The organism is Taibaiella soli, assembly GCF_003236175.1.
Taxonomy (GTDB): Bacteria; Bacteroidota; Bacteroidia; order Chitinophagales; family Chitinophagaceae; genus QKTW01.
The window spans coordinates 85606-200948 of record NZ_QKTW01000025.1; the positions used below are offsets into that span (position 1 = coordinate 85606).

Below are 115343 nucleotides of genomic sequence, written 5' to 3' on the forward strand. Positions count from 1 at the left end.
CATTTCCCCACATTAGCACATTCCACTCATCAGTCACATTCCGACAAATTAATTAACCTACCAAAGAGGGCCATTCACCGACAACTCCCCATTTTTTACCTATTCGCTATTTAGCGGGCTGGAAACTCATTCTATTTTTACATCATCAATCAGAAACAACAAACTTTTTAAAATAATTAATTATGCGACGCAATCATTTTCGCGATCACAACCGCCACAGAGGAGACAAAGTAATTTTCGGTATAGGGGTGGCCGTTATCGGTACGCTTTTATTGCTGAAACAACTCGGACTTATTTTTATCAGCTTCCACCTTACCTGGCCGCTCATCCTGATCCTGATCGGCGGACTCATTGGTATCAAAAGCCGTTTTCATAATCACGCCTGGTGGATTCTTATCCTGATCGGCGTTGCCAACCTGACACCACAATTCACTATTCTCGGTCATCCTTCCAGCCAATTAATCTGGCCGATGGCTATTATCATAGCAGGTTTAATGATCGCTCTCCGCCCAAAGCGCCAACGCTGTCTGCCCGGAGAAAAATTCGGTCCGACGTTCAATACGACGGCAGACAGCAAACTCAATATTGATGTGACTTTTGGTGGAAGAAAAGAAATTGTAACCTCTAAAGAATTCACCGGCGGTGTTATCAGCACAACATTCGGGGGCGTAGAAGTAAACCTGATGCAGGCCGACAGCACGGTGCAACCAATGGTACTCGACTTTAAAGTGGCCTTCGGCGGCGTAGAACTAATCGTTCCTTCGCACTGGGAAATCGTCATTGAAGCACAGCCATCATTCGGCAGCATCGAAGACCAGCGCATGATGCGCACAGCCAGTCCCGGCGACGAAAAGAAAACACTGATCATTCGCGGTTCCGTTTCTTTCGGCAGCGTAGAAATCAAATCATACTAGTTAGCAGTACCGTTTCCACCCAATCACAAACAAAACATTTCCCTGTCACTATGAAATTTCTAAACGGACCAATTTTTGTTACCTGAATACTAACCATTCCAATTACCATTTCTCTTACTCATTTTAAAAGCTACAACAGATGAAAACTTTTGCTGCACAGATTATTTATAAAATAGAATGCCAGGGAATTGTTACGGAACAATATGAACAACAATGGCGATTGATATTCGCCCAAAGCGAAAAAGAAGCACTGCAGGAAGCGCGCCGCATTGCACAGGAAGAAGAAACAACTTTTGTAGACCGCCATGGTCGCACTATTTTCTGGAAACTGATAGCGGTAAAAGACCTGCGTGAAATTGACCTGGACAACGGTAGTCTGTTGTTCTCTGAAGTGAAAGAAGTAGAGCCGCTGGCGGCGCCTGTATGGGCTGAATAAAATCAAAAACATTCATCACTTTATCAACCAAAAATCTTGTCTGTATTCGATAAAAATATACGCTGGGTAATATTAATCATCCTCATCTTCGCCGCAGGCGTCATTAAAGTAGTACTGCGACACGCCGTAGGTGTGGATCTCGAAGAAGCAATCGGCGACGCTGGTATCAGCGTTTTGCTGATGTCGCTCGGAAGCTGGGGACTTTTAATGGCCATCAACGCCTACCCCACGCGCGTAGGCACTCAAGGCTATGCGTTCTTTATGGCGGTAGCCCTCGCGGGAATCACATGCCTGTTTGATATTGGTATCCTCAAATGGTGGCTCGGCGACAACCCGCTCTACCGCGACTGGCTGGCGCATACCACGCTGATGCGCTTTTTCATTTGTCTGGTTTGTTTCGGATGGATTGCTTCACTCTCAGCCATGCAGAAAAAAATGGCAAAAATTGAGGCCGATTACCAACAACACTCCGACGCAGAAACGCTTCATCGCGAAGCTGAATTATTTAAGCTTCGTCAACAATTGCAACCACACTTTCTATATAACAGTCTTAACTCCATAAATGCTCTGATCATGATACAACCAGATAAAGCCCAGGAAATGATCGGCAAGTTGTCGGATTTTCTGCGCAGTTCTGTACGCCGCGAGGCAAACGAAAAAATACCTATTACCGAAGAACTCGAATATATTGAAGCTTATCTTTCTATTGAAACCATCCGCTTTGGCGACAGGCTGCAGGTAGAAATCAAAAAGGACTATACAGATGACGCAAGTATCCCACCGTTCCTCTTGCAACCCGTTCTGGAAAATGCTATTAAATTTGGTTTGTACGGAAAAACAGGAACCGTAAAAATCTTATTGTACATCGGTTATGAAGATTCGATGCTGGAAATACATATCGTCAACCCATTTGATGAACATATGCGGCCGCCATCCGGTACTGGTTTTGGACTAGAAGGCATTCGTCGCCGACTTTATCTTTTATATGCCCGCGCTGACCTGCTTGAGACATTGCAGGAAGACGGACTTTTTACGACTATTTTAAAAATACCGCAATAGCATGTACAACGTAATTCTCATAGATGATGAGCCACTGGCACGCCAATTGGTAAAATCATTATTACAGCCATACAATCAATTTAATGTTGTTGCGGAATGTGCAGACGGTTTCGACGGCTTCAAAATGATTCAGCAACATAATCCGGATCTTATTTTTCTCGACGTGCAAATGCCCCGTGTAAACGGCTTTGAGATGCTCGAACTGCTCGACAACCCACCGTCTGTAATCTTTACAACTGCTTTTGACGAATATGCACTGAAAGCTTTTGAAGCGCATGCAATCGATTATTTGCTGAAGCCAATTACCCGCGAACGCTTTGATAAAGCGATCCAGAAATGGTTGGCGCAGGCAGCAAGCAAGCAACAACCACAGCTGCAGGAGCTGATGCAGGAAAAAGTGTATGAAGGTTATCAGCACCGCATTGTAGTAAAAGACAATGGCCTGATCCGCATCATTCCTGCGAATGATATTTATTATGTGGAAGCCAACGACGACTATGTGAAGATCGTAACGAAAGACGGTAGCTTTCTGAAGAAAAGTACGCTCGGCCATATTGAGCAATCACTCGATCCGCAACACTTTGTACGTGTTCACCGCTCTTATTTGATTCCCGTGAGCCAGCTGGTTCGCATCGAACCTTATGAAAAGGACAGTCATATCGCATTGCTGCAGTGCGGTGCAAAAGTCACGGTGAGCAAAACAGGCATGACGAAACTGAAATCGATTCTGGGCTGGTAATTCTTTTGAATGATGAATGACCAATTCCCCCTTGACCATTTCTGGGCGGCATCGAAGGAGGGGAAGCTAAAAGAGGCTGATATAACTCGTTTTTTTATTGATATACACATGAAAAAGGCTGGTTGTTTAACCAGCCTTTCTTTTTCTATTTTTCAACCATAAGTAACGGAGCTACCGAGTCTGTTCCACTCTGATTAATCCAATCATCCATAGCGTCTGGGTGTTTTTTCAAATTCTCTTCCTAAAAAATCAATACACAATAATCGGAAGCAACTCCAAAGAATCAGGACCAAACAGATTATCCTCCAGAAGGTCTGGATACTTTTTAAGATTTTGACGAAGCAAAACATTGCCCAGAATTGGCAATAAATAAGCGATCAAAAGACCTGCAACAGTCAATTCACCAAATAAAAACAGGGACATACAGATCCCTGCTAATTCTAGCCCAATCCAGGTAAATAAAGTATAAGCTTTCCAACGGCTTACACTCAATCCCTTTTTTTTCGCATCAGCGCCAACAATGTGCAAGAGGTAATCAACAATAAAAATTTCTAACATTTTCCTATGTATAAAGATGACTTAATTTATTGTCATCTCTAAAATCAAATTTCGGGCCAAACATTACTGTAGACAGCATTACCCGCAAAGACGACTAACGTTGGTCCACTGTATTCCAACCCTTTAGAAAATTTTTATTTTTTTTAAATTATTCCTGCTGACCGTTGTTTACTCTTTTCCCACTCATTCTATCCAGGATAAAACGGATCAGCAGATAACCGCCAAGACCACAGAATAAAACAAACAGACTAGATGCCATTGGCGGATTAGAGACGAAAGCAGAAAGTGCGTCCTTGGTTGGCGGCACATGATAAAAACCTAAGACAGAGATTGTAAAGCCAATCATTTCAAAGGCCTCGAAAATCAGGAAGGTAATAAATCCCCAAACAAAGCCATTCTGGCCTTTCATACGTGCACGTATACTATTGCGCCAGGCAAAAAACAAGGGAAGAAGTATGAGGTCAAACATCAGTTCAATCAATTAAAAAAGGCCCACCTACAAAGGATGGACCCGTTGTATTTTCGGCAAAGCTACACTTTATACGTATTGCTTCATAAACAAGTGCACACTTTCCATTACATGCGCCAGTTGTGCTTCGTTTAATCCGTGGTGACAAGCCAGTAACATGCCGCCGCGCATGACTTTATCAGATTCCGGATAACCGCCTTTCGCTGCTTTATGGACAATATTTTTAAAACCCGGCTGACGCAGAATGTTTCCGGTAAATACCGTGCGCGTCTGGATGTTTCTTTTTTCGAGGAATAGCTGCATATCCCGACGAATAAAAGGCGCAGATTCGCGGATCGTGACCGCGAATGCAAGCCAGCCCGTACGTGAGTCTGGCAGCTGTTTGGGCAAAATGAAAATATCTTCCCATTCACCGAAAAATTCTCGCATACGATTAGAGTTGGCAGTCCGTGCATCAATATTTGCAGCAAGATCATCCAACTGCACCAAACCAAAAGCAGCACCAAGTTCGGCAGGCTCTATATTAAATCCGGGCTCTTCAAAAACAAATTTGGCATCGTATGGAATACCGTCCACTTCCACATTGAAGCGATTTTCTATTTTTTCACTTTCTACAAATAAAGAAGAACTGCGCCCCCAGCTGCGCAATAAGCGCCCGCGATCGTACAAAGCTTCAGTATTCACACAAAGCATGCCACCATTACCAGCGCAATTAATAATGTGCGATCCATAGAATGAAGTCGTGCTCATATCGGTAAAGCGACCTGAAGATGCGCCTCCGATCTCGGCGCCGAGGGTATCAGCACTATCTTCCAGCAACAGCAGGTTATGTTTATTGGCTATCTCACGCAATATTTTCCAGTCGGGCAAATTACCTAACAGGTTGGGAATGATCATCGCTTTGGTCTTTGGCGTAATCATTTCCTCCACTTTATTTGCATCAATATTGTAGGTACCTTCTTCACAATCTACAAATGCCGGCACCCATCCTTTTCGCACCTGTGGCGCAACTGTCGTTGAAAAAGTAAGAGCGGGCGTAATCACTTCATCTCCCTCGTTGAGATTCATGAGCTCAGCAGCCAGGTAGAGCGCAGATGAGCCGGAATTTACCATCACCCCGTATTTTTTATCGTAAAGCTTTGCTACTCTTTCTTCCATGGCGCGAACGTGTTTGCCCATCTGCGTGGAAGTGCGCAATACGTGCATTACCGCTTCAATTTCGGCTTCTCCGTAAACGGCCTTTCCATAAGGCACATGAATAAAGTCTCCCTGTGACATATAATGATGATTATTATTACGAATGTAGGCGATCGTATCCATTTTTATCACTAAAAGGCAGTAGAAAATCAAGATATTATAAATAGAACTACTACCTATCGATATGATTATCTTTTAAAATAGAACTATGGTAAAATATTTTAAAATTATTCCGTTTAAAATACTGTTTTACAGTATACAAGGAATCGCTTTTTATTTTATTTTCAGGTATTAACCCTTTTGGCACGCAAATTGATTTACAGTAGATGATAAACTGATTTAGTGACCTGGAAAAAAGTGATATTTTATGAAAGAATTACTTGAAGAACAACAACAACAGAGCAAAACACTTGCGATCGTAAGTATGGTTTTGATGGGCTGCCTGCTCACCGCCACTACGCTGTATCTGTGTTTCCTTTAGTCTACCCGACAAATAAGTCCTTTAAAGGCTGGTAATAAAAATCCAGCCTTTTCTTTTTTCATCGCACCGCAACTCTCCCCAAAACCTGTACGCTGCACGCCTTATTCGATCTATCGAACGGCCATAACTAGTCCGCAAAACACCGTGGATTAAAATCCTGTTTTCTTTCCGCTGTCGAAGCGCAAAATCAACATGCGTGGGACCGGCGGACCTCTGTCATAATGCAATTTTTACCCCCGAAAGAATATAGCAATGAAAAAATCTGATAACACGCAAGAAGACCAAATCAAAAACAAAGCCGTTTTACCATTGATACTGATATCGACGCTGCTGGTAGTAACTATTATTCTGCTGTTGGTCCTGAACAATTAAGGTTAATCCTGTTGAAATTTAGGTTGTTCGACATACGCGCTGCTAAACATCTATGCTGTTTGACATGTTAGCGTAGCGCATGTCGAAAAACTGATAACATGGGATCTCCGATCCCCGAAACCAACGACAACTCATGGGATACTCCTATACAATCAAAAATCAATACGGGATGCATTTTATTACATGCACCGTTCACCAATGGGTAGACATATTTACGAGAACGGATTATATCGCAATCTTACTCGATAGTATACGATTTTGTCAAAAAAGAAAAGGCTTAAAAGTTTATGCATGGGTGATCATGTCCAACCATATTCATCTCATCGTGAGTAGCACCCAAGATGAACTTAGCGACATAATTCGAGACCTAAAAAAATTTACCTCCAGACAAATTGTTCAATCGACAGAAGCAAATCCAAAAGAAAGCCGGAAACGCTGGTTATTATGGCTATTCAAAAAAGATAATGGCGTTTGTTTTTGGGAAGAAGGATATCATGGCGAAGAGATTCTCACACAATCGTTTTTCAACACTAAACTCAACTATATCCATATGAATCCGGTGCGAGCCGGAATTGTCGACAAAGAAGAAGATTATGTAAATAGCAGTTGCGCAGAACATTATGGCACAAGGATGGGTGCGCTCGAGCTGAATATAGATTTACTACCCGACATACTGGACCGATATAAGCCAATTAGATAATTGAGAAGCGGATTAGAAATCCGCTTTATCTGTTGTTCGACATGCGCGCTGCTAACATGTCGAACAGCTTATATTTGTTGTGCAATTTTTCTAAAATTCTCAACATTGGAATCATATACCTACCCGGCCGCACCTTCGGGAGTGTCGGACGACATGATCGCACCAAGTCTTAGTTTCAAAAAAAACGTAGCCACGGTAGTCGGCAGTATCGTTGCTTTTGTTTTTCTCTATCTCATTTTACTGACGCTCGGCATTCTGATCGGCTTTTGTTTTGCATTTGCCGGAGGGTCGCTTATATATTATGTTCATAACATCTGGGTTATTCTGTTAGGCATAGGCCTGATGGGTATTGGCGTAATGATCTGCTTTTTTCTGATAAAATTTCTCTTCGCCTCAAAAAAAGAAGATCACAGCAACAAAATAGAAGCAACCGAAGATGAATATCCGGAATTGTTTGCTTTTGTGCGTAAGGTAAGTGAAGATGTAGGCACAACCTTTCCAAAACATATCTATTTCACGCAAGAGGTAAATGCATTTGTCTCCTATGATTCTAACTTCAGAAGTCTGTTTTTCCCGGTGCGGAAAAATCTTACTATCGGTATGGGGCTGGCAAACATGCTTAATTTAAGCGAGTTCAAAGCCGTGCTGGCACACGAATTCGGGCATTTCTCCCAAAAGAGCATGAAAGCGGGCAGCTATGTGTATCAAGTAAACAAGGTAATTTACAACATGCTGTACGAAAACAGCAGCTATAGCTCTGCTTTACAGAAATGGGCGAATATGCATCAGATATTTGCATTATGCGCCAGAATCACCGTGAAAGTTGTACAGGCTATCCAATGGATTTTGCAACGTGCTTATCATGTAATCAATAAGAACTACCTCGGTCTTTCGCGTGAAATGGAATTTCATGCGGATGCTATCTCGGCCAAAGTGAGCGGTAGTAATAATGCCATCCATGCATTGCGCCGGATTGATTTTGCAGGTGCCTGTTACAGTATCGTAATCGACAAATACAATGTGTGGCTTAAAGAAAACCGACGTGGCCAGAACGCCTATACGCAACAACGATTAGTTGCTGCAACGCTGGCAAACGAATCATTGTTACCACTCAAAAACGGTCTTCCGGTTTTTAACGATACAGAGACAAATGTGTATCAGAAATTCAATCGCGTAGTGATCAATAACCAATGGGCATCACACCCTACACGCCACCAACGCGAGGAAGCACTCAGCAGATTAGATATTATCGGTACCGTCGTAGACACACCGGCAACGGTTTTGTTTAGAAGTGTTACTAGATTGGAAGAAACGATGACCAATCAGATTTACCAGGATGTTCATTTCCACCAACCAGATGAAGTGCAAATAGGCGGCGACTTTGCCTTTGAAAACGATCTGAGACAAACACGTGAGAAGTATAACTACAACGCTGCGTACAACGGCTACTACAATAACCGTAACCTCTGCGAGTTTGATCCTGCGCGGGTAAACGCTGCAAGCATTACCGATATTGAAACCTATATCCGCGACACAAAAGATCTGCTCAATAAAATTATTGCCACGCAGGAAGATATTGCCGCACTGGAAATTGTAAGCGATAAAAAATCGGACATCCGAAATTTCGATTTTGATGGAGAAAAATATAATCGCGAAAATGCTGCGTTGATCAAAACGAAATTGGAACAGTTGCTCAAGCAATTGAAAAAGGAACAATTGACTGCCGACGAAACGGTGTATCATTACTATTATCAAAAAGCTTCTGCAATTAGCGCCGATCGCGGCATCTGGCTGCGGAACTGCTACATACAATACTTTACGGTGCTTCGCCTATCGCTCGATAATCTGAATTTTATCAATGAAATGGTGGCATTGCTCGAAACATTTTATAAAGACAATACCAAGGAACAGGCAGCAATACTGGCCAGCAATATGGAAAGTAAAATGATCGCTTTTAAGGTGAAAGTGTTGCACGCTGCTAGTGTTTTAAAAACGGTGGACAGCTTGAAGATATTACCGATTCCCACCACACTGGAAGCGTTGCAGGATACGCACTATAAATATCTTGCGGCCAGTTCTTTTAATTCGGAGGCTATTCAGAAAACAATAGAATTTCATAACCTGTTTGCCGACTGGAATTACGATGTACGGATGGAAGCGCAAAAAGATTTGCTGGATAAACAGCTTCAGCTGAGTAACGCAGCCATTCCGATAACTGCTAATACAACGGTTCAGAATTATTACTAACTTGTAATATCTCTTTTTCTTATGCTGAAAGAAATTTTCACTTCGCTGATGCAACGTTATACCAACGATCTGCAAATGATTGACAGACGCTGGAAGGAAATTGAACTCGCTTATTCTGCGCCAAAACGCTATTATCATACGTTGACGCATCTATCTGGTCTCATTACAGAGCTGGATGATTACAAAGAAGAAATTGATAAATGGGATACCGTTTTGTTCAGTGTGTTTTATCACGATATCGTGTACAATACGTTGCAGCAGGATAATGAAGAGCAAAGTGCGCTGATTGCAGTAGAACGTATGTCTGAATTACATTTCCCATCCTCCGTTGTTACAGACTGCAAGGAGCAGATTCTGGCTACGAAATCGCATGAGCTCAGTGACAACAACGATACCAATTTATTTACCGATGCCGATTTAGCTATTCTTGGAAAAGATCCGGAGACGTATAGAAGTTACGCTTCGCAAATACGGAAGGAGTATCGCATCTATCCCGACATCGTTTATAAACCGGGCCGGCAAAAGGTTTTGCAGCATTTTCTTTCGATGCCACGCATTTATAAAACAGAACTTTTCAGAAATAAGTACGAACACCAAGCAAGGACAAATATTGCGCGGGAATTAACAGAGGGTTAGCGCCAATATGGGGATGCGGTAACTGGATGTGATTAAATGTGTGGAATGTGATAAATGCGCTAAATAGCGGGCGTGTCAACATTTCAACGTATCAACGAAAAATAAAAAATCCGGCTTTCGCCGGATTCTTCATTTTATGGCCGCGCCCTTTTAGGCGCTGTGGATTAATTCTGTACTGGTTTTCCTTCGCGGTCCAGCTCTACGATCTGGTAGCCGAGTTTTTGTAAACCATCCCATACTTTAGCTTTATCACCTACAAGTACGATGTTCATCTTATCGAGGTCTGGCAGGTTTTTAAGCGCCAGCGTATTTACATCGTTTGCGGAGATGTTACCCAGCAAAGTATTTTGTTGTTTCGAATAATCAGTTGGCAAGTTGTATTCCTGAACGCGCGCAAGAAACGCAGCTTTCTGGAAGCCTGTTTCGTATTTGCGTGCATCGCTCTGGCCGATTGATTTTTGTGTAAACGCCAGTTCTTCGCCAGTAATACCTTTTGCCTTATATTCTTTCATAATGTGCAATACGTCTGCCAGCGCACTGTCTGTCGCGCTTGCACGAATACCAGCGCTAAACGCGAATGAACCAGTGTATTTATCACCATCAAAGTAAGAACGTGCACCGTAAGTCCAACCTTTGTCTTCACGCAGATCCAGATTAAGACGGCTATTGAATGCACCACCCAACGGATAGTTCATGATGGTGGATTTATAATAATCGCCCAGTGCATCGTATTTCATATTCGTCACATAGCCCACGCGGAATTCAGTTTGCGCGGCATTCGGTACGTTTACGAAATAGATTTTTGTTTGTGCAACAGCTGGTGCAGCAGGCAATACAGGGATTGCAATATCTGCATCTTTCATCTGGTTCAGGAAGCCCAGTTTACCGGTAATTTCAGACTCCGAGACATCGCCCACTACAACAATCGTTGCATTTTTGCGGGAGAAATCTTTGTCATAATAATTCTGAACATCTGCAAGAGTGATATTGCCGATTGTTTGTTCGGAACCGTGAGAAGGCTGACCCAGCACACTTGAAGAACCGTAGTTGACCAGATTAAATATATTGTTGGCCACATTAACCGGCTGGTTCAATGAATTTTTCGCACTTTCGCTAAGGCGCTTTTTGTTTGTCGCGAATGCTTCTTCTGTAAATTTCGAATTCAGTAAACGTTCTTCGAGCAGCGCCATCGTTTTGTCGAGATTCTTCTTCAGCGAACGAACATTTACACTGATATTATCGCGGTCGGCGGATACATCGATACTGCTGCCCAGTTTTTCCAGTTCAGTTGCGAATGCTTCGGCGGAATATTTTTTGGTATCCTCACTCATCATTTCAGCAAACATATTAGCCAGACCTGCTTTTGACAGATCGCCGGCTTCAAGCATACGGCCACCTTTGAATTCCATAGAGATATTCACCACCGGAATTTCATTAGTCTGCGTACCGATCACATTTACGTTGCCTGGCAATTGTTTCTTCCATAATGAAGGTACATTCACCACAGGATTAGCGCCTGCCGGCGGCACTACATTACGATCGAACTTGTCGGTTGGCTTGGTGTATTTCAGATGTGCATAACCATAGTCTGGCGCCTTGTAACCTGTAGTGTCTACTGTATAGTTATCTGCGGCTGCCTTATTGTTCGCATCCTGCTTGGTCATCACGCTTACATAAACAGCATGTTTGCCCTTGATGTATTTATTGTAAACGCGCATCACATCTTCTTTAGTAACGGATGTATAACGCTTCAATTCATTACCGATATAGTTCGGATTGCCGGTAAATGTGTAGAACGCTGCAAGTTGAGATACTTTACCAGATACGCTTTCCAGTCCGTAAACTCCTTCAGCTTCCTGCTGACTGCGGAATTTATTGATATCATCGTCAGTCACACCACGTTTTTCAAATTCATCCAGCGAAGCTTTAATCATTTGCTCCATATCGCTGAGTTTCTGACCCGGATAAGGAACAACAGACATGGTAAACTCACCGGAAAGCTCTGTTGCGCTGTTATACGAATTTGCATTCACTGCTTTCTGACCTTTTACAAAGTTTTTGTAAAAGATAGAGTTGTTGCCTTGTCCGAGGATTTCTGCCAGACAATCCAACGCAGCTTCATCCTTATCAAAACGCGGCGGTGTTGGATATACGACGCGGAGCATCGGCAGCTTCGCATAATTATCTGTCATGGAAATATAACGGTCGCTGTTGAGCACTGGCAACGCCATTTTGACTGGCTGTACATCCGGACCTTTCGGAATCGGGCCAAAGTATTTCTCTGCCAGCTTTACAACGTCTTTCGGATTTACATCGCCGCCCACCGTGAGCACAGCGTTGTTTGGTCCGTACCAACGCAGGAAGAAGTTTTTAAGATCGTCTACATTCACACGGTTCAGATCTTCTACATAACCGATGGTGAGCCATGAATATGGATGTCCGTAAGGATACAGATTTTTTGCGGCTACTTCACTTACCAGACCGTAAGGACGGTTGTCGTAGTTCTGACCACGTTCGTTTTTAACCGTAGCACGTTGTACTTCGAATTTTTGCTGCGTTACCGCATCCAGCAAAAAGCCCATACGATCGGCTTCAAGCCACAACATTTTTTCCAGCTGATTACTTGGTACTGTTTCGAAATAGTTGGTACGATCGCGGTTAGTAGAACCATTGAGTGTGCCACCTGCCTCGGTGATTATTTTAAAATGCTGTTCATCGGCAACGTGATCGGAGCCCTGAAACATCATATGTTCAAAGAAGTGGGCGAAACCGGATTTGCCGATTTCTTCGCGTGCAGAACCTACGTGATAGGTTACATCCACATGTACGATAGGATCTGAGTGATCTTCATGAATGAGCAGGGTGAGTCCATTCGGAAGTTTATACTCTTCATACGGAATGGTTACTTCTTTTCCTTTCTGCGTTACTTTTTCTACAAGCTTAGCCTGAGCCAGCGCAGTAGCAGGGCCATACAAAATGGCCGCCGCAGAGAAAGCGAGAAAAATACGTTTCATTTATTCTGATAATTTTTAAGCCTGCTAAAAGTAAGTTTTCCTGTGGGGAAATGATAATTTAATCTATGCTTTCACCCAAAAAATACCTCGTAATATTGCAACCGTTTTCTCTCAGACGAGACGTACTATTTCTACCTTCTTGAAAATGAAAAAAATATTATTGGCTGTTGCAGCCCTTGCCATTGCATTCCTGGTCGCCTTTCAAAAACAAAAAAGTGCTACACCTCATGTAGGCACCTCGTCCACAGCACATTCTGAAACTAGCGTAAAAACAGTAAGTAATGGATCGGAAGACTTTGAAACGGGACACAAAACCAGCTATGCAGACGGCGAAATCAGCTTAGAATCAGGCAACTGGCAGTTTACAAATGCACTGCTGGGCAGTTCAGACCGAGATCATAAAAACGGACACCAAGGGGTACGATTACAAAAAGACGGCAGCGTCACCACGCTGTTTGATCAATCGGGCGTAACAACCGTTTCGATAACTCATGCATTATATGGAGAAGACGCTCCGGCAACCTGGGAACTACGCTGCTCCACTGATGGCGGTAATGCCTGGAAAAACGCAGGCAATGTTCAAACAACAAGTACTGCGCCTTCCATTGCAACATTCAGCATTAAAGAAAAAGGAAACTTACGTTTTCAGATACACTCACTGAGCGGCACTCGTATCAACATCGATGATTTTTCGGTGAATGGAAAAACGGTAGCAAATAGTTCATCAAATACAGCAGAGGCAAAAGTTACGAAGGCCACCGGACAAGCGACACACAGTATTGCCGGCCGTGATGATAATATGACCCTCGGCAATCCAAGCAAGGCAACGACAAATGAAGCGAATGCGGATAATTACCTGATGGTAAAAAAACAATACACGCTTTCTTACAATAGCTCGAAAGGGATGGCCAATTGGGTAAGCTGGCATTTGAGTGCTGCCTGGCGCGGTGATGCCGAACGTTGCAACTGTTTTACACCTGATGAATCATTGCCTGCGTCTTTTACCAAAATCGCCACATCTAATTATATCCGCACAGGTTTTGATCGCGGGCATCTTTGCCCTTCTGATGACCGCACCGCTACTGCAGAAGATAATGCGGCCACTTTCTTAATGACGAATATGAGTCCGCAGGCACCGATTCTCAATCAGCAAACCTGGGAAAGTCTGGAATCCTATTGCCGTTCATTATTAAGTGACGGAAAAGAAATGTACATTATTGCAGGCGGTTATGGAACAGGTGGTAGTGGCAGCAATGGCGGCAACAACAACAGTATTGCGAATGGCAAAATCAATGTTCCGTCTCATTTCTGGAAGATTGTAGTGATACTGCCTGTTGGAGAAAATGATCTCAGCCGCATTAATGCCGACACAAAAATTATCGCGGTTGACATGCCGAATCAGCAAGATGTGAATCAACATAACTGGCAGTATTACCAGACCACGATTGATAAGCTGGAAGCCGCTACTGGATATGATTTCCTGTCGAATGTACCGGTGGAGGTGCAGAAGGTTTTGGAAGCGAAATAGTTGATGGTTGTGTTATCCGGTACAAAACGAGCAGCGAATATTTCGCTGCTCGTTTCGCTTTTACGTTACTCGCGCGAGCATTAGCGTAGCCGCTCTCGTATCTAAGATTTTCGGCAGTTTCACGACTGCATTTCGATACTCTTAAGACTAACGTCGAGTACCAGTCGTGAGACTGGGCGGTTTTGTAGACACTAGTGACCCTTCGGAACACTAGCGCCAGTTTAAAACACTCGCCAGTATCGTGGGGCCATGTTACGCGGGATGTCTCTCTTACGGTCGACACGACCATATTATTAAACAGCTTTAAATTTCACTTTCAATTGCCAACTATCTAAGTTTCCACCGATAAAGTGTGCAATACCAAATAATCACCATCGTTGTTGGTTGCAGTAATGAAAATATGTACCTGTATTTTGCTGGCGCGATAAAGCTGAATATCCTGAAAATTGTCTTTCAGAAACTTTTGCAATACTTCAAACTTGCTCGCCTGCTCCATCATAAAATCATCATTAGGATCGGCCAGCTGAATGAGTTTTATAAAGAAGCCGTTTACATCACCGCTTTCTATCTCCACGTTTTCTTCTAAATCTTTCTGATGCAAGAGTGTTGCTTTCAGCGCGTCTTCAGATACAATGCCAGACAGATCAAAAACATCAAATTCACTTTCGGACTCACTGAGATAAAGCAAACCGTCAATCAGTGATGTCGCAGTAGCTATCATAGTTTCGTTGAGCATAGTGCAAGTTTACCTGTTCAAATTATACTTTTCCTTTCAAACATCGTTCCAAAGGTCATTTTTTTAAGGTTAAGGCTGATTTTCATCATAAAATGAGGCCGATCATTTGTGGTAACTTTGCCCGAAATTGTAAGAAAATGAAATATTGGAAAAAGTTATCACAGGAAGAACAAGATGAACGTATCACCGCGGCACTCAGCCAGAATATCGACTATACGAATAAATTATCGCTGGGTATTCCTGCCTCCAAACTAGATCCAGTAGTGTTTTACGACAAAGCACCGTTTCTGAAAGATGCGCCTTTGCTCCGAACTTATGTACAAAACCCCAATCATATTGGCTGTCATACCCTGGGTGATTCCGAATTTTTCTTTAGCGGTACACAGGAATTGGAGCGCGAAGTGATAGAACTGCTGAGCGTAGACATGCTGAAAGCTGCACCGGAAAGTTGTGACGGATATATTGCCGCCGGCGGTACAGAGGCTAACATTCAGGCTGCATGGATTTATCGCAATTATTTCAGAAAAGAATGGAAGGCCCAACAAGAAGAAATCGCCCTGATCGGTTCTGCAGATACACACTACTCTATCGCCAAAGCTGCCAATCTATTGCATCTCGATTGGTATGAAGTTGCGGTAGACAAGATGACCCGCACGATTGTACCACAAGCATTAGACGAAACCATCAGCGCCGCAAAAGCAAAAGGCGTAAAATATTTTATCGTGATCTCTAATATGGCCACCACCATGTTTGGCAGTGTGGACGATCCGGATCTTTATGCAGCGGCGATGAAAAAGTATGACGTAGCTTGCAAGATACATGTGGATGGTGCTTTCGGTGGATTTATCTATCCGGTAAGCCATCCCGAAAGCACGGTTAATTTCAGTAATCCAAATATTAACTCCGTAACGCTTGATGCGCATAAAATGCTACAGGCGCCCTATGGAACGGGGATTTTTATTATCCGCAAAGATTGGATGAAATATGCCTACACCGAAGAGGCGCAATATGTAAATGGCATGGATATTACGCTGAGTGGCAGCCGCTCTGGCGCCAATGCTATTGCGGTGTGGATGATTCTATCTACTTACGGTTATTTCGGTTGGCTGGAAAAAATCAATAAACTGCTATATCGTACCGACTGGTGCTGCGCTGCGCTGAATGAAATAGGCATCCGTTATTACCGTCATCCGAAAATGAACATTATCACAATGCTGGCTGACGATGTACCGCAGGAAATTGCAATGCATTACGGCCTTGTTCCTGATACGCATCATGGCCACACGGAATGGTATAAAATTGTGGTAATGGATCACGTGGAGCTGGATCAGCTGCAGCAATTTATTACGTCGATGAAAGCCGCTTGCCCGAGTGTAAAAGTTCGCTAAAACACATAATTATTGTTATTGTACTGTACGACGTCTGGCGCCTGCACATAATTGGATGGATAACGGAACCGGATATTAGAATTGAGCGTCACCCGAAACTCTTTCTGACCATAGGCCGTTCGCGGAAAATACATTGCTTTGAGCTCTACTGTACCGAAAATCAGGTTTTGGTTGTTGGTTCTGATGCCACCACCAAAACCTGTATAAATATCGGATTTACCGATCGGCTGTTGCTCAGGTGTCATCATCACTGCATTTCCGTAGACAAATGGCGCCATACGGAACCCAAGCACTCTATAATTAGTAAATAAAACCAGCTCTGTATAAACATTAATCCGGCGGTCACCCATTACGGAATCCGGCCCCCAGTCGTTCAAACCGTATTGATTATTGATGCGCAGCGGCGCATTGGTCACACGATTATACATACGGGTATAGCTAAAACGGAAGTACTGACGCATTTTCAGACGGTCGAATTCGAACAGTCTGCTGAAAATACTGCCACCCAATAAAAGAATAGCATCCTGAGAGGCGCCCTGGTTGTAATAGCCGCCGCCCTGTGCAAAAAACTGATAAAATTCCCCTGCTCCCGACGCGATATACCGGTTGGCATTGACGCCCAGATAGGGCCGCTCCAGATTGAGCTGTTTCGTCCAGCCTGCAGTTCCGGTAACACTATAACCGTACGGTAAATCTTCCGTTGTTCCGAAACCATAGATGTACTGTGTTTTATAGAAGTCTTGCCGGAAGAAGGTTACACTGCCCAAAACGGCCTTTTTGCTGTTATAAATAGGATCATAACTATCACCGATCTGAAAAGGAGGTTTTTCATAGTGAATATTATAATAGCGCGTCGCAATGAAAATGCGATTACGTGCCGAAATTGGCGTCTGACCATGCGGCAGCAATTTGGAACCGATGTTATAACCTAACCAGCCGTCGTAAATATTGTAAGCATAATCGTAGAAAATACTGTCGGGTTTATGATACACATTCACCGACTGATTATGACTTACCAAAAGTCCACCTGCGAAATGAGAGTATGGAGAAACCAACGGCCTGTCTAACTGGAAATAATAGGCATCTTCTTGTTCGCGCCCATCGATCCGCCCATTATTGATCTGTGAATATGCAATCGTCGCATTGATAAAAGTCCGGGCGATGCTCTGTTTCCGGTACAAAGCTTCAAAGCCCACAGCCGGATTTCTGTTCTGAGCCCATAAAGTAGAAAACTGAAGACGTTGCCCCATTCCTAAAAAATTCGCATCAGCGCCGGTTGCTTTTACGTTCTGAACACCACTCGCATCGATACTACCGGTTATGGTAAAAAGATCTTTCGAAACAACAATCAGATCTACTGAATCGCGGTGTCCTTTTACAGGCTTCAGCAAAATACGTACGTCCTGAATAAAGTCGAGCGTACGCAGATAGCGCTCATTATCGGCAATTTCATAGGGATTTACTTCTTCACCTTCTTTGATGAACATATTGTCCCGGATTACCCAATCGCGGGTATTCACGTGAAGATGGTTGTATATTTTTGTACCTGCTGTGACGAGAAAACTAGTAGTATCCGAAAGTTTTTTCTCAAAACCCAATTGCGCAATAATGATATGTCGGACATAGCGCCCTGCATACCGGTAATAAGCTTCTTCACTTTTGGCCAGAAGCAGTTTGGATTCATCGATTGTATCGCCGGGATTGCGCGAAATGGAGTTCATCGCCTGGTGAAAAATATCATTGATATTGATCAGGCTTCGTTTCGATTGATGGTCTAATGTATCATTTTGACGGCGCGCCGATGTATCATTCTGAGCATTTGACCTCACTGCAGCACACAGCAGTAGCAGCAGCCAAATTCCCAATCGTAATATTTTCCGAGGCAATCGCAAGTTTGTGAATGGTTATCAGAATTTTCCAGAAAAGTACTATAAAAAAGATGCCAGACATTTACCGTGGATGTCTGATGTTCTGATGTCTGATTTTGATTATGGTCAAAAAATCAGCGACGAAAAATCAGCGATCAGATTTATACTTATCATTCAGCCGCTCTTCAGATTTACATTTCTGCACGGTTTTTGCAATCCGGTCGGCACGTGTGGTGGCCTGTTTGGCGGATGCAATCCATTCTACATATTCTTTGCGATAACCGGCTGTCAACTGATCAAAAAACGCGACGGCTTTTTTTTCCTTGCTGAATGCAATTTTCAGATCTTCCGGCACTTCAACAATCTTCTCTTTCACCGTCCGCTTAAATCCTTTAGCATTGATCGCGGCTGATTCTCTGATATAAGTTGTCAACAGCTTTTCATTGATTTCTGAAACATCCGTGAATTTTATGGAACGACTAAACTCGTTATCTACACAATGATTGAATAATCCGTTGGGATCCTTCATCTCCGAACCATTAAAAAACGTAAGCTTCGCATGTTTTTTGAAACCACTGTAACCAACCGTCAGCCCATCAGAATAGTAATTCGGTCCCCATTTCCAGTCTTCTATGATGCCTGGCACTGCTGCCAAAATGATGGACCGTAATTTCTCACAGATCAATCTTGCAAATTCAGGTAGTCCGTTTATATAAGCCGTAATTTCTGCTGAAGCGTTTGGTGCCGTTTTCGCCATAATGTAGTAGTTCCGTCCTTTCACACTAATATACAACAAATGAGCGGCTTCTGATTGAAAAGGCTTTTCGCCTGCGTGGAAAAAATTATTTAAAAATTAACCCAACTAATGAATCGTTGTTTAAAGTCTTAAAAGGAAATGCGCTCTTATGCGTACCTAAAAAAACAAAACAAAACCATTTTCATCATTCACCCGATTCAATCATCTTTTCTGTATGAAGAAACTTTTCCTCTATCTGCTGTGCCTCGGCGGCTCAGTGGTAGCGCATGCCAGCCATATTACCGGCGCAACCCTCAGTTATGAGTATACCGGTACGGGCAACATCTATCGACTTCACCTGAGATTAGCACATGAGTGTTCGCCAAACAGCTCGACTCCCTACCCAACGGAGTATATCAATCTCCGTTCGACAAGCCTGGGAATCACAAATCAAGTTAAAGCGCTCAATGTTACATCTGTTGACACACTGGATAAAAAATACATTTTCTGTCCGTCTGTGAGCAGTTCTTGCTTAAGTACATCGTACACTTACGGAGGTATCTCGGTCTACAACTATGTAGACACAGTCGTATTGCCATCTGCTCCGGATTGGTATATGGGCTGGACCGAAGGCACCAGAAACGCAGGCATTGTAAATCTGGCTAATGCCGGTTCGCAAAATATTTACCTGGAGGCTTTCCTAAATAATAGTACAGCTATTAACAGCAACCCTTATACGCCAAGCCCGCTTCCCGTATACCTCGCTACAAATGTGCTGAATACTATGCCATATCCCGCTGCGGATGCGGATGGAGACAGCCTTCATTATGACTTTATTACACCAATGGATGCTCAGGGTTCTCTGCTAAGCTATGCGTCCAGCTATTCGCTTGCACAACCTTTTGGCAGCGGCAGTATGACTCAGGTAGATCAAATTGCACAAACTTTAAAGCTGAAATCAAATCTTGTAGGCCGTTTTGACGTGGCCATGCGGATTAATGAATACCGCAACGGACAATTGGTTGGCTATAGCAGCAGCGACTGGTGCACATTAATCACACCTAATACTGTTGCTACGACTGTGCCGATGCCACTTCCTGGCACCAATTTTTCTGTAAATACCTGCCCTGGGCAGCCCAATTCGGTAAGCATCACCTTCCATGACTCTACCGCAACCGATTCTGTTTTTGTGGATGTAACACCGCCAACAATGCCAGGATGGACATTCACTTCTTCAACAGCTTCTGCGATGGGAACCGCAACCACAACTATTACCTGGACAACGCCATCATCAGCTAGTCCGGCAGCGCTGCCATCATTTTTCATCGACCTGAGAGCACACGATCTTGCATGTTCCTACATGGGCGCGGCAAGTTATCCGTTAATGGTGCATCTTACACAATGTACCGCAGACTCAGTATGGGCCGGTGATGCCAATGCAGATTACACCGTAAACATGTATGATCCTTTGGCAATTGCCGTTGCTTACGGACAGACAGGCTCTATACGTCCTTGGGCCTCTAACAGCTGGATTGCACAATATGCACCGAACTGGACTAACTTCTTTGCTTTTGGTCCGAATATGAAACATGCAGACTGTAATGGTGACGGTACAGTAAACAGCGCCGACCTTACTGTTGTAACTACGAACTACGGACAAGTACATCTTCGTCCAGGCGCCAGCCAGCAAAGAACCACCGGTGTTCCTGATCTCTATTTTGATCTGACTGGTATTTCATTAATGCCGGGTCAAACAGTGAGTGTTCCAGTGAAACTGGGTTCTTCAGCTATTAACGCAACGAATGTTTATGGTCTGGCAGCATCTGTAAAAATCAGCGGCATTACACTTAGTGCGGCACCCGTGATCACTTACAATACAAGCTGGCTGGGCACTTCAAGCAATACGCTTTCATTTACCAAGGCAATCAATAATAATCAAACAGATTGGGCTTACGCTCGCACCGATCATCAGAATATCACTGGTGAGGGTACCATTGCCTATCTGAACTTCACGGTACCTGCAAATGCAACAGTTGGCCAAGCTGTCGTTTTTGAATTTGACAACAGCAAACTGATCGATAATGCGGGTAATGCTATTCTTGCTTATAATGCACTCAGCGATACAGCACATGTTTCACCATTAAGCGTAAATACCGTTCATGGAGCTGTTCAAGCGGCAACAGTGGTGCCGAATCCGGTGAAAAACGAAGCAACATTACAGTTGTCTGTTGCCCGCCAACAAGACCTGAATATCAAAATCATCAATACACTTGGTCAAACTATGTGGCAACAAAATGCTACGGTTTCCGGTACACAAAATATAGCAATGCCTACCGGCAATTTGGCTGCAGGTCTTTACATGATTGTGATCAAAGATGAAATGTCTGCTTCACCTTCTGTGATTCGATTTGTGAAAGAATAAAAAGACTGTTGGTTATATAAAAAGTAAAAGCCTTCCCGCGGGAAGGCTTTTACTTTTTATATAGCGTGAGTATTATTTTATTGCAATAAATTGCGATAGTCGTATTTTTTATACTCCTTTAGTTTCTTCTTTTCCTTCTTTAACTCAAATAATTCATTTTTGATCTCAACCCGCAACCAGTATTCAGGATCAATATGAGAAAATTCACTGAGCTTTAAAACCATGTCTGCACTTAATCTACGTTCCCCAGTCAAATATTTATGAAGATTGCTATCCTGCATTTCAAATAACATTGCAAGACTTTTTTGAGTTACGTTCAGCGCATTCAAATACATTTTTACAAAATCCGAGATCATTATCTTTTGATTGGAATCATCATTTTCAATGTAATCCTCAATACGATATTTTATCGCCAATAATTCATTCTTCAATTTTCGACGGGCGGTTTGTTTCTGAGAATGCTGGCCAATAAATTCTTTCAAATCTGCTGCCTTCTCCTCGTTCCATATTGACGTTGCCAGAACTTCTTTATTCTTTTTCATACCGTTTGCTATTTTAAAAAAGCTTCGATTAATTTTTCACCGGTTTCCGGAGGAATAACCATTGTTGTCTTACCAAATTTCAATGCCCCGTATTTAATACTATACGTCGCCATTAATTTAATTTCATCTTCCTTTTTTATCTCTAGAACATCAAAAGCCAGCCAACCCTTATAATCTCCTTCCCCATGAATAAAACTAAGACGACATGCATAGGCGATGAGACAACCTGCGACTCTATCAAATTTTTTATTTTCCCCTTGATTATGATGTGCCACTTCAACATACGCCATATACGGCTCTGTCTTTCCTCGCATTTTAAAACTTAAACAACCTTCCACTATTCCTGACGTCTCTTCACATACTAGAATATAGGTCTTAAGCCGTTCCACTTTGGTATTCTTTTTAAAATCAAACCGCCAACCGTCCGAAAATGAGGGAAGCTCGCTTTCTCTCCCAACCTCAATTTTGGCTATTACAATCTCATCGTCGATAACCCTAACAATCCTTACCTGCATGAAAAAATTATCCCAACGCAATTTACGAAAATTATATAAATTGTATAAACCCTGCAACATCACGGCAAGCTTAAATACAAACCCCTACGTCTTAAATACCAGTAAAAGCAAGGCCGGCATTAAAAAATTGCCGGCCTTTTTTCTGGATTGGTGAGGGGTATATGATCTTTAATGTACCGCTGTGTATTGAATCTCTACACCGGAAACTGTCATGTCTCCCGTGTAGGTTTCACCATTGGAAACTGAGCTCCCTCTGGTGAATGTAAAGTGCCACACTGGATTACTTTTGAAGGCATCCGCAGTTGTCACACCAGAACCGAAATACCATTCATTATAAGTAGTGCTGTAATGCGATGTCCAGGTTTGTGATTTACCGAGTGTAGTATAACTGCCAGCAGCCGGATAAGTCGTTACACCGGCATCTTCGGTAGCCCAATAATCGTAAGAATCCCAGCCAGTCGCCGCATTGTTACTATTGGTATTGGTAATATTACCGCCGGCATTAAGACGCCAGTTGACCGCAGCACCGCTGGTAGCAGACGGTATGGCAAAATAAATCGTAATCGTAAATGCCGTGGTAGAATCCCAGTCACGCGGACGAGGAATTACGAAACCCGCTTTTTCGGTGCTGTTTTTCCAGTTGAGTCCCCAGGCATTTGGATAAATATTGCCTGACCCATTGATACGGCCAAATGCACCCGCGGGTATATAAATAGAGCGTTTCAACACTTTGTCCTGCACGCCTGCTAAACCTGAAGCATTACCCGCCTGCAGCGCATAAGGAACACTCAGCAATTGTGCGGTTCCCATATCGGTGTAAGTTGTACCACCGCCAGGATCCATTTCCACCTTGATGTATTTATTGCCGCTGCCCCATGTCACCGCACCCATAGTGCCGGTAACTGCAGTGCCTCCGCCAATCTGCACATTAAACAAACCAAATTGATTGGTAGTGGTAGCCTGCGTTTCCACATATTGGGCCGTACCACTCGTCGATCCGTCAATAATACTCAACCGCAGACTGACACTTTGATTGGCCATCGCCTGGCCATTTGTATTGCGCGCCACACCCTGGTAATTGAACAACATTGGCTGCGCCTGAACTAGTACCGCGCAAAGCAGGGCCGCTAACAGAGAGGATATATATTTCATGATTTTTATTTTTTCGTGAACGGTTCTCTAAAAATGATCACAGACAGTTTTCAACGGACGATGCCATATCTACTGCGCTTTCTTTGGGATAAAGCGAGCTATTTAATCTTTTGGATTTTATATGATGCCGCGCCTTTTTGTTCTCTGCCTTCGTATGATAATTGCAACATGTAATTACCCATTGCAAGATTCGCTACTGGCACTTCCGCTTTCTGTATGCCACCGCCGACTTTGGCCTCCTGTACCAACAATACTTTGCCAGCTACATCAGTCAATACCATTTTCAATTTACCGGCGTCAGGAAAATTTGACTGCACAATTACAAAAGCATCAGCCGGATTAGGATACAACTGTACATGGCTGGTGATCATTTGCTGAGATGCAACGTTGGTGGGCGTTTCTGCCGGTTGCAAAAATCCTTGTGTAATAACAATACCTGAATTAGACACCGTAGCCACAGCGGTCATTTCTCCAACCGACCATTCTACATCGTTGCCCGAGACAGTAGCACTGCCGCTTGCCGCATTTAAAACCGTGGGTTGAATACTCTGGGCGCGCGCAACAGGAATGGCCGCAAATCCCAGAAGAAATAGTAAGGCTTCTTTTCTCAATGGTTCGCTTTTTAAAAATGAAACAATAGATGAGGGCTGTTGTGGATAGTTTTGGAGTAGGTTCTGTAGCTTCTTACGTATGGGCTTCTTCTCTGCTGTAAAACTACCTTCTTATCAACTCATAGTAAATTATTTTACTATTTACATTTAATAAGTCGAAATTCAGGGCTATTACACTTTACATCACAATTGAAATTGACAGTCAAAACATTACAACCTTAGCCAGAAAAGCTATTTAAGATCTCGTATCAACTAACTCTATGATTATCTTTCGATAAACTATCAGTCATTCTTTTCCGTACGCCTATCTTAGCTTCCATTTTCACCGTAAATATTGCGACATGCTGGATGTATTTATTATTGGCGCGGGACCCATCGGATTAGCTTGCGGGATTGCTGCCATCAAGGCAGAATTGAGCTACAAGATCGTTGACAAGGGTTGCCTGGTAAATAGTCTGTATCACTATCCCACTAACATGACTTTTTTCTCTACCGCAGAGAAACTGGAAATCGGCGAGGTGCCGTTTGTTTGCAATAAACCTAAACCAGGTCGCGATGAAGCGCTGGAGTATTATCGCCGGGTTGCCTTACATTATAAACTGGATCTGCATTTATTTGAACAAGTACAGCAAATCGATACTGAAAATGACGTTTATACTATTCGTACCGACAAAAACATTTATCAGGCCAAGAACATCATCATTGCTACCGGCTTTTACGACCGTCCGGTACTGCTAAACATCAAAGGTGAAGAATTACCAAAGCTGGCGCATTATTATGATGATCCCCATTACTATTCTTTTAGTAAAGTCATCGTAATTGGTTCGCAAAACTCCGCGATCGATGCAGCGCTGGAATGCTGGCGTAAGGGCGCCGAAGTAACCATGGTCATCCGCCAGCCGGAAATTGGGCAACGTGTGAAATACTGGGTAAAACCCGATATTGAAAATCGCATCAAGGAAGGAAGTATCAAAGCTTATTTCAGCAGCTCACTGGTAGAAATCAGGGAGAAAGAAGCAGATATTCAAACGCCGGAAGGACTCATCACGATTCCCAATGATTTTGTACTGGCAATGACCGGCTACAAACCTGATTTGCGTTTCCTCGAGCAAACAGGCATTCAACTTTCTGCTGATGAAAAACTATTGCCATTTTATAATCCTGAAACCATGGAAACAAATCGCAAGGGTATTTATCTAGCAGGTGTGATTTGTGGTGGCATGGATACGCACAGCTGGTTTATAGAAAACTCAAGAATACACGCTCAATTAATAGCAGAAAGCATAAAGCTTAACGCCTAAGGCTCAAACCACGGGAATAAATAACACGGGAAGCTTTGAGCTTTGTGCGTTAAGCTTTAGGCGATAAGAAGCGAACGCATTGATATGGATCCCACGTCCATTTGTTCATTGAAATAAGAAATCTCGTCTTTTTTATCCTGCAACGCCATCGAATAAAGCATCGGCAGATAATGATCATTGGTGGGAACAGCCATCTTCGCAACAGTGCCGAGTTGATCATAATTAATAATGCCCTGATGATTTCCGGAATCAATAAAAGACTTGATCTTGGAATCAAATTCAGCAGCCCAGTCGTAATTGGTACGATTTTGAAAATCGACCATACGCAGATTGTGGACGATGTTGCCACTCCCCATGATCAGCACGCCTTTCCGGCGCAACTCGCTTAGTTGCTTCGCAAGATCATAATGCCACTGCGGACTTTTATAATAATCGATGCTCAGCTGAAAGACCGGAATATCTGCTTCAGGAAACATCGGCTTTAACACCGACCAGGTGCCATGATCAAGTCCCCATTCAAAATCTTCCTGCACTTCTGTCGCCGTCACGAGTTTTTGTACTTCTTTCGCCAGCTCCGGACTACCGGGCGCGGGATATTGCTGATCAAATAATGCTTTAGGAAAACCACCAAAATCATGAATCGTTTTTGGCATCTTCATCGCAGTAACATGTGTACCGCGTGTAAGCCAGTGCGCCGATATCGTTAGAATCGCTTTAGGCCGTGGAAGTTCTTTGCCAAGCTCTGTCCATTTACGGCTGAAGGGGTTGTCGAGAATCGCATTCATCGGGTTGCCATGCCCTACAAACAGCACCGGCATTTTATCGGTTGCATCCTGTTTATCCGCCCAGTTTTTCAGTTCATTTAATTTCATAGACATTGGTGCCAGCAAAAATGAGGAACTTATTTTAATGAATGTGCTTCTGTTCATGACCGCGCCTTCTCTACCGGCACTACAAAGCTATTTCAGAAGAAATGGTATTTGATTAAAGTAGATTAAGAGTTGGCGAATGGTGAAATAGTCAAAAGCGAGTATGAGTTGTCTATTGTGAACTCTTCTCGTTATAACTCCTTTCAATGGTTGAAAGTCATTCCACAATCCTAAACGAATTCACGATCGATTTGATCTGTGCCTGCGCAGCCGTGTCATCCACAGTTGTTGTAGCTACCACCTGCATAATGTTTCCATCCTTATATCCGTAGCGCTGAATCTGGTAAACAGAAACTCCGTTAAAAGTGAAGTTTATTATAATTGTAGCGCCTTTCGTGGCTGCATCGATTTCATCGGTTACCACCTGAGCATTCATATAGGTTTCAAGCGAGCGTTCGGTCTGCTTCACCTGATCTTCAAAAGAATAACGGTTATCATAAGGCATAGTAGTAACAAAAACATTGGCTGTGAAACCCATATTGTTCGGCACTTTCTGCCTGCAATACATCAGCACTTTTGCATTTACGCCCATCTCGGTATATCCGTTCTGCAGCGTACTGATATATCCATCGTCGCGCATCCAGGTTTCGGGAGGCCAGCCCAATACATAATCGCTGGTGACATTGTTTTTAAAATCGGGATGATCAGCCTTGACGGCAGAACCTGCATTTACTTCACTTACTTTTTCACTGGAAACTTTCAGTTCACCGACCGGCGTCTGCGTGGTTTTAATTGCTATCACTCCTTCTTTCGGATTAAATTCCACATCGTTCGCGCGATCTAATAACCGCGCTATTGGATTCTTAAATATCAGTAAAGCTAAAAGAATTACAACGCCAATAACCAGCCACTTTATAACAGGCACCCAATCCGACCGTTTCGTATCAGTAGGCATATGTGTGGATTTTCAACACCACTAAGATACAAATTTTAACAATATATTACTTCAACCTCTAAAGGGAAGTATCTATACACAGGGATGTAATTCGCGCGGAAATTCTTCTTTAGACGTTAGTGGTTAATGCACCGCCATAGTAACCGGCAGCAGCCCGCTTGCTATCATTACGCCACGAATACACTGTTTATTGAAACGCGTACCTGTGGCTGCACTAAACCCAAAATACCCCACATAGCTCAGCGGCGTTTTTGAGACGATTGCCGGATTTAAATTACCATCAAGATAGACTTTAATGGTTCCCATATCATATTGCACCACCACCTTGTGCCAGTTGCCATCGGCAAGCTGCGCCTGATTATTGAGGATATTTGATGCAGGTGCTTTTACGGCACCTTCTTTGTAATCTTCCGTTCCTTTTGCGTTCCACAATACAACCTGCGGATTCTTCTTATCGCCGTTGTCGTCATGCGTATCAAACGCCAGCACCAAACCGGTTGGTTTTACCGGAATACCAAGGCCTGCATTTTTCTTAAATTTTTCCGGCTTGGTCAAAAACCAGAATGCGAGTCCATCAGCAAGCGTATCTGCGTTGGGCGATATTTGTATTTCAAACAAAGCGGTAAACTGAGAGGTTGGCAGCACTACCAGCGGCTTTTCGTAAAAAAGATATCCTTCCTGATTCTTATCCGGATCCGTTAATACAATATAATTATCATGATAAAAGGCGTAAGTTTCGGGACCAATCTTCCATCCCTTTGTATTAGCGGGCGTTCCTACCAGCGAAAGCATAAAAGACTGTTGCTGCGCGTTAGCAATAACACAACCCAAAAGAAGAGAAACGGTAAACAAGAAAGATTTCATAATCAAATATCTGCTCTAAATTAAAAAAGAGACAGTTTAAAGCAATGCTTCCGTTTGGTAACGAAACAATTATTAACAGCACTTTGTATTTGCCTTTCGAAGCAACTTTACATCCTCTTATTTCCTAATATTGCGTCCGGGTACCGTCTGGAGAAAACATTTTTTAGAATTTTTAATTTTGACTTTTGATTTTTCCTTACCTTTGCACTCCAATTCTCATATTGCTCTTATTATAAGGTTGCATTTGGGAGAATTGTCAAACACAATTCGTTAAAACCAAAAGAAGAACGTATGGCTAAAGAAATCACTGGCTTCGTGAAGCTGCAAGTTAAAGGCGGCGCAGCCAATCCGGCGCCCCCAATCGGTCCAGCATTGGGTTCTAAAGGTGTCAACATCATGGAGTTCTGTAAGCAATTCAATGCTAGAACACAGGACAAAATGGGTAAAGTATTACCTGTTGTAATCACAGTTTATGCTGACAAGTCTTTCGACTTTGTAATTAAAACCCCTCCTGCAGCGGTTCAATTGATGGATGCTTCAAACATCAAGAAAGGTTCGAAAGAATCAAACCGTAACAAAGTTGGTAAGGTAACCTGGGCTCAGGTTGAAGAAATCGCTAAAGACAAAATGCCAGATCTGAACTGCTTCACAGTAGAAAGCGCCATGCGTATGGTTGCCGGTACTGCACGCAGCATGGGTCTGACTGTTGAAGGCACTGCTCCTTGGGCTGAATAATCATTATTGGTTGACCTTAAAATTTTGCAACAATGGCAACAATTACTAAAAAAAGAAAAGCTGTAGAAGCTAAACTCGATAAAAATAAAGTTTATACACTGGCTGACGCTGCTGCGATGGTAAAAGACATCAACTGCACGAAATTTGACAGCTCAGTAGATATGCACATCCGTCTGGGTGTAGATCCTAAAAAAGCAGATCAGGCTATCCGCGGTACAGTTTCCCTGCCACACGGTACAGGTAAAACAAAACGCGTTCTCGTTCTGTGTACTCCTGATAAAGAAGCAGAAGCGAAAGCAGCAGGTGCTGACTTCGTTGGTCTGGACGAATTCGTTCAGAAAATCGAAGCTGGCTGGACTGATGTAGACGTAATCGTTGCGACTCCTTCAGTAATGCCTAAAATCGGTAAACTCGGTAAAATCCTCGGTCCACGTAACCTGATGCCAAACCCTAAGACTGGTACAGTTACTAACGATGTTGCTGCTGCAGTTACAGATGTAAAAGGTGGTAAAATCGCGTTCAAAATCGATAAAGCTGGTATCATCCACGCATCAATCGGTCGCGTATCTTTCGAGCCGAACAAAATTGCTGAAAACGCTCAGGAATTGATTAACACACTCGTTCGTATGAAACCTGCTACTGCTAAAGGTGTTTACCTGAAGGCTATCAGCATGGCTTCTACAATGAGCCCTGGTCTGGCAATCGATACTAAAACCGTAGCGTAACAATATTATCTAACAATTTGAAAATTTGAGTTCTTGTAAATGACTGTAGTCTGATTCTGTTGATTTTTCCGGTTTCATTCACAAAACTCAAATTGATAAATTTTCAAATTAAAAAAGTATGACACCTGCTCAAAAAAATGAAGCAATAGAAATACTGAAAGAGAAATTCGCTCAGTATGACAACTTTTATATCACAAATACCGAATCTTTAACGGTAGAACAAGTGGGCAAACTTCGTCGCGCATGTTTCCAGAAAAACGTGGAAATGACTGTTGCTAAGAACACGCTCATCAAAAAAGCAATGGAAAGCCTGAATGCTGAAAAATATGCCGGCGTTTACGAAGCACTCCATGGCGTTACTGCCCTGATGTTCTCTGATTCTCCAAAAGAACCAGCAGTTATCCTCAGCTCTTTCCGCACTGAGTCTAAGAAAGAGAAACCAGTTTTGAAAGCTGCACTCATCGGTGATGATATTTTCATCGGCGACAACCAGCTGGAGAACCTGAAAAACATCAAAACAAAGAACGAACTCATCGGAGAAATCATCGGTTTGCTCCAGTCTCCTGCAAAACGTGTTATCGCTGCATTGCTGCATAACGCTGAAACTAAAGGAGAAGGTGGCGCACCTGCTGCAGCTGAAACTGCTGCTCCAGAAGCTCCTGAAGCACCTGCTGCTGAGTAGTTCCAATTTGAAAACAAGAGCATTTGAACATTTGAAGATGCTCCGGTTTTCCGGCAATCGCTCTTTTGAACGCGTTATCGCATTTTCAAATTAGCACTGCCCCGTTAAAAATGGCTTCCAAGTCACACTATACATTTGTAACAAATTTTAACACAAACAAAAAATTATAAAAATGGCAGACATTAAAGCTCTCGCAGAACAACTGGTTAGCCTGACTGTAAAAGATGTACAGGAACTGGCTGATGTATTGAAAAACGAATACGGTATTGAACCAGCTGCTGCTGCTGCTGTAGTTATGGCTGGTCCAGCTGCTGCTGCAGAAGAAGAAAAAACTGCTTTCGACGTTATCCTGAAAAGCGGTGGTGCTTCTAAACTGAACGTTGTAAAAATCGTTAAAGAACTGACTGGTCTCGGTCTGAAAGAAGCAAAAGAACTGGTTGATGGTGCTCCAAAAGCAGTTAAAGAAGGCGTAAGCAAAGCTGAAGCTGAAGATCTGAAAGCTAAACTGACTGAAGCTGGTGCTGAAGTTGAAATCGCTTAATTCGATTCTTCGAAACATATTGAAAATGTCCCGTTTATACGGGACATTTTCTTTTTATATCTAATCTACTTTTTTCAACTCAAACATAAGCGCGATATTTGTTACATTGCTTACAGAAATCGTGCCATTTGAATACTCACAAAAGCAAATTCGCAGGTGCTATTGATTGCACACATTGCGATTCCCGCAGCAAAAGCATTTTCTGCCATCTCCGCCATACAGAACTGGAAGAGCTGAATGAAATGAAATCTGGAATGACTTTTCGCAAAGGCCAGATCATTTTCGGCGAAGGCGCGCATCCGCTTGGTCTTTATTGTGTCAACAACGGCAAAATCAAGCTGTCACACCGTGGTGAAGACGGAAAAGAACAGATTGTACGCCTGTCGAAAGAAGGCGATGTACTTGGCTACCGCGCACTGCTCACGAATGAGCGCTATAATGCCACGGCAGTTGCCCTCGATGATACCGATATCTGTTTCATTCCTCGCGATACCTTCTTTAATGTCCTGAAAAATAATCCAGACCTTTCTTTCGAGATTATCAAAATGCTTTCCACTGAGCTTCGTAAAGCAGAAGACCGCATTACGGATCTGGCGCAAAAACCAGTACGTGAGCGTATGGCAGAAGGATTATTGTTCCTCAAGGAAACTTACGGATTCGAAGCCGACGGGTCTACAATCAATATCGTACTGTCCCGGGAGGATATTGCGAATCTTGTAGGCACCGCCACAGAAACGGCTATTCGCCTGTTATCAGAATTTAAAAACGATAAAATCGTGGAGTTTGTAGGCAAAAAAATCAGGATTCTGGATAATGAGCGCCTGATACGCACCGCTCATATTTACGATTAGTTTTTCAACATATTCAGCGCCTTCTCACCAGAAGGCGTTTTTCTTTTCCGCAAAAACTGACAAAAATCAGTTTTTAAAACATCATCCGTCATAAAAGGATTTTTTACGCCGGCCTACTTTCGGATAAAAAAGATGGCAAAAGTCCCTTTCTCGGAATATCATAAGGAAAACCTTGTAATGCTTATGCACCAATTTCAAATCAACCACTACCTACCCATCCGGGAGACCTGCATCGACATCTGCGACGAAGCGCTTGCCATTTCGAAGAAACCGGCCCCTACATCCGTTCACTTGTATGCAAGTCTCTGCATTAAACTGACAGAAGAAATACAGGAAGAACTGGATCGGAACAATGCTACACTTGTACCTTATGTAAAGCAGCTACATGAGAAAGAACAAACAGGGCATAACTGCCTATCCTGCTCTGGTGGCTGCAAAGTGAAACATATGCAACAAGTCTTTACCATCCGCGAAGCACAGCAGAAGATTAAAGAAATCATTTATCGTCTCGGACAACTATCGCACCCTGTGAATGAAAAAGGCGTCGAGCAAATGGCGCAACAAGAAAAGCTTCAGAAAAACATTCAGCTACTCGATAACCAGATCACTGAAATCTTCTATCTCGAAGAAGCAATCCTGATACCGAAAATACTGGATGCGCAAAACAATATTAATGCCGTCAACTGATGTCATATTAAACACTACAACTGCCGGGGAAACAGTGATCTGCTATCACTGCGGCACTGCATGTTTAAACCGGAACATCGCTACCGACGAAAAATTCTTTTGTTGCGAAGGCTGTTTGCTTGTGTATGAAATACTCAATAAAAATGGCCTTTGCGATTATTATAAATTGCAAAATCATCCGGGACTTAGTCAAATCAAGGCTGGCAGACAGGACAAATATGCATTTCTGGATGAAGCATCTGTTGCCGCACAGCTATATAGTTTTACCGATGGAAACCACACCGTCGTAAATCTGTACATTCCGGGCGTGCATTGCAGTTCTTGCATGTGGCTTCTGGAGCATCTTCAAAAGATAAATCCAGGCATTACGGACAGCCGTCTGAACTTCACAAGTAAAGAATTAACGGTTCGTTTTAATCTTGAAAAAATAAGTCTGCGCTCCGTTGTGGAATTATTAGCGACTATCGGCTACCCACCCTACATCAGTCTCGACAATACACAGGACAAAAAGCCAAAGGGAAACAGCGCGCGCATTTATAAACTTGGCATTGCGGGATTTTGTTTCGGAAATATCATGATGATGAGTTTTCCGGAATATTTTTCACTGACGTCAGGTATGGAAAAGCAATACACAGAACTGTTCCGCTACCTGAATCTTGGACTGGCGCTGCCGGTTTTCTTTTATTGCGCCTCCGAATTCTGGATTAATGCATGGAAAGGGTTGCAGCAAAAAATGCTCAATATCGACGCGCCCATCGCACTGGCCATTCTCATTACATTCACCAGAAGTATTTATGAAATTGCCACACACACAGGTTCTGGATTTCTGGACAGCATGTCGGGGATTATTTTCTTTATGCTGGTGGGGCGCGTCATTCAAGAGCGCGTATACAGCTCTATTTCCTTTCATCGCGATTATAAAGCGTATTTCCCAATTGCCGTTAGTGTACTTACGGAAACCGGCACAGCAATAAGAAATATTCAGGAACTGAAAGAAAATGACGTGGTGCAACTGCATCATGATGAAATTATTCCGGCCGATGGTATGATCGTAAAAGGTGAAGCGCGAATCGACTACAGCTTTGTGACCGGTGAATCCGATCCGGTAATCAAAGAAAAAGGAGACACCGTATACGCTGGCGGTCGGCAAACCGGCACTGAGCTGACAATCTGCATCACAAAACCAGTGGCATCCAGTTATCTTACCTCACTGTGGAACCATCACAGCTTTCAAAAAAACAAACACACAAAAAATAATAAGGAAAGTGCCGTACATGTGCTCAGCAAATACTTTACTTATGTTTTGTTTGCACTCGCATTGATTACCGGTATCTTCTGGGCATTTCGGGATCCATCTAAAATTTTGCCGAGTGTTTCAGCAATGCTGATTGTTGCCTGTCCCTGTGCATTGCTATTATCTGCTACCTATACGAACGGTAATCTCCTCCGTCTCTTTAGCAACAACGGCCTTTTTCTCCGTGATGCTGATGTTATAGAACCATTGGGAAAGATCGACAATATTGTATTCGACAAAACGGGAACGCTTACGGAATGCAACGATAAAACAGCACTAACCGGCGCCGTTTTTTCAGCTGAAGAGCTCGCTTCTATTTTTACCGTTGCCAATTCCAGCCAGCATCCTTACAGCAGAGCACTGGTGCGTTTTTTGGGAAAATATCCCCTTCAACGGGTAACATCCTGGCAAGAATATACCGGAAAAGGCATCGAAGCAACTGTAAACGGCAGTCGGATAAAAATTGGATCTGCTTCATTTCTGGGTATTGCCCCTACTCCGGATCACGCTAATGTTTATATTTCTGTCGATGAGAAAAAAATAGCAGCATTCCGCTTTTATGCCGGGCTGCGGACGGGTGTGCCGGATATGCTGCGACAGTTGCGCAATAAGTTCAGACTCTCGCTGCTTTCAGGAGATAACGAACGGGAAAAAGAGCTTGTTCAAAGCCTTTTCGATAGCGGCGGTCAACTGTTATTTAACCGGAAGCCAATTGACAAGCTACATTATATTGCAAGCTTACAGGAAAAAGATGCCAATGTACTGATGATCGGCGACGGACTCAATGACGCCGGCGCATTGCAACAAAGTAATGTGGGCATTACACTGGCGGATGATATCAATAATTTTACGCCATCTTGCGATGCGATCCTTAGTGCCGGAAGTTTTACCTCGTTGCCCGCTATTTTAAACCTAGCCAGAAACGGCCGCGCGATCATCCGATTCAGCTTTTTTATTTCCGTTATATACAACGTCATCGGACTAAGTTTTGCTGTGCAGGGAAAATTAAACCCTCTCCTGGCCGCTATTTTGATGCCGGTGAGTACGCTTAGTATCGTATTGATAACCACCGGCCTTACTTATTTCGCCGCAAGACTCAATGGCCTAGGAAAACAATCAAAACCAGAGGTGAATTAAAAACGGCACAATTTTTGGTGTATAGAGTAATTGTGAATACATACAACAGACGGGGGACGTCTTTATTGTAAATCCAAAAAACACAATTACAAGATGAGAAAAGCAGACATTATCCAAAGCATTTCCAACAAGACAAAACTGCACAAAGTAGATGTGCTGGTTGCAATCGAAGAGTTTTGCAAAGAAGTAAAACTATCACTGGAGCAAGGCCACGCGGTTCATATACGCGGTTTCGGCAGCTTTGTGATTAACAAAAAAGTCAGTAAAAAGCAAAGTGTCCCGGGGGATACGGTTTACAAACAAATCCGACCGGGCTTTATTCCTGCTGCAGAGTTTATTGATTGCGTGAAGCGTTGTGACTCTTCCTTACTTGCAAAATCGAATACTGATAACGACTAACAGCATCCTTTATTACCACATTCACCCTTCCAACTAATTTTTCATTTTTCGAAGCATTTTTCTCTTTTTATCAATGCCATTCATGGCATCAGATTATTATCCTGCACGTTTCACCGGCGACAGCCAAAGTTTATTTAAGTCCCTCCTGAACACAAATCCCCGTCATTTCCTTTCTCATACTGGTTGCACCTGACAAAAAGCTGACAAATATCATGTTTCTGCATGCCTTGTGTCATAGACCATTCCTCGGGTTCAAAATAGATTTGATGTATATAAATGCATGTTTCATGAGCGTGTTGTTTCTACTGGTTTTTGCGAGTATAGCTGTTGCTGGTGGATTTTTGGTCGCCTTTCTCTGGAGCGTCCGCACCAACCAGTTCGAAGATCAGGAAGGATCTGCTATGCGCATTTTACATGATGATCCCGTACCGAATTCTAATGTTTCTGACAATAAATAGTACCCGAGTATGAGTCTTTCCTTACAACAAGAAACGACAGGCCAGAGCGATCTCGCTGCGTCTGCCGTACAACCCGAACGGTTTTATTATGACAATAAGATCGTAAAAATGTTTGCCTACGCTACGATCTTTTGGGGCATCGTAGGCATGTTAGCCGGTCTGCTGGCCGCTTTTCAGCTTGTATTCCCAGCGCTCAATTTTAATACTGCTGCCACTACTTTCGGCCGTGTAAGACCCGTTCATACGAATGCGGTCATATTCGCATTTGTGGGCAACGGTATTTTTATGGGCGTTTATTATTCACTACAGCGCCTGTGCAAGGCCCGAATGTTTAGCGACCGGCTGAGCAAGCTGCATTTCTGGGGCTGGCAAACCATTATCGTATTAGCCGCAATCACATTGCTGGCAGGTTATACTACCGGTAAAGAATATGCTGAACTGGAATGGCCTATTGATATTCTGATCACACTCGTATGGGTGGCATTCGGCTGGAATATGTTCGGCACCATCATCAAACGCCGCGAACGCCATTTATATGTAGCTATCTGGTTTTATATCGCAACGTTTATTACGGTGGCCATGCTTCACATCGTGAATTCGGTAGAAATTCCTTTTAGCTGGATGAAATCTTATTCCTGGTATGCAGGTGTACAGGATGCGTTGGTACAATGGTGGTACGGGCATAATGCAGTTGCATTTTTCCTTACAACACCTTACCTCGGCATCATGTATTATTTCCTGCCGAAAGCAGCGAATCGTCCTGTTTATTCTTACCGCCTTTCTATCATCCACTTCTGGTCACTTATCTTCCTTTATATCTGGGCCGGCCCGCACCATTTATTATACACTGCATTACCTGATTGGGCACAATCATTGGGAACTGTGTTTAGTGTTATGTTGATTGCGCCATCATGGGGCGGTATGCTGAATGGCCTGCTGACGCTACGCGGCGTGTGGGACAAAGTACGAGAAGATCCTGTTTTGAAATTTATGGTCGTTGCCGTAACAGCATACGGTATGGCCACATTTGAAGGACCATTACTAAGTCTTAAAAATGTAAATGCCATTAGCCACTTTACCGATTGGACCATCGCACACGTACACGTAGGTGCACTTGGCTGGAACGGCTTTATGACTTTCGCAATGCTCTATTGGCTGTTTCCGAGATTATTTAAAACAAAACTGTATTCTGAAAAACTGGCCAACTGGCATTTCTGGATTGGTACACTCGGTATTGTGTTCTATACAATCCCATTGTATTGGGCAGGTATCATGCAAAGTCTCAACTGGAAAGAATTTACGCCAGAAGGAACGTTAAAATATCAATTCCTGGAAACGGTAACGCAAATGAAACCCTACTACGCCATGCGTGGTATCGGCGGCACACTCTACCTGATCGGCGCACTGATGATGGTGTATAACCTTTACAAAACGGTTAAAGCCGGCAAACCTGTAGAAGACGATGCAGCAGAAGCCGTGCCATTGACCAAAGCATACACTGCACATAGCAATGAACACTGGCATCGCTGGATTGAACGCCGTCCGGTACAAATGCTGGTAGGTAGCCTGATTGTAGTTGCCATCGGTGGTTTAATTGAAATCATTCCGACATTCCTCGTAAAATCAAACATCCCAACCATTGCAAGTGTAAAACCATATACGCCGCTTGAACTGCAAGGTCGGGATATTTATGTGCGGGAAGGCTGTTATACTTGTCATAGCCAGATGATACGCCCGTTCCGCGATGAAGTGGCCCGTTATGGCGAATATTCAAAAGCGGGAGAATTTGTGTACGACCATCCGTTCCAATGGGGCAGTAAACGTACAGGGCCCGATCTGGCGCGCATTGGCGGAAAATACCCGGACAGCTGGCATTTCAATCATATGTACAATCCGACCAGCACCTCTCCGAATTCCATTATGCCACGCTATCCGTGGTTGTTTAAAAATGAAATTGACACGGCTATTACCGGTGCAAAAATCAGAGCGATGCAAACACTGGGTGTACCTTATACACAAGGATTTGACGTTGCAGCAAATGCCAATCTGATGGCCCAGGCGCGGAAGATTAAAGAAAGTCTGTACAGCTCTCCTGAAAAAATCAACATTCCGGAAAACAGGGAGATCATTGCGCTCATCGCCTACTTACAACGTATGGGCACAGACATTAAACTGGAACAAAAAACGGCACAAAACCCATAAAATATTCGGTTATGAAATTTATCAATTATCTGGAAAGTATTACGGGCGTAGGCATTTATCCGCTCACTTCATTGCTGATCTTCTTTTTGTTTTTCACGGTGCTGCTATTATGGGTATTTCGTGCCGATAAAAAATATATCCGCAATCTGAAACAAATTCCTTTTCCAGACCACGATGATCAATAACCCCATTAAAAGAACGTTCATGCGACCATACTTTTTAAAAACAAGTTTTATTATAGCCGCGCTGGCATTTCCGGCAGTTCTGTTTGCCGCGGATCCCGCACCTACACCCGATCGTGATGCATTTAGTTTTAATGCGGTGCTAGTGGGCCTGGTATCCCTGATCATTGTTTTATTGTTTGTAATCGGCGTTGCAGCAAATGTTTTGCGACAATTGTCTTTCGTTTACCGCGAAAAAATGCGTGCTGCTAAAACCGAAAAAACGAGTGGTTCCTCCACTTCAATTATTACAGGTCTGCTCTTGCTGATGGCAATTTGTCTTCCCGCATTCAGCGCCCTGGCCGCAGATGGCGATGCAGCCGCACCAGTTGTCGCCCCCGTCTCCAAATTTATCAACGGTATTCCAAAAGACGATTACTATGCGATTCTTGCAATCATTATTCTGGAATTGCTCGTCTTAACCGTACTACTGGTGAATATCCGGATACTGGTCCGCGTATTATCTGCACGGCCCGAAACAGAACGGATTGCTAAAGCTATTGTGCGCCGCTCTTTCTGGGAACGTTTCAACAAATCAGTTGCGCTGGATAAAGAAAAAGACATTACACTCGATCACGACTACGATGGCATTCAGGAACTCGACAACAGTCTGCCACCATGGTGGAAATACGGTTTCTATGCAACAATTATTGTATCAATTGTCTACCTCTGGTACTACCATGCCAGCGGTCAGGGTCCAAGCTCTTACGATGAATATGTAGCATCTGTGGAAAAAGGCAAAGAGGAAGTAGCAGCGTATCTCGCCACATCAGCCAATAATGTAGACGAAAATACAGTGACAGTAATCACGGATAAAGGTCAGCTGGATGCCGCAAAAAATATCTTTGAGACTACGTGTAGCGCCTGTCATGCCAAAGATGGCGGTGGCGGTATTGGCCCAAACCTTACAGATGATCACTGGCTGCACGGTGGCGGCATCAAAGATATTTTTAAATCCATCAAATACGGATGGCAGGATAAAGGCATGAAAAGCTGGAAAGATGATTATTCTCCAAAACAAATTGCAGAACTGGCCAGCTATATAAAATCGCTGCAAGGATCGAAACCTGCTAATCCAAAAGATCCGCAAGGTGATCTCTATGTGGAAGGAAAAACAGCTGCACCTGCCGCTACAACGGACAGCACAAAAGCCAACTAAGATGAACGACAATAACGCGCAACTCAATGAATCTTTCAGAGACAAAGTTGCCACCGTAGATGAAAAAGGAAAAAGAATATGGGTGTATCCGCAAAAGCCCCAGGGAAAGTTTTATAATGCCCGCACCTGGCTCAGCATTGTTTATTTCATTCTGTTTTTCACGCTGCCGTTCATCAAAGTAAATGGTCATCCATTATTTCTGATTAATGTAATAGAAAGACGATTTATCCTGTTTGGCCAGATTTTCTGGCCGCAGGATTTTTTCATTTTCGGATTGGGCATGGTACTGTTTGTCGTATTCGTTGCCCTATTCACTGTTGTCTTTGGACGGCTATTCTGCGGCTGGATTTGCCCGCAAACAATCTTTATGGAAATGGTCTTCCGCAAGATTGAATACTTTATTGAAGGAAATGCAGCAGAACAAAAAATACTTGCAAAAGCACAGTGGAATACGGACAAGATTTTCAAGAAATCAGCGAAATGGATTTCATTCTGGGCGCTGAGCTTTCTGATCTCGAATACCTTCCTGGCTTATGTTATCGGCATCGATGAATTAAGAAAGGTGGTAGTTGATCCACTTAATAAACACGTTGGCGGGTTTGCTGCCATCCTGATTTTTACGACAGTTTTCTTTTTTGTGTTTGCATGGATGCGTGAACAGGTTTGTACTACAATCTGCCCCTATGGCCGGTTACAAGGTGTACTACTGGATAGAAATTCTATCGTTGTTGCTTATGATCATGAACGCGGCGAACAACGCGGAAAATTCAACAAGAAAGAAACCAGAACCATCGGCGACTGTATCGACTGCCACCAATGCGTAAAAGTTTGTCCGACGGGAATTGATATCCGTAACGGCACACAGCTGGAATGCATCAACTGCACCGCTTGTATTGACGCCTGCAACAAAATGATGGAAGCAGTGAATTTGCCAACTGGCTTAATTCGCTATGCTTCTGAAGCCAATATCAGCGACAAAAAGAAAACAACATTTACCGGACGCATGAAAGCCTACTCTGCGGTTATGGCCGTACTGCTGATTGCAGAAAGCTTTTTGCTGGTAAGCCGCACAGATGTTGGCATTACCATTCTCCGCACTCCGGGACAATTATATCAGAAACAGCCGAACCACCAGTTGAGTAATCTTTACAATTATAAATTGCTCAACAAAACTTACCAGGAAATGAATCTTCATTTTGAACCGGAAAATTTTAAAGGGCGCATTGAACTGGTAGGTGAAAAAAACCTCAAAGTGCCGAAAGGCGGCGACCTCACAGGCAGCTTGTTTGTCTACATGGACAGCACCGATATAAGACACACCGAAACCGATATAAAAATCGGCGTCTGGCAGGACGGCAAGAAAATTAAAATAGTGAATACTTCTTTCCTCGGGCCGTTTACAGAATACTAAGGTTCGAACTTAGTGGTTGGTTTTAAGTTATACATTTTAAGTTTTGAACGAAAAAAATAATGATTATGCGAATCAGCTGGGGATATAAAATAGCATTGCTTTACTGCAGTTTTGTGGCGTTGATGATCGTTCTGGTGGTAAAAAGTATGCATCAGAAAATAGACCTTGTGTCTAAAGATTATTATGCCGAAGAACTGGCATTCCAAAAGCAAATTGATGCAGGTAAAAACCAGTCGGCGCTTTCTGCAGCGATAGGAATACACGCCGATGCACAAAATGTCGTGATTGAATTTCCTTCCGAATTTAAGAATGAAAGCATTCAGGGAAAAGTACATTTCTATGCGCCTGCCAATGCCGATTTCGATAAAGACATTCCGCTCGCTACAGCAAACAATATCTGTATGATACCACGCAGTCTGCTGCAGCATACTCGTTATTCGCTGAAGATAAACTGGGAGGCTGCCGGCAAAAAATACTATCAGGAAACCGATTTAAATCTCGCACAATGATGACCGCTTTATTGATGTCGTTTTTGATGGGACTGACGGGAAGCCTGCACTGCGCAGGAATGTGCGGCCCCATTATGTGGGTAATGCCATTTCAGTCATTGCAGGGCGGCAAAAAACTGGCGGGTGTATTATTGTACCATCTGAGCAGAATTACTGTATATGTGCTACTGGCGTTGGTGCTGTATTCATTCCGTTCGTTCTTTCATCCACAGTGGCAGCAATATGTTTCCGTAGCGTTGGGTGGATTGCTCTTACTAATGGGTGTTTTTTATTTTCTTCCCAATAGCGCACTGCGTGTAAAATTACCGTGGACCAAATGGGTGCAACATAAACTAGGCGCGATAATCGGCAATCCAAAATTGAGCACGTTGGCAGCGGCAGGATTTCTAAACGGATTACTGCCCTGCGGACTGGTCTACATGGCACTTTCAGCAGCCCTTACGGCGCAAACAGCCGCAAATGCAGCGGCACTCATATTCGTTTTCGGTTTAGGTACGATGCCTATGTTGCTGACACTTATTTTTCTCCGAAATCGCTTTACTGCATTAAGAAATCTTTCGCTCCGTAAAATGGTGCCAGTGCTGATGTTTGTGTTTGGCAGTCTGTTTGTACTGCGGGGGATGAACCTCGGCATTCCCTATCTAAGTCCGAAGGTGGTTGTGGAGCATCAGCAGATCAAATCATGTTGTTGCCATCATTAGGCCATTTATTTCCCTATTTGTTCGCGACCTGGCTTGAAGAACCTTGCATAAAAAAGGTGAACACATAGTGTTCACCTTTTTCTATTAAAAAAATTTGATTCGCTTATTTCGTAATGTTGAAATAACCGCTGTTAACAGTGACAGATTTGGAACCATCTACAGTTTTAGCGGTGAAATAAAAACCGCCTTTCATGTGTGTAGCGTCATCTTCGCTCACGACGATTGTAGCAGCATTCAAACCGGTTGTATACATATCCGTTCCTACCATATAGCCAGCTGTTGTTGATCCAGCACTTGAATAGGTACCTGTTCCTTTATAATTCTGGATCCCCAGGATGATACTTGAACCATCGGCAGCATCACCGGTTATAGCTAATACTCCACCAGCATTGGTTATGGTGCCATTTTTTGCCACCCACGCAGTGCCACTTACCGTACAACTCATCGGATCAGTACCGGTTGTGGCAATGCTACCACCACCGCCGCCGCCACCATTACCGGTAGAACCGCTGGCGCCAGGAGTTGCAGTATAATCGCCATTGTTACATGAAGGCAATGTTGCACAAACACCAGCTAACAAAAGGGCTGAAAGGATGACTCTTTTCATGAAGTACTTCTTTTATGGAGTATAAAGATAATATCCAGATTGGTGTTACAAAATATATTTTGAGGCTTATTTCGTCCCAAACGGCTTAAAGCATTGCGTATTTTTCTATTTCTCTTAAATTGACAGATGTGATTAGCTGAATATCAAAATAAAAATTGCATTGGCCGTTGTAACGCTTAAGTATTTATTTTGCCGGATGAATTTGCCCCGCAAACCAGTTTTTGGATTTGTAGTCTTCGCTTTAATCCTTTTCAGCCAGACCCTTTTTGCACAAAGCGTGTACAAAGGCGTGGTCAACGACGCCAATACGCATCAACCATTGCCATTTGCCACGGTTCATATACTGCACAGTGCACAAGGGCAGATTACAGATCTCAATGGCAGCTTTAAACTCATCGTTCCGGAAAACGAACAAATTCTGGAAGTTTCCTATCTCGGTTATGAACCGCTGAAATATGAAATCAAACGGGGAGATTCTTTTCTCCGCATAGAGTTAAAGCCAGCAACAGGCACATTGAAAGAGGTTGTAATCAAACCGCCTTATGATAAAATAAAACGTATCCTCAATTTAGCAATTGCCAACCGTGACCGCCACAATCCTGATAAATATGATGCCTATCAATGCCGCATTTATTATAAAATGACTGCAGACCTGATTTTACCGGATAGTATTCCTGCAGCCCAAAAAACAAAAAGCTACCAGGACACAAAGGATGTCATGGATGATATGCATTTGCTAATGACCGAAACCTACAGCATCCGAAGCTGGAAAAAACCGGCGCAACTGCAGGAAGACATCATCGGTTCGCGTCTTTCGGGATTCAAAAAAAACTATTTCACCAATATCATTACCGATGTATTGCCTTTTCATGCTGCCAATGACTATCTGCAACTAAATGGTAAGGATTATCACAACCCAGTTAGCAAAGGTTATGCTTCACGTTATGAATTTAATCTGGACAACGAAATATTGAGTGGCACTGATACAATCTGGCAATTTAGTTTCCATCCCAAAAAAGGCGTGGAGGAGCTGGAAGGTCAAGTGTACATCAGCTCTGACGAATACGCAATCGCCTATTTAATTGCGACAGCGTATGATAAAACACTGCGACGTACGGTACGCGTGGAGCAACAGTATCAGAAAGTGCGAGGACGCTGGTTTCCGCATATGCTCAATTATATTATCGACTGGCAACAGAAAAAGGACAGCCTTACTTATGATATCTACATGAAGGGGACATCCGGAATTGATTCAGTAAACTATGCCATACCAGAGACTTTCCACTTTGATAAAATGCATACCGTTCGTCTTGAAAAAGGAGCCAACGAACTACACGACACGGCATGGACACAATTACGGCCTGTTTCGCTCGACAAGAAAGAACAAAATACCTACCACAATCTCGATAGCCTGGTTGCTTCTGTACATGGTGAAAAAGTACTTCCTTATCTTGATAAATTAATAGACCTGAAGGTGCCCGTCAGCATTTTTGATATTGACCTTAAACGCATCTACACCTACAACCCATACGAGCATTCCCGCTGGGGATTGGGTTTGCAGACAAACGAAAAACTGCTGAAGTGGATGTCTGTAGGTGGCTGGGCCGGCTATGGAGTAAAGGATGTGCATTGGAAATACGGAGGCTTCGCGGAATTCTATCTTGATAAATACAAAGAATTTTCTTTCAAATTCGGATATAACAACGATCTGCGTGATCCTGGACGTGTACAGTTAAATCCAGAACTTGACCGGAATTATCTGCACAGTCTTTTAATGTCCCGTGTTGATCAGATCAATAGTTATTATGGTTTGGTAAAAAAACGTTTTGGTTATTTGACCGCTGAGTTGATCGGGCGATATGAGCAAATCACGCCGAAATACGATTATGCGTTTACACCGGAAAACCAGCCTTCACCGATGAATGAATTTACCAGTCAGGAAGCAATTGTCAATTTACGATATGCTTATGCAGAGCATACCAGTCCTTTCTTTAGCCGATATATCAGCACAGGCACCAAATATCCTGTCCTTTACGGACGGCTTGTACTGGGGCAAATCCAAAGCGGCGACTGGAATACATCCTACACACAAGCATTTGCTGGCATCAGCTGGCAAAAACATATCAACCTGATCGGACAAGAGCGCTTTCTGCTGATTGGAGGAAAATCATGGAGTAATCAACCGTTGCCTTTAAGTAAATTGTTTGCGGGTAATGGCTACCTCGCTGATAAGAGCTCCCTGTATGCCTTTGGCGGCATGATGACCATGCATCCCTACGATTATTATACCGATCAGTTTGTGAATTTTTACTGGGCGCACAATTTCGATTGGAAACTTTATAAGCTCGATATGCCCGACTTTGCATTTAGCTCCGCGCCTTCAATCGGTATTGCGTACAATTTTCTTTATGGCACAATGGAGCATCGGGAGGCACAGCAGAACATCAGCTTCGCAGTTCCTGATAATGCTTACCATGAAACTGGTATTCTACTCAACAATCTTTTACGCTACAATCAAAAAGTATACTACCTCACTTTAAATGTCGGTTATTTTTATCATTGGATTGGCGATCAACTCAATGATAAAAACGGAAGATTTGTTTTTGGTCTGGGGATCGAATTTTAGAAAATCTGTGGGTATATATATTTTTATTCAAAACGCTCTTTCAAAATGAGCCATTGAAGGGAAATAACACATTGCAGATATTTATCTCTCTGATATTCAATTGTTATATAGAAATTTTGGCATGCCATTTGGGGTATAAAATTTGAAAAACAATTGATTACATGAGAAAGTTTACTTTATCTCTTGGGCTTTTAGTTGCACAATTTGCAGCTAATGCCCAAACGCCATTTCCCAAATCTGTGGAATACATTTATGTGGGAACTCCCGGATTTAATGCGTCGACCCTGCAAATGTCTCTTTATACACTGCCTCCGGCTAATCTGGGAACAGGTCAGTTTGTTGACAGTACTGCAGTTAATATTCTCACTCCAGCCAATAAAAATGGAGTAGAACAAATAAATGGGGTGGGAATTAGTAGTGTTGACGATTACGCTTATGGCATCAGTTTTCCAAAAGTACCTGCGGTAACCAATGCTAACGTTTATAGAATAGGCTATGACGGCAACGCACAGATTGTGGGCTTTATTAACGCCCCATACGATCCCGCTTATTCAAGTTCCGTCGCTTATATTAATACCACAGCCGGCGTTATTAGAGATGACAACTATTGGTTCTCTGCATACATCTATGGCGCAGATCCAACCGTACAACCATTTCAAATGCAAAACTTCGATGTGTACATTGGCATAATTAGAAATATTTCTAAGTTGCCAAATGGTTCCCTGGCACGAATCGATCCAGAGTATCACAAAGTCAATTACTCTGACCCGGCATTACAAGATGCACTTCAAGCGTTCCTCAACAACTTCGTTTATCCTAACCCAACCTATTCTGGTGGCGGATTTGAAGACCTCGCTTTTAATCCGCAGAATGGCGAGTTATATAGTTATATAACTTATCCCGGTCCCGGTGGCGGATTAGTTGGACGTCCTGCAACATTAGATATCGCTACCTGGAAAGCGACACCGGTTGGTACAACAATTAATATCAATCCTGGAACCGAAATCGCAGGCGCAATGTTTGATTCTGTAGGTAACTATTATCTCGTCTATACAAATGGGCAATACACACCGGTTGATCTAAACACCGGCGCAATCACAGGTCTTGTTAATTCCAATCTCCCACTTGCAAATGGCAATCTGCGTGGAGATCTTGCATCAAGACCATATATCCCTATTGCACTGGCAATTGATCTTTACGGCTTTTCAGGAAGTGCAGCAACAAATGCTAATATGCTCCAATGGACATCAGGAACTGAAAGGGATTTCCAGGGATTTGTCGTGCAAAAAAGTAGCAACGGAAAAGACTTTACGGGTATAACGAACGTAGCTGGTAAAGGATCTAACAGTGATTATAGCTATGCCGATGCCAATGTAAGTTCCGGCATTAGCTATTACCGCTTGCAAATGATAGATCTTGATGGCACAACCAAATATTCCAAGGTCATCAGTATTGCACGCAAAGGCTCCAGCACCTCAGCTACCATCTATCCGACTGTTGTAAACAACCAATTCTCTGTACGAACTAACGCAGCTGATGTGAACATCTCTGTTTCAGATATGTCAGGCCGTGTTGTCAGCACACAGCAATTTAATGGCGTAGATGTTCATACCATTTCAATAACGTCATTAGCCAATAGTCTTTACATAGTGACGGTAACAGACCTTGCAACTAACACTGTCATCGCAAGAGAAAAACTGGTGAAACAATAAGTTGCTTAAAATATTTTTGCTTTAGTAGAATACGTCGCCGTAATGGCGACGTTTCTTTTTAGTATTGATCATGACATCGAGGCAAATTAATCACAGGAACACCAACACAAACAGCGCCGTTTTAATTTATACCAATTCAAAATAACTTTTGACATTACTCCACAATCCGTAAAACAGAAAACCGTAAATAACGCCTGAAATGACTTCTGCCTGGCATTACCGGAATACGTCCACGACTCATCCTAACTGAAATGCAATTCCCAGCCAGCAATGACAATATATAAAAGAGCGGCTGTCCGGTTCCGGACAGCCGCTCTTTATTTCATGGCGGGAACGCCGCCAACTTAAGACTTTTAGAACACCACTCTGGCAGTTATTGTTTGATCAGCTTTTGACGATATATTGTATTACCGTTAGACACTACAACAAAATAAACACCCGGCGGGTATTGCGCAGTAGATATTACCGTTTGGCGCGATGTCAGTTGCTGTTTGCTGATCAGCTTCCCAACCGAATTATACACACTCAGATTAACGCCATCTTTTACGTCTTCTGACAAAGTTACCGTAACAACCGCACCTGCAGGATTAGGATAAAGTTGCATACCAGATAAACCATTATTTTTTACCGTCCGCACTTCGCTATAGACATACTGCCCGTTATTATCAACTATTTTAAGACGATAAAAATTTGATCCATTCGAAGGAGCCTTATCTGTGTAGTCGTAATTATGCGTAGTATTCCCATTCGGGGAAGCAATACTCATAGCGGTAAGCAGATTCCAATTATTCCCGTCAATACTGCGTTCTACCTCAAAATGGCTTACACCTACTTCATCTGCAGTAACCCAGTTCAATTTATTGTAGTTACCCGCGTTCACTGCATCAAAACTAACTATCCTCAACGGCAAGGGCTGGCCGCACCAGTCGCTGTTTAAGTTCACAACAAGCGTTCTCGCCACACAGCCGTTTGCCAAAGTCATGTATCCCGTGTACTGCCCATTGTAAGCGTTATTATAAATACCAAAATCATACGTTCGTGAAGTTGTGATAGCTACACCATTCTGGTTCTTCCAGATATAAGTGGCATCCGGATATTCAGGCAATGACAATGAAAAAGGCTGATTATTACAAGGCTGCGCCCGCTGCTCTACCCAAACCTTACCTAACGGGAAAATCCCAAGCTGCGTTGGTCTTACATTACCGCAAGCATCTCTGAACCAAAAAAAATAGGTCTGGTTAGGCATCAGATTGTTTAGATCGATAATACTGCCTTGTCCAGTCAACTGCGGTGTTGCAGGCTGTTGGCCTAAAGTATTGTAAAAAACATCGAAGGGAGCAAAACCTACGACATTGAACACGGCCATTCCAGCGCCGAGCTGATTGCCAGAAGCATCTTCACAGATAATACCGAACTTTTTTGTAACGACAGGTGGGCTGCCCTGTGCTGTCACCATTACAGAAGCAGAAGAATAATAAACCGTACCCGAAGTACATTTATTGAAGGTTGTTTTTGCGATCAAAGTATAATCTCCCGGAACAACATTATTAAAAACGCCGTTCGTCGTTGTTTGCACAACAGCACCAGTGCTGGCATCTACCAGATCTATAACATCGGTACGGCCACCGAGTCCATTCAATTGATCAGATGGTTTTACAATAGCTGTTATAGAAGCTTTCCCGCCGCAGGACTGGGCTGCCGTTGCCAAAAGGGTAACAGTAGTATCAACCGGTGGAATATTCAGCGTCACATCACTAAGGTCTGTACATTCGTGTCCCGGGTATGTAACCTTCATGGTGTATGTGCCAGGCACCAGATTATTGCCATAACCGTATCCTCCAGAAAGATTATTTACCAATGTTGTTCCAATACAACAAGGACCAGAGGTAACTATCAGGCCAGCCTTTTCCGGCAGAGGAATATTGGCAAATTCGAAATAAGCTGTTACAATACCCGGTGTACAAGTAGCATACGAGGCGCTTACAACTGTGGTGGGCGCACCGGCCGGTGTTTGGACAACATCAGAAGTATCAACCCTACCACATTGGTCGGTTGCCACTATATAGAATTTATCTCCAGAACTAGATGGAATGTTGTTAAATCGGACATCTTGTGGGTCGGTTGTGCAAAACAACTGAATATTATTTCGGTAAGCGCAATAAGTCATTGCACCAAAAAAACGTTCATCCGATCCGTGTTTCAGCCCGATAGCGGTTGCCGGAATATTGCATGATGCGTTTGTTATGTACCATTGCGTATGGGGATCCACACTGGAGCTTTTTACACAGTTACTGACAACACCACATGCGTTTATCGTTTCTATAATAAAGCTGGGATCCGTCGGAGCAGTAAAGGTAAGTCCGGAAATGGGCGTATTTCCTGCGAAGGTTACGGTAGAAAATAAGGGACCCTTAGTACACGGTGCAGATAGTTTATAGACATTCACGGTTATTCCATCCGGCGGAATATTCACCGGCCTATTATTATTTACAGAATCGGTAAGATCCAGCTTTGACAAAAATGTGTCGCAACTGGTAATGACGGGACCATTGAGGCCTGCCTGGTAAAGCGAAGGCCCTGCAACATTAATCATCTTCGTAGAAACGCTTCCGCACGCATCTCTTACCCGTACCATAAAGCTTCCGTAAGAGCTAAAAGTCTGACTGGTACTGGAACCGTAAGTGAGCAGATTATCTGGCGTGCTCGGATCAGTCGTCGGATAAAAAGCATACTGTAAAGGCGCAGAACTACCTTGAATATTGCTTAGTGATAAGATAATTTGCGCACTCCCTCCAGTACAATTTGATTGACTAGATACATCGACAGATGGCGGTGTATATTGATTGGCAATTGTAAAATTCACAGTGTCTTTAGCAATACTCCCCGCCGTACAACTCATTTCAATTGAGTAGGCCCCGGGTTCCAGATTAATAAAAGTAGGACTGTTGCCCTGCTGCGTAATACCAACGTAAGAATTGTTAGGCGCCTTGATCACTCTGTAAAGAACATTGGAGTCCCCGACTCCGTTTCCCCCAAGTGTTACAGAACCATTTGAGGGACATGTCGCCGCCGCGATAATTGGTGCAGTGACTTTGGGCGGTGTGGGGCATTGGGCAAATACTTTGCCGATTAGCAACAGGGATGTTGCTATTAGAACTAGTGTTTTTTTCATCTTAATTCGCTTTTCGTTTTTTAATGCTTTGTTACCGGGGGGATGCTCTCTTTATCGCAAAAAAGATGCCGATCTAACCAAAAACACATAAACGAACAAACTATATATCAAATAATCTTAGCGGCGATTATTGTCTTGAATTCTTGCGCCACATGTCTTCTGGCCAATTTTGAGTAACACCCCAAAACACATCAAGTTTAAAAACAGGCGATTGTCATTAACGAGCGATTAAGAAAAGAAATAAAATGCATTGCGACGCTCCCCAAAACAAAAGCCGCCGGATAAAATATCCGGCGGCTTTTCATCTATTTTGTCACAATTTATTTTTTCAATATCAGCTTGAGCTCATCCAATTGCTTGTCATCAACAGCAGACGGCGCATCCAACATTACATCGCGACCTGCGTTGTTTTTAGGGAATGCTATAAAGTCGCGGATCGTTTCTTGCCCACCGAGCAACGCACATAGACGGTCGAAGCCGAATGCAATACCACCGTGCGGCGGTGCACCATATTCAAATGCACCGAGCAGGAAGCCGAATTTTTCTTTCGCTTCTTCCTCACTCATACCAAGCGCAGCAAACATTTTCTCCTGCAGATCGCGCTGGAAGATGCGTATAGAGCCGCCTCCAATTTCGGTTCCATTTAGTACAATATCATACGCGTTTGCCTTAATATCATTATATGGATGGTCATAGAATGCAACACCTGCCGCAATCTTTGGATCATTGTTGATCATCGTCGCAATCTGTTCTGGCTTAGGCGCTGTAAACGGATGGTGACGCGCTACCCAGCGATTTTCATCTTCGTCGTGCTCAAATAATGGGAAGTCAATTACCCATAGTGGCTTGTACACATCCGGATTGCGCAAACCAAGACGGTTGCCCATTTCCAGACGCAACTCACTCGTGGCTTTACGCGTGCGCGCTTCCGCACCTGCGAGGATAAAGATCATATCACCTACCTGAGCACCGCTGAATGCAGCGATTTCACGCAGTTTATCTTCAGAGAAAAATTTATCGACACTACTTTTGAAAGTCCCGTCAGCATTGCATCTGATAAACAACAAACCCGTCATACCAATCTGCGGACGTTTCACCCATTCTGTCAGCTCGTCTGTTTGCTTGCGTGTATATTCACTGGCACCCGGAACGGCAATCGCAAGGATTGATTCTGCTTCGTTGGTCACCTTAAAATCAACGCCATTCAATGCTTCGCAATGCACCTGATTTTTTGCTTTCAGATTCTGGATTTTCATCTCAAAACGGATATCCGGCTTATCATTTCCATAATGCCACATAGCATCGTCAAACGTCATGCGTGGAAACGCTTCCGTCATTTGAATGCCTTTTACATCATTAAAAATATGTTTAAACAAACCTTCAAATGTTTGCAGAATATCTTCCTGCTCTACAAAACACATTTCACAGTCAATCTGTGAAAACTCAGGCTGACGATCTGCACGAAGATCTTCGTCACGGAAACATTTCACGATCTGATAGTAACGATCGTAACCGCTCACCATCAACAATTGTTTAAACGTTTGCGGACTTTGCGGCAATGCATAAAACTGATTTTCGTTCATGCGGGAAGGCACGATAAAATCGCGCGCGCCTTCTGGTGTAGAACGGATCAGAAACGGTGTTTCAATATCAAGGAAACCTAAAGTATCGAGATAGTTTCGAGCTGAACGGTTTACTTTATAACGCAGCTCCAGATTGCGCTTCAGCGTTGGACGACGCAAATCGAGATAGCGATATTTCATACGCAGTTCATCACCACCATCCGTTTCTTCTTCAATCGTAAACGGAGGAACAGCAGATTTATTCAGCACTACGACTTTATCTGCCAGCACTTCAATCTCACCCGTAGGCAGTTCCATATTTTTAGAAAAGCGCTCAATCACTTTACCGGTAGTCTGCAGCACCCACTCACGGCCCACACCTTTAATGGTATCCAGTACATCCTGCGGCGTTTTTCCTTCTTCAAACATCAATTGCGTAAAGCCATAACGGTCACGCAGCACGATCCAGGTCATAGCACCTTTTTCGCGTATATACTGCACCCAGCCGGCCAGCGTTACTGTCTCCCCAATATTTGCAGTCCGTAATTCCCCACAATTATGTGTACGATACATATCCTAAATTTAAACGGCTGCAAGATACGCTCTTTGGGCTAAAAGCTAAAGGCTTAACGCGCAAGGCTTGTCTCATTGGGACTTAGCGGCACAAAACGATTATATTAAATATTTATTTGCAGCAAAGCTTTTAAGCATCATTTAGCTCCGTCCCGCTGTCCGCTATTACTCCTCGCTCGTTACCTCTCTGCGGGGTAACCGCTCCCATCGGGGCTATCATCCAGGCACCAGAATCCGGGGCCAGCATTTTAATGCAGAAAACCACATAATATGAGAAGGCGGCCAGTAGCCGCCTTCTTAGTTCATTTCAGACAATCGTTCGTTGTCAGCTGTCCATTGTCAATTGTGCATTGAATCAGAGACTCGGCTCCACTGTCACTTGTTGTGCCAGCTCCATTGCACGTTCTTTCACCGCGTCAACATCGCTGCCCGGCACATCATAAGTGAGCACAACCCCCATACGGCGATACGGACGGGTAACCGGTTTACCAAATAAACGGATATCTGCTTTTGGCTGACTTAATACTTTTTCCACGCCTGTAAATACTGGCTTAGTACCTTCTTTGTGTGCCAAAATCACCGCACTCGCGCCATTGCGCTCGTGTGTAATTTCTGCAATCGGCAAACCCAATACAGCACGGGCGTGCAATTCAAATTCGGAAAGATTTTGTGTACCAACGAGTGTTACCATGCCCGTATCGTGCGGACGAGGTGATAATTCGGAGAAATAAACACCTTCATCTGCCAGGAAAAATTCAACACCCCAGATACCTGCACCAGTCAAGGCTTTGGTCACTTTTGCGGCCATATCCTGTGCTTCTGCAAGATGATCCACCGCAATTACGGCCGGTTGCCAGCTTTCCTGGTAATCACCACGTTCTTGTCTGTGACCAATCGGCAGACAGAAAAGTGTTGGACCGTTTTGTTGGGTAACGGTCAGTAAAGTGATTTCTGAATTGAATTTTACAAATGCTTCTACAATCACTTCAGTCTGATCGCCACGCTTTCCGCTCTGAGCATAATTCCAGGCGTTTTCCACATCGGCTTCCGTTTTAATAACAGATTGACCTTTGCCAGAAGAAGACATCAACGGTTTTACCACGCATGGCATCCCGATTTCTTGTACCGCGGCCTGCAATTCTTCGAGTGTATTGGCATAGCGGTAATTGGCTGTGCGTAATCCTAATTCTTTCGCGGCCAGATCACGGATCGCTTTACGGTTCATCGTAAAATTGGCAGCCTTGGCGCTTGGCACCACCTGAATACCCTGTTTTTCATAATCGTAAAAACGTTCGGTACGGATGGCTTCTATTTCGGGAACGATAATATCTGGCTGGTGTTTGGCTACAATACGATCAAGCTCGGCAGCATCAAGCATATTAATCACTTCTCGTTCATCGGCTACCTGTTGTGCAGGAGCATCATCATAAGAATCAACGGCAACAACGTATTGACCGAGGCGTTTGGCGGCTATAACAAATTCCTTGCCCAGTTCACCGGAACCAAGGAGCATAATTTTCTTCTGCATGTGCAAAAGTAAAACGTCAAAAGTCAAAAGTCAAAAACTAAAAGCTCAAAGCCGAAAGCTTAACGCTTAGAGCTTTCCATCCATTGTCACTACAAGCATAGAGCGAATCCCAGACGTGGGTCCTTATAACCTGAGCAGTCTCCTTCGTCGGTATAACATGAAAATAAATTCAGTCGTTAATCGTCAGAAAACAATACATGGGTCTACTTGCGTTTATCATGCTGAGCAGGATGGGGCCTTTCCTTTTCTGTTTTTACCCTGTCTTTTATTTAGTACATCAAAAGCACCATTGTTATGAAAAATCCTGTTCCCTTTATTGCCGGAAGTCTGTTGGCGAGTATTTTGCTGGTTGGCGTTATGTTTTATACCGATCAGGATCCTGCAGCACCATTCTGGAATCAGGCAAAAGATTTTGTAGGCCTGGCTTTTATTCTCACTGGATTCTGGTTTTGTGTCAGCTACGGCGCGGCTCATCTTTTCGCTTTTTTAAGAAAGCAAGCATCATAAATCGCCGTACAGACATTGCACACAACGCACCAGACCAATACAGGCAAGCCTCATAGGAATTATGCAGATGAACGTACTGCGACGCAACTACGTTTAACCGGAGTTTTAAAAGCTGGGAACCCAAAAAATAATTATCAGTGCCGATACAATCGGGCGGAATTTTATTCGTAGAGACGTTGCACGCAACGTCTCTAGTAAACCAAGAGCACAAAAAAACGCCCCGCAATTTGCGAGGCGTTCATGTATTTCCAACCAAAACTAGTTCAATGAAGCGAGTGCTTCTGAAAGTTTTGCAGTCATTTCTTGTTCAGAAATTGGTTCTTTTACAAATTTGTTACCTGTTACGTGCTCGTACAGCTCAATGTAACGATCAGAGATACCGTTTACCACTTCGTCAGTCATTTCAGGAACAGCTTGTCCTTCTTTGCCCTGGAAGCCGTTCTCCATCAACCATTCGCGAACGAATTCTTTAGACAGCTGTTTCTGAGCTTCGCCTTTTGCCTGACGATCTTCGAAACCTTCTGAATAGAAATAGCGAGAAGAATCCGGAGTGTGAATTTCGTCGATCAGGTAAATTTTACCGTCGATGTTACCGAATTCATATTTAGTATCAACCAGGATCAAACCGCGCTCAGCAGCCATTTCTGTACCGCGTTGAAAAATTGCGCGCGTGTATTTTTCCAGTTGTTCGTATTCTTCTTTGCTCACCAGACCTTGTGCGATGATTTCTTCACGGCTGATATCTTCGTCATGACCTTCGTGCGCTTTTGTAGTTGGCGTCAGAATTGGCTCAGGGAATTTATCGTTTTCTTTCATTCCTTCTGGCAATGGAACACCACACAGTTCGCGTTTTCCGCTTTTGTAAGTGCGCCATGCGTGACCTGTCAGGTAACCGCGGATTACCATTTCAACCGGATATGTTTCACATTTTACACCGATCGTAGCATTTGGCAGTGGCGTGCTGATCATCCAGTTAGGAATGATATCTTCAGTAGCCTTCAGGTATTGTGCAGCGATTTGGTTCAGCACCTGACCTTTGAAAGGAATCGGGCGCGGCAGAACCACATCGAATGCAGAAATACGGTCGCTCACAACCATCGCAAGATATTTATCTGCAATAGTGTACACATCACGAACTTTCCCTTTGTAGAAAGCTGTTTGATTAGGCAATTGTAACATATAGATATGAAAAATTAATTAACGGATGCGCAAAGATACGGCGTCAGGGATAATTTACGAAGTACGAGTTATAAGTTGCAAGTAGTTCATTATAAGTTGTCGTTGTGTTTCAGCCCGATTTTGCAGCAATGAACCATATTCAATTTTCAATCGCTCCACACTAAGGGTAAGTTAGCTCGTCATTCGTCGGATATAACGCTGTTTCAGAAAGATTGATCTGATCTTCAAAAACATATTTAGAACTATCAGCCACAACACCAACTGATGCACCATTACCGTTAATCCGCAAAGCATACAGGTAAGAACAAGTGTCTACCGTTTTACCATTCGCTGTAAAGTGAAGATTAGAAGAATAGTAGTAATCATTCGCCCGCTGGCCATTAATATAGCCGTCCCAGCTGTCATGCGGGTTGGAACTTTCAAAAATCACAGTTCCCGAACCATTCGTAATGGAAAAATGATAATTGCTGATAGCATTATGGACATCTGAAATTATTACCCCAGCCCTGTCATTTTTGCCATCACCGTTTGGTGTAAAAGCAGTAGGCATGGCTACAAAAACAGAATCCTCCATATAATGGAAGAACCCTTGTTTGCAAAGTTTTTCTGAATTGCCATTATTATTATCGTCGTTCTTTTTATTACAAGCTACGGCAGTAATGCAGAGCGCTGCTGCAGCGAGTTTAAGGTTGCGGTTTTTCATTCGTAAAAAATATTCCGCAATGATAGAACATTTTTAATTGTGTGCTGCATGGCCACTCCTGAGTTTAACCGTTAAGCCCGCATACCCATCGAGGTTTTTAAGGTCGCGCCGCAATGCATTTGATATCAGTGTGGCGGAGCCGATAAACATAGGTCCCACTCTGAGCACTGTGCCAATATTCATAGTGTTGAGGCTGAGATAAGTGATTGGCATGCCAATCATCAGATGTTTCATTTCAAAACGCGGCGTGATTGTAAACTGACTTAAATACGCCGGCTTGTAAACATCATTTTTGCTGCCGCGAAGATTGAGTGTAAGATCAGACTGAATATAAAAATAACCGCCGGTGTTTATGTCAAAATTAAGACGGAAGGTAGTAGGCAACCCTACTCTGAAACTACTGGCGTTGCTGCTTTTCTCCAGTACACTATCTTTTACCATTCGTTTCAGATACTCCGGAATTGGTTCAAATTCCTCTCGTTGCATATGGTAAGTCTGCAGTTTATTCAGATCTACATGATAAGTGCCGCTGCCAGAATCTGCGCGATATAAAATACTTCCGATATCGTTGAATGAAACGGCACAGCTGTATAAATAAGGCAAAGCTTTGTTAGGATTGTAATCGGAATAGCAAGTGTACCGCATGCCAATATCCAGCGCGAGACTACCATGACCATTACGGCTAAACCAGGAGGAAAGGTCATTACCAATATCATTATCCATGTAATTATTAATATCGCTCGTATACAAAACAGTCATATCTCCAGATAATTTTTTGAATGAGTCCGCAGTGTTTTTTACAATATCAGTCGACTTTGTATACAATGATCCGCTGTTGAATCCGGCAATATATTTGACAGTAACGCCGGCCTGCAATTTGTGATAGTCATCGTTATAGAGCATAGCACCGAATGCAAAACCTGCTTCGCCCCAGGTATGTAACAAAAACCCCGCATTTCCGGCAGTGAAAGGAACATTATATTTCACATTCACCGGATCACCTAAAAACTGAAAAACATTGTTATCAAGATTGCCCGCGCTGGAAAGTTCGCGCATACGTGTGTAAACGCCGCCATAAATATTCGGTGCTATTTTAAAAGAAACAGCCGGGCCAAGCACATCTATATTTCCCCAGGCATTTTTTTTGCCGTTGTCATTTTCTTTGAAATAATCGGCACCTTCTATTGCTTTACCCGAGCGGGTTCCGTCGAAATGTCCATAGATCCATTTTTTTTCAAACCGGTATGCGTCTGAACCTACGAGTGCGCTTACAGAAAAAACATTTACTTCGGTCCCGGTTTCTGCTGCTGTCACGTAAGCCGGGTTGTAAGGCATCTGCTGAATCCCGGTATAATCGTTCGCGGAAACGCCGATAAATTGCTGGGCATCTGTATGACGTGAAAGAAAAAGCAGGCAGAGCAATACAGGAGTAAAGATGGGTCTCATATGCTTCGGATTAGGTTGGTAATCTAAAGTTAGTGCGCCCTATTGGAGACTAATACACATGAAGGAATTATTGACAATAATATTACAGAAGGAAAAAGCAGACACGCTTGCTTAAATCGTTAAAGCGCACAACAGATAATTCATTTCCGAACATGTAGGAACGTGCAGTTTCAAAATATACATTTGCACACCCATTTTTTGGGTGAAGCCTTTATAACCCGCCAGCATGAAAACAATAACCGTTGAAAAGCGGGATTGTAATCATTACTCAAACAAACCTATGAAATGTCTTGCTATCGGAGGATGCCATATGGAAGGCTATCCTATTGGTTTTAATAATTCATTTATTCATAAATTCTCAAAACGTTTCACATCAGATGTACATGTGGAAGCGAATTTTCCGTTGTCTCACACTTACCGAATCAGTGCGCTTATCAAAGAACACGATCCAGGTATAGTTATTTTGCAACTAGGCAATTTCGAATTCGATGCTTCTCTGAAAAAAACATTCGATTTGTGGGCAAGGAAAAAGCGTATTCCTTCGGCTGAACAGCCTAAAACCAACGACAGAATTGTTTCACAGACTGGGAACTTTGTGCATATTGTTTCAACAACCCCGCCCGTTACAAATAATCGCTTCCTTTCTTTGCTACAGTGGGCTTGTCTTCCGCCAACTATTCTGGTACGCAAATACCTTGTTGCCGGACAAATGCGATCGCTCAAAGAAATTACACAGCAATTTCCGCACATAAAATTTATCGTGCTCACACCGTTGCCAGTAGTAAAAGCCACTGATAACTGGATACGCAAACGTGCCGCGCGTTATTTCAAGCATTATTTCAAAGACTTGAATAATGTCAGCGTAATCGATACACATGAAACCTTAAAACACCCACCAGTATTTGCTGATGAATCTCATTTAAACAAGATTGGGCACGACTTGCTACAATATGCGATGGAACAGGAACTCACTTAGCTAATAAACAAAAAAGAAACGCCCCGACAGTACTGTCGGGGCGTTTCTTTTATTGTGCTGATTGAATTACAATCTTGCTTTTACATTAGCGATATCGCGGAGACGTTTTTCTGCGATTCTCATTGCAGCCGCCTGTGTGTGGAGTTTTTCCTTGTCAGACAGTGCGAGGATTTCGCTGGTACGACCGTAGATTTTCTCTACGTTGCCCATTACGCGTTCGCGGTTATAACCATCCAGTTCAGCAGCTACGTTGATCAGGCCACCGGCGTTGATCAGGAAATCAGGAACGTAGATGATACCTTTTTCGATCAACATCGGTCCGTGAATGTTTTCGTCAGCGAGCTGGTTATTTGCAGCACCTGCGATTACCGGACATTTCATGCTGTTGATCGCCTGCGTATTTACAGTAGCACCCAACGCACATGGCGCATAGATGTCCATTTCACGATCGAAAAGGTCTTTACCATCGATCACTTCTACACCATGGAATTTCTCAGCAGTTTCCTTTACGCGTGCAGCGTTGATATCAGTGATGGTAACTTTTGCACCTTCTTCAATCAGGTGACCAACAAGATATTGACCAACGTGACCAACACCTTGTACCGTTACTTTTTTACCACTTAGATCATCCGTACCGAAAGCTTTTTTCGCTGCGGCTTTCATACCCATAAATACACCGTAAGCTGTAAACGGAGAAGGATCGCCGCTACCACCCATGTATTCAGGAACACCCGTTACGAAGTCGGTTTCGAGAGAAATATATTCCATATCACGGGCAGAAGTATTTACGTCTTCCGCAGTGATATATTTACCATTAAGGCTATTTACAAATTTACCATAACGACGCCAGAGGGCTTCGGATTTGATAGTAGCTGCATCGCCGATGATTACTGCTTTACCACCACCGAGGTTGAGATCGGAGATAGCTGCTTTGTACGTCATACCGCGGCTCAGACGGAGGGCATCGATGATTGCATCTTCATGACTGGCATAGTTCCACAGACGTGTACCGCCAAGCGCAGGGCCGAGGGTTGTATCATGGATAGCGATAATGGCGTTAAGGCCGGAATGCGGATCATGACAAAAAACAAGTTGTTCATGACCCATCTGCTGCATATGATCAAATACTGATTGCTGCATGTTTTTGTATTTAAGCTGCGAATCTAATAGTTTGACCTCAAAACAGGAAACCTCAGGGATGATTTCTGATTGGCTGATGGCTGATTTCTGATTTGGTGTTATTCTACTACAAATATTTAACTGCTAGCACTTTAGCACTCAGGCTTTTTTGAATTTTTAATTTTGACTTTTGATTTAAATAAATCAGACCAATTAAACGATAGGGGTCTACGAAAAATACAAATGGCCGGACGGCACTAAGCCATGCGACCATTTCAGAAAATCAAACATCAGCGATTTTAGTCCAACGTAAACGTTATTGGCAATGTCATCAGCACATTAACCGGATGACCGTTTTGCTTACCAGGACGCCAGCGCGGCATGTTTTTGATCACGCGAACGGCCTCATCATCACAGCCGCCCCCAATACCTCTTCTTACTTTTATGGCGCCGATTTCGCCCACTTCGTTGACAACAAATTCAACGACCACTCTTCCCTGAACTCCAGCTTCGCGTGCCATTTCAGGATAACGCAGATTATTGTGCAGGTAATCTTCCATACTGCCGGCAAACTGCGGCATTTGCTCAACGAAGCGAACCGGTTCAGAACTTGCAGGCAGATCACCCACGTTACCCGCAGGCATTTCGCCAGTTCCAGTACCAGCCCCCGTTTTACCGCCCAGGTCTGGACTATCGCCGCCGTTACCCGGATTATCATGAGCACCAATTTGCTTACCTTTCAAATCATCAGATGTTTTAGGTGGATTGTCTATAACTGTTTTATCAGGTGCAATTGTGATGGGCGGATTTGCAACGGTAGCTGCTACTTTAGGCGCTGCTACAGCTTTCGGCGGAGGAGGTGGCGGTGGCACATAGAGATTATCTACCGGTATGTTCTGCAGATGTATCACAGTTTCCTTTGGAAAAACAGCAGACGTCTGATGTTTGTGTAATGTAGTGTACAATTGATAACCGCCAAGACCACTCACAAAAAATACAACTGTAAAAAGGGCTTTCCTTATGCGGTCCGGATAATGTTTGCGAAGCTCGTAACCGCCGTAGGCTTTGTTACGATTTTGGAACAGAATGTCAAGATAGTCGGTGTGCAATAAAGCGGTGCGTTCCATAAAGAAGAGTGTTTAATCATAAAACGGATGGAAATAAACTTTACACAAATTCTATTGTAATTTTTTTGTCAGCAGTTGTGTTTCTTCTGCCGTAACATCTGCCATTGCATAGTAAGGAACCTGCAGGATCTCCATTTCATCCAGCACACTTACTACATCTGCATAGCTGCAATCATCTGCAGGCTTGATGATCACATGTAGCTTGTGTGCTTCAGGAGAAAGTGTTGCCGGCAGTGCTGCAGCTTCTTTTTCTGCCTGAATCAAAATGGTGCGGATTCCTTTTTCTGTAAAATCACTTACACCATTTTTGTCTTGTGCTAATTCGCCTCTGTAATACAATACACGATGGTCTTTGGCAGGAATAAGCGTCACAACGCTCTCACTTGGATAAGCGACGTTTGGTCCTTCAGGCACCGGTTTGTTTACTTCAAGACTTTTCGGTTTTGCCATCGTAGTGGTGTACATAAAGAATGCGATGAGCAGGAATCCAAGATCTACCATGGGCGTGAGATCTACACGAAGGCTATGCGCTTTTCTACGTCCGCTTTTTTGAGGAATGAGTACGTCTGCCATAACAGTGGGTTTGATAGTAAGACGATGGGAGGAAATGAATTCCATAAAGTGAAGCATTTTTTTTGCAAATGGTCAATGCTGAATGGTCAATACCGGTACTGCATTATAATGTCACATCGACGGAAGGAGATGTCCCGCGCAATATGGGTACTCATTTCGTGAGATTCCTCCTGCGTCAAAAAAATCGTAGAATAAATCAACTACTGTGCATTCACTATAAGATCAATTTTACAACGATTGCCCAAACGCAATCCTGCTAAGTATTTCCGAACGAATCCGTAAGACAATCTCCTATCGGCTACGATAAAAACAGCTACACGTTTCGGGATTAGTACAACAGCGTGATCAAACGTGCAAAGACTTTGATCACACTGAATTATTCTTTGTTTAGCACTACTACGGTAGAGATGAAAGTTTCCGCTTTTATCAATCTGCAACACGTAAGAATCGGAATCTATTAAGTCGCGATAATCCAGGCTGTGACTAATAGGTAATTGGATCATGCGATCTCTTCCGAGAAATGTAAGCATAATAAAAGTAAGCAAGAAAATAAGGTGAATGGCTGATCGCATTAGCTTAAGACGAAAAGATGAACGTATTCCACACAGAACCATATTCTGTGCAAAACATTTTGTGCAGCTTCCTTCGTCGCAATGACGCGATAAATAATCCATGTGGTCTGCCGCTGTGTTGCTGTTCGCGCCCCAGAATTGTGTGACAAGCGCGAGTTATAAAAAACACCGTTGCGTCTCTGTGCCTTTGCGAGAAAAAACCTTTGCACCTTTGCGAAAAACAAACACACAACAAAAAAGGCCCCGCAAACACGGAGCCTCTATTATAAAAGCTTTTTGAATTTTTACTTTTGACTTTAAGAATCCCGTTGCTCTTTCCATTCATCTCTGTGTTTGCGCAACGGATGGTCTTTTGATTTGTTGAATATTTTCATTCCATTTTCACGACCAGCACGCATTTCACGTTGTTCATCTTCTGGTAAATTATGTTCGTGTTGGCATTCCGCGCTGCAACAACCATCATATTTCACGGCACAATCATCACACTGAATGAACAACAGATGACAACCGTCGTTTTTACAGTTGGTATGCACATCGCAAGGTTTGCCACAAATATGACATTGCGCCAGAATATCGTCAGTGATACGTTCGCCGAGACGCTCGTCAAACACAAAGTTCTTTCCTTTGAATTTTACCGGAAGACCTTGTTCTTTGGCATTGCGCGCATATTCAATAATACCGCCTTCTACGTGAAACACGTTATTAAAGCCATTGTGCAGCATATATGCACTCGCTTTTTCACAGCGAATACCACCAGTGCAGTACATAATAATATTTTTATCCTTCTGATCTTTCAGCATATCCACCGCCATTGGCAATTGATCACGGAACGTGTCAGAAGGCACTTCAATTGCATTCTCAAAATGGCCTACCTCATATTCGTAGTGATTACGCATATCTACAATGATCGTGTCAGGCTGACTCGCGAGTTCATTGTATGCTGCAGCTTTCAGGTATTTACCTGTTTTAGAAAGATCGAATGTAGGATCATCAATACCATCAGCTACAATCTTCGGACGCACTTTCAGGCGCAGCACCCAGAAAGATTTACCATCGTCATCAACTGCGATATTCATACGGATACCGCTCAGTTCAGGTGCGCTTGTATACAAGGCATCGCGAAATGCTTCGTAATTGCTTTCCGGTACGCTGATTTGCCCGTTAATCCCTTCATTTGCTACATAGATGCGGCCAAAGACTTTAAGGTCATAAAAACGTTTGTACAACTCATCGCGGAAAACCTGCGGATCGGTAATGTGGAAATACTTGTAAAAAGAAACTGTTTTGCGCGGCTCTGTTTCAGCCAACATACGCTGTTTCAGTTCCTCATTGTTGATTCGATTGTGTAACACTGGCATGGTGTACCTTTCTGATTTTTGAGGATCAATAATTAATTGCGCCGCAAAGATACGATTTCAGGCAGATTTAGTCTTTAGTGGAAATATGATTTTCGTCAGGAAACTGGTTTTCAGCCGGTTGATTCAGATACGTACGAATTTCTTTGTGAAATTTGTCTATCTCAGCCAGCGGACTAAATCTTGCCACAAATATGATTGCCAGAAGAACAAGGTAAGCACCTATTATCAGAAACGGAGAAGAGCTCCCATTTGCTACTTCATAAGCTGATACGCCCAGAGCCACACACATCAATATAACAGCGGCGCAAAAACCAATTGCCGCCCTAATATCAATCACGGTGTAGTCTATTTCAACTTTTAGTTTTCCCTCACCCACTTTTTCTAAAGTCCCCTTCCCTACTATCTTATATGTTTCGCGTCTGTATCGGCGCGGAATTATCTTTGTCACGACAAATCCATCGTCGTTTCTTTCAAAAACAAGTCCGGACTTTATATTGCCCCAACTAAAAAGTCCCAGATCCTTTGCCTGCTCCATAGTATAGCAGGGTTTCGATATCCTTCCGAAAAAATCTTCCTTGGTAAGATTACCTTCGAATATATGTCTGCGCCGGGGATATATAGAGAATTGCATCTAGTAACGTATTTTGTTGGGGAAACCTCAAAACAAAATTACAAAACAGCCATTTCGTCGCTTATGAGTTTCCTTCGCCCAATATACTGTTTACTTTTTACGTTGATCACCGCTACCGCAATGGCGCAGCCGGTTCCGGTGAAACTACGTTTTCTTTCCGGTTACAATCTTTCGCCAAAAATACCACTGCAAAGCGGAGCAAATTTCTTTGTCATCACGAAACAGAAGGTCTTCGACAAAACATTTGGCATTGACAAAGGAACACCACCGTTACCGAATCCTCCGGATTTCAAAAAAGAAATGGTCATTGTGATGGCAGCTATGCCTACCGAACGAATTACTAAAATGATGTTCACCAACGCTACGCGGGCAGGTAATTATGTGGAAGTATACTGCAATTATAAAAAAACAATCACACCGCTTACCTACACCGAATTTCCTATAGTGGTAGCAACTTTGCCGATTATACCGGAAGTAAATGAAATTCGTTTTTATCAGGGCAAGGATGAGCTGGCGATTTTAAAGACGAAATAATTCATTATATTTAGTTGCGTATGACAAAGAGTTCTGCAATAATATTGGGATTGATGTTTGTTTTTGCGGCCTGCCGGAATAATCCGGATAATACAGCAGCGCATGCAGATTCGGCAAAAGCAGAAGTAGGAAATGGTGCATCAGCTGCGCCGGCATTACAGACGGAATCTTATTCAGGTATGATGCCATGCGCTGATTGCAGCGGCATTCTTACAGATCTTGCATTGCAACATGAACCCAATACTGCCGAAGGCACTTTTTTACTAAGGGAAACTTACCAGGGCAAACCGGACACGGCCAATTCGTTTAATACAAATGGGACCTGGACAACTTCGAGAGGCTCTGCGAGCGACCCAAACGTAAATGTCATTGAGTTGAATGCAGAAGGCGGTACAAATGGCTCGCGGTATTATGAAGTTTTGCCTAATGGTGATCTGCAACAACTGGACAACGAAGAAAAACGCATTAATTCGCAGCAGAATTATACGCTGAAAAAACAATAACCCACTGCCACTATGAAACATCTGATCTTTAGTTTGCTGATTGCTTTATTGCCTGCGATAGCCGGAGCTCAGAAAGTAGAACTGGTTTCACTGAAGAATTATTTTGTGAAGAATACGGTGAAACTTTCGAAAGGCTACAATTGCAATGTGATCAGTAAAAAATCAACGTTCGACAAGAATTTCGGGGCGGCCAAAACCGCTACCAACACGATTGTCACGCCAGATTTCAAAGATCATTGGGTAGTATCTGTCGCACTGCCGGCCACAAACATTACGACTGACCTGCACATTGAAAAAGCGGAAATTTCAGGTTCCAACTTAAATGTACGGCTGGTCAAACAAACAGGCACGCAACAGACCTATTCCACCACTCCACTGGCATTGGCGATGCTGAGTAGAAACGCAAACATCAAGTATGTCTGTTTTTACGATGGCTCGAAAATGATAAAGAAGATTAAAGTCTAAATGCAAACCAGGAAATGCTCTTCGAAAGAAGGGCATTTTTCTTTTGGCTACAATCGCCAGTTATACCAATTGGACTTCAAAAACAGGATTAAAAATTTTCCGCTGAATCAATTTTAAAGAAGTGCCTTCTGTCACTTTTGCCTTGAAGCAAAAGTAACCAAAAGTTCAAGGCTTAAGGAAACTACGGCTAATCCCTACACTTCGTTCAGGACGACGAAGGCATTTCGCTGTTGCGAGGAAGAATGACGTGGCAATCTAAAGCTTACTATGCTGCTTTATACCACTTCCTGGCCAATCTATATTGATCTGTGTTGCTCCGTTCACCATCATAATTGCGGACGCTGTATGCATTTCATTTTTTAACGCCTGCGTTTCCTTAGACCGGTGGTGTTCCGTAAATCCATCTTTACACAATTAATCGTGCCATTTTCTGGTAGTCAATTGGTATTAGAAACTAACAGATTTTTATAGACACGAGAGCGCTGTGCTAACTCCCGCACCAGATTTAATAATTAATGGCTGCACTGAAGACGAAATGTGCGACGCAAGGGAGTTTAACCGGAGTAAAAACAGCTGGTGGCAAAATAATTTGCAACACCAATGTGCGCAATTCATAACTCATCAACCATAACTTATAACTAAATTAAAGCCAGCGAAGCGGATTACGGCGGTGCATGAGCACATAGTTCTTAATGTTCATCCAGAATGCGAGAATCATATAAAGCACAACGGGCGAACCGAGTGTAAGAAAAGAAATGTAAATGAACCACAGACGGATCTTGGAGCTCGCGATACCGAGCTTTTCGCCTATCGCAGTGCATACGCCAAAAGCTTTCCATTCAATAAAGTTCTTGATGTCGTACAGTGGTTTCATACAGTTTATTAGTAATAATTGTTTTGTAAAAATACATAATACCGAAAAAAAGAAGTTCCGTTTCGGGAATTTCTCGTTTATTTAACAACGTATCAAATATTTATTTTCTTGTCTCGATATATAAATATTCATTCGCACCATACGTTTCCCGGCGATAACCTGTCGATTTTTTGCCTGTATGATCAATTTGAACGGGCAGAAAGCGGCCTTACTTGCAGCGTTGGACTTCATCCCTGGTATTTGGATCATGCGGAAGCCGATTGCGAAGCTATCCGAAAATACATGTCGCTGCCAAACGTATTGGCAATTGGCGAATGCGGTCTGGACAAACTGGCTAAAACGGATTGGGATTGGCAAATGAAATGGTTGATTTGGCAAATTGATCTGGCAAATTCCATTAATAAACCACTGATAATCCATTGCGTAAAAGCATTTGAAGATCTGCTGGCCGTTTTTAAAATGCATCCGCCGAAAGTGCCGGTCATCATTCATGGATTTAATAAAAAACCAGAACTTGCACAGCAACTGGTACAGCACAGACTTTATATATCCTTCGGAAAAGCTTTATTTCAATCGCATCCCGGACCACTGGAAGCCTTGGAACATATTCCGGCCGATCATTTCTTCCTCGAAACAGACGATGCCGCCATGCCTATTGCTGATGTATATGCAAAAGCAGCAAAAATTCGGAAAACTGGCGAAGATGAAATTATTTTGCAGCTTCAAAAAAATTTTCAAAACGTTTTTGCAAGATGATGACGGATACTGCATGGTTGTCCCGCACAGAGCTGCTGATTGGCAGAGAGAAACTGGAACGATTGATGAATGCGCATGTGCTGGTCGTAGGCATGGGAGGCGTTGGTTCTTTTGCGGCTGAATTTATCTGCCGTTCGGGAATTGGCGAAATGACCATTATTGACGGCGATGTGGTGGACCCGAGCAATCGTAACCGTCAACTGCCTGCATTAGCGACCACACACGGACAATCGAAAGCCGAACTGATGGCAGAACGCCTCCTGGCAATCAATCCGGAATTGAAACTGCACGTGATTAAGGAATTTATTCGCCCTGAACGCGTGGAGGAAATTCTCGATGAAAGTAAATTTGATTACGTCGTTGATGCAATCGACAGCGTTACACCGAAACTCAATTTTCTAAAAGCGTGTTATAGTCGCGGTGTGCGACTGGTAAGCTCTATGGGCGCGGGAGCCAAACTGGACCCAACGCAATTGCAGGTGACTGATATTTCTAAAACCTACAATTGCCCATTTGCACAACATATCCGCAAAAAGCTGAAAGAAGCTGGTATTCGCAAAGGCATTAAAGTTGCTTTCTCTCCGGAAGAACCGATTAAGGAATCGTTGATGATGACAGACGGTTCTAATTTCAAGAAATCAGCTTACGGCACCATTTCTTATTTGCCGGCAACATTTGGCGCTACAGTGGCTTCGGTGGTGATTCGTGATTTGATGGAACCAATTCCAACCCCCATCCCCTAAAGGGAGTCTCAAAGCGAAGCATAAAAAGCACGGAAAATAATTTTACAGGTCGCTTCGGCGGCCTTTTTTCATGCCTAATCTTTAAAATTGTCAATGCGATCAGACACCCGATCAGTGGATGCGGCACCTATTTTTTTAATTTTTTTGCAAATACATCAGATTCTTATGTATCTTTATCTTAGGTAACGATCCAATATCATGATCTATTCTTCAGAATTAATAAAAGGCACGCTGAAAACGATTGTACTGAAGCTGCTTGCTGACAACAATAAAATGTATGGCTACGAGATTACACAACGGGTAAAAGAGTTGACCTCGGAGAAAATACAGATAACCGAAGGTGCGTTATATCCAACACTCCATGCGCTGGAAAACGAAGGATTGCTCACTACCGAAATTGAATACATCGGAAAGCGCGTGCGGAAATATTATCGACTGAGTCCTTCAGGAAAAACAAAATCGCAGGAGAAACTGAGTGAATTTTCAGACTTTATACAAACGATGATTTTTTTGTTAGATATAAAAACAAAAACGGCCTAAATGTATTTTCTCAGTGACCAACAGATAGATTATATTCTTGACGACATCAGTGCACGTGGCGTTAAGATGGAGGGTCTGCAACAAGACCTCCTCGATCATGTTTGTTGCATCATAGAGCAAAACCTCGAAGCAAACGGAGACTTCGAACAATTCTATCAGACGGCGATTCAGAAGTTTTACAAAACAGAGCTGTCAGAAATAGAAAGGGAAACCATTCTCCTGCTCACATTCAAAAACTATTATGCAATGAGAAAAACCATGTTTATTACGGGAGCCATATCTGCGGTAGCATTTATCCTGGGCTCGGTTTTAAAAATAATGCATTCACCCGGTGCTGGCTTACTGCTATTACTTGGCTTCATTACAATCAGCTTTCTTTTTTTACCTCTGTTGTTTATTATCAAATCCAGAGAGACCACCAACAGCCGCGACAAGCTGATACTGGCCACGGGTACAGTTTCCGCAATAATGTACTGTCTTTCGATGTTGTTTTTGGTGAATCATTGGCCGGGCGCACATAATATATGGATGGCTACGCTCAGCATTACAGCATTTGTGTTTTTACCAAGCTATTTTTTTACAGGCATCCGCAAAGAGGAAACCAGGGTGAACACAATGGTATCATCTGTACTGATAGTGGCAGTTATTGGCATACAATTCACCTTAACAACTATTGGAAAACCGTCTTCCGATAAGTTAGATGCTTATCTCCAAAACGAACTACTGCTTCAAAAACTGCAGCAACCAAACCCGGCGAAAGAGACCACAGAGAACAGTATGCTTGCCAAACGCATCCAGTCAACCTGCCAGCAGTTGAAGGATTTGATCATACAAACAGAAACTGGTCAGACCTATATTTTTGATGTAGTGAATGATAAGCAGAAACGCAACCTTGATAATGGTCTCGGCGACAGTTTTTATAAAGACGATGGTAAAGGGTTTCAATTACTGACGACGCTGAAAAATGAAATTACATCATACAATAATGCGGTTGCAAGTCCGCAAAACAAAATTCCGGTAACGCATTCGGTTGTGGGCGCCGATCTCAACAAGTTGCAGCAGTACAATAATCTGGCTGTATTAAACAATCTCACTCAGATTCAGTTGTATCTCGTCGGCGAGCAACATGACGGTATGCTTAGCATGAATTAAGTCTAGAAAGCTTTATTAACCAAATGAGCGGGTCATTCTTGATCTGCTTTTTTTGTGAGCGACTGCCATCAATCTGCGATTCATAAAACAGACTAATTTTCGTTGGCAATCCATCGCGCCAGAAAATCATCGTCAGCACTAATCTTACCAACCACTTTGTATTTGGAATTGCTGAGCACTTTTGATTCCGTAACTTTTTCTTTCAACACCATTTGTGGAAAACGTCCGCTGGAATGAATAAACCAATTGCCATCGGATGAAACGTTTATAAATCCGGTGTGCGTATCCAGCCCGACAATGTAGACACCATTACCCAATTGCGTGAGCTGCGCGTTGAACGAATCCAGATCGTAATGTTCGGGAAAATGGAAAATATATTTAGGATTAATGAGTGCTTTGATCATCGCTTCAGACGCACATTGCGCCAATTTCACACGATCTATCGGAACACCTATATCGCGCAGAACAGTAGTCACAAAATAACCACAGGCAACGCTTCCTTCATTGGGCATTTGTGTCATGCCGTTAAAACTCCACGGTGTACCATACCAGTAGGGAATAATCCGGTTGTTGATCGCCGCGATAAAAGCATTACGTTGACTATCACCCGGTGCATTTTCATTACATAGTTTTGTACGAATGACGCGAACGGTATCTAGTTGCAAATGATAATTCCGGTTGTCCAGTAATGTCTGACCTGTATAATATTTCACGTACCATTTCCGGAAAAGATTTGTCTCATGGGCATAAAAAGCGAAAGCTGCTGCCAGCATGATTATAGTGGCTAAAATGATGACGATTTTCCGTTTCATCGGTCAGCTAAAAATTGGACTGAATGTACTAATCTTTCCAACAAAAAGGAAAGCAGGCCTTCCGACCCGCTTTCCTCTCTTTTAAAATTGCATTTATTCTCCGGAGTTCTTCGTTTGATCCTTTTGATCCTCGTTGCTTTTATCATCTTCTTCTTTCAGACCCGGATAGTCTTCTTGTGCATTCGATTCTTTTTCGTTTTTATGTGCCCCTTGTCCATGCGGTACATCATCTTTTTCTTCGCTTAATTTCCCAGCTTCGTTTTTATAATCAGAACCTTCATTTTTTTGACTGCCTTGCCTGTATGATTCCGGTCCTAAATCAGAGCTTCCTTGTCCATAATCAGAGCCACCCTGCGTGGTAGAACCTTCTTTGAATGAAGCCTTACCCTGTTTGCCTGTCTCTGCGGCCTTATTCGTTTCCTGGTAATCTTTGTTCTCTTCTTTGAATTGCTCTGTACCAGACTCGTGTTTCTTTTTGTCTTCTGCTTTCATAGTGATTGCGTTTTATGGATTTCCTAAAGTGTCTTCATCTTTCTCTTTCTCATTTTCTTCATCTGTATCGTCTTCGTCCTTGTGTTTATGATCGCGCACAAAATCGTTTTCGCCTTCTGTGTTGATCGTAGTACCTGTGGCATCCTGACCAGAACTATATCCTGTTCCTACTGAGCCGGAACCGCCTGGAGCGGTGGCCCCTTCGTAAGAAATGTTGGTGCCTGTATTCCCCAGATTACTACTGGCATGACGCGAGTGCACTGCGTCGGTTGCACCGGTGATGATGGAATCTATACTGGCCGCTGAAGAGTGTTTTTTAGGATGCTCTTTATCAGCTTGTTCCTTATTTTCAGGAGTCTTATTTTCCGGATTAGCAGACTCCTGATCTTTTTTATTTTCTTCCTCTTGAGGATTTTTTTGTTTGTTTTCCATGGTAGCTACTTTGACTTATTAGTAAAAAAGTGATGCCAAGAGAATCTCCGATGGCTGATATCCGATGTCTTATTTTGTCAGTTGTGAGTGGTCAGTTGTGAGTATCTCACATTAACGCTGATTGCTTGCAAAATGACTTAGACGCAAACATTTCTACTTTAATCAATGAAGTATTGGAAATAAAAAACGCTGCTTTAAAAGCAGCGTTTGTAAAACATATTCGTCAGTTGATTTTCAAATTAAGCTAAAGGACTGCCACCACCACTGGTACCATGACCGCCATCACCGGTCAAACCACCAGCACTTCCTGCGTGGCCGCCTTCATCACCCATTCGGTCAGCTAATTTTCCATTTCCTACATGACCACCTTTAGCGTGTCCGCGGAATTTGCCCATCCATGCGAATCCACCAATACTGCCGCCGTTTGTCTTTGATTTATGCGTGCTCTTGTAAACTGCAGCGCCCGCAACGCCTACTGCCAGGACTAACAGTCCGATGCTTGCTTTCTTAGATAATTTCATAACACGTGATTTTTGGAATAAAAGGATGCCTGCAATTTAAGCAGGAAAAAAACGCATTATTTTATTTTAACACACATTTTGCGTTCGTATAAATAAACGCTATCGTCCTTCTTTACACAAAATCTGCATCTTTATTATGAGAAACAATTATGTAGCAACTATTGTTTGAAAAAGCCTTTATCAGTGGTTTCTATTTTTTCTTTTTCTTCGAACCCGCGGGCAATGTCGGCCCGGCTTCTTTGAACATTTCGTCCATTTTCGCCATGGACCGATATACGTTAAAATATAGTTCCTTGATACCGTATTTATTCTCTTTGATCGCAATCAAATCGTAATGATCATTTACCAAAGACTGCCCATCACTTTTAAGTTTCAACATACCCATCAAGTCATATTCATCCCGGACATTGATTACATGAAATGCTGTTTGAAGCGATTTACCGTCGCCGGAATTTAGAATTGCATCTGAGACAATTTTTATTTTAGCCTGGTTAAGATCTGCGCGATCCACTGAATCCATTTGTTCATAAGCGTATGCCTGATATTTGAGCATCCGCATATTGAGCGGATCAGCTTGCAGACTTGAATCCGCATAAAGGACCAGCTTTTGCCAATCGCTTCTCTTCTGCGTATCCTTGTTGAAGATCGCCCGCACCGAATCATAATAAATATCAATCGGCGATGTGCTGTATTGGTCTGTGTAGGAATAACCGTAGTAAAAATACATCCTGTCTTCTTTGCTCATAGAGGCATCAGATTTGAGATAGCGCTGCATCAATTTAGGGAAATAATATGCCGACTTAGGATCTTTGGTTTCTTTTTCAATTTTGGCATAATCTACTTCGGTTATCTCCTGTGCAGCAACCATTTTACTACAAACGGTCAAGAGCAGCAATAAAAGCGACATTATGGGCTTTTGGTATTTCATAAAAAGTCTTTGGATGGTTACAATTTATGAGAAATTCTTCCTTTTCAAAACGCAGTATCGTAAGATTTTATTTTGCTGCCGTGGTTAGTCAAAAGTTTCCCGCAAAGATGCATAAGAAGCAAAGACGAAAAACAAGACAGTTTATTATCCTTTTTTCAAGGGATGGGGGCAAAGAAAAACGCCACTCATTCGAGTGGCGTTTCCTTATTTATTTCGCGATCAGATTTTCTTACGCTTGTGCTGCGAATTCTGCACGGATTACGTTCAGTGCGCCACCCGCTTTAAACCATTCGATCTGTTGATCGTTGTAAGTGTGGTTCAGAACGATGTTCTCAGTGGTTTCGTCTTTGTGACGGAGTACCATTGTAACCTGACTGCCCGGAGCCAATGTTGTGAGACCTTGCAGATCGATCACATCATCTTCCTGGATTTTGTCGTAATCAGCTTTATCGTTGAAAGTCAGCGCCAGCATACCTTGTTTTTTCAGGTTGGTTTCGTGGATACGAGCGAAGCTTTTTACAACGATCGCACGAACACCGAGGTGGCGTGGTTCCATTGCTGCGTGCTCACGGGAGCTACCTTCACCGTAGTTTTCGTCGCCTACTACTACGCTGCCGATACCATGTGCTTTGTAGTCACGTTGTACTGCAGGCACTTCACCGTATTCACCAGTCAGCTGGTTTTTCACTTTATTAGACTCCATGTTGAAGGCGTTAATTGCGCCGATCAGCATGTTGTTAGAGATATTGTCGAGGTGACCACGGAATTTCAACCATGGACCTGCCATAGAGATGTGGTCAGTTGTACATTTACCGAACGCTTTGATCAGCAGACGCAAATGGCTCAGGTCAGTACCTTCCCATGCAGTGAATGGAGACAACAGTTGCAGACGGTTGCTATCCGGGTTCACCATAACTTCTACTTTGCTACCGTCTTCAGCAGGCGCCTGGAATCCAGGATCGTCTACATCAAAACCTTTCGGAGGCAGTTCGAAACCTTGTGGCTCAGCCAGTTTCACTGATTCACCTTTTTCGTTTACCAGTGTATCTTTCAGTGGGTTGAAAGACAGACGGCCAGCGATTGCGTAAGCAGTAGTGATTTCAGGAGAAGCTACGAAAGCGTGTGTACCGCTATAGCTATCGTTACGTTTTGCAAAGTTGCGGTTGAACGAAGTAACGATCGTGTTTTTACGGTTTGGATCATCAATATGACGAGCCCATTGACCGATACAAGGACCGCAGGCATTTGCCAGTACTACGCCGCCCATTTTGTCGAAAGTATCGAGCATACCGTCGCGTTCGATGGTGAAACGCACCATTTCAGAACCCGGAGTGATGGTATATTCGCTTTTTGCTTTCAGACCTTTTTCCATTGCGTCGTTTGCGATAAACGCAGCACGGGAAATATCTTCATAAGAAGAGTTGGTACAAGAGCCGATCAGGGCAACTTCTACCGCGTCAGGCCAGCCATGCTGTTTTACAGCTTCAGCCATTTGGCTGATTGGAGTAGCCAGATCCGGAGTGAATGGACCATTTACATATGGTTCCAGTTCGTCCAGGTTGATTTCGATCAGTTGATCGTAATATTTTTCCGGGCTTGAGTAAACTTCTTCATCCGGACGGAGGTATTCGCGAATACCATCAGCCATGTCAGCGATTTCTTTACGGTTGGTTGCACGGAGGTAACCGCCCATTTTATCATCGTAAGCAAACAGAGAACAAGTTGCGCCGATTTCAGCACCCATGTTACAGATAGTACCTTTACCAGTACAGCTCAGACTGTCAGCACCTTCGCCGAAGTATTCAACGATTGCACCGGTACCGCCTTTTACAGTCAGGATACCAGCAACTTTCAGGATAATATCTTTTGCAGAAGTCCAGCCGCTCATTTTACCAGTCAGCTTCACACCGATCAGTTTCGGCATTTTCAGCTCCCATGGCAGACCAGCCATTACGTCTACTGCATCAGCACCACCTACACCGATTGCGATCATACCCAGACCACCGGCGTTTGGTGTGTGGCTATCCGTACCAATCATCATACCGCCAGGGAACGCGTAGTTTTCGAGTACTACCTGGTGAATGATACCAGCGCCTGGTTTCCAGAAACCGATGCCGTATTTGTTAGAGATAGAAGCGAGGAAGTCGTACACTTCTTTGTTCACTTCGTTGGCAGTTGCCAGATCTTGATTCGCGCCAGTTTTCGCCTGAATCAGGTGGTCACAGTGTACTGTGCTCGGCACAGCTACTTGCGCACGTCCACAAGTCATGAACTGCAGCAACGCCATCTGGGCAGTCGCATCCTGCATCGCTACGCGGTCAGGTGAGAAGTTCACATAATCCTTACCACGCTCGTAAGCATGTTGCGGAGTTTCGAATGAGTGTGCATATAAGATTTTTTCCGCCTGAGTGAGGGGGCGACCCAGCAATTTACGCGCAGCAGCTACCTTTTCTGGTAATGCGGCGTAAACCTTCTGAATTAGATCGAGATCAAACGCCATTGCAAGAAGATTTTATGAAATGTTATAAATTGTCCTAAAAACTTTGCGAAATTATTCAAAATCGTACAGAAAGTGAAATAAACGCTTCCTAACCTTCTATTATTAACATCCATTTCCCGCTTTTCTGGCCTTATTCGGGATGTTTTGCTATTTTTCCGGAAATTATCCGAAGATGAAGCGTCTGTTTCTCCTGTTATTTTGTTTTTCTTTCATTAGTCTGCATACGTTCGCCCAGGGCTTTACTGACCCCTGCTTTCCGGTCGTGCCAACAAAAGACAATAAATCTTTTGACTATATGATTGATTGCAAGGATGCACAGATGATCCGGAAATATGATGCTACGTTCAAAAAGAACAATTATAAACTCAAACCAGAAGTGGTTGAAGGTATCCTAGAACAGTCGCTCGAAAAATTTGATGCGGCACTGGCCAAGGATGTAACATTCAGCACAAGCGATAACCAGGTTTTGATTGAGGTGACGAAAGGTAGCCGTGAAAAGTTTTTCCAGTTTAGTTGCAATATGTTTTCCAGCACCAAAAAGCTCGACGATTATCTGCAAAAAGTAGATCGTTCGCAGATTGATGCCGGCGATGAATAATTTATCAAAATATTTTCGGCCATGAGAAACATTTACGCAGTTTTCCTGATTGGCGCGCTTATTTCAGGAAGCATCACAGCCACCGCACAAAATGGCGACACACCACTGAAACACAGCCTCACTGGCCTACCCGATGACCAGGTAACGCGACAACGTGCCAACAATCCGTTTCCTTTTATAACGGACAAAATCGATGCGAAATATGATCTTTATCTGGACCTGACGGACACTTTGGTGATCCATAAATACGGCCCGATATTTAAGCGGAACAAGCTGGCATTTACCGGCGACACCTGGGATGAAATTATTGTGCAGATGATGAACAATCAGGATCCGAACCTGGCGAAGTCTATGGTGACAATGCCTGCGGACGATGGTTTATTTATTGGCGGCGGAAAAAGAAACAGCGAGAATATTCTCAAACAATTGTTGCCAATCCTCAATAACCCTTCAAAACTCGAAGACTTTTTAGCGCATATTGACCGGTCGAAATTGCCGGAGTAATCTTTCTATTTTATTTGTCGTGAAGCTATTTTTACCAACATTATTCTTCGTCTTTTTTTGCTTTTATGGAAATGCCCAAATTGCGGTGCAGCCTGCTTCAACGGGCAGTGCTACGACAACGCATATTGAGAAGATATTTCCTTTTTCTATTGATACTTCTGATAAAGAATATGCAGTCTCCATACATATTGAAGATGTAACGGTGAGCAGTAAATACGGATCGTTGTTTAAGAAGTACAAACTGAATTACGATATCGAAACCTGGCAGGAGGTAATGACGCAGATGATCCGTAAGTGGCTGCCATATATGGAATCGACCGTGAGCTTTTTTGATGATAATAAGATTCTCTACATTCAGCCAGGTAATAAGATTTACGAAGGCAGCATGACGGAAACGCTCCATCCTATATTTTATGATATGGCAACACTGGATGAGTTCTTTAAAAATCTGGACCGGACTAATCTGGACACCCCTTAGCCCCTGAAAAGGAATCCCTGCGCGAGTATGTCCTTAACCTCGAATTTAAATTTTCTCGCGGCAGCACTACGGCGTTTCAAATAAATCATATTACTGGCAACTCAAACAAACAGGGGTAGCTGTCCACTGTTAATTGTCAATTTTTGAGATTATCTCCGTCATTACCGGAGGTTCTGCTGCGGTATGCGCACAGGCGACCAGCGTGCAATGGATGGTTGCTCTGTTGCCCTCAAATTTTGCCATTTTGAATTTATTGGATACATCCTGCACCTGCACTGCATAAATCGTTTGCCAATATTGATCACTGCCGACAGTCGTATCCAGGAATTCTACTGGCTTGTTCAATTGTAAACGGTAAAGGTGTTTCTCTTTATCAACTACAGAAAGCGTACCAGTAAGTTCACAATCCTGTTTTGCGAAAACATGCGTTTGCAAATCAGCAAGCATTTGGCGAAGCTCGCCACTATTGGCTTTACTCGCTAAATCCCCCTGAACAAAAGAAACATTTGAAAACTGATTAGTTTGTTGCATCTGAGACACCATCCGAAACAATGCAATGATGCCCATAAATACAAGATATAGCGGAAAACGAACGCTTCGGTGTTTCCTTGGAGGCACTGGCGCCGGCCGGCTCGGACGGTAACCGGTTTCCTCTTCCACATTAAATGGGTTCTGACGAAATGCATTGAAACGATCGTCATAAACGGCTTTCCTGTATGGATCACTCAACACTTCGTAAGCCGATTGAATCTCTTTAAATTTCTCTTCAAAATATTTTTCACCGCCGTTCATATCAGGGTGATATTTTTTCGAAAGTCGTCTGTATGCGGATTTAATCTCTTCCGGTGAAGCAGTTCGTGAAATCTCTAATATTTGATAATGGTTCCGGAATGACATCGAGGGCCTTTGTGCTCCAAAAATACATTTGTTAGTTGAATGTGGAATAATCATTGCGTGCAGTCACCCTTCTGCTATTTATCAGCAATCTGGATTCTGTTGCTGCAATGTGCGACGCAACTCAGGCCTGACCGGAGCGGTGCCGCCGGTGGCAAAGGATTTAATAAAATGGCCCTCAGTGATAGACACCAGGGCCACTTTACAAATAAGGATTGGCTAGCGGTGCGCTAGTTTTTCGTCACTGGAATTGTTTTCACGGTTATTCCTTCTTTGTTGGCAAGCCGCAACCAATAAAGGCCTGCGGGCAACATGCTCAAATCTATCTGAAGTCCATTTTCTCCTTTCAGCAATATTTTCCCTTCGCTGTTGAAAACGCTTATTATTAGTGGGGCTTTCGCCTGCAACTGAATGATTCCGCTGGTTGGATTTGGATAAACTGCTATTGCGTCTGCGCCGGATATTTCTTCAACGCCTGTAGTATTTATTGTTGTCTTCGCAGAAGTGCCTGTGCAACCGTTTGCATTGGTGACGGTCACTGAATAAGTTCCTTTCTGCGGCGGCGTATAAGTACTGTCTGTTGCACCGGAAATAGCATTGCCACTTAGTTTCCATTGATAACTGCTGTAATGCTGATCTACGCTGAAAGTGCCATTGTTATAACTAATCACAGGAACAGGCAACGGCATTACTACTACATTTACGGAAGCGGAAGTATCAATACAATTCGGCCCTGCGGCGACAATCAGCTCATACACACCAGCAAGATGTGTCATATAGTTTGCATTGGTGGCTCCTGAAATTTTGCTGCCATTTTTCCGCCATTGATACGTGTAACCTGGATTGACATTTCCCTTTAATAAAATGCTATCACCCTGACAAAACGTAAAAGAATCACGGGAGCCGGTAATAATTAGCTGTGGCAAATTGCAAGGCACAAAGTAAGCACTCGTAACCCAGGCAGAGTTCAAACCAGCGCTGCAATTCGCGCGCACGTGCAGATAATAAACAGCTCCGCGTGTCAGGTTATTCACCAGCGTAAAAGTATCGGTAGTATTAGTTCCTGATGCCGGCGCATATAAATTCTGATCGATGGAGTATTCATATCCGGAAGCGGCTGTCGCGTTCCAGAATGCAATGGAATCGGTCAGGGTAACATTTGCAGGCGCATTGCAAAAAGGAATCGTCCCAAACTCATATGCTCCGGCGTCAGGCGCAGCAGAACTTCTTGCGTTACCGGCAATATCTGTAGTGAGACCTAAAGGCTGACCGATATTATCAATCGAAAGGCTCGTCGGCAAAAGGTATCCGACGGCTGCATTTGAATATTGCGGATCAAAAGATACGGAATGTACATCTTTAGAAAGGGCCGTTTGCCAGTCGTTCAAAGTCACATAAACAGACGAACCCGCATAACCTACGCCATTCGTGGCAGACTGCGCAGCGCCATAATACAGATCATTGTTATCAGACACAAATGAGTTCATTTGCACGGCTGACATTGTTCCAAAATCGATACACGTCTTTGCAGATGCACCACCTCGTGAAACGGTGATAATATTATCGATGAAACGCACACTCTGTGCGCCATCGAAATGCGCACCTTTTGTGAATGTACTGGCAGCGGCGGTGCTGGCAGCATGATCAAGCGAGATAGTGTTGTGATAATAGAATGTAAACTCTGAGGCTGTGTGATAAATTCCCGCGACTGAACCATTGCCACGCAAATCATAGACCAGATTATTGCTGATTTCATTTTCATTACCCAGTGTTGCTTTGCAACTGCTCAGACTGATGCCGTAAATCTTACCAACACCCGCAGCTATACTGATCAGCAAATTGTGTATAATATTTTTAGAAACCTTGCTGCTGCGATTATAAGCGCCAAGCTGAATAGCAGCGAAATTATTTGTCACGTTTGCGGTGCGATCCGGCCTGGTAATATTATTTGCCTCTACAAGCAAATTTTCTGAACCAACGCTATATACGCCGTAAGCGGAATTATTCAGCAAATAATTGCCAATAATCTGATTGTTTTTATTGGTTGCCGTTGCAGTACCGACAGTTGTAATTGAATAGCCGCCACCATTTACCGTATCATCCATGATAAGGTTTCCATTACATGTAGAGCCTGTCATCGCTGTAGTTGCAGATGCACCCGTTGTATTAATTGTGATACCTGCGAATGCTGTCGTGGTAGATAAGCCCAGGTTGATGCTACATTGACTGATTACGTTTGAATCAGCACGATTGGAGAGTTGAATCCCAATGCCGGCTTTTACGGCAGTGGAACCAATTGCATTAATAACTAAATGTTCCAGTACAATATGGTCTGCACCATTCAGTTTGATTGTTGCATGTTCAGCCGTATCAGTGGTGCCATAGCTAATGGTTTCGCCATTGCCGCTAAAAGTAACTGTGTTTGTCGCAGACGCGTTGTTTACCGGATTAATTACAACTCGTTCGTTATAGGGACCAGATCCTTGTGTTACGGTAAATAAAACCGGACCGGAAACGCCGCAAAGATTAAGTGCCGCAACTGCATCTGAAAACGAATTAAAATTGCCGCCGGACGTGGGTTGCAGTTTGTTGATTGTGTAATTGCCGTTAAGTGGGCCATTGCAAATCTGGGCTTTTGAAAAAACAAAAAATAGTACACAAAGAATAGTCAAAGTAGGTCTTAGCTTTCGATACATTAGAATGATTTTTTGCTAAGCAGTCTCAATTTTCATACCAATTTTCTATTCTATTCAACTAATTAGAACCCAAACACTGACAGCGTTTTCTTAATGCAAATCAACATTTACCAGATTATGCCATTCTTCGTTTTTAAACTCACTAAACGTGAAAATATTTTTTTTGAACAAGTCCGATATAAAAAACAAAAGCCTCCCGAAAAATTCCGAGAGGCTTTTGTTATCATTTAAATGACCTTAGTTCAGTTCACCCACCATGTCTTTCGGAACAACCCATTCATCAAATTGTTCTGGTGTAACATAACCAAGGTCAACTGCTGTTTGTTTCAGCGTCTTGCCTTGTTTATGCGCAGTCTGTGCAATTTCTGCGGCTTTGTAGTAACCGATTTTTGTATTCAGCGCAGTTACCAGCATCAGTGAATTGTTTACGTGCTCACGGATATTTTCTTCGATTGGTTCGATACCTACCGCACATTTATCGTTGAAGCTTACACAACCTTCGCCGATCAAACGTGCACTGTGCAGGAAGTTGAAGATCATCACCGGTTTGAATACGTTCAGTTCGAAATGACCTGTTGCACCGCCAATATTGATCGCAACATCGTTACCCATTACCTGAGCAGCAATCATTGTCAACGCTTCACATTGTGTCGGATTTACTTTACCTGGCATGATAGAAGAACCTGGTTCGTTGTCCGGAATGTGGATTTCGCCAATACCAGCGCGCGGTCCAGAGCTCAACATACGAACATCGTTCGCGATTTTCATCAGGCTTACCGCAACTGTTTTCAGCGCACCGTGTGCTTCTACGATTGCATCGTGCGCAGCCAGTGATTCAAATTTATTTTCAGCAGTTACAAATGGCAGACCAGTCAGCTCTGCGATTTTTTCTGCAACTTTTACATCATAACCTTTTGGCGTGTTGATGCCAGTACCAACGGCTGTACCACCCAGCGCCAGTTCGCTCAGGTGCGCCAGCGTGTTGTTGATCGCACGCAGACCGTGATCGAGCTGAGATACATAACCGCTGATTTCCTGACCCAGTGTAAGCGGCGTAGCATCCATAAAGTGCGTACGGCCGATTTTCACCACGTGCATGTATTCTTTAGATTTCGCAGCCAGTGTGTCACGCAGTTTTTTGATACCAGGAATGGTAACATCAATCAACATTTTGTAAGCTGCAATGTGCATTGCTGTTGGGAAAGTATCATTCGAAGACTGTGATTTATTCACATCATCGTTCGGGTGAACGAATTTGTCTTTATCAGTCAGCTGGCCACCGTGAATCACGTGTGCACGGTAAGCAACCACTTCGTTTACGTTCATGTTAGACTGCGTACCCGAACCTGTCTGCCAAACTACCAACGGAAATTCATTGTCCAGCTTGCCTTCCAGAATTTCATCACAAACCTGACCGATCAGTGCTGATTTTTCAGCTGCGAGAACACCGAGTTCAGTGTTTGTCAATGCTGCAGCTTTTTTCAGGTAGGCAAATGCACGGATGATTTCTTTTGGCATCTTGTTGATGTCCTGTGCAATCTTGAAGTTTTCAATAGATCGCTGAGTTTGCGCACCATAATACGCTGTGGCAGGCACTTTCACCTCGCCCATCGTGTCTTTTTCAATACGGAAATCCATGACTTTTATTTTAATTGAAGTTAATTTGGTGAATGGTCAATCGTGAATGGTGAATATGGGACGGGAAATGAGTGAATTGACCATTCACCATTGACCATTCACCAGACCCGTTTCGCGGGGACAAAGGTAATTCTTACTGTTTATTCTCCTTTAATAATCTCCGTTCAATTTATGGGAATGCCCAAACATCCGGTTTTCTATCATATTTTTGCGCCCGTGAGGCAGTTTTCCGTCATTTTATCATTAATAGTTTTGGTTTGTATCGGCATGGCGTTTAATAAAGCGCCTAAAATACATGCGGCTGATTTAGGTAAAATGCTGTTTTTTGATCCGATCCTTTCCAGAGACAGTTCCATAAGTTGCGGATCCTGCCATAGGCCTGAATTTGCCTTTGCCGATACTGTTCCGTTTAGTAAAGGCGTGCATGGCCATTTAGGTAAAAGAAACGCTCCGTCTGTAATGAATATGAGCGATCGCTCCTCGTTTTTCTGGGACGGTAGAGCCGCCACACTAGCCGAACAGGCACTTTTCCCCATTGCGGATACCAATGAGATGAATCTTCCTGTTATTACTGCAGTAAAAAGACTCAATCAAAGTAAAAAATACCGCAACCTGTTTTATTCCATTTTCAAACAATTGCCTAATAAACATAATTTAGGCTTAGCGCTCGCTGCTTTTGAGAAAACACTCGAAACTTCCAATACGCCCAACGACCGCTGGATTGCAGACTTGCCGAATGGCATGACGGAGCAGCAAGTTCGTGGCCGGGATATTTTCAGGGTAAAAGGAAAATGCTTCGAATGCCATTTTTCTCCGGATTTTACTGGCGATGAATTTCGCAGCATTGGTTTATTTAACGGTAAACAGTGGAATGATTCGGGCAGATATATGATTACGCACAATGTTGCTGACATCAGTAAATTTAAAGTTCTGGGCCTCCGAAACGTAGCTATGACAGCGCCTTATATGCATGATGGCAGTTTTAAAACGCTGCGCGAAGTCATCGACTATTATAATGATCCGCAAGCATTTATAGGCGATGGTCTCAACCGCGATTCTGTCTTATCCAAACCGCTGGGTCTTACCGAACAAGAGAAACAAGATCTGGAAGCGTTTCTGCACGCGCTGACAGATGACCGCTTCGCAGGATCAATACGTTAAAACGTTAATAGGTTAATACGTCAATACGCGCCCAAATTAACCATTTGCCAATTTAACCAAATCCCTTTATTGGGGATTTGGGTTATCAAGTTGCCGAATTAATTTAGCGCCACATTCTAAAAAATAAAAATGAGAAAACTCTCTATCCTGCTATTGGCATTGTGCAGCCTGGCAGTATCTACCACACATGCACAGGTTTCAAAAGTAGAAGTAAGCACTCCTTTTGACGAGCCGGAAGATGGCTGGAATAAAGTACTTCAACTTAAAAATGGCAATACGTTCTTTTTCCATTTCACCAATAAAGATGGCATCGAAGTAACGGTCTACAATAAACAGAGAAATCTGGTAGCCACTCGTGAACTCACCAGCGAACTCTGGGAGCCGAAAAAAATGAAACATTCGGTGATTGAAGGCTTGTATGAAATAGGCGGACAACCGGTTATTTTCCTGCAGCAGCAAATCGACCGCACACCTTCTTTGTTCCGAATAAAATTGGATGCGAATACGGGCGAAATAGCTGGCGAAAAACTCATCAGCACGCTGGATCGCTACCCTACCGGAGCTTCCTGGGCTATGAAATATGGCAGGGTTGAAGAAGAGGATTTCTTCGTGGAAAAAGACCCGCGTTCTGATTGCTATGCAGTAGTCAACTTCAATTCTTTTGCCGAAAGCAACAAACGTCTGGAGATTATGCACTACGACGGCAGCGAAGGCAAACACAAGATCATCAACCGCGCATTTTATAACTCACCGGAAGGTCAATTTAAGTATCTGCGCTATATCGGCATGACTGTTGACGGGCCTTACAATGTATTTATGTGTACCTATGGATTTAACCACAAAAATGATATGGGCAACGATTCCCGCGTCATCATGTCTCGCCTGAAAACAGAAAATGGCAGTCCGGTATTTACACACAATCTGCTTGCATTTAGCGAAGACTTTCGCGAGACAAGAGGCATCATGCAGTACAATAAGGGTACAAACATGCTGCAACTGATGACGCTGACTTATCTGAAATCCAAAGGAGGAGGATTCAGCCCTTTCAACACCAGCGAAAGAAAAAGCTACTACCTCACATTAATGAGCTTCATTGATCCGGAAAGTCTGACGATTGCCTATACAAAACCAATTGTAGGTGAAAAAATAGACGCAGATCTGCACCAGCAATTTGAGCACACAAGTGCATTTCACGGCTTACCACAACAAATGATCATTAACCGCGACAATACAACAACGGTTTTGATGGAAGAGATGGAAACCACAACGGTTACTAACAATGTGGGCAGTGTGGTTTCCCAGACAACGACCCTGGGAAATATCGGTGTAGCTGAACTGAACGAAAAAGGCAGTGAAGATGATGGGCACGTAATTCTGAAAGTCCAATCCTGCAAAGGCATTTACGATCCGCTTTACCTCAGCGAAAAAAGCAAAGGCAAATGGTCTTATCGCGGTAACGGTGCTACGTTTAATAATAACGCGTTTCTCTCGTTTGACTATCTGAATACCGACAACAATAAATACGTTCTGTTTAACGACTATCCATCTAACTACGCGCGCGAGCAGGACGGAAAAAGAAGACGCAAAACTGTAACAACAATCAGCGGTGCAAATACAATGTGTTATAAAATGCAGAACGGCAAAATTTCTCGCTTCTTCGTTTTCGGCACACCGCAAGATGACGACCAAACCAAATTCTGTTACGTGGAGTCTTCTCATTTTTCAAAAGAGACAAATACCTATGCAACACTGATGATGGAAAAAAATGGCCGCGACAAACAAGCGCGGATTGCATGGGTAACGTTCCAATAAAATAATACAGACCCCATCCCTAAAGGGAGTCTCAACGCGAGTAACTGGTCAAAAATAAACAGACCATTTACTCGCGTTTGTCATGCTGAGCGGAGTCGAAGCACCCACTGGCGTCAGTGTTCCGAAGGGGCACTGGGGTCTATAAATTCTGCCAGTTTAAAACTGGCACATAACTAGCAGTTGAAGCAATAACAGAAGCGAAGGACGCATCGGAAGCTCTCCTCCTCGGAGGAGCTAGAGCAGGCATAAATCCAGAAAATAAAATCCCCAGCTGTTTTCTTCTGTTTTGTATTCTTTATATACGACTTCGCCTTCAACGATTGGAATAGGCGAAGAAAAAAACGGCGCGTTATAAACAAATGTGTGAAACTCTCCGTTTTCTCCACATGGGTCCACATTGGCAGGAAGATCGTTCAATAAAGACGCATCAATCTTACGACCAATAAATTCACGTCCCAATTTTTGAGCATCCACGCAAACAATCTTTGCCTCAATACCCGTTGCCGCTACCAGTTGCACCAATTCCCGCGTATCTTTTTTCCAGAGTGGAAATACCGGCGCAATATCTAATTGTTGTAATTGCGCTTCGCGATAAGCTTTCAGGTCTTCCAGAAAAATATCACCGAAAGCTGCAGCCTGAACGCCTTCTTCTTTTAATTGCTGCAAAGTTTCGAGCATTGCATTTTTGTACAGACTATCATCCGGATGTGCCGGCAATTTTACTTTCTTCAACGGCAAACCCATCCGTTGCGCCTGTGCTTCCAGCAATGATTCTCTAATTCCATGCATAAAAATGCGTTCTTGCTCCGCATTAATTGTCGTAAGCAAATGCGACACATAATAAGATTCATTACCAGACAAAAGATGATAGGCCATTGCTGCATCTTTCCCTGAGCTCCAGTTCAATACCGTATTCATGGTGCTAAAATAATAAAAGCCGCCTCTAACTCCTCTTTGGAGGAGAGCTCCCAATGCAGATAATTGTATCATCAATTAATCTTTCGACTGATTTAACCCTTTAGCTGCTTAATCAATCGATTTTTTGACGTTTCACCTACCCACAATTGACAGCTCACCACTCAGTTTTGACTTTTGATTTTTGACTTTTGACTTTTCCATTTAATTTGCCTGTACGAAATGAAGAAGAATATGCAATATGCCGTTGTTACAGGAGCCACGCAAGGTATTGGGAAAGCAATCGCGGAAAGATTGCTGAAAGAAGGGTTTTCTGTTGCCATTTGTGCACGCAGCGAGCAGGATTTAACAGTTTTGCAAAACGAATGGAGCGCGCAATATCCAGCGGCAAAGGTCCTTTGCATAGCGGCAGACTTTACGAAACAAGAAGACGTGACGATGTTTTCAGCAAAGGTCACTGAAGCCTTTCCGCAGGTAGATATCCTGATCAATAACGCGGGAATTTTTATTCCGGGATTGCTGGCCGAAGAACCGGAAGGCTTGCTGGAAACACTGATGCAGGTTAATCTGTACAGCGCCTATCATCTCACGCGGGCTTTGTTACCAGACATGAAAGCGAAACGCACCGGACATATCTTCAACATGTGTTCTGTAGCGAGTTTGAAATCGTACCCAAATGGCGGATCGTACAGTATTACTAAATATGCGTTGCTCGGATTTTCTGAAAACTTACGGGAAGAATTGAAAAACGACAATATTAAAGTGACTTCTATCTGCCCGGGTGCTACCAATAGCAGATCTTGGGAAGGCAGTGGCATTCCGGCAGACAGAATTATGTCGTCTGAGGATGTAGCCAATATGCTCTGGGCAACATACACGCTTTCGGCACAAGCTGACGTAGAACTGCTGGTAATGCGACCGGTGAAAGGAGATCTTTAAAACAATGCAATAATGTGAAGAATGTGGTAAATACAATCCTTCGACTACACGCTAAAAGAGTTTTTGAATTTTGAATTTTGATTTATGAATGTAAAGCAAGCAGCAATCGACGAACTCATGAAATTGGAGGATGAGGCAGCACTCCGGGAAATTTTGGATCATCTGAAACGATTGAATCATTCAGCTGATTCGGGAAAAGATATACAGTCTATTTTTGAACGGGCTGCCAGTCAATATGGAAATACACTCAAAAAACTGGCCGAATAATGATCACAAAAGAAGATGTATTACAACTGCACACGTTGTCGATCGAGCATTACGGCGGCAGTCATGGCGTCCGTGATACCGGCATGATGGAATCGGCAGTGAACCGTCCATATCAGGAATTTGAGACGCAACCGCTCTATCCAACGGCTATTGACCAGGCAGCAGCCATATTTGAAAGCATGATTGCCAATCATCCATTCATAGACGGCAATAAACGCACCGGCCTGCTGGCAATGTTTGCGTTATTAGATATGAACGGCATCCGGCTCAGTGCTTCTGAGGAAAATATGTATCAGTTTACAATAGATGTGGCTACCGGAAAAATGGATGTAGACGAGATTGCGAGCTGGCTTTCAGAAAATACTTACTGATTCCCGTCTGTTTTAACTTATCTTTTATGTCAAAGCTCCTATTTCAAGAGCTTTGATTTTTATTTTTGTGATGTTCCAAACAAAACATGAAACATTTTAAACATTTAGCGGGTATTTTCTTTGCAGGAGTATTGCTGCTGCTCGCGCACCTATCGTCTTACGCGCAGGAGTTCGTCTTTTCTGCTAATGTCAGCGCTCAGAAAATGGGCGTTCAGGATCAGATTCAGGTTACCTATACCGTAACCAACATGCAGAAGCAGGCACAATTTATAGCACCAGCTTTCAACGATTTTATCGTTCTGGGTGGTCCTTCGCAGATGCAAAGTAACAACACCACTGTTGTCGGCAATAAAATGGTGCAGACAACCAGTGTTAGCCTGACCTATCTGGTACAACCGAAACATACAGGTTCGCTTACAGTGCCTGCGGCAATGCTCAAAGACAATGAGGGGCATACTTACCAGTCGAACGCCGTGAAAGTAGACGTGGTAAAGGGAAGCCTGGCAGCACAACAACGTCAGCAAGATCCGTTTGATGATCCTTTTTTCCAGGATCCGTTTGCTCAACTGCGCCAAATGCAAGCCCAGCAGCAGCAGGCACGCCAGCAGCGTCAGCAACAGCCGCAGCAAGCTCCACAGCCTGCAAATCCTGCAGATCTCAGCAAGGATTTATTCATCAAAGTACAGGTAGATAAGGAAAAAGTACGTGTTGGCGAACAGGTAACGACGAGCTACAAACTGTATTCCCGCATTCCAATGCAGATGCAAATTTCCAAACTACCTTCACTCAATGGTTTCTGGACACAGGATTTTCAACTTCCAAGAGATGCAAAACCGGTTGAAGAAACTGTAAATGGCAAAAAATACCAGGTTTTCACGCTGAAAAAATCGGCACTTTTTCCCCAGCAGGCAGGCACGTTGACTTTAGATCCTGCAGAAGCAGAAGGCATGGCGCGTATCGTGCAACAGACACGTCAGCGCAATCCATTTGCCGATATGTTTGATGATCCTTTTTTCCAGCAGGCATTCGGTGGCAGCCTTATGATGAATGATCCGATGTTTAATAACGGTTTTTTCAACCAGCTTGCTTACCAGGATGTACCTGTTCATATAAAAAGTACACCGATAAAAATTACAGTCCTGCCGCTTCCTGATAAAGACAAACCTGCGGGCTACGGCAACGCAGTGGGCAATTTCACGATCAGTGGCAAACTGGATAAAACAGAAATGACCACAGATGACGCGGCCAATTTTGTACTCAATATTACCGGCAGCGGTAACCTGAAACTGATTGAAACACCAACATTAAATTTACCTAACGGACTGGAATCTTACGATCCGATTGTAGTCGATACGATCACTGGTCGCACCACGACCATTCAGGGTTCTAAAATCATTACATATCCGCTGGCTGCACGTACGCCGGGCGATTATGAAATTCCGTCGATTGTTTTTTCGTTCTTTAATCCGCAGACCGGCACCTACGCTACGCTCCATACAGATCCAATCCAGTTGCACGTAAAACAGGGTAAACATTATAATCCTGCTATCGCAAATAAAACAGCACTTACAGATCTGCATCCGATTGAAACAAATACGATGCATAAACTTTCTTACAACAGCAAACCATTAGTGTTTACAGTTGGCTACTGGTCAATGTACGCATTACCTCTGCTGGCTTTCGTAGGATTACTTGGATGGAAACGCCGTGATGAAGAACTGTCGAAAGATATGGTGAAACTGAAAAACCGAAAGGCCAATAAAGTGGCGCTGAAACGTCTGACGACTGCACAAAAACTGCTGCAGCAACAGAAACACCAGGCATTCTACGAAGAAGTAGCAAAAGCGATCTGGCTTTATCTCAGTGATAAACTCAATATTCCGCTTTCGGCTTTATCTAAAGAAACAGCAGCAGAAGCGCTAGACCGAAAACAAATTCCGGCTGAACTGCAAGGCCAGATAAACACTGTCGTAGATGAATGCGCCGCAGCTTTGTACGCACCTTCCGGCGGATCAAAACAAATGAACCAGACTTACCAGCAAGCCATTGACATCATCAGCAAACTGGAAGAAAACTTTAAATAATGAACCGAATTCTCAGCATATTATTCTTCGTTTTTTGCAGCGTTGTATGTTTCGCGAGTGCGGACATAAATCCGGTCTGGCAGAAAGCGAATAATTTTTACCAACAAAAACAATACGACAGCGCTATTGTTTATTATCAGCAACTGGCAGCTTCGCAACCCACTAATGCACCACTATACTACAATCTGGGCAATGCATTTTACCGGAGCAATAAAGTAGGCGCAGCGGTACTCAATTTTGAACGTGCCCTCCGCATTGATCCAGACTACTCAGCCGCCGCGGATAATCTCACACTTACGCAAAGCCGTATCGCAAATAAGATTACTCCGATACCGGAAATATTTTTCGTAAGCTGGTGGAAAAATTTTACCGGCGCGACGCACGCGAATGCCACCGCAATGATCAGTTTATTGCTGTTTATTGTCCTGATCGGTATCTTGTTGCTGAACCGTTTTCAGAAACCTCAATGGCTGCGCGGTCAAATGATTGGCGGTTTGGCGGTAATCTGGTTGTGTTCACTCATCATCTCCATACAGTCAGCTGTAAATGCACATTCACGTGACGCCGCAGTAGTCATGCAAAGCGATGCGCCGATGATGACGAGCAACCAGCAAACAAAAACACAAAGCCTGATTCCGGAAGGCACTACCGTTAAAATCGTTTCAGTAAAATCAGGATGGATTGAAGTGCAGTTGCCCGACGGCCGCACCGGATGGCTGGTAGAAACAGCACTGGAGCGTATATGAGGATAACGCAGCTGATTGTGATAGAATATGGTAATTTTGTGTTGGTCAAATTGTGATTTGTATGGCTTTCGTAAAAATGCCCTGGTACCTCAAGATATTGTTTCCGCGAGGTCTTACATGGAAAATTCCGAAAGGAAATAAACCGACGGTTTACCTGACATTTGACGACGGTCCGCACCCTACAATTACACCGTTTGTACTCGATCGTTTGCAACAGCACGACGCAAAAGCTACTTTCTTTTGTATTGGTAAAAATGTAGTAGAACACCCGGAGGTATACCAACGTATTTTAGACGAAGGACATACTGTTGGCAATCATACGCAAAACCACAAGAATGGCTGGAAAACGGATACAGACGAATACATTCGCAATATCATAGAAGCCGCAAAGCATATCGACAGCAAATTGTTTCGTCCGCCATATGGACGCATCAAATATCCGCAGGCGAAATTTTTGTTACAGGCAAATCCGCCGTGGAAGATCATTATGTGGGGTGTACTCAGTGAGGATTATGACCAGCAGATTACACCCGAACAATGTTTAAAAAACGTACTCATGCATATTGAACCCGGATCTATCGTTGTATTTCACGACAGCGAAAAAGCCTGGGACCGCCTGAGCTACGCATTACCAAGGGTATTGCAGTTTTGTAAGGAAAAAAACTGGACAACAGGCCTACTCTAGCTCCTCCGAAGGACGAGAACACCCATCGCAAAGGCAACTCTTATTATTATGTTTCGACTCCGCTCAACATGATAAATGCGAGCAAGACAAATATTGCGAACTCACAACTCACCACTCACTTTTAGCTTTTGAATTTTGACTTTTTAGAAAATGACATTAGTAGATACACATACACACTTATACGACGAACAGCTGACGGCTGATCCGCAGCAGATACAACGCGCTATTGAGGCCGGCGTCACCAAAATGTACATGCCAAATTGCGATAGTAGTACGATTGAAGGCATGCTGGCAATGGAAACAGCATATCCCCAAAATTGTTTTCCGATGATGGGATTGCATCCGGTTTACGTAAAAGAAAACTACAAAGATGAACTCACCATTGTGGAAAACTGGCTGAGTAAACGAAAATTTGCCGGCGTTGGTGAAATAGGATTGGATTACTATTGGGATAAGACCTTTGTACCGCAGCAGAAAGAGGCTTTTGAACAACAGATCGACTGGGCGCTGCAATATGATCTTCCTATCATCATCCACAGTCGCGAATCGACCGCAGATTGTATTGAGATCGTTCGCAAGAAACAAAACGGTAAGCTGCGTGGCATTTTCCATTGTTTTAGCGGCACATTGGAAGAAGCAAAACAAATTCAGGAGCTGGGATTTTATCTGGGCATCGGCGGTGTCGTCACTTTTAAGAAAAGTACCCTACCGGAAATTGTTCGTGAAATGCCTTTGGAAACTTTGGTGCTGGAAACAGATGCGCCTTATCTGGCGCCGGTTCCGTACCGCGGCAAACGTAATGAAAGCAGTTATATTCCCCTCATCGCGATGACTATCGCCACCATCAAACAGGTAGGTCTGGATGAAATTTCTGCGATCACAAATAAAAATGCCGAAAAAATATTCTCTATGTAAAAATGATTTTACTATTTTTGCAGCCCTCAACCAGGAGACGTGTCCGAGTGGTTGAAGGAGCACGCCTGGAAAGTGTGTATACGGGAAACTGTATCGCGAGTTCGAATCTCGCCGTCTCCGCTGAAAAGCAAAACGCTGCAAGTGAAATACTTGCAGCGTTTTTTTATGTCTTTAACATATCATCTTGGAACCGTGGCACGCTACGGCTCTACAATATCAAAACTTAAAATCAATCTTATATTTTTCCACATAATCATCCACAGCGGCACCGATCGTAGGATAAAAAATGTCCGTTCCCAAAACTGGTAATAACTCAAAACGTTTGAGTTTGTCTTTGACTGGATCTTTCATCTCGGCAAGATGTAACTCAATTCCGGATTCATCCAATGCTTTTTTCAATTCAATGAGCATATCCGCAGAAGTTACATCTACGCTGGTAACAGGTTCTGCGGCGACAATTACTTGTTTCACCGGGGTTGGAGACGCTGCTATCGCGTTAATCACTTCTTTCTGAAAACGTGCTGCGTTTGCAAAAAACAATGGCGCATCCCAGCGGAACAATAGCAATCCAGGAATCAATCGCGCATCTGGATATCGCTTTAGATCATGATAACCTCTTATCCCTGTTACACGCCCCAGCACGGCATGATGCGGGCGCCATCCATCCCACAGAAATTCTATTACAGCGATGACTATTGCCAATCCTATACCTGTGACGGCACCAAAGACAGCAACGCCCAAAAAGCAGACGATCGATAACCAGAATTCCCATTGCTGAATACGAAAAATCCGCCGGAGGTCACCAATTTCAAAAAGCCCGATAGCCGAAGAAATTACAACCGCTGCAAGAGCACTATTAGGTAAGTGCTTTAATAGATCAGCTCCGAACAATAACAATAGTGCTACAGAAACCGCACCAACAACGCCGGTAAGCTGCGTTTTTGCTCCTGATGCTTCTGCAACAGGCGTACGGGAAGAACTACTGCTGACTGGAAATCCCTGAAAAAAGCCAGCCGCAAAATTTGCAGCACCCAAACCAATCATCTCCTGATTCGGATCAACATGCATCTTGGTTTTAATGGCATAAATGCGAGACAATACACTGGTGTCTGCAAAAGCTACCAAAGCAACCGCGCATCCACCGATGACCACATCCTGCATATCCGTCCAGGGGATAATTGGTAAAGTAAAAGCCGGTAACCCTTGCGGCAGTGATCCCAAAACCTTCACTCCCCAATTCTCCCCAAGATGAAAAATACCGGTTACTATCGTTGCACTGATAACCGCCAATAAAATTCCAGGCACACGTTTATAGCGTTTTAGAAACATGATAATTGCCAGCGTGCTAAAACCAATTATCGTAGCAGCCAGATTTACTTTCCCCTCAACAATGGAACGGCCAATGGAAATAGTATTTCTAAGCGGTCCGCTGCTGTCTATGGAAAACCCCAGCATTTTCGGAAGCTGACTTATGAGCACAGTGAGTGCAATCCCGTTCATATAACCATAGCGAATAGGCTTCGAAAGCAGATCTGTAATAAATCCCAATCGCAACAAACCAGCGGCAATGCATACAGTACCAGTTACCAACGCCATCATGCCTGCCAGTGCTATAGCTTTTGCAGGATCGCCCGCCGACAATGGAAGCAAAACAGCAAGAATAATTGCAGCGAGGGATGAATCAGGACCTAATACCATAATACGACTCGGACCAAACAGCGCATAAGCAAGGAGCGGTATGATCGTAGCATACAGCCCGCAAATGCCTGGCAATCCCGATGCCTCAGCATACGCAATACCAACGGGCACCAACATAGTGGTAAGTACCAACCCTGCTGTGACATCACTTGTAAGCCACGACAATTTATAATTGAGGAAAGCTTGAAGACCAGGAAGCCATCGTCTCCAGCCGTTTGCGGATGAGGGTGTCGGTTTCATTAACTGTTCTGGTTTTATGAGCAATACTTGAACATTCAGTTGCTTTCGACCACACATTAATCCAAATCGAATCAAACCTTAAGTTAATAAAAAACTATGGTATGTTATTTTCTTCAAATGCATATATACCCGCCGATGCTATCAGGAGAAGTAGCATGCTACATCCCCACGCTATGAGTACAAAATACAAAGAACCAGTTTTTCTCCTCCCCCAACCCCGCAGAAATACCTGTATTCTAAATCCGGTAGATTTGCGCAGCTGATGATCATCGATATGGATCATTTTTGTGTGGAGATCTCAACCAAATATTCTTTCACCAAAAACAATTATCATCATGGCCAATACAGCCACGGCTACTACTCACGTAGCTCAATCCTCTGCAACCGCCCACATCGGTCTTTTCCCACTGGCACTGCAAATCGGTAGCGGTGCTCCAGGCGCTCAAAAATTTGATGTACACCTGTTAGTAAATACACCTGACGAAACTATAACTGGTTTCGGCAATATCACACAGGCTACTAACCCGCCACTGAACATCAACACCAAACTGGAAGGTACTTTCACATACATGACGGTAATGCCTAAAAACACCAGCGTACTCATCATGGCTAAAGGCTACCCGGTAATTAACTGGCCTGCTCATGGCGGTATCGGTCCGGTGCTGATGCCAATCGTGGATCTGCAAATCGTTCTGGAAAACGGTTGGGGTTCAGGTGTTGCTAATTACAAATATCAGGACGCAAACGGCACCTGGCATTCTGTTCAGGATGTTCCTGTGAAAATGTTGTCCTAAGCATAAAGTCTGTCTGGCAGGGATTAATCCCAGCCACTCATTAGCATGATTTAAAAATGAACACAGCAAGACGCCGCCTTTCCAGGTGGCGTTTCTTTATGCCCCATTTATCCCATCCCTTAAGGGAGCCTTAGCGCAAGTAATTTTTTACCCTTTGCACTGAGCGTTGGTGCTGCTATAAAACTTTGTTGCGTCGCACTCTTCAACGCCTTATATACTCCTGAGCTTAAAAAAGAAAATGGTCGGACGACTCAAAGTCGTCCGACCATTTTCTCTTTCATTATTTAAGAATAAGGTGAAATACTCGCGCTAAAACTCCCTTTAGGGATGGGATGTTTGTTGTAAAAAAGGCGCGGTAGAAACCGCGCCACTGTAACTATGAACCTATGAATATTTATTAAGCCGAACGTTATTTGCCTGCTCTTCTCTGTTGTCTTCTGGCATCACGATTGTGAATGATCTTATGTGCCACCGTATAAATAATCGGCAAGATCAGAAGTGTAAGAATCGTAGACGTCACCAGACCTCCGATCACAACAGTAGCGAGCGGCTTCTGTGATTCCGAACCAATACCAGAGCTGAATGCAGCTGGCGACAAACCAATCGCAGCCATCAGGGCCGTCATTACAACCGGTCGTACTCTGGACACCACCCCTTCGTGAATCGCTTTATGCAAAGGCATCTTGGCCTCCAGGTTGTGTCGGAACTGTGTAATCAAAATCACACCATCCTGCACACAAATACCTGCCAGCGCAATGAAACCGATACCCGCAGAAATGCTAAAATTCATTCCACGTAAGTGCAGTGCCAGAATACCGCCGATGAGCGCGAAAGGCACGTCCATCAATACAATTACCGCATCTTTTACATTGCCGAAAGCAACAAATAGCAGGATGAAGATCATCAGCAAACAAACCGGAACTACGGTAGCCAATGTATGTTGCGCACGTTGCTGGTTTTCAAATTCACCATTCCACGCAATGCTATAATCATCTGGCAGCTTCAGTTTCTGTCCAATCACCTTCTGACATTCCATAATGGTACTACCAAGATCGCGATCACGAACGCTGAATTTTACACCGATGTAACGACTATTGTTATCACGGTAGATAAACGCAGGACCTGTAATCTTGCGGATCTCAGCGATATTTTTGAGCGGCACACGCGTACCACTTCCGGTAGGCACCATCAGACTTTCAATCTTGGAATCTTCATCTCTGTATTCTTTCTGATAACGGATACGGATGTCAAAACGTTTTTCATTATCGTACAAAGTAGTAGCGGCTTTACCACCCAGCGCCATCTCAATAATTGAATTGGCATCCGTTACATTCACGCCATAAAGCGCCATTTTTTCCTGATCCAGTTCAATGCGAAACTCAGGCTGGCCTTCTACTTTAAACTCACCGAGGTCAGCTACACCCGGAATTGTTTTGAGAATTTCCTGCGCCTCTTTCGATTTTTGCTCCAGCATTTTTACATCCGGACCAAATATTTTCAGCGCATTTTCCGCCGGAACACCCGCTACAGCTTCTGCTACGTTATCGCTGATTGGCTGCGCAAAGTTGAACACGATGCCCGGATAGGCCATCAATTTCCTATTCATCTGTTCCGACAATTCATCCATCGAAATCTTTCGCTTCCACTCTTTTTTAGGATAGAGATCAACCGCTATCTGCACATTGGCAAAGCCTTTCGGGTCGGTACCATCATTCGTACGACCAATTTGCACCAACACATTTCTCACTTCCGGAAATGATTTCAGCACCTCATACATTTTCCGCGATATCTCGTACGAACTATTCAGCGAAGAATTGATCGGTAATTGAGCAGTAATCCACAAGGCACCTTCATTAAGTTTCGGCAAAAACTCTGTTCCTAAAAACCTTGTGGAGAAAAATGTGAGGGACATTACTGCGAAGGCCACAATCAAACTACCTTTCCAAAAACGCAACGTAAACGCTGCTGCTTTGTCTACTAATCTTTCAAGACCAATAACGATTGGATTATGCTTTTCACGCACATTCTTGCGAAGCAAAATGCTAGACAAAGCGGGCACTAAAGTGAGTGTATAAATTAATGAACCAAGCAACGCAAAACCTAATGTATAAGCCAGCGGCGCAAACATTTTACCTTCTACTTTCTGGAAAGCGAAAATCGGTAACAGACAAGTGATGATGATCAATTTCGAGAAGAAGATTGCCTTTGCTTTTTCAGTGGCAACTGTTTTAAATGCACCGAGTTTAATGAGCTTGTTGTACTTCTCCATACCCATTTCCCGCGACATATGATCCATCGCCACAAAAATCCCTTCCACCATTACCACGGCGCCATCAATGATGATACCAAAGTCTACCGCCCCCATCGATAGCAAGTTTGCCGTCATGCCTTTCAGCTTCAGACAAGTAAACGCAAATAGCAACGCCAGCGGGATAATCATCGCCACAATCAACGTCGTTCGCCATTCCGCCATGAAAAGAAACACCACAACGGTTACGAGAATAATGCCTTCAATCAGGTTGTGGATAACGGTTTCGGTACAGAAATCCATCAGCGTTGTGCGATCATAAAACGGCACAATCCTTACATCTTGCTTCGCTAATTTTTTATTAAGCTGATCTACTTTTTCATGAATGGCGTCCAAGACTTTTCGCTGGTTCTCACCTTTACGCATTACCAGAATACCTTCTACCACATCGTCTTGGTCGTTCCTTGAAACACGTCCCAATCGCGGTTTTCCCGCTTCTTTTACTTCCGCCACATTTTTTACAAGAATCGGAACATCATTCAGATTGGTGATGATAATATTTTTGATCTCATCAATATTGTTCAGCAAACCAATACCGCGCACCACGAAAGCCTGGCCGTTCTTTTCGATCACGTCACCGCCAACATTGATGTTACTTTTGTTCACCGCATTGTACACATCAAGCGCCGTTAAGCCGTACTGCATGAGCATGTCAGGATTTACGCTGATCTCAAATATCTTTTCTTCGCCACCAAAACTATTCACATCGGCGATACCAGATACAGACTTAAACTGCTTGTCCAAAAACCATTCTTGTATCGTCGTAAGATCACGCACAGACTTGGTAGGACTCTTCAGCGTATACCGGTAAATTTCATCAGTTGGTCCATATGGGGGCTCAATTTCTGGTTTCACACCATCGGGAAGATCTGCATTTACGATACGGCTCAGTACTTGCTGGCGACCAAACGCATCCTCTACATTGTCTTCAAAAATGATGCGGATGTATGACAAACCAAATGAGGAAACCGTACGAAGGTTTACTTTTTTCTGTACTGAATTTAATTCCGTTTCTAGCGGGATGGTTATGAATTTTTCTACTTCCTCAGCACTCCTGCCAGGCCATTGTGTAATCACAATAATCTGTGTATTAGTTACATCAGGAAAGGTTTCGATAGGCGTACTGCTATAGCAAAAAATGCCGATTACAGCCATTACAGCGGTAAAAAAGAAAATAAGATATCGATGTCTCAGCGAGAAATAGATAATCTGCTTGATAAACTTGTTCATAAAAACGGATGCTTACCATAACTGTCGCCAGATATGGAACGTGGTTGTTTAATAATGGTTAACTGCATATTGAATATAATAATATTATTCAATACATTAAAATACATGCAGTCAGCAGAAAGAGGGACGAGATTTTATGGAGTGCTGTCTTCAACAATGCTGTGTATCCACATGCATCATCAAAAATGATTTTACACAAAAGAATTGTTGTAAAAATTGTAGCAACAACGGGGACGTGAATAGTCATAACATTTCACTGCCCGGCACATAAAACCGCGGGAACAAAGGGAAATCTAGCAGCTTCTGGGTGGTGGAGCTGCGTCTCTATAAAAGAGATAACGATAAAAGGACGGAATAGCAGGAATCTTTACCGATGCCAGGTCCTGAAAGCTAACTGGGAAATGAAAGCTCAATGAATGCAACGCCACTTTTAAAGATGAATAAGGCGGAGTCTTCATTTTTTTGGAATGGTGGCTGGTGCCGTTAAGACTGGCTTCCTTTCTTTTAGTCTGCCAGTTTACCGATTCATAAGAATGGCTGCTGTTGTGACCAACTGTAAAGGCAGCATGATCTTCTGTATCGATCGGATCAAAGTCAATATTACGATGCGTATTGGAAGACGTAATAAACATATGCGCGAGCACAAGCACGCACAGCAAAGGAATGATATGTTTAATAATTCCGTACACGGACAGATTGACGGCACAAAGTTGCACAACAGATTTAATATTATGTTGTTAAAATTTGTTAACACACTGTAATTTTATATTTAGAACATTATGAAGCTGTACATCAAAAATATGGTTTGCAATCGTTGTGTGATGGTAGTCGAGCAAATACTGAAACGTCTCGATATTCCTTTTCATAACGTGCAACTCGGAGAAGTAGACACTGAAGAAGAACTTGCTGCTGCAAAATTGGAATCACTCGACAATCAATTACACGCAGTTGGTTTTTCCCTGATAGATGACCGGAAACAACGAATGATTGAACAAATCAAAAACCTTGTGGTGAAAATGGTTCATCAGAGCGCAGATCTGCCGCGTCAGAATTTTTCAGATTTTCTATCGACGCAATTGCACTATGACTACACTTATCTCAGCAATCTTTTTTCAGACGTAGAAGGCACCACCATTGAACAATATATTATCCGGCAAAAAATAGAACGTGCAAAGGAATTACTGGTCTACGACGAACTTACATTGAGCGAAATTGCCGACCAGATGGGCTATAGCAGTGTAGCGCATCTGAGCAGCCAGTTTAAAAAAGTAACCGGTCTCACGCCGAGCCATTTCAGACAAATCAGAGAAAACAAACGCAAACCACTCGATGAACTGTAAATGATGTAAAATAATCTGAGGATTGTGTAACAACCGCCGTGGCAGACTAAAATAGCTTTGTGTCATCAACTTAAATGAACTACTATGACACATTCATATCAGATTTCCGGAATGACCTGCAATGGCTGCGTAGCCAAAGTAAAAGATGCTTTGCTCCGTATGCCGGACGTGCTTTCTGCGGATATATCGCTCCCCGATCAGGCTACGATTGAAATGCAGAAACACATCAGTCTGCCGACACTGCAACAAGCTATTGGTGCTAAATACACGATTACAGAGACCGCATCAATGGCACATCATATGGATATGCCAACTGATGATGTAGAAAAATCATGGATAGCCACATACAAACCGTTGCTCATCGTATTCGCCTTCATAACTGGCGTTTCGGCCATCGCTGCTCATGGTCATCCGTTCATGCATTGGATGGGCTATTTTATGGCCGGCTTCTTTCTGGTTTTCTCCTTCTTTAAAATGCTCGATATTTCTGCCTTCGCCGATAGTTACAGTTCGTATGACCTGCTGGCGAAAAAATGGCGCGGTTACGGATTTATCTATCCTTTTATAGAATTGGCTTTGGGCATCGCCTATCTCACCGGTTTTGATCCGTTTATTACCAATATTGCAACGATTGTAGTGATGGGATTCAGCAGTATTGGCGTCATTCAGTCATTGGTCAACAAAAGAAAGATACAATGTGCTTGCCTTGGCGCGGTATTTAACCTGCCTATGAGTACCGTTACGGTGGTTGAAGATTTATTGATGGTGGCAATGGCCGCAATAATGTTGGCACTTTAAAACTTGTTCATGAAAAAGATCATTTCAGTATTTGTTGTTCTGGTGTTTTCGCTGAGTGCTTTTGCCCAAAACCATATGCATCATGGCAGTGATTCCAGCATGCACATGATGCCCGGGATGAATATGGATCACGCCATGCCAATGGATCATTCTAAAATGGAAATGCCTTCAATGAGCAGTGCATTTTCACCCAATTTGCCGATGACGCGAAATGGTAGTGGTACCAGCTGGCTGCCCGATGCTTCTCCCATGTACGCATACATGGTGCACAGTAAAAAATGGATGTTCATGTTTCACGGCGATGTTTTTATTCGCTATAATCATCAGGATATAGGCAGCAAAGGGAGTCGCGGTGGTGAGAAATGGGACGCACCAAACATGCTGATGGCAATGGGACAAAGAAAGGTTGGTAAAAACGGACTCTTCCATTTCAGCGCCATGTTCTCTCTGGATGCAGCTATTGCAGGCGGTAGCGGTTATCCTTTGCTTTTTCAGTCGGGAGAAACCTGGGATGGCAAACCACTCGTAGATCGGCAACATCCACACGATTTATTTTCGGAATTATCGGTAAGTTATGCACATGCATTTTCTAAAAAAGCAGATGCGTTTATCTACGTGGGTTATCCCGGTGAGCCGGCTTTAGGTCCTGTGACTTTTATGCATCGCCCTTCGGGAATGGATAATCCGGATGCGCCAATTGGTCACCATTGGGAAGATGCCACGCACATTACTTTCGGTGTAGCCACTGTAGGATTTCGTTATGGAAAATTCAGAATAGAAGGTTCTTCGTTTACAGGCCGTGAACCGGATGAAAACCGTTATAATTTTGACAAGCCTTTATTTGATTCACGTAGTGCAAGACTATCATTTAATCCAAACAGAGAATGGGCTTTGCAGGTATCGCACGGTTTTATCAAAAGTCCGGAAGCATTACACCCTGATGAAGACGTCTACCGCACCACAGCATCTGCTACCTACAGCCATCAATTTGCTAAAGCCACGTATTTTAATGCTACCGCACTTTGGGGCATGAATAAAATAAAAGAGCACGACGGTGAAAATGCTGCATTGCTGGAAGGTTCTTTGCACATCAATCGCACTGCAGTTTATGGCCGTTATGAATGGGTACAAAAATCAGTAGAGGAATTAAATCTGGATGAAACAGTTTATGGCCACGATGCTTTGTTTCCGGTAAATGTAGCCACACTCGGCGCAGCTTATGATCTCTTTCATATTGGTCCGATACGCATTGCCGGCGGCGGACAAATGTCTATGTATTTCGCAGATTCGAAGCTGGACAATCTCTACGGAAAAAATCCAATTGCAGGTGAAGTATATCTGAGAATTTATCCGGGATTGATGAAATAATCAATTGACAGTTGCTCGTGTTTTCGGCATCACAAGCATTGTTATGAAACGGCATGATAATTGCGATACAAGAACATAAAACAGATCGCAATGTTCTTACCCCATTTTCACACACTAAGAATGCATTATAATACATCGCCAGATCCTGAAGAGGTAAAGCGTAATATTGGAGGCGATCTAGCCGCTGCGTTCTACATAAAAAATACGTGTGTTGTAAGAGTATGTGAAGCATTAAACAAATGTGGCAGCCCAATGCATCATATTCAATTTGGCAAGGGAATGAAAACAAAGAAGGGGGCCGACCATTTAAACTACGGATATCGGGTTCGCGAATTCAGAGAGTATATGAAAGATATTTACCGAGAAGTCCATATAATCAAAGAAAAAGGAGACAAGATCAACAAAAATGATTTTATAAATCGCCAGGGCATTATAGCATTTGGTGTCTCCGGATGGGAAGATGCCACAGGACATTTCTCTTTATGGGACGGACACAACGTATTGTATCAAGGCGGACACGAGTATTTCGGGCTGCCGACGTATAATCCGCTTAACGGTCATATTTATTTGACCGACGTCATGCTTTGGATTTGCGAATTATAAATAGCGCACAAGAAAACATTACCTAGATGCACAATTTCTCATTTTGCATACTTGTACTAATCGCACTGTTGATCACCTCTGCATCAAAAGCTCAGGTGACAGCAGCCGACATTCCATCTGAATCCTGGGTAAGAGGCACACGTAAAATAACCGATGCATGCCTCCGGGTCACTGTTCTTGACGTCTGGAAAGACTCTTGCACAGACTGCACTTCGACTGGTGAGCTATTCATAGTGAGGTGTGCCGTCCGTCGTCGATATTTTAATAAGAAAAGTACAACCATTCCTGATAGCTTCACTTACATGACCATATTGTCACCAGACTTCTATCGACATTCAAAAGATGTAATTGTGTTTTTACATTTCGATAAAACACCTCGAAATACGCAATACGGGAAACAGCGATGGTTCGCAGTAGACGGCAGTCAATTTCTATACTCCCCCAAAACAGAGTCTTATATTTTTAAATAGACAACCGCTCCAGATAATAAGAGGAAATAGAATTACAAATCAGCTTTCAGCAAATCAATCACCGCTATCTCTTCACAACTCACCGTTTCTCGCTCGGTCATAGCCACACAGGCCTGATAGCCGTCAGCGATATACAACTCTGTAAGATGATAAATCTGCCCTTCCGCTTCCACTTCATCCCCACAAACATCCACCCATGAAAGATCTGCGTAAATTCCTTTGCCAATTGCCTTCAACAGAGATTCTTTGCGCGTCCAGAAACGATAAAAATTATTAAGTTCATTGCGCCCGCCCGTGATCTGTTCCCATTCCTGCTGTGTAAAAAAATCTTTAAACTCCTCCACATCCACATCCTGAACTTTTTCGATATCCACGCCTATCCTGCCTTTTTTTGTGGCGGCACAGACCGATATCTCACCGGAATGCGCTATATTAAAGTCAAAATCATTTCCGAAATAAGGCCGGAGGTATTCATCGAAGCGCAAATAGTCCAAAGCCCAGGGAAGAGAATAACCGGACAATATTTGTTGTAACAAAACTTTTCCGCAAGCCGAGCGCTGCTGTTCACCTATATCCTGAAAATTATTCAGGTGCGAACGCAGTTCCGGAGGCAACAATGACAATAGCTGTTTTTGCTGTTTTTTTTCAATCGGTATTTTAGTCCAGTAGCAGAGCGGCATAAAAACAATTTTGAAACGAACAACTCAAAAAGTTTTGACAAAGTCTGTCGAACTTTATAAAACTACAACATAAATGTTGCTGACGTAAAGTTATTTAAGTTATCATTGCGCCTAATAGAGGAAGTATAAGGAAAAAGAAGTATGAATTTTGTCAGTATCGTTAAAGGCCCCAACAGACCGGATCTGATTCGCGAAGAAACACTAGCGGAAATGTTCCGTCAAACGGCTGCTGCCCACCCTCAAAATATCGCTTTGATATTTGGGAAGCAGTCGCTTACCTATGCCCAGCTTGACCAGTGGAGCGATGCCGTTGCCGTTTACCTGCATGAAAAAGGAATAGGCCGCGGAGCGAAAATTGGTTTCTGGTGGCCACGCAGTATCGAATTGCATGTTGCCATTCTCGGTACCATCAAAGCCGGCGCCTCCTATGTGCCGCTCGATCGCGAAATGCCTGCGGAACGTGTGGAAATTGTGATGGAAGAAGTAAAAGCCGATGCATGCTTCAGCCAGGACCCGCTCAATGTGCACTGCCCTTTACTGACTGTTCCGCCAAGCCCCGCGGCTGACACAAAATTCGAAATTACCGAAGGCCCACTTCCTGAAAACTACGCATACATCTTATACACTTCGGGCAGTACCGGCAAACCAAAAGGTATTCCGATCAATCACCGCCAGATCTGCCATCTGGTGCGTGCCGAAGAAAGTATTTTCAACATTCAGCCTGCCGATAAAGTATATCAGGGTTTCTCCGTATCATTTGATATGTGGTGCGAGGAAACATGGGTAAGCTACCTCGTGGGCGCTACGCTTTGGGTTGCAGATGCTACCACTGCCAAATCTATCGACGAGCTCGACAGTGTACTGCGCGATAATAAGATTACTATTCTCCATGCTGTGCCAAGTTTATTGGCGGTAATGGATGACAATATTCCTTCGTTGCGATTAATCAACGCCGGAGGCGAAGCTTGTACCAGACAAGTGCTGGATCGCTGGGCCACGCCACAGCGGGAATTTTTCAACAGCTACGGTCCAACTGAAACAACGGTAAGCGCAACGATGGCAAAACTCAAACCGGGCGATGTCATAACGATCGGCCAGCCGTTGCCAAACTACAACCTCGCTGTTGTCGATGAACATTTTGCACCATTGCCTTTTGGCGAGCGCGGCGAACTCATCATTACCGGACCAGGCGTTTCTGACGGATACGTAAATCTGCCTCAACTCACTGCTGAAAAATTCGTCAACAAACCGGAAACACTACACGAATTACCTGGCGACCGTTTATACCGCACTGGTGATGCCGCTGTGATTACCCCGGATGGAGCTGTTGACTTTCAGGGCCGTATCGATGATCAGATCAAACTGCGTGGTTATCGCATTGAGCTCGGCGAAATTGAAACAAGACTGAGTCATTTGCCAAACGTTGCTGCCGCCGCAGTTGCCGTAAAGAAAGACGCGAATGACCAGGATCAGCTAGTCGGCTATGTGGTTCCCGAAGATGAAGTGAATTTCAGCGAAAGCGAACTACGTCTGGAGCTGGCTAAATTCCTGCCGCCATATATGGTTCCCGGCACCATCGTGTCATTGAAAGAAATGCCACGTATGCCAAGCGGAAAGATCAGCCGCAAAGCATTACCAGTACCGGAATCATTTGCATTCAAAGCAGATACCGATACTGGCTCCATAGATAATACGGCTCCGATGCCGGCGCGGGTATTGCAGGTGTTACACAAAATGTTCCCAGGTAGGGAAATTGATCTCCAACAGGATTTCTTCACAGATCTAGGGGGGCACTCATTGTTGGCTGCTGCACTGGTTTCCCGTTTACGACGTGATGCAGGTGTACCACAGGCTTCGTTAAAAGATGTGTATTTGCATCGTCCGTTGGCCGTATTAGCTGCCAATTGGGAAGTGAAAGCGACGCAAACCGAAAAGAAAGAAAAAGCAGCATTCAACAGCGTACCTACCTATCGTTTTTTGCTTTGCTGGCTCGCGCAAACGGTTTCATTATTATTTTTCTTCGGCCTTTTCGCCGTGCAGATATTTATACCATACCTCGGCTATTATTATATAGCGGAAGATGATCCGAACAAACTAGGAACAGCCATTTTTACGGCGTTGTCCATGTTCTGTATTATACCACCGTTTTTCTCTGCATTAAGCATCATTATAAAATGGCTGGTAATCGGGAAATTCAAAGAAGGCGATTACCCGCTCTGGGGCAGTTATTATTTCCGCTGGTGGTTTGTGAAAACCATGCAGCGTCTGCTGCCTTCTCAATTCCTGAATGGCACGCCGCTTTTTCCTACTTACCTCCGTCTGCTTGGTGTGAAAGTTGCGAAGGACGCACAACTGAGTAATATGACTATTGGCGCAGAAGATCTGGTAACGATTGACAGCGATGCAAGCCTTAGTTCGCAGACGGTAATTAATAATGCCTGGGTAGAAGACGGTTTGCTTAAAATCCGTTCCACATATATTGGCGCACACGCCTACATTGGCAGTAGCGCGGTGATTGCAGGTGATGCACGTGTAGAAGACTGGGGTGAATTGCAAGATTTGAGTTATTTGCCAGCCGGTAAAGTCATCGGCGAAGCGGAAGTATGGCAGGGAAGTCCGGCGCAACTGAAAGAGAAAAAGTCGGTGGCTGATCTCCCGCAACCTTTGCAAGTTTCAGCATTTACACGAGGCAAGTACAGCATGTTTTTCCTGCTTACTTTGCTGGTATTCCCATTCGTGGTTTTATTACCGTTGTTGCCTACGGTCCTTATCATTCACCACATGGATGAAGCGGCGCCAGCGTACAACTTTAATTACTTCAGTGTAATGCCGGCATTGGCATTGGCCTACATCATTCTGTTCGCTTTCGTAACCATTTTCCTGACACGCTTTTTACAAGCGGGCATCAGACCCGGAAAATATCCGATCTATAGCTTGTTTTACTTACGGAAATGGTTTGCCGACCAGTTGATGTCGCTATCATTAATTGTACTCCACCCGATTTACGCAACGCTGTTTGTCAGTAATTTCTTCCGTGCACTCGGTGCCAAAATTGGTAAAAACACAGAGATATCCACTGCAAGTAGCGTAACACACCCGTTGCTGAAAATCGGTCATGATGCTTTCGTGGCTGATGCCGTCACATTAGGAGAAGCCGATGTGCGCGGTCAGCAATTAATTCTGAGCAATACCATTATCGAGGATACCAGCTTTGTGGGTAACAGTGCCTTAATTCCGCAAGGTTATCATCTCGGTTCCAATATGCTGATTGGCGTACTTTCTACGCCGCCAAGTCAGGAACAACTCAACGAAAACGCCGCTCATGATTGGTTTGGTTCGCCGGCCATAGCATTGCCACGTCGTCAGCAAAGTAATCCGTTCCCGGAAGAACTTACTTCCAGACCCTCGCCTATGCGCAGATTTGCTCGTGGCGTGGTGGAGTTTATCCGTATTATTCTTCCGGAAACAGCAATTCTCTGTTGCAGTATCCTGTTCATCGCATACACACATGATCTGGTAACACAAAAACCTTTGTGGCAAATCCTGCTCAATTTCCCGCTGTATTACCTATTCTTCATGGGTATTCCGGCATTCGCCATTACCATGGCTTTAAAATGGTTATTTGTAGGTAAATACAAACCGCAACAAAAACCGATGTGGACCTGGAAAGTTTGGCGCAGTGAGGCTATCACTTCTACTTACGAAGCTCTGTCAGTACCGTTCTTGCTCGATTACTTGCGCGGCACGCCATGGTTGCCGATTTTCCTTCGCTTCCTTGGCGTTAAAATCGGCCGCAGGGTTTGGATGAACTCTACCGATATCACCGAATACGACATGGTCTCTATTGGCGACGATAGTGCCTTAAATGAAGACTGCGGACCGCAAACGCACTTATTCGAAGACCGCGTCATGAAAGTTGGTCCGGTGAAAATTGGTGAACGTTGCAGCGTAGGCGCACGTACCATCATTCTCTACGATAGCGAAATCGGCAACGACGTAAAACTCGAAGCACTTTCACTCGTGATGAAAGGTGAAAACCTTTCGCCGTCCACAAACTGGATTGGCAGCCCGGTACAACCGAATTAAAGCAATGGTTAATGGTCAATGGTGAATAGTGGTCAAAGGTGAAACGTCAAACGTCAAATGCTGTAGAGACGTTGCATGCAGCGTCTCCAGATAACACGAGGCCGTAGTGCCGCCGCGAGAAAAAAACTTACCCTCTTGCGAAAAACTCACGCACGTTGGAAGTTCTCCTCCTTTGAAGGAGTTAGAGGAGGCTTCAAGTTTTAAGTTTTAGGCAACACCCATCCTACCGTAGTGTCGCCGTGAGAAAAAATGCTGCTTTGCTCCTTATGTAGCTTTGCGGAAAATCCACTCGTGTTTGGAAAAACGTTAGGCTTTTAGCTTTGTGTATTTCCCCCATTTTTCGTAAATTAGTAGAAATTAAACGCATATGAACCTGAGTGAAACCTGGTTTATAGAAGGGGATATCGATTTCGAGCTGCAGAAATATAAACTACTCGCCTACTTACAGGAAGTTCAGACTTATTTCAACGAAACGAAGCTCTATCCGAAGCTTTCCGATCTCATTTTCCATTACAACAACCTTACTTCTTTCCGCAAGAATAAGAAGCTGTTGCAGGACCATTTTCCTAAACGTATTGACGAAGTAAATGCCGAAAAACTAGAACTGGTGTATCAGCAGATGCTCGCCGATAGCGAATTGATGCAGGAACTGGAAAATATTATTGCCTTCGCTATCGCCAATATCCGACCGATCATTGAAGACGGAACAGGCATCTATGAATTTGTAGAAAAGCAACTGCATATTGAACCCGTTGGCATTTTACCGCTGTACAAAAACGAAGGCTATGTATTGCTGCGTTACGGCAGCGTACAGGAAGTGCGCGTCTATTCTTACACCATTACCCTTTACGAGCACAAAGACGCGCGTTACAGAGGTATAAAAATGGATCTCATCAGCAGTATCGACGGCGGCGTTATCTACACCTCCGAAATGATCAAACGCGAGATTATCCGTAATAATCCACAGATGCCTAATCCGGCTGTTTATAGTATCGATACAGAATATAGCTTCCCGCTGGATGAAACTTTATTACCTATTGCTAAACGTCTTTTAGTACAATACATAGGCCGGGAAAAGGCGGCATAAAAAGGGGTATTTTCACTTATTACTCCCTGCAAATCAATTTTCTTCGGCGGTTTTATATACATTTATCATAATACAATATGTAATTATGAATAAACTTATGCTGCTAATTTCGGCAGGGATATTGTTTACATACAGCAGTTGTAAACAACCCGAAGCCAAAGAAACCCCTGCGCCGCACATCGACATGAAGTTATTCTTCAAAAATCCGGCTAAAGCAGGCTTCCGTATTTCCCCCGACGGACAATATTTTTCCTACCGTGCCGACTACAAAGGCAAAACCAACATTTACGTTCAAAAAACAACCGACACAACGCCAGTACGCGTTACTAACGACACATTGCGCAGCATCTCCTCCTATTTCTGGAAAGGTGATCGCATCGTATATGCCCAGGATATTGGCGGCGATGAAAACTTCCAGGTCTTTTCGGTAAAACCGGATGGATCAGACATGAAAGCGCTGACGCCATTCCCTGGTTTCCGTTCGGACGTGTATGACGATTTCCGTTTTATTCCCGGAAAGGAAAAATTAATGCTGGTCGGTATTAATAAACGTAACAAAGAATATTTTGATCCTTATTTGCTGAATATCGAAACCGGCGAACTGACGCTGCTTTACGACAACAAACAAAACTTCGACAGCTGGTATCCGGACAATACAGGTATGCTTCGGATGGCTACCAAAACAGATGGCGTCAACATTACTTATCTATATAGAAATACCGACAAAGACAGTTTTCAGACCCTATTGACCACCAATTTTAAAGAAGGGTTTTATCCACAGGCTTTCGATGCTGAAAATAAAACCATCTATGTGATGAGCAATCTGGGCCGTGATAAACTGACTTTAGTACGCTATGATCCGGTGGCCAAAAAAGAAGTAGAAGAATTGTTTAAAAATAACGATTACGATCTGCAAGGCATCGACTATGACCGCAAAACCAATAAGCTGATCAGCGTGAGCTGGGAAGGCGAAAAAACGGAAGAACATTATTTCGACAAAGATCGTGGCGACCGCATCGCTGAGCTGAAAAAAAAGTTTCCGGGTTTTGATGTGATGCTCACTACCTACGACGACAATATGACCAAAGGCATCGTCTGGACAGGAAATGATGTAACACCGGCAAAATATTATCTCTACGATTTTGCCACACGCGATGCAAAGGAAGTTGCAAATGCCTATCCATGGCTTAATGCAGAAGACCTTGCACCAATGAAACCAATTCAGTACAAAACCAGAGATGGCCTAACCGTACACGCTTACCTTACATTACCGAAAGGTGTTGCTGCTAAAAATCTGCCAGTGGTCATTAACCCACATGGCGGTCCTTGGGCCAGAGATGGTTGGGGGTACGATCCCGAAGTACAGTTCCTGGCCAACAGAGGTTATGCTGTCTTACAAATGAACTATCGCGGTAGTACAGGTTATGGAAAACAATTCTGGGAATCTTCATTCAAACAATGGGGCAAAAAAATGCAGGATGATATCACCGATGGTGTTGAATACCTAAAAAAAGAAGGCATCGCGGATCCTAAGCGTATTGCCATTTACGGCGGCAGTTACGGAGGTTACGCAACGTTGGCGGGTGTTACATTCACTCCCGATCTATACGCCTGTGCCGTGGATTATGTAGGCGTGAGCAATCTGTTTACGTTTATGAAAACAATTCCACCATACTGGAAACCTTACCTCGATCAGTTTTATGAAATGGTAGGCTCGCCAACTAAAGACAGTCTATTGCTGGCCGAAGCTTCGCCGGTTTTGCATGTCGATAAAATAAAAACGCCGTTGTTTATTGCCCAGGGCGCTAATGATCCGCGCGTGAATAAAGCTGAAAGCGATCAGATGGTTGCTGCGCTGAAAGCACGTGGCGTTGATGTACAGTACATGGTAAAAAACAACGAAGGGCATGGCTTTCACAATGAAGACAATCGTTTCGATTTTTATGGCGCTATGGAACAATTCCTGGCAAAATATCTGAAACCGCAAGCGGTAGCTGAGAAATAATATTGTGAACGGTGAATTGTCAGTTGTGAGTTTTCACTTATTATTATAACAAAACGGTCAGACACTTTAATTGTCTGACCGTCTTTTTTTGGCGAGTGTTCTTTCCACAATACAGTAGGGACTCAGATGTCTATGAGTTCTGCCGGATTACATCAGGGCATTACAGGTCTGATGCAATCAGATTGAATTATTCAGACACGAGTGATCCTATGGAACACTCGCACCAGACTTTTGACTTTTGACTTAAGCATCCGCCGGCAATTCCTTATATTCCTTCGCCAATTCCACTTCCTTCTTCGTCGGTAATAAAATCAATCGCAGCGTGGTATCATTCGTGAAATAACTGATCGCCCAATTGATAAAAATGATGAGTCTGTTTTTCACACTTACAATCAGCATCAGGTGCAGAAACATCCAGGTCAACCACGCAAACACACCCTGAAAACTAACCCAGGGTAAATCAACTACAGCTTTACGTTTACCCACAGTCGCCATTGTACCGGGATTCTTATAAGTAAACGGCTCCATCTTTTTATCGTGCAAAAGATGCTTCAGATTGCCCGCTAAATGTGCAGCTTGTTTGATCGCAACATTCGCCAGTTGCGGATGTCCTTTCGGCCAATCTTTCGTTTCCATATACGCAATGTCACCAATAGCAAAAACATTCTTCAAACCATCTACCTGACTCATTTCATCCACCTTCAGGCGGTTGCCACGCACCACAGGTTCTTTCGGAATTCCGGGCGGAACATTTCCGGAAACACCCGCAGCCCAAATGAGATTATGCGTATCAATCGTCCTCCCATCCTGCATTTCCACTTTCCTGCCATCATAGTCTTTTACCAACGCATTCGTCCATACTTGTACACCCAGCTTTTCCAGATACTCCTGTGATTTTTTCTGAGACGCTTCACTCATCGCAAGCAACGTATGCGGACTACCTTCCACCAGATAAATCGTAAGCTTTGAAAAATCCATATCCGGATAATCCTTTGGCAATACATTCTTTTTCATTTCCGCCAACGCACCTGCAAGCTCTACGCCTGTTGGGCCACCACCCGCCACCACTATATTCATGATACGTTTGGTTTCTTCTTCATCGGCATTTAATGCTTCTTCAAAATTGAGCAGAATACGATTACGCAACGCAATCGCTTCGGTACTCGACTTCATCGGAAACGCATATTTTTCAAGGTTTTTATTCCCGAAAAAATTAGAGGTACATCCTGTTGCAATGACGAGATAATCATAGGGAAAATAACCCGCCACATCCGTGTAAACCACCTGATTATTGGTATTAATATTGGTCACTTTACCAATACGGATGTGTACGTTTTCTTTCTTCTGAAAAACCTTACGAAGCGGAAAAGAAATGGAACTTGGTTCAAGCCTGGCGGTAGCTACCTGATAGAAAAGCGGCTGAAACTGGTGGAAATTATACTGGTCAATCAAGGTGATTTCATACTCACTGTTCTTGATTCTGCGGGCTAGTTGTAACCCCGCAAATCCCGCACCCAAAATGACGATACGACGTTTGTCCATGGGTATTAATTATTTGGTTAAGCAAAATTACAGCGGCCCAGAGGTCTTGTCAAACAGGCTTTATCTAAGGCTGCGTAAACATTCTCTATAATAGCAAGACAACAAGATCATACCAGCAAAATTATCCGATAACAGAACTGCTCCCGATTTACAGGAGCAGTTTTTAAATAATTATTTAGTCAGTGCCTTTGCTACTATTAAACTTCGTTGCGTCGCTCCGTTCATCAACATTGCTACTATAGAGCATCCCTCTACAGGCCCCTTACTGGCGCGAGTGTTCCGAAGGGCACTCGTGCAGTCTCCCGACTGCTACTAAGACAACTTCCTATGAAGACGCATGCAATCCCATCTTATTACCCTCAGTATCTGTAAAGAAAGCCATGTAGCCCACTTGCTCATTGATCAATGTTTTCGGCATCACAACTTTGCCGCCTGCGCTTTCTACACGATCCACCACCTTCTGAATATCCGGATTCGCGTTCAGATAAACCAACGCACCATCCATCGAAGGTTTGTGCATATCGCTTTTCACCAACGCGCCAGACACTTTACCATTGCCATCCTCAAAAGGAAGAAACCCCATTTCCATACCCATCATGTTGTCAACAGCAATGTTGATGTCAAAAACTTTATCATAAAAGTTCTTCGCTCTTTGCATATCGGTTACTGGTATTTCAAACCAGTTTAAAGCATTTGCATCTTTATTCATGACGAAATATTTTAATTCAAAATTATCATTAAAGGAGGGCTTCTGGAGTTAATTTTAAAACAATTCAGGAATGAGTTTTGAACGGTGAATGATCAACCATTGAACCTGCGAGTGTTTAATAACATGTCTCCTCGACGCAGGGGAGGTCCCGCAAAATGTGTACCTTGAATAACCCGCATCTCTTTACGTTCCTAAGTTTAATGGTCAAACGACTTGGAGTCGTCCGACCAATAAAAGCGCCGTGCCTTTATACCTCCGCGAGAACCGCACTAGGAGTTCTCCTCCTCCGAAGGAGCTGGAGGAAGCCAAAAAAACGGCGACCATCTGGCCGCCGTTCTCAAAATATAATGTGTGTAGTAAATTATCGTGCAATATTTACCGCGCGTAGTTCACGGATTACAGTCACTTTAATCTGACCCGGATACTGCATTTCCTTCTGGATTTTATCTGCAATTTCAAATGACAAACGATCACTATCTGCATCAGTTACTTTGTCAGCTTCTACAATCACACGCAGTTCACGGCCCGCCTGAATCGCATACGCTTTTTCAACGCCATTGTAAGCCATTGCCAAACCTTCGAGATCCTTGATACGTTGCAGGTAGCTTTGCATCATTTCGCGACGCGCACCCGGACGTGCACCGCTAATTGCATCACAAGCCTGAACGATCGGAGAAATGATATAAGTCATTTCCATTTCATCGTGGTGTGCACCGATCGCATTCACGATCGCAGCATGTTCACCAGCTTTCTCCGCCAGTTTAGCACCCAGCAATGCGTGGCTCAGTTCAGTTTCCTCATCAGGCACTTTACCAATATCGTGGAGTAAACCAGCGCGTTTTGCAAGCTTCACCACTTTCTGACCAAGACCCAGTTCAGCAGCCATGATACCACAAAGGTTCGCGGTTTCTTTAGAGTGCATCAACAGGTTTTGACCATAAGAAGAACGGAAACGCATTTTACCCACCATACGCACCAGATCTTTGTGCAAACCGTGAATACCAAGTTCAATGATGGTACGTTCACCGATTTCCATCACCTGCTCTTCCATTTGTTTCTTGGTTTTTTCAACCACTTCCTCAATACGTGCCGGGTGAATACGACCATCCTGAACGAGGCGCTGCAGCGACAAACGCGCTACTTCACGACGAAGTGGATCAAAACAGCTCAGTACAATTGCTTCAGGAGTATCGTCAATAATCAGATCAACACCGGTTGCTGCTTCCAGCGCACGGATATTACGGCCTTCACGACCAATGATCTGACCTTTGATTTCATCGCTTTCCAGATTGAAAACAGTAATCGCATTTTCAATAGTTTGTTCTGCGGCAGTACGTTGAATAGTCTGGATAACGATCTTTTTCGCTTCTTTTGACGCATTCAGCTTAGCTTCTTCCATGATCTCTTTCACATGGGCCATAGCGCGGGTGCGTGCTTCTTCTTTCACCACTTCTACCAGCTCTGCTTTTGCTTCTTCAGCGCTCAGACCTGATACTTTTTCAAGACGTTTGATGTGTTCTTCCTGGTGTTTTTCCAGTTCAGTACGTTTAATAGCAACTACTTCGAGTTGTTTATCCAGGTTTTCCTTCAGTTGATCATATTCCTGGATTTGTTTCTGAAGGTTCGCATTTTTGTCGTTGAGGCTCTGTTGCTGTTGCTTGGTACGATTTTCAAGCTCTACCACTTTCTGATTGCGCTGCATGATCTCTTTCTCGTTCTCAGATTTCAGCTGCAGAAAATGTTCTTTTGCTTCCAGTATTTTCTTTTCTTTTAAAGTTTCACCATGCACCTTAGCATCTTCTATAATCTTCTTGCTCTGCTGGTTAGCCTCATCGATTTGTATTTGTGTATTTTTTGCAAAAATGAATTTCCCCAGAAAAATACCTATTAAGATAGCCACTACCGCGACGACAGCAGCAATAATTGTTGATCCCATAATTTTTTTTAATGTTTAACCAATAATGAATCTGTTTAGTCCGTTTAAAAGCCAACTTCTATATAAAAATAAAAATACGGTCGACGTTTAGCGTGCTAAGTTAATAAAAGATTGTGATTAAATTAATCGCGTCCCGACAACACATATTGCACATTGTCAGTTATGTGATTATAATATTCAATTTCGCCACTATGTTATTAAAAATTTGACAAAGCGGTGTACTTTTAACCGGCTAAAATTTCCACCGCTATAGTTCACATGTTTTCAATGGTCCTCACATACGCTGTCTGCAATGTTCCTGTAATGCCTTTGCGCAGCGAACCGAGTCATCATGCGGAGCAAACCAGCCAGCTACTTTTCGGAGAAAGAGCCGAGGTCCTGGAAATTGACAACAATGAATGGGCTCGCGTCCGTTGCTACTGGGATGACTATATTGGTTGGTGCAAAGCCTCTCAGCTCAGTTTTATCTCTCGTAAGGAATACGGGAAACATGCCAAATTTC

At 43.4% G+C, this 115343-nt stretch carries 102 protein-coding genes and 1 tRNA gene (1 of these 103 running past the window's edge); 59 read left to right on the forward strand and 44 right to left on the reverse strand.

The genetic code is table 11. The annotated features are described in order from the left end of the window. Positions 1-182 precede the first annotated feature (182 nt). From DN068_RS18630 to DN068_RS18645, 4 genes are all read left to right on the forward strand, one after another. Positions 183-914 carry a LiaF transmembrane domain-containing protein gene (locus DN068_RS18630; protein WP_111000456.1) on the forward strand — a complete coding sequence of 244 codons (732 nt, stop codon included), beginning with the start codon at positions 183-185 and terminating at the stop codon, positions 912-914. 139 nt (positions 915-1053) lie between these two features. After that, positions 1054-1350 carry a DUF4288 domain-containing protein gene (locus tag DN068_RS18635; RefSeq protein ID WP_111000457.1) on the forward strand — a complete coding sequence of 99 codons (297 nt, stop codon included), beginning with the start codon at positions 1054-1056 and terminating at the stop codon, positions 1348-1350. A 36-nt stretch (positions 1351-1386) separates the two neighbouring features. Further along, positions 1387-2409 (forward strand): sensor histidine kinase, encoded by a 1023-nt coding sequence (locus tag DN068_RS18640; RefSeq protein ID WP_111000458.1) that lies wholly within the window; start codon positions 1387-1389, stop codon positions 2407-2409. A gap of 1 nt (position 2410) precedes the next feature. Further along, on the forward strand, positions 2411-3148 hold the full coding sequence (locus DN068_RS18645; RefSeq protein WP_111000459.1) for a LytR/AlgR family response regulator transcription factor: 738 nt from the start codon (positions 2411-2413) through the stop codon (positions 3146-3148). A gap of 249 nt (positions 3149-3397) precedes the next feature. On the opposite strand, the gene DN068_RS18650 is transcribed toward DN068_RS18645, so the two are convergent. From DN068_RS18650 to DN068_RS18660, 3 genes are all read right to left on the reverse strand, one after another. After that, positions 3398-3706, reverse strand: a complete 309-nt coding sequence (locus DN068_RS18650) for a hypothetical protein (RefSeq protein WP_111000460.1) — start codon at positions 3704-3706, stop codon at positions 3398-3400. Between the two features lie 148 nt (positions 3707-3854). Beyond that, on the reverse strand, positions 3855-4175 hold the full coding sequence (locus DN068_RS18655) for a hypothetical protein (RefSeq protein WP_111000461.1): 321 nt from the start codon (positions 4173-4175) through the stop codon (positions 3855-3857). A 69-nt stretch (positions 4176-4244) separates the two neighbouring features. Then, positions 4245-5495 (reverse strand): DegT/DnrJ/EryC1/StrS family aminotransferase, encoded by a 1251-nt coding sequence (locus DN068_RS18660; protein ID WP_207799028.1) that lies wholly within the window; start codon positions 5493-5495, stop codon positions 4245-4247. A gap of 863 nt (positions 5496-6358) precedes the next feature. Here DN068_RS18660 and DN068_RS18665 point away from each other — a divergent pair. The 3 genes from DN068_RS18665 (at position 6359) to DN068_RS18675 (ending at position 9808) form a co-directional block, all read left to right on the forward strand. Then, positions 6359-6925: an REP-associated tyrosine transposase gene (locus DN068_RS18665; RefSeq protein WP_111000462.1), complete on the forward strand. Its 567-nt coding sequence runs from the start codon at positions 6359-6361 to the stop codon at positions 6923-6925. A 105-nt stretch (positions 6926-7030) separates the two neighbouring features. Beyond that, complete coding sequence (locus DN068_RS18670) at positions 7031-9172, forward strand: M48 family metallopeptidase (protein WP_111000463.1); 2142 nt, start codon at positions 7031-7033, stop codon at positions 9170-9172. Between the two features lie 21 nt (positions 9173-9193). After that, positions 9194-9808, forward strand: coding sequence for an HD domain-containing protein (locus DN068_RS18675; RefSeq protein WP_111000464.1), 615 nt, complete (start codon positions 9194-9196; stop codon positions 9806-9808). Positions 9809-9972: 164 nt separating this feature from the next. On the opposite strand, the gene DN068_RS18680 is transcribed toward DN068_RS18675, so the two are convergent. Continuing rightward, positions 9973-12822, reverse strand: a complete 2850-nt coding sequence (locus tag DN068_RS18680; protein ID WP_111000465.1) for a M16 family metallopeptidase — start codon at positions 12820-12822, stop codon at positions 9973-9975. A gap of 145 nt (positions 12823-12967) precedes the next feature. Here DN068_RS18680 and DN068_RS18685 point away from each other — a divergent pair, with 145 nt between their 5' ends. After that, a complete protein-coding gene (locus DN068_RS18685) occupies positions 12968-14350 on the forward strand; it encodes a DNA/RNA non-specific endonuclease (protein ID WP_111000466.1) in 1383 nt (460 codons plus the stop codon). A 331-nt stretch (positions 14351-14681) separates the two neighbouring features. Here DN068_RS18685 and DN068_RS18690 read toward each other — a convergent pair whose 3' ends face one another. Continuing rightward, positions 14682-15086 carry a nuclease A inhibitor family protein gene (locus tag DN068_RS18690; RefSeq protein ID WP_111000467.1) on the reverse strand — a complete coding sequence of 135 codons (405 nt, stop codon included), beginning with the start codon at positions 15084-15086 and terminating at the stop codon, positions 14682-14684. A gap of 137 nt (positions 15087-15223) precedes the next feature. Here DN068_RS18690 and DN068_RS18695 point away from each other — a divergent pair, with 137 nt between their 5' ends. Then, positions 15224-16474, forward strand: coding sequence for a pyridoxal phosphate-dependent decarboxylase family protein (locus DN068_RS18695; RefSeq protein WP_111000468.1), 1251 nt, complete (start codon positions 15224-15226; stop codon positions 16472-16474). On the opposite strand, the gene DN068_RS18700 is transcribed toward DN068_RS18695, so the two are convergent. Further along, on the reverse strand, positions 16471-18339 hold the full coding sequence (locus DN068_RS18700) for a BamA/TamA family outer membrane protein (protein ID WP_111000469.1): 1869 nt from the start codon (positions 18337-18339) through the stop codon (positions 16471-16473). The genes DN068_RS18695 and DN068_RS18700 overlap by 4 nt on opposite strands. Before the next feature lie 151 nt (positions 18340-18490). Further along, positions 18491-19099, reverse strand: a complete 609-nt coding sequence (locus tag DN068_RS18705) for a YdeI/OmpD-associated family protein (protein WP_123985404.1) — start codon at positions 19097-19099, stop codon at positions 18491-18493. A gap of 214 nt (positions 19100-19313) precedes the next feature. Here DN068_RS18705 and DN068_RS18710 point away from each other — a divergent pair, with 214 nt between their 5' ends. Further along, a complete protein-coding gene (locus DN068_RS18710; RefSeq protein WP_111000471.1) occupies positions 19314-21500 on the forward strand; it encodes a T9SS type A sorting domain-containing protein in 2187 nt (728 codons plus the stop codon). A 77-nt stretch (positions 21501-21577) separates the two neighbouring features. On the opposite strand, the gene DN068_RS18715 is transcribed toward DN068_RS18710, so the two are convergent. The 4 genes from DN068_RS18715 to DN068_RS18730 form a co-directional block, all read right to left on the reverse strand. After that, complete coding sequence (locus DN068_RS18715) at positions 21578-22042, reverse strand: helix-turn-helix transcriptional regulator (protein ID WP_111000472.1); 465 nt, start codon at positions 22040-22042, stop codon at positions 21578-21580. Between the two features lie 8 nt (positions 22043-22050). Further along, positions 22051-22617 carry a hypothetical protein gene (locus DN068_RS18720; protein ID WP_207799030.1) on the reverse strand — a complete coding sequence of 189 codons (567 nt, stop codon included), beginning with the start codon at positions 22615-22617 and terminating at the stop codon, positions 22051-22053. A 108-nt stretch (positions 22618-22725) separates the two neighbouring features. After that, positions 22726-23709, reverse strand: a complete 984-nt coding sequence (locus DN068_RS18725) for a hypothetical protein (RefSeq protein WP_123985405.1) — start codon at positions 23707-23709, stop codon at positions 22726-22728. A 98-nt stretch (positions 23710-23807) separates the two neighbouring features. After that, on the reverse strand, positions 23808-24320 hold the full coding sequence (locus DN068_RS18730) for a T9SS type A sorting domain-containing protein (protein WP_111000475.1): 513 nt from the start codon (positions 24318-24320) through the stop codon (positions 23808-23810). Positions 24321-24661: 341 nt separating this feature from the next. Here DN068_RS18730 and DN068_RS18735 point away from each other — a divergent pair, with 341 nt between their 5' ends. Further along, complete coding sequence (locus tag DN068_RS18735; RefSeq protein WP_111000476.1) at positions 24662-25621, forward strand: YpdA family putative bacillithiol disulfide reductase; 960 nt, start codon at positions 24662-24664, stop codon at positions 25619-25621. 56 nt (positions 25622-25677) lie between these two features. Here DN068_RS18735 and ygiD read toward each other — a convergent pair whose 3' ends face one another. The 3 genes from ygiD to DN068_RS18750 all read right to left on the reverse strand — a co-directional run bounded on the left by ygiD (position 25678) and on the right by DN068_RS18750 (position 28309). Continuing rightward, positions 25678-26550 carry a 4,5-DOPA-extradiol-dioxygenase gene (gene ygiD, locus DN068_RS18740; protein ID WP_207799032.1) on the reverse strand — a complete coding sequence of 291 codons (873 nt, stop codon included), beginning with the start codon at positions 26548-26550 and terminating at the stop codon, positions 25678-25680. Between the two features lie 157 nt (positions 26551-26707). Then, positions 26708-27445, reverse strand: coding sequence for a hypothetical protein (locus DN068_RS18745; protein WP_111000477.1), 738 nt, complete (start codon positions 27443-27445; stop codon positions 26708-26710). A gap of 123 nt (positions 27446-27568) precedes the next feature. Next, the gene (locus DN068_RS18750; RefSeq protein ID WP_111000478.1) at positions 27569-28309 is read right to left on the reverse strand and encodes an L-type lectin-domain containing protein; all 741 of its coding nucleotides are present in this window, start codon (positions 28307-28309) and stop codon (positions 27569-27571) included. A gap of 291 nt (positions 28310-28600) precedes the next feature. On the opposite strand from DN068_RS18750, the gene rplK reads away from it, so the two are divergent. The 15 genes from rplK (at position 28601) to DN068_RS18825 (ending at position 42021) form a co-directional block, all read left to right on the forward strand. After that, positions 28601-29044 carry a 50S ribosomal protein L11 gene (gene rplK / locus DN068_RS18755; RefSeq protein WP_111000479.1) on the forward strand — a complete coding sequence of 148 codons (444 nt, stop codon included), beginning with the start codon at positions 28601-28603 and terminating at the stop codon, positions 29042-29044. Positions 29045-29076: 32 nt separating this feature from the next. Next, positions 29077-29769 carry a 50S ribosomal protein L1 gene (gene rplA / locus DN068_RS18760; RefSeq protein ID WP_111000480.1) on the forward strand — a complete coding sequence of 231 codons (693 nt, stop codon included), beginning with the start codon at positions 29077-29079 and terminating at the stop codon, positions 29767-29769. Positions 29770-29887: 118 nt separating this feature from the next. After that, positions 29888-30451: a 50S ribosomal protein L10 gene (rplJ, locus tag DN068_RS18765; RefSeq protein WP_111000481.1), complete on the forward strand. Its 564-nt coding sequence runs from the start codon at positions 29888-29890 to the stop codon at positions 30449-30451. Positions 30452-30623: 172 nt separating this feature from the next. Continuing rightward, entirely contained in the window at positions 30624-30992 is a 369-nt protein-coding gene (rplL, locus tag DN068_RS18770) for a 50S ribosomal protein L7/L12 (protein WP_111000482.1), read from the forward strand. A gap of 128 nt (positions 30993-31120) precedes the next feature. Then, positions 31121-31843, forward strand: a complete 723-nt coding sequence (locus tag DN068_RS18775) for a Crp/Fnr family transcriptional regulator (RefSeq protein ID WP_243630318.1) — start codon at positions 31121-31123, stop codon at positions 31841-31843. A gap of 183 nt (positions 31844-32026) precedes the next feature. After that, positions 32027-32530, forward strand: coding sequence for a hypothetical protein (locus tag DN068_RS18780; RefSeq protein ID WP_123985406.1), 504 nt, complete (start codon positions 32027-32029; stop codon positions 32528-32530). Beyond that, the gene (locus DN068_RS18785; protein WP_111000601.1) at positions 32517-34961 is read left to right on the forward strand and encodes a heavy metal translocating P-type ATPase; all 2445 of its coding nucleotides are present in this window, start codon (positions 32517-32519) and stop codon (positions 34959-34961) included. Before DN068_RS18780 ends, DN068_RS18785 begins: the two co-directional genes overlap by 14 nt. Positions 34962-35054: 93 nt before the next feature. Then, positions 35055-35360 carry an HU family DNA-binding protein gene (locus DN068_RS18790; RefSeq protein WP_111000484.1) on the forward strand — a complete coding sequence of 102 codons (306 nt, stop codon included), beginning with the start codon at positions 35055-35057 and terminating at the stop codon, positions 35358-35360. Between the two features lie 287 nt (positions 35361-35647). Next, a complete protein-coding gene (ccoS, locus tag DN068_RS18795) occupies positions 35648-35818 on the forward strand; it encodes a cbb3-type cytochrome oxidase assembly protein CcoS (protein ID WP_111000485.1) in 171 nt (56 codons plus the stop codon). 9 nt (positions 35819-35827) lie between these two features. Then, entirely contained in the window at positions 35828-38020 is a 2193-nt protein-coding gene (gene ccoN, locus DN068_RS18800; protein WP_111000486.1) for a cytochrome-c oxidase, cbb3-type subunit I, read from the forward strand. A gap of 11 nt (positions 38021-38031) precedes the next feature. After that, positions 38032-38205 carry a CcoQ/FixQ family Cbb3-type cytochrome c oxidase assembly chaperone gene (locus DN068_RS18805; protein ID WP_111000487.1) on the forward strand — a complete coding sequence of 58 codons (174 nt, stop codon included), beginning with the start codon at positions 38032-38034 and terminating at the stop codon, positions 38203-38205. Between the two features lie 19 nt (positions 38206-38224). Continuing rightward, entirely contained in the window at positions 38225-39400 is a 1176-nt protein-coding gene (locus tag DN068_RS18810) for a cbb3-type cytochrome c oxidase N-terminal domain-containing protein (RefSeq protein ID WP_165836456.1), read from the forward strand. Then, positions 39342-40811, forward strand: a complete 1470-nt coding sequence (gene ccoG / locus DN068_RS18815; protein WP_243630319.1) for a cytochrome c oxidase accessory protein CcoG — start codon at positions 39342-39344, stop codon at positions 40809-40811. The genes DN068_RS18810 and ccoG overlap by 59 nt, the downstream gene beginning before the upstream one ends. A 65-nt stretch (positions 40812-40876) precedes the next feature. After that, positions 40877-41320 (forward strand): FixH family protein, encoded by a 444-nt coding sequence (locus DN068_RS18820; RefSeq protein WP_165836457.1) that lies wholly within the window; start codon positions 40877-40879, stop codon positions 41318-41320. Next, positions 41317-42021 (forward strand): sulfite exporter TauE/SafE family protein, encoded by a 705-nt coding sequence (locus tag DN068_RS18825; protein ID WP_111000491.1) that lies wholly within the window; start codon positions 41317-41319, stop codon positions 42019-42021. The genes DN068_RS18820 and DN068_RS18825 overlap by 4 nt, the downstream gene beginning before the upstream one ends. Positions 42022-42124: 103 nt before the next feature. Here the strand turns inward: DN068_RS18825 and DN068_RS18830 are convergent, their stop codons facing one another. Continuing rightward, positions 42125-42628, reverse strand: a complete 504-nt coding sequence (locus DN068_RS18830; RefSeq protein ID WP_111000492.1) for a DUF6252 family protein — start codon at positions 42626-42628, stop codon at positions 42125-42127. A 196-nt stretch (positions 42629-42824) separates the two neighbouring features. On the opposite strand from DN068_RS18830, the gene DN068_RS18835 reads away from it, so the two are divergent. Beyond that, positions 42825-45254, forward strand: coding sequence for a DUF5686 and carboxypeptidase-like regulatory domain-containing protein (locus DN068_RS18835; RefSeq protein ID WP_111000493.1), 2430 nt, complete (start codon positions 42825-42827; stop codon positions 45252-45254). A gap of 161 nt (positions 45255-45415) precedes the next feature. Next, positions 45416-46966 (forward strand): T9SS type A sorting domain-containing protein, encoded by a 1551-nt coding sequence (locus tag DN068_RS18840; protein WP_111000494.1) that lies wholly within the window; start codon positions 45416-45418, stop codon positions 46964-46966. A gap of 373 nt (positions 46967-47339) precedes the next feature. On the opposite strand, the gene DN068_RS18845 is transcribed toward DN068_RS18840, so the two are convergent. The 3 genes from DN068_RS18845 to purT form a co-directional block, all read right to left on the reverse strand. Further along, complete coding sequence (locus DN068_RS18845; RefSeq protein WP_111000495.1) at positions 47340-50138, reverse strand: T9SS type A sorting domain-containing protein; 2799 nt, start codon at positions 50136-50138, stop codon at positions 47340-47342. Between the two features lie 320 nt (positions 50139-50458). Next, positions 50459-52273 (reverse strand): aspartate--tRNA ligase, encoded by a 1815-nt coding sequence (gene aspS, locus DN068_RS18850; protein WP_111000496.1) that lies wholly within the window; start codon positions 52271-52273, stop codon positions 50459-50461. Positions 52274-52628: 355 nt separating this feature from the next. Further along, entirely contained in the window at positions 52629-53801 is a 1173-nt protein-coding gene (gene purT, locus DN068_RS18855; RefSeq protein WP_111000497.1) for a formate-dependent phosphoribosylglycinamide formyltransferase, read from the reverse strand. 294 nt (positions 53802-54095) lie between these two features. Between purT and DN068_RS18860 the strand changes: the two genes are divergently transcribed. After that, positions 54096-54308: a hypothetical protein gene (locus tag DN068_RS18860; RefSeq protein WP_111000498.1), complete on the forward strand. Its 213-nt coding sequence runs from the start codon at positions 54096-54098 to the stop codon at positions 54306-54308. 258 nt (positions 54309-54566) lie between these two features. Here DN068_RS18860 and DN068_RS18865 read toward each other — a convergent pair whose 3' ends face one another. From DN068_RS18865 to DN068_RS18875, 3 genes are all read right to left on the reverse strand, one after another. Beyond that, complete coding sequence (locus DN068_RS18865; protein WP_111000499.1) at positions 54567-55487, reverse strand: phosphoribosylaminoimidazolesuccinocarboxamide synthase; 921 nt, start codon at positions 55485-55487, stop codon at positions 54567-54569. Between the two features lie 160 nt (positions 55488-55647). Then, complete coding sequence (locus DN068_RS18870) at positions 55648-56190, reverse strand: T9SS type B sorting domain-containing protein (RefSeq protein ID WP_111000500.1); 543 nt, start codon at positions 56188-56190, stop codon at positions 55648-55650. 33 nt (positions 56191-56223) lie between these two features. Next, entirely contained in the window at positions 56224-57636 is a 1413-nt protein-coding gene (locus DN068_RS18875; RefSeq protein WP_123985407.1) for a hypothetical protein, read from the reverse strand. A gap of 226 nt (positions 57637-57862) precedes the next feature. Between DN068_RS18875 and DN068_RS18880 the strand changes: the two genes are divergently transcribed. Beyond that, complete coding sequence (locus DN068_RS18880) at positions 57863-58612, forward strand: hypothetical protein (RefSeq protein WP_111000502.1); 750 nt, start codon at positions 57863-57865, stop codon at positions 58610-58612. A 66-nt stretch (positions 58613-58678) separates the two neighbouring features. Here the strand turns inward: DN068_RS18880 and DN068_RS18885 are convergent, their stop codons facing one another. The 5 genes from DN068_RS18885 to DN068_RS18910 form a co-directional block, all read right to left on the reverse strand. Then, positions 58679-59752: a Glu/Leu/Phe/Val dehydrogenase dimerization domain-containing protein gene (locus DN068_RS18885; protein WP_111000503.1), complete on the reverse strand. Its 1074-nt coding sequence runs from the start codon at positions 59750-59752 to the stop codon at positions 58679-58681. A 278-nt stretch (positions 59753-60030) separates the two neighbouring features. Then, on the reverse strand, positions 60031-60858 hold the full coding sequence (locus tag DN068_RS18890; RefSeq protein WP_111000504.1) for an energy transducer TonB: 828 nt from the start codon (positions 60856-60858) through the stop codon (positions 60031-60033). 51 nt (positions 60859-60909) lie between these two features. Then, on the reverse strand, positions 60910-61431 hold the full coding sequence (locus DN068_RS18895) for an ExbD/TolR family protein (protein ID WP_165836459.1): 522 nt from the start codon (positions 61429-61431) through the stop codon (positions 60910-60912). 868 nt (positions 61432-62299) lie between these two features. After that, positions 62300-63361, reverse strand: a complete 1062-nt coding sequence (gene trhO, locus DN068_RS18905; protein ID WP_111000507.1) for an oxygen-dependent tRNA uridine(34) hydroxylase TrhO — start codon at positions 63359-63361, stop codon at positions 62300-62302. Positions 63362-63428: 67 nt separating this feature from the next. Continuing rightward, entirely contained in the window at positions 63429-63896 is a 468-nt protein-coding gene (locus DN068_RS18910; RefSeq protein ID WP_123985408.1) for a hypothetical protein, read from the reverse strand. A gap of 159 nt (positions 63897-64055) precedes the next feature. Here DN068_RS18910 and DN068_RS18915 point away from each other — a divergent pair, with 159 nt between their 5' ends. From DN068_RS18915 to DN068_RS18925, 3 genes are read left to right on the forward strand one after another with little or no spacing between them, the layout of a single operon-like run. Continuing rightward, a complete protein-coding gene (locus tag DN068_RS18915) occupies positions 64056-64526 on the forward strand; it encodes a hypothetical protein (RefSeq protein WP_123985409.1) in 471 nt (156 codons plus the stop codon). A 20-nt stretch (positions 64527-64546) separates the two neighbouring features. Next, positions 64547-65029 carry a copper resistance protein NlpE gene (locus tag DN068_RS18920; protein WP_111000510.1) on the forward strand — a complete coding sequence of 161 codons (483 nt, stop codon included), beginning with the start codon at positions 64547-64549 and terminating at the stop codon, positions 65027-65029. Between the two features lie 12 nt (positions 65030-65041). Next, complete coding sequence (locus tag DN068_RS18925; RefSeq protein ID WP_111000511.1) at positions 65042-65494, forward strand: hypothetical protein; 453 nt, start codon at positions 65042-65044, stop codon at positions 65492-65494. 643 nt (positions 65495-66137) lie between these two features. Here DN068_RS18925 and DN068_RS18930 read toward each other — a convergent pair. After that, positions 66138-66368: a PspC domain-containing protein gene (locus DN068_RS18930; protein WP_207799033.1), complete on the reverse strand. Its 231-nt coding sequence runs from the start codon at positions 66366-66368 to the stop codon at positions 66138-66140. Between the two features lie 108 nt (positions 66369-66476). On the opposite strand from DN068_RS18930, the gene DN068_RS18935 reads away from it, so the two are divergent. From DN068_RS18935 to DN068_RS18950, 4 genes are all read left to right on the forward strand, one after another. Then, the gene (locus DN068_RS18935; RefSeq protein WP_165836460.1) at positions 66477-67124 is read left to right on the forward strand and encodes a TatD family hydrolase; all 648 of its coding nucleotides are present in this window, start codon (positions 66477-66479) and stop codon (positions 67122-67124) included. After that, complete coding sequence (locus DN068_RS18940; RefSeq protein WP_207799035.1) at positions 67121-67867, forward strand: tRNA threonylcarbamoyladenosine dehydratase; 747 nt, start codon at positions 67121-67123, stop codon at positions 67865-67867. Before DN068_RS18935 ends, DN068_RS18940 begins: the two co-directional genes overlap by 4 nt. 198 nt (positions 67868-68065) lie before the next feature. Further along, the gene (locus DN068_RS18945; protein WP_207799037.1) at positions 68066-68407 is read left to right on the forward strand and encodes a PadR family transcriptional regulator; all 342 of its coding nucleotides are present in this window, start codon (positions 68066-68068) and stop codon (positions 68405-68407) included. Further along, positions 68408-69559: a hypothetical protein gene (locus DN068_RS18950; RefSeq protein ID WP_111000514.1), complete on the forward strand. Its 1152-nt coding sequence runs from the start codon at positions 68408-68410 to the stop codon at positions 69557-69559. 92 nt (positions 69560-69651) lie between these two features. On the opposite strand, the gene DN068_RS18955 is transcribed toward DN068_RS18950, so the two are convergent. The 6 genes from DN068_RS18955 to DN068_RS18980 form a co-directional block, all read right to left on the reverse strand. Further along, entirely contained in the window at positions 69652-70371 is a 720-nt protein-coding gene (locus DN068_RS18955; protein WP_123985410.1) for a hypothetical protein, read from the reverse strand. Positions 70372-70464: 93 nt separating this feature from the next. Continuing rightward, positions 70465-70863 carry a hypothetical protein gene (locus DN068_RS18960; RefSeq protein WP_111000516.1) on the reverse strand — a complete coding sequence of 133 codons (399 nt, stop codon included), beginning with the start codon at positions 70861-70863 and terminating at the stop codon, positions 70465-70467. 12 nt (positions 70864-70875) lie between these two features. After that, positions 70876-71295 (reverse strand): hypothetical protein, encoded by a 420-nt coding sequence (locus tag DN068_RS18965; RefSeq protein ID WP_111000517.1) that lies wholly within the window; start codon positions 71293-71295, stop codon positions 70876-70878. Positions 71296-71534: 239 nt separating this feature from the next. After that, positions 71535-71816 (reverse strand): hypothetical protein, encoded by a 282-nt coding sequence (locus DN068_RS18970; RefSeq protein WP_111000518.1) that lies wholly within the window; start codon positions 71814-71816, stop codon positions 71535-71537. A gap of 190 nt (positions 71817-72006) precedes the next feature. After that, the gene (locus DN068_RS18975; protein ID WP_111000519.1) at positions 72007-72744 is read right to left on the reverse strand and encodes a DUF4919 domain-containing protein; all 738 of its coding nucleotides are present in this window, start codon (positions 72742-72744) and stop codon (positions 72007-72009) included. Positions 72745-72973: 229 nt separating this feature from the next. Continuing rightward, a complete protein-coding gene (locus DN068_RS18980; RefSeq protein WP_111000520.1) occupies positions 72974-75244 on the reverse strand; it encodes an aconitate hydratase in 2271 nt (756 codons plus the stop codon). Positions 75245-75539: 295 nt separating this feature from the next. Here DN068_RS18980 and DN068_RS18985 point away from each other — a divergent pair, with 295 nt between their 5' ends. The 3 genes from DN068_RS18985 to DN068_RS18995 are packed head-to-tail and all read left to right on the forward strand — an operon-like array spanning position 75540 to position 76824. Next, entirely contained in the window at positions 75540-75842 is a 303-nt protein-coding gene (locus tag DN068_RS18985) for a hypothetical protein (protein ID WP_123985411.1), read from the forward strand. A 21-nt stretch (positions 75843-75863) separates the two neighbouring features. Next, positions 75864-76346, forward strand: coding sequence for a hypothetical protein (locus DN068_RS18990; RefSeq protein ID WP_111000522.1), 483 nt, complete (start codon positions 75864-75866; stop codon positions 76344-76346). A 19-nt stretch (positions 76347-76365) separates the two neighbouring features. Next, complete coding sequence (locus DN068_RS18995) at positions 76366-76824, forward strand: hypothetical protein (RefSeq protein ID WP_123985412.1); 459 nt, start codon at positions 76366-76368, stop codon at positions 76822-76824. Between the two features lie 129 nt (positions 76825-76953). On the opposite strand, the gene DN068_RS19000 is transcribed toward DN068_RS18995, so the two are convergent. From DN068_RS19000 to fumC, 3 genes are all read right to left on the reverse strand, one after another. Further along, on the reverse strand, positions 76954-77721 hold the full coding sequence (locus tag DN068_RS19000; RefSeq protein ID WP_111000524.1) for a J domain-containing protein: 768 nt from the start codon (positions 77719-77721) through the stop codon (positions 76954-76956). A 227-nt stretch (positions 77722-77948) separates the two neighbouring features. Next, a complete protein-coding gene (locus tag DN068_RS19010; protein WP_111000526.1) occupies positions 77949-80414 on the reverse strand; it encodes a T9SS type A sorting domain-containing protein in 2466 nt (821 codons plus the stop codon). A 237-nt stretch (positions 80415-80651) separates the two neighbouring features. Beyond that, positions 80652-82052, reverse strand: coding sequence for a class II fumarate hydratase (fumC, locus tag DN068_RS19015; RefSeq protein WP_111000527.1), 1401 nt, complete (start codon positions 82050-82052; stop codon positions 80652-80654). Between the two features lie 177 nt (positions 82053-82229). Here fumC and DN068_RS19020 point away from each other — a divergent pair, with 177 nt between their 5' ends. Further along, entirely contained in the window at positions 82230-83213 is a 984-nt protein-coding gene (locus DN068_RS19020) for a cytochrome-c peroxidase (RefSeq protein ID WP_165836461.1), read from the forward strand. A gap of 129 nt (positions 83214-83342) precedes the next feature. After that, on the forward strand, positions 83343-85025 hold the full coding sequence (locus DN068_RS19025; RefSeq protein WP_111000529.1) for a hypothetical protein: 1683 nt from the start codon (positions 83343-83345) through the stop codon (positions 85023-85025). A gap of 234 nt (positions 85026-85259) precedes the next feature. Here DN068_RS19025 and DN068_RS19030 read toward each other — a convergent pair whose 3' ends face one another. Further along, positions 85260-85943 (reverse strand): adenine nucleotide alpha hydrolase, encoded by a 684-nt coding sequence (locus DN068_RS19030; protein WP_165836462.1) that lies wholly within the window; start codon positions 85941-85943, stop codon positions 85260-85262. A gap of 219 nt (positions 85944-86162) precedes the next feature. Here DN068_RS19030 and DN068_RS19035 point away from each other — a divergent pair, with 219 nt between their 5' ends. The 8 genes from DN068_RS19035 to DN068_RS19070 all read left to right on the forward strand — a co-directional run bounded on the left by DN068_RS19035 (position 86163) and on the right by DN068_RS19070 (position 92067). Beyond that, positions 86163-86879 (forward strand): SDR family NAD(P)-dependent oxidoreductase, encoded by a 717-nt coding sequence (locus tag DN068_RS19035; RefSeq protein ID WP_111000531.1) that lies wholly within the window; start codon positions 86163-86165, stop codon positions 86877-86879. 84 nt (positions 86880-86963) lie between these two features. Then, entirely contained in the window at positions 86964-87146 is a 183-nt protein-coding gene (locus DN068_RS19040) for a hypothetical protein (protein ID WP_111000532.1), read from the forward strand. Continuing rightward, positions 87146-87517 (forward strand): type II toxin-antitoxin system death-on-curing family toxin, encoded by a 372-nt coding sequence (locus tag DN068_RS19045; protein ID WP_111000533.1) that lies wholly within the window; start codon positions 87146-87148, stop codon positions 87515-87517. Before DN068_RS19040 ends, DN068_RS19045 begins: the two co-directional genes overlap by 1 nt. A gap of 86 nt (positions 87518-87603) precedes the next feature. Continuing rightward, on the forward strand, positions 87604-89601 hold the full coding sequence (locus DN068_RS19050) for a BatD family protein (RefSeq protein ID WP_111000534.1): 1998 nt from the start codon (positions 87604-87606) through the stop codon (positions 89599-89601). Further along, positions 89601-90347, forward strand: coding sequence for a tetratricopeptide repeat protein (locus DN068_RS19055; protein WP_111000535.1), 747 nt, complete (start codon positions 89601-89603; stop codon positions 90345-90347). The genes DN068_RS19050 and DN068_RS19055 overlap by 1 nt, the downstream gene beginning before the upstream one ends. Positions 90348-90408: 61 nt before the next feature. Further along, positions 90409-91032: a polysaccharide deacetylase family protein gene (locus DN068_RS19060; RefSeq protein WP_111000536.1), complete on the forward strand. Its 624-nt coding sequence runs from the start codon at positions 90409-90411 to the stop codon at positions 91030-91032. A 150-nt stretch (positions 91033-91182) separates the two neighbouring features. Next, a complete protein-coding gene (locus tag DN068_RS19065) occupies positions 91183-91947 on the forward strand; it encodes a TatD family hydrolase (protein ID WP_111000537.1) in 765 nt (254 codons plus the stop codon). Between the two features lie 33 nt (positions 91948-91980). Further along, positions 91981-92067: transfer RNA gene (locus DN068_RS19070), tRNA-Ser, on the forward strand. A 96-nt stretch (positions 92068-92163) separates the two neighbouring features. Here the strand turns inward: DN068_RS19070 and DN068_RS19075 are convergent. Beyond that, positions 92164-93885: a SulP family inorganic anion transporter gene (locus tag DN068_RS19075; protein WP_111000604.1), complete on the reverse strand. Its 1722-nt coding sequence runs from the start codon at positions 93883-93885 to the stop codon at positions 92164-92166. A 335-nt stretch (positions 93886-94220) separates the two neighbouring features. Here DN068_RS19075 and DN068_RS19085 point away from each other — a divergent pair, with 335 nt between their 5' ends. Beyond that, positions 94221-94679: a DUF1842 domain-containing protein gene (locus DN068_RS19085; protein WP_111000539.1), complete on the forward strand. Its 459-nt coding sequence runs from the start codon at positions 94221-94223 to the stop codon at positions 94677-94679. A gap of 409 nt (positions 94680-95088) precedes the next feature. Here DN068_RS19085 and DN068_RS19090 read toward each other — a convergent pair whose 3' ends face one another. Both DN068_RS19090 and DN068_RS19095 read right to left on the reverse strand, forming a co-directional pair. Beyond that, positions 95089-98217 carry an efflux RND transporter permease subunit gene (locus DN068_RS19090; protein ID WP_111000540.1) on the reverse strand — a complete coding sequence of 1043 codons (3129 nt, stop codon included), beginning with the start codon at positions 98215-98217 and terminating at the stop codon, positions 95089-95091. Positions 98218-98510: 293 nt separating this feature from the next. Next, positions 98511-98933: a hypothetical protein gene (locus DN068_RS19095; protein ID WP_123985413.1), complete on the reverse strand. Its 423-nt coding sequence runs from the start codon at positions 98931-98933 to the stop codon at positions 98511-98513. A 63-nt stretch (positions 98934-98996) separates the two neighbouring features. Here DN068_RS19095 and DN068_RS19100 point away from each other — a divergent pair, with 63 nt between their 5' ends. The 4 genes from DN068_RS19100 to DN068_RS19115 all read left to right on the forward strand — a co-directional run bounded on the left by DN068_RS19100 (position 98997) and on the right by DN068_RS19115 (position 102326). Beyond that, positions 98997-99557: a helix-turn-helix domain-containing protein gene (locus DN068_RS19100; RefSeq protein WP_207799038.1), complete on the forward strand. Its 561-nt coding sequence runs from the start codon at positions 98997-98999 to the stop codon at positions 99555-99557. Between the two features lie 84 nt (positions 99558-99641). Further along, entirely contained in the window at positions 99642-100355 is a 714-nt protein-coding gene (locus DN068_RS19105) for a heavy-metal-associated domain-containing protein (protein ID WP_111000543.1), read from the forward strand. A 9-nt stretch (positions 100356-100364) separates the two neighbouring features. Next, positions 100365-101723, forward strand: coding sequence for a hypothetical protein (locus DN068_RS19110; RefSeq protein WP_111000544.1), 1359 nt, complete (start codon positions 100365-100367; stop codon positions 101721-101723). Positions 101724-101843: 120 nt separating this feature from the next. Further along, positions 101844-102326 (forward strand): T6SS effector amidase Tae4 family protein, encoded by a 483-nt coding sequence (locus tag DN068_RS19115; protein ID WP_165836463.1) that lies wholly within the window; start codon positions 101844-101846, stop codon positions 102324-102326. A 502-nt stretch (positions 102327-102828) separates the two neighbouring features. On the opposite strand, the gene DN068_RS19120 is transcribed toward DN068_RS19115, so the two are convergent. Then, entirely contained in the window at positions 102829-103476 is a 648-nt protein-coding gene (locus DN068_RS19120) for a 4'-phosphopantetheinyl transferase family protein (protein WP_111000546.1), read from the reverse strand. A gap of 141 nt (positions 103477-103617) precedes the next feature. Between DN068_RS19120 and DN068_RS19125 the strand changes: the two genes are divergently transcribed. From DN068_RS19125 to DN068_RS19135, 3 genes are all read left to right on the forward strand, one after another. Then, on the forward strand, positions 103618-107562 hold the full coding sequence (locus DN068_RS19125) for a Pls/PosA family non-ribosomal peptide synthetase (RefSeq protein ID WP_111000547.1): 3945 nt from the start codon (positions 103618-103620) through the stop codon (positions 107560-107562). A 367-nt stretch (positions 107563-107929) separates the two neighbouring features. Next, positions 107930-108649: a hypothetical protein gene (locus DN068_RS19130; RefSeq protein WP_111000548.1), complete on the forward strand. Its 720-nt coding sequence runs from the start codon at positions 107930-107932 to the stop codon at positions 108647-108649. 85 nt (positions 108650-108734) lie between these two features. Next, positions 108735-110654: a S9 family peptidase gene (locus DN068_RS19135; protein WP_111000549.1), complete on the forward strand. Its 1920-nt coding sequence runs from the start codon at positions 108735-108737 to the stop codon at positions 110652-110654. A gap of 243 nt (positions 110655-110897) precedes the next feature. Here DN068_RS19135 and DN068_RS19140 read toward each other — a convergent pair whose 3' ends face one another. The 3 genes from DN068_RS19140 to rny form a co-directional block, all read right to left on the reverse strand. Beyond that, a complete protein-coding gene (locus tag DN068_RS19140) occupies positions 110898-112196 on the reverse strand; it encodes an NAD(P)/FAD-dependent oxidoreductase (RefSeq protein ID WP_111000550.1) in 1299 nt (432 codons plus the stop codon). Positions 112197-112521: 325 nt separating this feature from the next. Continuing rightward, positions 112522-112905 carry a VOC family protein gene (locus tag DN068_RS19145; RefSeq protein ID WP_111000551.1) on the reverse strand — a complete coding sequence of 128 codons (384 nt, stop codon included), beginning with the start codon at positions 112903-112905 and terminating at the stop codon, positions 112522-112524. 361 nt (positions 112906-113266) lie between these two features. Further along, on the reverse strand, positions 113267-114841 hold the full coding sequence (gene rny / locus DN068_RS19150) for a ribonuclease Y (RefSeq protein ID WP_111000552.1): 1575 nt from the start codon (positions 114839-114841) through the stop codon (positions 113267-113269). Positions 114842-115108: 267 nt separating this feature from the next. Here rny and DN068_RS19155 point away from each other — a divergent pair, with 267 nt between their 5' ends. Beyond that, on the forward strand, positions 115109-115343 hold the 5' end (the start) of the coding sequence (locus DN068_RS19155) for a C40 family peptidase (RefSeq protein WP_165836464.1). The gene runs 548 nt beyond the window's last position; 235 of the gene's 783 nt are visible here — the first part of the coding sequence; it begins with the start codon at positions 115109-115111; its stop codon lies beyond the right edge, outside the window.

What these genes read in the sequence shown, in the direction of transcription:
- DN068_RS18955 (WP_123985410.1), bottom strand. Translation starts at nt 70,371, where the DNA reads ATGAAACGGAAAATCGTCATCATTTTAGCCACTATAATCATGCTGGCA.
- DN068_RS18725 (WP_123985405.1), bottom strand. Translation starts at nt 23,709, where the DNA reads ATGAAATATATATCCTCTCTGTTAGCGGCCCTGCTTTGCGCGGTACTA.
- DN068_RS18915 (WP_123985409.1), top strand. Translation starts at nt 64,056, where the DNA reads ATGAGTTTCCTTCGCCCAATATACTGTTTACTTTTTACGTTGATCACC.
- DN068_RS19105 (WP_111000543.1), top strand. Translation starts at nt 99,642, where the DNA reads ATGACACATTCATATCAGATTTCCGGAATGACCTGCAATGGCTGCGTA.
- DN068_RS19100 (WP_207799038.1), top strand. Translation starts at nt 98,997, where the DNA reads ATGAAGCTGTACATCAAAAATATGGTTTGCAATCGTTGTGTGATGGTA.
- DN068_RS19115 (WP_165836463.1), top strand. Translation starts at nt 101,844, where the DNA reads ATGCATTATAATACATCGCCAGATCCTGAAGAGGTAAAGCGTAATATT.
- DN068_RS18865 (WP_111000499.1), bottom strand. Translation starts at nt 55,487, where the DNA reads ATGTTACAATTGCCTAATCAAACAGCTTTCTACAAAGGGAAAGTTCGT.
- DN068_RS18810 (WP_165836456.1), top strand. Translation starts at nt 38,225, where the DNA reads ATGCGACCATACTTTTTAAAAACAAGTTTTATTATAGCCGCGCTGGCA.
- ccoS (WP_111000485.1), top strand. Translation starts at nt 35,648, where the DNA reads ATGAGCGTGTTGTTTCTACTGGTTTTTGCGAGTATAGCTGTTGCTGGT.
- DN068_RS18870 (WP_111000500.1), bottom strand. Translation starts at nt 56,190, where the DNA reads ATGAAAAACCGCAACCTTAAACTCGCTGCAGCAGCGCTCTGCATTACT.
- DN068_RS18860 (WP_111000498.1), top strand. Translation starts at nt 54,096, where the DNA reads ATGAAAAATCCTGTTCCCTTTATTGCCGGAAGTCTGTTGGCGAGTATT.
- DN068_RS18835 (WP_111000493.1), top strand. Translation starts at nt 42,825, where the DNA reads ATGAATTTGCCCCGCAAACCAGTTTTTGGATTTGTAGTCTTCGCTTTA.
- DN068_RS18745 (WP_111000477.1), bottom strand. Translation starts at nt 27,445, where the DNA reads ATGCCTACTGATACGAAACGGTCGGATTGGGTGCCTGTTATAAAGTGG.
- DN068_RS18950 (WP_111000514.1), top strand. Translation starts at nt 68,408, where the DNA reads ATGTATTTTCTCAGTGACCAACAGATAGATTATATTCTTGACGACATC.
- DN068_RS19055 (WP_111000535.1), top strand. Translation starts at nt 89,601, where the DNA reads ATGAACCGAATTCTCAGCATATTATTCTTCGTTTTTTGCAGCGTTGTA.
- DN068_RS18680 (WP_111000465.1), bottom strand. Translation starts at nt 12,822, where the DNA reads ATGAAACGTATTTTTCTCGCTTTCTCTGCGGCGGCCATTTTGTATGGC.
- DN068_RS18945 (WP_207799037.1), top strand. Translation starts at nt 68,066, where the DNA reads ATGATCTATTCTTCAGAATTAATAAAAGGCACGCTGAAAACGATTGTA.
- aspS (WP_111000496.1), bottom strand. Translation starts at nt 52,273, where the DNA reads ATGTATCGTACACATAATTGTGGGGAATTACGGACTGCAAATATTGGG.
- DN068_RS19020 (WP_165836461.1), top strand. Translation starts at nt 82,230, where the DNA reads ATGCCCAAACATCCGGTTTTCTATCATATTTTTGCGCCCGTGAGGCAG.
- DN068_RS18655 (WP_111000461.1), bottom strand. Translation starts at nt 4,175, where the DNA reads ATGTTTGACCTCATACTTCTTCCCTTGTTTTTTGCCTGGCGCAATAGT.
- DN068_RS19075 (WP_111000604.1), bottom strand. Translation starts at nt 93,885, where the DNA reads ATGAAACCGACACCCTCATCCGCAAACGGCTGGAGACGATGGCTTCCT.
- rplA (WP_111000480.1), top strand. Translation starts at nt 29,077, where the DNA reads ATGGCAACAATTACTAAAAAAAGAAAAGCTGTAGAAGCTAAACTCGAT.
- DN068_RS19085 (WP_111000539.1), top strand. Translation starts at nt 94,221, where the DNA reads ATGGCCAATACAGCCACGGCTACTACTCACGTAGCTCAATCCTCTGCA.
- DN068_RS18705 (WP_123985404.1), bottom strand. Translation starts at nt 19,099, where the DNA reads ATGGCGAAAACGGCACCAAACGCTTCAGCAGAAATTACGGCTTATATA.
- DN068_RS18735 (WP_111000476.1), top strand. Translation starts at nt 24,662, where the DNA reads ATGCTGGATGTATTTATTATTGGCGCGGGACCCATCGGATTAGCTTGC.
- DN068_RS18880 (WP_111000502.1), top strand. Translation starts at nt 57,863, where the DNA reads ATGAAAACAATAACCGTTGAAAAGCGGGATTGTAATCATTACTCAAAC.
- DN068_RS18630 (WP_111000456.1), top strand. Translation starts at nt 183, where the DNA reads ATGCGACGCAATCATTTTCGCGATCACAACCGCCACAGAGGAGACAAA.
- DN068_RS18690 (WP_111000467.1), bottom strand. Translation starts at nt 15,086, where the DNA reads ATGCTCAACGAAACTATGATAGCTACTGCGACATCACTGATTGACGGT.
- DN068_RS18785 (WP_111000601.1), top strand. Translation starts at nt 32,517, where the DNA reads ATGCCGTCAACTGATGTCATATTAAACACTACAACTGCCGGGGAAACA.
- DN068_RS18875 (WP_123985407.1), bottom strand. Translation starts at nt 57,636, where the DNA reads ATGAGACCCATCTTTACTCCTGTATTGCTCTGCCTGCTTTTTCTTTCA.
- DN068_RS19110 (WP_111000544.1), top strand. Translation starts at nt 100,365, where the DNA reads ATGAAAAAGATCATTTCAGTATTTGTTGTTCTGGTGTTTTCGCTGAGT.
- ygiD (WP_207799032.1), bottom strand. Translation starts at nt 26,550, where the DNA reads ATGAACAGAAGCACATTCATTAAAATAAGTTCCTCATTTTTGCTGGCA.
- DN068_RS18925 (WP_111000511.1), top strand. Translation starts at nt 65,042, where the DNA reads ATGAAACATCTGATCTTTAGTTTGCTGATTGCTTTATTGCCTGCGATA.
- DN068_RS18965 (WP_111000517.1), bottom strand. Translation starts at nt 71,295, where the DNA reads ATGGAAAACAAACAAAAAAATCCTCAAGAGGAAGAAAATAAAAAAGAT.
- DN068_RS18695 (WP_111000468.1), top strand. Translation starts at nt 15,224, where the DNA reads ATGAAATATTGGAAAAAGTTATCACAGGAAGAACAAGATGAACGTATC.
- DN068_RS18645 (WP_111000459.1), top strand. Translation starts at nt 2,411, where the DNA reads ATGTACAACGTAATTCTCATAGATGATGAGCCACTGGCACGCCAATTG.
- DN068_RS18715 (WP_111000472.1), bottom strand. Translation starts at nt 22,042, where the DNA reads ATGAAAAAGAATAAAGAAGTTCTGGCAACGTCAATATGGAACGAGGAG.
- DN068_RS19145 (WP_111000551.1), bottom strand. Translation starts at nt 112,905, where the DNA reads ATGAATAAAGATGCAAATGCTTTAAACTGGTTTGAAATACCAGTAACC.
- DN068_RS19120 (WP_111000546.1), bottom strand. Translation starts at nt 103,476, where the DNA reads ATGCCGCTCTGCTACTGGACTAAAATACCGATTGAAAAAAAACAGCAA.
- DN068_RS19035 (WP_111000531.1), top strand. Translation starts at nt 86,163, where the DNA reads ATGAAGAAGAATATGCAATATGCCGTTGTTACAGGAGCCACGCAAGGT.
- DN068_RS18820 (WP_165836457.1), top strand. Translation starts at nt 40,877, where the DNA reads ATGCGAATCAGCTGGGGATATAAAATAGCATTGCTTTACTGCAGTTTT.
- DN068_RS18940 (WP_207799035.1), top strand. Translation starts at nt 67,121, where the DNA reads ATGATGACGGATACTGCATGGTTGTCCCGCACAGAGCTGCTGATTGGC.
- DN068_RS18750 (WP_111000478.1), bottom strand. Translation starts at nt 28,309, where the DNA reads ATGAAATCTTTCTTGTTTACCGTTTCTCTTCTTTTGGGTTGTGTTATT.
- rplJ (WP_111000481.1), top strand. Translation starts at nt 29,888, where the DNA reads ATGACACCTGCTCAAAAAAATGAAGCAATAGAAATACTGAAAGAGAAA.
- DN068_RS18895 (WP_165836459.1), bottom strand. Translation starts at nt 61,431, where the DNA reads ATGGCAGACGTACTCATTCCTCAAAAAAGCGGACGTAGAAAAGCGCAT.
- DN068_RS18710 (WP_111000471.1), top strand. Translation starts at nt 19,314, where the DNA reads ATGAAGAAACTTTTCCTCTATCTGCTGTGCCTCGGCGGCTCAGTGGTA.
- DN068_RS19030 (WP_165836462.1), bottom strand. Translation starts at nt 85,943, where the DNA reads ATGAATACGGTATTGAACTGGAGCTCAGGGAAAGATGCAGCAATGGCC.
- fumC (WP_111000527.1), bottom strand. Translation starts at nt 82,052, where the DNA reads ATGGATTTCCGTATTGAAAAAGACACGATGGGCGAGGTGAAAGTGCCT.
- DN068_RS19090 (WP_111000540.1), bottom strand. Translation starts at nt 98,217, where the DNA reads ATGAACAAGTTTATCAAGCAGATTATCTATTTCTCGCTGAGACATCGA.
- DN068_RS19050 (WP_111000534.1), top strand. Translation starts at nt 87,604, where the DNA reads ATGAAACATTTTAAACATTTAGCGGGTATTTTCTTTGCAGGAGTATTG.
- DN068_RS18890 (WP_111000504.1), bottom strand. Translation starts at nt 60,858, where the DNA reads ATGGAACGCACCGCTTTATTGCACACCGACTATCTTGACATTCTGTTC.
- DN068_RS18885 (WP_111000503.1), bottom strand. Translation starts at nt 59,752, where the DNA reads ATGCAGCAATCAGTATTTGATCATATGCAGCAGATGGGTCATGAACAA.
- purT (WP_111000497.1), bottom strand. Translation starts at nt 53,801, where the DNA reads ATGCAGAAGAAAATTATGCTCCTTGGTTCCGGTGAACTGGGCAAGGAA.
- DN068_RS18930 (WP_207799033.1), bottom strand. Translation starts at nt 66,368, where the DNA reads ATGAAACCACTGTACGACATCAAGAACTTTATTGAATGGAAAGCTTTT.
- ccoN (WP_111000486.1), top strand. Translation starts at nt 35,828, where the DNA reads ATGAGTCTTTCCTTACAACAAGAAACGACAGGCCAGAGCGATCTCGCT.
- DN068_RS18790 (WP_111000484.1), top strand. Translation starts at nt 35,055, where the DNA reads ATGAGAAAAGCAGACATTATCCAAAGCATTTCCAACAAGACAAAACTG.
- DN068_RS19140 (WP_111000550.1), bottom strand. Translation starts at nt 112,196, where the DNA reads ATGGACAAACGTCGTATCGTCATTTTGGGTGCGGGATTTGCGGGGTTA.
- DN068_RS19025 (WP_111000529.1), top strand. Translation starts at nt 83,343, where the DNA reads ATGAGAAAACTCTCTATCCTGCTATTGGCATTGTGCAGCCTGGCAGTA.
- rplK (WP_111000479.1), top strand. Translation starts at nt 28,601, where the DNA reads ATGGCTAAAGAAATCACTGGCTTCGTGAAGCTGCAAGTTAAAGGCGGC.
- DN068_RS18720 (WP_207799030.1), bottom strand. Translation starts at nt 22,617, where the DNA reads ATGTTGCAGGGTTTATACAATTTATATAATTTTCGTAAATTGCGTTGG.
- rny (WP_111000552.1), bottom strand. Translation starts at nt 114,841, where the DNA reads ATGGGATCAACAATTATTGCTGCTGTCGTCGCGGTAGTGGCTATCTTA.
- DN068_RS18650 (WP_111000460.1), bottom strand. Translation starts at nt 3,706, where the DNA reads ATGTTAGAAATTTTTATTGTTGATTACCTCTTGCACATTGTTGGCGCT.
- DN068_RS18985 (WP_123985411.1), top strand. Translation starts at nt 75,540, where the DNA reads ATGATTGATTGCAAGGATGCACAGATGATCCGGAAATATGATGCTACG.
- DN068_RS18635 (WP_111000457.1), top strand. Translation starts at nt 1,054, where the DNA reads ATGAAAACTTTTGCTGCACAGATTATTTATAAAATAGAATGCCAGGGA.
- DN068_RS18840 (WP_111000494.1), top strand. Translation starts at nt 45,416, where the DNA reads ATGAGAAAGTTTACTTTATCTCTTGGGCTTTTAGTTGCACAATTTGCA.
- DN068_RS19130 (WP_111000548.1), top strand. Translation starts at nt 107,930, where the DNA reads ATGAACCTGAGTGAAACCTGGTTTATAGAAGGGGATATCGATTTCGAG.
- DN068_RS18975 (WP_111000519.1), bottom strand. Translation starts at nt 72,744, where the DNA reads ATGAAATACCAAAAGCCCATAATGTCGCTTTTATTGCTGCTCTTGACC.
- DN068_RS18685 (WP_111000466.1), top strand. Translation starts at nt 12,968, where the DNA reads ATGAAAAAAATATTATTGGCTGTTGCAGCCCTTGCCATTGCATTCCTG.
- DN068_RS18980 (WP_111000520.1), bottom strand. Translation starts at nt 75,244, where the DNA reads ATGGCGTTTGATCTCGATCTAATTCAGAAGGTTTACGCCGCATTACCA.
- DN068_RS18920 (WP_111000510.1), top strand. Translation starts at nt 64,547, where the DNA reads ATGACAAAGAGTTCTGCAATAATATTGGGATTGATGTTTGTTTTTGCG.
- DN068_RS19045 (WP_111000533.1), top strand. Translation starts at nt 87,146, where the DNA reads ATGATCACAAAAGAAGATGTATTACAACTGCACACGTTGTCGATCGAG.
- DN068_RS18665 (WP_111000462.1), top strand. Translation starts at nt 6,359, where the DNA reads ATGGGATACTCCTATACAATCAAAAATCAATACGGGATGCATTTTATT.
- DN068_RS18830 (WP_111000492.1), bottom strand. Translation starts at nt 42,628, where the DNA reads ATGAAAAGAGTCATCCTTTCAGCCCTTTTGTTAGCTGGTGTTTGTGCA.
- DN068_RS18825 (WP_111000491.1), top strand. Translation starts at nt 41,317, where the DNA reads ATGATGACCGCTTTATTGATGTCGTTTTTGATGGGACTGACGGGAAGC.
- DN068_RS19060 (WP_111000536.1), top strand. Translation starts at nt 90,409, where the DNA reads ATGGCTTTCGTAAAAATGCCCTGGTACCTCAAGATATTGTTTCCGCGA.
- DN068_RS19065 (WP_111000537.1), top strand. Translation starts at nt 91,183, where the DNA reads ATGACATTAGTAGATACACATACACACTTATACGACGAACAGCTGACG.
- DN068_RS18960 (WP_111000516.1), bottom strand. Translation starts at nt 70,863, where the DNA reads ATGAAAGCAGAAGACAAAAAGAAACACGAGTCTGGTACAGAGCAATTC.
- DN068_RS18675 (WP_111000464.1), top strand. Translation starts at nt 9,194, where the DNA reads ATGCTGAAAGAAATTTTCACTTCGCTGATGCAACGTTATACCAACGAT.
- DN068_RS18845 (WP_111000495.1), bottom strand. Translation starts at nt 50,138, where the DNA reads ATGAAAAAAACACTAGTTCTAATAGCAACATCCCTGTTGCTAATCGGC.
- DN068_RS19125 (WP_111000547.1), top strand. Translation starts at nt 103,618, where the DNA reads ATGAATTTTGTCAGTATCGTTAAAGGCCCCAACAGACCGGATCTGATT.
- DN068_RS19000 (WP_111000524.1), bottom strand. Translation starts at nt 77,721, where the DNA reads ATGTCATTCCGGAACCATTATCAAATATTAGAGATTTCACGAACTGCT.
- DN068_RS18970 (WP_111000518.1), bottom strand. Translation starts at nt 71,816, where the DNA reads ATGAAATTATCTAAGAAAGCAAGCATCGGACTGTTAGTCCTGGCAGTA.
- DN068_RS19040 (WP_111000532.1), top strand. Translation starts at nt 86,964, where the DNA reads ATGAATGTAAAGCAAGCAGCAATCGACGAACTCATGAAATTGGAGGAT.
- DN068_RS18805 (WP_111000487.1), top strand. Translation starts at nt 38,032, where the DNA reads ATGAAATTTATCAATTATCTGGAAAGTATTACGGGCGTAGGCATTTAT.
- trhO (WP_111000507.1), bottom strand. Translation starts at nt 63,361, where the DNA reads ATGCCAGTGTTACACAATCGAATCAACAATGAGGAACTGAAACAGCGT.
- rplL (WP_111000482.1), top strand. Translation starts at nt 30,624, where the DNA reads ATGGCAGACATTAAAGCTCTCGCAGAACAACTGGTTAGCCTGACTGTA.
- DN068_RS18990 (WP_111000522.1), top strand. Translation starts at nt 75,864, where the DNA reads ATGAGAAACATTTACGCAGTTTTCCTGATTGGCGCGCTTATTTCAGGA.
- ccoG (WP_243630319.1), top strand. Translation starts at nt 39,342, where the DNA reads ATGTGGAAGGAAAAACAGCTGCACCTGCCGCTACAACGGACAGCACAA.
- DN068_RS19135 (WP_111000549.1), top strand. Translation starts at nt 108,735, where the DNA reads ATGAATAAACTTATGCTGCTAATTTCGGCAGGGATATTGTTTACATAC.
- DN068_RS18910 (WP_123985408.1), bottom strand. Translation starts at nt 63,896, where the DNA reads ATGGAGCAGGCAAAGGATCTGGGACTTTTTAGTTGGGGCAATATAAAG.
- DN068_RS19010 (WP_111000526.1), bottom strand. Translation starts at nt 80,414, where the DNA reads ATGTATCGAAAGCTAAGACCTACTTTGACTATTCTTTGTGTACTATTT.
- DN068_RS18660 (WP_207799028.1), bottom strand. Translation starts at nt 5,495, where the DNA reads ATGGATACGATCGCCTACATTCGTAATAATAATCATCATTATATGTCA.
- DN068_RS18780 (WP_123985406.1), top strand. Translation starts at nt 32,027, where the DNA reads ATGCACCAATTTCAAATCAACCACTACCTACCCATCCGGGAGACCTGC.